Origin of the sequence: Rhizobium jaguaris, assembly GCF_003627755.1 — a bacterium.
Lineage (GTDB): Bacteria > Pseudomonadota > Alphaproteobacteria > Rhizobiales > Rhizobiaceae > Rhizobium > Rhizobium jaguaris.
The window spans coordinates 1,608,179-1,722,917 of the sequence record NZ_CP032695.1 but is presented as its reverse complement, the minus strand read 5'-3'; the positions used below and the strand labels follow the sequence as shown (position 1 = coordinate 1,722,917).

The following is a 114,739-nucleotide window of genomic DNA, read 5'->3' as shown; positions in this document are numbered from 1 at the left end:
TCAGACAATCCTTTCACTGACAGACAAGTGCCGCCTGCTGATCCAGGAGGGCAGGGCGGCCCGTCAGGATTGGCTCGCAAGAACTATCGAGGCCAAGCTATCGGCCGCAGAGCACAAACAGGTCTTATCGGCAATCGCCATTTTGGCGCGATTGATAGCCGACGAATGACGCCGATTTTGAACTCGCCGATATATTAGGAGGCCCAATGGCGCTGACCACGCTCGATCGAAAAACCGCACTGATCGTTGTCGATCTTCAAAAAGGGATCATTGATGCGCCGTTCATAGAGCCGATCGTTCCTGTCATCGATCGCTCTGCGACGCTCCTTCGTGCATTTCGCAAACGCAATCTCCCGGTGATTCTCGTCAATGCGGCCGGCGGCGCGCCCGGCCGTACGGAGCAGCCAAGGCGGCATACAGAACCGCTTCCGGTAGGATTCACGGACTTCATCCCGCAAATCGATCAGCAGCCCACAGATATCGTCGTGACCAAACGCAGCTGGGGAGCATTCGCGACGACCGATCTTGATTATCGGTTGAAGTTTCTGGATGTGACGCAGGTCGTGATCATTGGCGTAGCGACCGGCACCGGCGTCGAGGCGACCGCACGTCAAGCCTACGAGGCAGGTTTCAATGTCGCTTTGGTGGTCGATGCCATGACAGACACGCGCCCTGAGGCGCACGAATACAGCATCCGCAATATATTCCCCCGGCTTGGCGAAACCGCTACAACCGAGGACATTATCAACGAGCTTGGGAAGCGGGACGTATAGAATGTTGAATTGGCTTCATTATTTTCTTTTGTTTGGCGGGGGCGTTTTCCTGATGAATGCGGTTCCTCACCTGGTCAGCGGGGTCCTCGGCAGGCCCTTTCAGTCACCGTTCGCCCAGCCACGCGGGGAAGGGCTATCGTCATCGACCGTGAATGTCCTGTGGGGTTTTGCGAATCTCGTGCTGGCATACCTGCTGCTGGTCCGGTTCGGTGCATTTCATTGGGACGACGGCGTCGATGCCCTTGTCATCGGTCTCGGCGCGTTCGCGATATCGTTGTTCGCTGCCCGTCACTTCGGCAGGTTCCACGGCGGGAATACACTGGAACGGCAATGACGACGACTTGCCAATGTGGCAGCTTTGAATTTCTCACAACGTGCCAACGAAAGCTGCGCCTGCAAGCAGCGCCCCGGTCAGAATATTCGCTAGGAACAGCCGGAAATTGACATCTGGACGAGCAAGGTCAATCCGTCCTGTCTGCCAGGCAAGATGTGCGGCGATCACCAGCATTCCAATCGCGTAGGGGAGCGACATGCCCAACATCCACCCTCCAACGGACCACGCCCCGACCGCCAGCGCGTAGAACAAACCGATGCAGGCCTTTCCGCGCTGGCCAAACAGGATCGCCGTCGATTTCAGGCCGAGGCGGGTGTCATCTTTTGTGTCGACATAGGCATAAACGGTGTCGTAACCAATCTGCCATGCGACAGCTCCGAGCCACAAGAGGACAACGCCGGCCGGGATATGTCCTGTAACCTCGGCCCATGCCATCAGCATTCCCCAGTTGAATGCCGCGCCCAGAACGGCTTGGGGCCAATATGTGAAGCGCTTGCAAAATGGATATAGGAATACGAGCGGCAGAACGCATATCGCGATCAAACGCGCATAGGGCGTCAGGAAAAATAGAAGCGAAGCTGCCAGTGCCAGCTGCATGATCAGAAAGGCAAGGGCTTGCGGCACGCCGATCTGTCCGCTTGCCAAGGGTCGAAAGCGTGTCCGCTCGACGTGACCGTCAAATTTGCGATCCGCAATGTCGTTGACGGTGGAGCCCGCGCTTCTCATCAGCAAGGCGCCAAGAGAGAAGATTGCGAGTTGCCGAAGGTCCGGAAAGCCATGCGACGCTTGGACAAGCGCAGCCCAGCAGGGGAAAAGCGTAAGCCATATCCCCACCGGACGGTCCAGCCGCGCCAGACGCGCGTAGGGCCGCCACGCTGCGGGCAATCGGCTATCCACCCAGTCGCCTCGGTGAATGTCGCTCAGGTCCGGGCGGCTAAAACTGCTCATCGTCATATCCAACCACTGCCTCGCAAATAGCCGATATTTAATTCGGCTTTGCGCCTGATTTTCGCATCACGGCAGCATAGAGGTTCCTGCAATCGTCGCAATGATCGCCGTTGACGCACTCCAGAAATGAGGGCTCTTCCGTCGGCGACGCGCGCCGGTAAGTGACCATCCGTCATAAATCTGTCGTCGTTCGCCTAAGATTGAGGTATCGTAGCCGCCTGTGACCATCAGAAAAATCGAATGGAATTAATCTGCGCCGGTGACAGCCACCGACGTGTCGATAGCGGCTCGCTTGCCGTCAAAACGGAGTTCGAAATGAGCACTGCGTTCGTTAAGGAAGAAAGTGCCGAAACAGCTTCGGAAACTTTGCTGCCCGACCGTGCAATTTCACCTCACCCGAACCTCGTTACGGAGGCGGGACTGGAAGCGCTGGAATTGCAGCTCCAAAAAGCGCGCGAAGCCTACGATGCCGCAAGTGCGATCGAAGACGTGAATGAACGACGGCGACAAGCGGCAATTCCCTTGCGGGACACGCGATATTTTTCGGCAAGAGTTCGCACAGCGCAGGTAATCCCCAGCCCAACGTCATTTGACATCGTTGCTTTTGGAAGCACGGTAACCTTCAGCCGCAGCGACGGACGCGTGCAGACCTATCGCATTGTGGGAGAGGATGAAGCCGATCCGAAGGCCGGATCAATCTCCTTCGTATCCCCAGTGGCGAAGTCTCTATTGGGTAAAGCGATTGGGGATGAAATCAGCATAGGTGATCAAGAACTTGAGATCATCGCGATCTCCTAGCGCGCCTGACGTCAAAGCAAAAATGTGGATTGATGTTGGCCTGATCGCGATGTGGGTGGCGTGGAAGCAGGTTGCATAGAGGCTCCCCGCAGGGGCGAGCCCTTGCTGCGTTCACTTGCGGGTTCACGCCGCAGCGCTATAATATAACCCGATGGGGATGGAGTTCCCCGAAATTGCTCGATGAGCTGATGACTCCTGCCGTATGGAATGACGGCAGGAGCGTCTTTGGACGGGACCCGAACGGGAAACGTCTGTTCCGCCAATTTCCATGCATACGATTAGACCCGTAGCCGGCTTGAGAAGCCGGGGGAGGCGTGTGATGGAGAATGTTTGGCTGATTTCCGCCGTCTGGCTCGGACTGGCGCTTCTTGCTTCGATCATCTCGATCCGTGTGGCGATGTCTGTCGCCCTTGTCGAAATCATCGTCGGCGCGATCGCCGGTAACACGGTCGGATTGCACCTTACCGACTGGGTGAACTTCCTCGCCGGCTTCGGCGCAATCCTGCTCACCTTCCTGGCCGGAACCGAGATCGACAAAAGTGTCATCCGCAAACATTTCTGGTCGAGCATGTCGATCGGCATCATTGGCTTCGCTGCTCCCTATGTCGCGGTTCTCTTCTACGCCCTGTATGGCATCGGTTGGACTTGGCCGCAGTCACAGATCGCCGGTATCTCGCTATCGACGACCTCGGTCGCCGTCGTCTATGCGGTGATGATCGAAACCGGCTTCAACAAGACCGAAATCGGCAAGATCATCCTCGCCGCCTGCTTCATCAACGATCTTGGCACGGTGCTCGCTCTCGGCGTTGTCTTCGCCAATTTCGACTACTCGCTAGCGCTGTTCGGAGCAGTGACGGCCGCCGCCCTTTGGATGCTGCCGCGTTTCGCGCCCTGGTTCTTCGGAAAGGTTGGCCATCGTGTCAGCGAGCCGGAGACCAAATTCGTCTCCCTGGTGTTGCTTGGACTGGGCGGCATGGCGATGGTCGCTGGCAGCGAGGCGGTGCTGCCGGCCTATTTGGTCGGCATGGCGCTCGCACCCGCCTTCCTTACCGATCCGGAACTGCCGCACCGCATGCGTATCATCGCTTTCACCATCCTAACGCCGTTTTATTTCCTGAAGGCCGGGTCGCTGGTCGATTTCCACGCGGTTGCAACCGCTGCCGGGCTGATCGTCGTTTTCCTTGCGGTGAAGATGGCGACCAAGTTCGTCGGTATCCTTCCGCTGACGCGGGCGTTCCGGTTCGAGGCGCGCGAGGGGATGTACACGACCTTGCTGATGTCAACCGGGCTGACCTTCGGAACGATCTCGGCACTCTTCGGATTGACCAATCACATCATCGACCAGCAACAGTATACGATCCTGGTGACTGCGGTGATCGGGAGCGCGGTGGTGCCGACGCTGATCGCGCAGCGCTGGTTCCAGCCCGCCTTCAAACCGATCGATGAAACGACCCATCCGGCGCTGGTTGAAGGGAAGGGGTGACATGTTCGACAAGATCCTGATCGATCGACAGCGGTTCGATCTTCTGATCATCGGTTATATGGGCCACTCCGCCCTCCACAACCACCTGATCGGCAGCATCACTGACAGGCTGGTGGAGCTGGCACCCTGCCAATTCTCGTCGTCAAATGATTGCCATGCCAGACCAGCGTGGCGCTAAAGCGCATCGCGATCTTTCAGATTCGCTCCTTGCGCTTTAGGCTCTTCATTTTGTGCATGTCGTTGTCGCGAAACCGCTGCGCACTTTTGCGCGACATGGTCTAATGCTTCAGCATCAAGGGAAGGGTAGCGTGCGATAGAAGAAACCGAGTGACACGGCCGAGAAGCACTTCCAATAGATATCCGTGCTTGAACGCGCCGATCAGGAGACAGGTTGCGTTTTCGGACGCCGCGAAGTCCAGGATCGTATCTCCAACCGAACGACCATCCGAACTGACGGCGACGACGTCGCCTTCGAGTTCGAGCTGATGCAATAGTTCTCTGGCCGTGAACTGGTAGCTGCCATCCGGTTTGTCGTTGACGCAAAGCACCGTGACGCGGGTGGCGGCTGCCAGCCAGCGTCTCGCGGCGACCACCGCTCGCTGCGCGTTATCGTGTGGTTTCCAGCCGATTACCACGTGCCCCAGAAGGTTCCTGGCGTAGGGACCACGAGGCGGCACCAGCACCAGTTTGTGTTCGTTGAACAGAAGGTCGTGAAACGCGTCGCGGGCGTCCATGTTGCCATGGCACGGGGCGACGACGAGCGCGGTCTCATGGCACTCACTCGGGACGCAGCGATTGAGTTCGCCACTGCAATCGTCAAGGGAGAGGTCGTTGCGATCGGAGCTATCGCTCTTCCACTCCTTGAAGGCCCGCGTCACGCGATTGAGCCGCTCATGCGGCGAGCCTTCGTTCATGTCCCTCAGGATCTGCAGGTCGATTTCCTCGGGCGCGACGATCATGCGTTCCGGATCGGCCCCGACATGGGCGGCGGCCATCGTACCGTGGACGGCGCGCGCGGCATCCTCGGCGACGTCGAGGCAAAGCCGCGCGGTCGCCGGGTCGGGCAGCAAGGCGAGGACGTCGGCATTGATGGTCGCCAGATGCACCTCGTCGGAAAGGATGACGCCCGCCTGTTTCGACGGGTTGTCGTTCGAAGGCGCGTTATTCATCTCGGACCTCCCCAGCGATGCTCCCGCACCACTTCCGGTCCCTCTGCCTGCTCATTCTTGAGGAGCAGGCTCAATGCGCCGCTTCATTGAAAGGGCCGGATTGAATAGTACTCCCGCACCCCATGCCGGGCAACGCCGCAAGCCTGCCAGAACATGCGCTGCCGACACCATCGCCATCCGGCCGTCGATCACCTTCGACAAAACCTCAATCCGCTGCAGATCGCGCCCGCTCATCGCAATCAATCCCATCCGCAAGTCTCCCACGTCATCAAAACGCGGGGAGAGTGACATCCAACCTTGCAGAAACAGGACACTTCATCCTTGAACCCACCCGGCTACAAGCAATGTCAAAGCTGATTAGAGGCGCGACGTTGTCAGCCGGTTAGAAACGCGACATTGGCTCTAGCGATCAGCCCCCGACCGAACCGGCTCATCCGGTTGCAAGGGAAGGGAGGGGGCGGGTGATAACATTCCCCTTCGGCTTTAGCTTTCTCACTGGCAATTGATCTTTTGCCGCTCGATACTCTCCGGCATCTGCATGGCGCAGGGTAGGGATCAAAGTGGCACGATGCTTCCGGAAATCAAACTGCAGGGTGACGTCAATATCACCGCGCTGTCACCACTTCTTCGCGGTATGCTTTTGTCTGTTGCCTATGCTGACGGTGAGGGTGGCATAGGATTGACGGCGACCGGCGCCATGAACCGCAAGTTCGTGCATTGGGCCGCTGTGCACTTCCTCTGGCCAGGGTTCACAGCCGAAGACCTCTACAGCATGAACAAGGTGCTGAACGAAAGCGACATGCCGCCGCTCTGGGTCGTGCGCGATATGACACGTCATCTGAAACTTCTTCGCCGGAAAAAGGATGTGCTGCTGCTAACCAGACGCGGACGGGAGTTTCTGGTGAACCCACAAGCCTTCTTCGATCTGGTCGCCACAGATTATCTCTATTCCTATGTCCATGCCACCGAGCGAGAAGAAGAAGTCCGGGCGCGATTAAGGTGGTGGCGCATGTTCCTCAATCTTCTCAATATCAAGGCCAGAGAAGGTTGCACGCCAATGGACGTTGTAAAGATCCTCTATCCGGACTTCGCGTCTCTGTCGGACACGGAGATAACCCTAGAAGCCTGGCAGTTGAAATCCGAGCTCCAATATGGCGTCTTTCGACGCTTGTGCTGGCTCGGCTTGCTCTATGAGGCCCGAGAGGGGCTCACGGTTCTGCAGGGCGGATCCTTCCACAAGACGCCACTTTGGGCAGCTTGCCTGCAGTTGGAATCGGACACGCAGAGCGACATCGGCGTGCATTGACGATCCCTATTCCGCCGCTGGCTGCCTCGATAGCGCTTTCTCTCGCCGCGCAATCACCGCCGGATCGTTCATGAAATCCGTCCTCCGACCGGGCTTGCGGCCACGTTTCTGATAACCGTTGCTTTGGCTGCCATCCGGTATTCCAAACATATGATCCGTCTGGCCGGCGCGGCTGGGACCACTCTTGCTGCGCTGCTGTTCCCGTCCAGCCTGCATCTCCGCGACGATCGACAGCATGTCGTCCAAACGCTTGTTCTCAACGACTGCCGAGCGATGCACCGATCGCAGCTTGTCGAAGGTTCTGTAGGGCAGGGTATAACTCTCATGCATGATCTCGAGGCGACCGTCCGGATAGTCACAGACGATGACCTTCTTACCCGCCAGCGCCGTTGCGCGCTCTGTCGGGTCGAGAATGAACAGCACCTTGTCGTAGCGCAGCGTCAGGGCCTGCGACAGCGTGCGGACTTCTTTGCGGCACATGGCCCCATCAAGGTTCTCATGATCGGCCAGTGACCGATGCATATCCTTCGGATTGCGTGGCGGCTTGCCGAACCGCTTATTGAAATCTGCCATGAATTCTGGCGCATAGGCGTTGGCTGCCGCGATTGTGTCAATGCCACGAAGCCGCAATTCCTTCACCAACCGGTCCTGCAGCGTCTGATTGGCCCGCTCTACGCGGCCTTTGGCCTGCGGGGTGTTGGCGCAAATAATGTCGATGTTCAGCTCATAAAGTGCCCGGCCAAACTGCGTCAACCCGCTCGTCCGGTCTTTCTCCGACGCCTGGGTTGAACGAAAGACACCGTGCTTGTCGCTGTAGAAAGCGAGCGGTTTGCCCCACTGCTGTAAATACGCCTTCGTCGCATGCAGGTAGTCGAATGTGTTCTCCGACCCGGCGAACCGTAGATGCAACAGCTTGCCGGTGGCGTCGTCGATGTAGACGAGCAGGGCGCATTTGGGGCCGCGATTCTCAAACCACCAGTGATGCGAGCCATCGATCTGCACCAGTTCGCCAAAGCAGTCGCGCCGGCCGCGTGGCTGGAAAACCCGCTTCTTGCGCTCACGACGCGAAACCCAGATGCCGGCCTCGGTCATCCATTGCCGCAGCGTCTCCTTGGCGACCGAGATCTGATGCACCTCGATCAGCTTCTCGCGCGCCAGCGTCGGACCGAAATCCGGATAGCGCTCGCGGATCAGATCCAGCGCCGCGTTGCGAAACTCCTCGCTGTGGCGCCGGTTGCTCGGCTGCAATCGCTTCTTCGAAACGAGGCCGGCTGGCCCATCCCGGTCATAGGCCTGTAGTAGCCGATGGACCTGACTTCGACTGAGGTCGAGCAGTTCGGCAGCCTGCACGACGCTCAGGCGTTCGTCACGGATCTTCTGGATGACTTCGAGGCGATGCAACTCTTTCTGCGACATGGTGATCAAACAGGACATGACGTCTCCAACCGCTCATGGTCTCGACCAGGCTTAGGGTCGTCATCCTTGCTCCCAACGTTGGCTTTAACCAGTGCGTCGAGAGGCGAGACTGTCGCATCTCTAACTGGCCCAACTGTCGCATTACTAAATAGCCGCTACAACCGAAAAGTTCATAACGCATCTTATGGAACTTAAACCCTTCGCGTATCTCAAACCGCTGTGGAAACGTGTAGGACGTCACACAAAATGTCCGAAAGTCAAAAAAATGTCCGAAGCCACGAAAAGTCGCGAATTCTAGGAACAAACCCCTAGCAACATACCGGCCGGTAGTTAATGCCTATAGCAACGCGCTACCCCAAAATTGCAATCGCTTCTGATTTCGTGACGCAAACTATGGGGGGTGAACGACGGAGCCATACACGGATGGTTGTAGTAATCATTCCGGATACGTGACGATACACCGCCCTATCCTCCGTCGACGATTTTCTAGCCTCTTAGCCACCTGGGCGTTTGCTTACTTCGCATTGACAGGCGCAGCAGAGCAGAGCATGCCGCGGAGGTCGTCGTGTTGACATCCGCAGAAGGCTTTCAGTTTTGGTCGTGGACGACCCCAACAATCTCTCCCCGTCGAGAGACGCTCACCAGGAGATCGTCACCGTCTCGATAGGCCTTAATCAGGTATCGCTCCCCAACGTCACGCACGTCCCTCACGCGGTAACCGCGGCGCTCAAGCAAACGAAGGGCATCGTTTGGTCCGAAGTTGGTCCAACCTGAACCCCACTCGTTTCGCATGTCGTGATGCTGGTTCCACCGCTGCAAGAATTCCGTTTCGCCCTGGTCGTCATCATCGTAACCGGGCCTGGGACCTTCGTGAATGACCACCTGCGCTCCTGCTGGCGCAACGGCTGAAACTGTCGTCATCAAGGCTGTGGCCATCATGGTTGCTATTCGTAACTTCATCGCTCGATCCTTTCTATCGCCCAATCAATAGGGGAGCTGTCGGCCGCGCGCCGCAGCCTCGTAACCTTGGCAACTTCTGTTTTGATCTGTGTGTTTTTTGATTGAGAAATGTTGCGCTCGCGGTCGGCGTTTCGGCCATAAGCTGGATCGTCCTCGGCAGCAGGCTGGTCGATTTGACTGTTGGCTGCCCTTGGACGGTGGCGTCCGTCAAAAAACTGTCTGCCAATGCGGCAACTACATCGCAGACGATGAATGCTTGGAGTAGAAATATCGCAAGTATGTTCGAAGGGACGCTCGCGCATTGCTGCGTTCCTCAACCGATTACCTGATCCGCCCCACGTATTTGCTCCCATCAGGCACACTAGGAAGTCGGGAGTGCCGCCACCATCCGAAATCGGTTTCGCGCGTTAAGCAGAATTTGCATTCAGATTCCAACTAAGCGTGTGGCCTTTGTCATCTTGGTGAATTTCACGAGACAACTGAGAGGATCGAGGTCCAGGTAGCTTGTGGCACCGCGGTTGCGCATCCCTCCAAAAGCCAATGAGCTGAGGCAGGGCCGCCTCAGCTCATCATGATCGTTTAGCTTGGAGGTCAGTACGATCTTGGCGGCCCCTCAGAACTTGTAGCTAGCGCCGACAAGTACCTTCTGCTGGGTCGCTCCGAAGTCGCCGATGGCCGACCCGAAGTCCTTCTTTCCGAAATCGGAGTAGCGATATTCCCCGCGAACGATGATATTGTCGGTAAAGGCGTGCTCGATGCCGCCGCCTGCCGTCCAGCCGATCAGGATATCGTCCTTCTTCCCGACGCCAGATGCATCGACCTTGCCGCCAGCGGCTGCCACACCGGCGGTCGCAAAGAACAACGTGCGATCGAGTGCATAACCAACACGGGCGCGACCTGAAGCATCCCAATCGAGGTTCGCCTCGTTCTTGTCCCCGAAGTTGTAATTGAAGTCGTTCTCTATACCGTAGACGATGTTGCCGGTCTGGAAATTATATCCGGCATGTACGCCGCTTATGCCGTTATCTAGCTTGTGATCGCTGCCTAGAACACTCCCCTTGTTCCAGGCGTAGCCACCTTGCGCACCGAGATAGAAGCCGGACCAGTTGTAGGCGGAGTAACTCTGCTCGGCCGCGGGCGTAGTCTGCTCATAGGTGAGATCGGCGGCAAATGCTGGTGCCGCCATTGAGGACGCCAGCGCGAGAACGATGAATGATTTAATCTGCATGGAAAACTGCCTCGTCTTTGTTGCATGAACGAGAGGGCGTTCGCGTGTCGCATCGGCCCGGCTCATGACGCCACTATGCCGGGCGCAATGTTGTGCAGGGTTCTTTGATGTTGAGTTATGTTGCGAGGAGAGGATCGAGCCGCCGAGCGGTATCGTTAAAGATTGCCGGCAGATACGATTGAGGTCGGCTCCTTGCCAAATTCCACAAAGGCTCCATGCAAAAGTGGAGTTTCCCAAAGGAAAGGACGCCCCCAGAAAAGCGTCATTGGCCGTTCTCGTTCTTGCACTAAAGTTATTTCACAAAGCGTGCCATAATATTGAAATGCTCGCTTATGTCGGAAACGCTTCAGTGGCACCTCTTCGAAGTCGGGGACGTCTTCCGCGCCTTCAGCCCGTTACTCGACACGCAGAACCGATAACGTTGTTCAATGCGCCGTGTAAGCGCCGTCTACCAGATGGCAGCTTCCGGTGATGAAGCTTGCTTGTTCGGACAGAAGAAAACACACGAGAGCCGCCACTTCCTCAGGATTTCCGCGTCTGCCCATGGGCTGGAGCGCTTCCATACGTCGGCTGCTGGTTGCTTCCAAATGCTCCGACAAAAGCGGCGTTTGGATCCAACCAGGGCCGACAGCATTGATGCGGATGCCCATTCGCGCATATTCGATTGCGGCAGCCTTCGTCAGTCCGACAACGCCATGTTTTGCCGCCGTGTACGCCGATGCAAGGGGCAATCCAACCGAACCGAGAATGGAAGATATGTTGACGATAGCGCCGCCGCCGCCCGGCAGCATGGCGGCGATCTCGTATTTCATACAATAAAAGGCACCGTCCAGATTGACGCTCATCAACTTACGCCACTGGTCGAGCGGGTAGTCCCCGGTTGCCTTTCGCACACCGTCGAGCCCTGCGTTATTCACCGCCAGATGCAGGCCACCATAGGTTTGAACGGCGAAATCGATCAACCGCTTTACGGCTTCTGCATCGGAAACGTCGACTGTAAAGGCACAAGCCTTGCCTCCCTGCGCGCAGATATCGTCGGCGACGCGACGTGCTCCATCGGCGTCAAGATCGGCAACGACAACCTTAGTCCCCTCGCTGCCGAGTTGAAGGGAAATAGCGGCTCCGATCCCAGAGCCCGCCCCCGTCACAACCGCGACTTTTCCGTCGAGGCCAAGCTTCATAATATCCCCCCTTCTTCAGTTAGTGCTAATCGAGCAGAGGCCGAGGGTTGATGCAAGTGGTTTCATCGGCGATACACAACCACATATTTGCCTCGCCCGGAGCCGTGTCTAACTTCCCCACCTCCCCCGATCCAACTGCACAATAGAGCCCCGCATCGGACCCAAGCTGCTCACTCAGCATCATAACAGATACGGCTCTCGCTTTTCGATGTTTCTCAAACTCAATCAGAATCAGCTAATGTGCGATAGCTTTGGAAGCGCGGCGATGTTAAAGACGAGCGCAGGGCTGATCTATTACTGGGCAGGTGGAAATGGACGAAAGCCGCGTTACGCGCCGGGGGCTGGTGCTCGGTAGTTTGAGTTTGATGATTTCTGGATGCGTGTCGGGGTCGGAGGATGGGCCGCCGCTTGGGTATAACGTCTTTGGAAGGGATCCGGATGAAAATCCCAACCTTCGGCGGCAAGAAGTCGCTTACGAGGGAGGCGAGCCGCCGGGAACGATTGTCGTCAATACGTCGGAGCGCTATCTCTACTTTGTCGAGCAAGATGGCCGGGCAACGCGCTATGGTGTCGCCGTTGGCGAGGAGGGGTTGAGCTTCAAAGGGGAAGCCACCATCGGACGTAAAGCGGAGTGGCCATCGTGGAAGCCCACCGATGACATGATGCAACGTAAGCCTCGTCTACTGCAGTATGCGGACGGTGTGCCGGGCGGACCGCTCAATCCCCTGGGCGCGGCCGCCCTTTACCTCTATCAGGACGGACATGATACCATGTTCCGGTTGCATGGCACCAACGCCCCCTGGTCGATAGGGCATGCGGTGTCGAACGGATGCATCCGTCTGACAAACTCAAATATCGTCGATCTCTATAGCCGTGCCCCGGTTGGGACACGGGTCGTGGTCATCTGATCGGGTGTTCGCTCATCGGATCCGACAGTTTGACCATGGGCAACTTATGCACGTTCGAAAATGCGCAGATAATCCGTCAAAGTGTGTTTTTTCTGCACTAGGCTAATATGTTAGTTGTGACTACTATTTGATTCGTTGCCTGCGATAAGTAATGCAATCCTAAGGAGAGAGGACTTCTTTGATGAGCAAAATTCTAATCGTACTCATCTCTTGCTTGGCAGTTGCCAATCTCAGCGCTTGCGCAGGGGTTGGTAAAGGAAAGGGCAAGGCACCGCCGCCGGCAGCGGCAGTCTACAAGTAAGCTTAGCATTCTATAGAGGGGGGGTCGGATCAGACCCCCCTCTGTAACCCCGCCAAATGATCCTGCCTGCAATCACAATGGCGAAGAGTTGATCGCTTACTTCGAGCCCGGTGCTTGTTCTGGCTGGTTAATGGAGTGCGCCGATGATGCGTGGAATGGGTGGCCTTTCGCTTGCAATCCTGTTGGCGTTGGCGACAGCATCGTGCCAGACTGAAGATAAAAGTCCCCAGCCCCGGTTTACTTCCAACCGCCATGGCCCGGTAACAACCTCCGCTCAAAACAAATCCGGGCACTTTATCGAATTTCGTTCGCGCTATGCGCTGACCTACGGGCATACCTACGTGGTTTTTGGCCGTGCCGACGAGAATGGAAGGATGATCGATCCTGAAGTCGCGGGCCTTGCGCCGGCCTCGCCGGATCCTGGGCCTTACGTCATAGGCCATTTCGTGCCAGTGCCAGCCACGACCGGAGCGACCGACGGTGACCTGGAAGAACAGTACAGGTCGGCCAGTTGGCGCGTCATGCTTAGTGACGCCGAATACGCGGATGTTGTTGCGTTCATACGCAAGCAGCAAGCCAGTTCCCATCTGTGGCAAGCAACGGTCGACAATTGCAATAATTGGGTGGGGAACATTGCGCGACACATGGGATATAAGGTCCCAGGTATCTGGCTGAGGCCGCAACAGTTCATCACGGAACTCCGAGAGATGAATACGGCTTGAAGTGTTGTCGCACGGAGTCTGCGAGCCGCTCTGGTACTATTCTATTCTTCCGCTAAATTGTCGATGGAATTGAGGAGCGGGCGTGGTCATCGCCAACGCGACGATGATCGCGAATCGCAGAAAGGCTTTGGTGAACAACTTGATCGTATCGGCAGCCGGGGCCGGCGAAATCATCTGGGTGCTTGGGGTCGTCGCCTGGTACGTTATTCGATATCCTTTCGCGCGTCGCGCTAAGCGCTTGCGGGTCGTCCAAGATCAACGCTCAAACATCGAGACCATCGGGCTTGCCGCGGCTCTTCTGGGCCTTGCGGTTGTGCCCGGAATTTACGTCGCCACGGGCATTCCGCGGATGGCCGACCATCCTGCCCATGTATGGGCCGTCGGCGTCGGGACGATCTTATACGTCGCGGCGATGTGGGTTTTCCGCAGGACCCATAAGGAACTCGGCAAGAACTGGTCGATAACGCTGGAGATTCGCGAACAGCACCAACTGGTTTGCAGCGGCCCATACGCCCTCATCCGCCACCCAATGTACACCTCTTTCCTGCTCATGGCGCTTGGACAAGCTTTTTTGCTGTCGAACTGGGTGGTGGGGCTGGCTGGTTTGTTGGGCTTTGCCATCCTTTATTTCCTGCGGGTGGACAAAGAAGAGCGTATGATGCTGGAATATTTCGGCCCCGAGTACCGCGCCTATATGGATCGGACGAAGCGAATTATCCCCTATCTCTATTAGAGGTGGCACCATGCGAGGGCGAACAATCAAGTTATCAGCATCGCGACGTCTTGTCGGCGATTTGATGAGATTCTCGATCGGGGTGCCGCGGGTCGCGGTGCAGCGGCAGATGAATCTTGGCCCATTGCTGGAGGCCAGGACGATGCAGACGCAGCCAACGAGGCCGTCCTGGACCGTCCTTTTCCTGAAGGGATACGCGCTTCTCGCACGCGAGATTCCGGAACTGCGGCGCGCTTATGTCAAGTTGCCTAGACCGCAGCTTTACGAATACCCGGAAAGCGTGGCTTCAATTGCCCACGAGCGCGAACATGAGGGCGAACGGGTCGTATTGCTCAGCCTCATAAAGCGCCCGGAGACGAGATCCATCATCGAACTCGAGGCGCTCAGCATAGCCGCTCGGTCACTTCCAGTCCTTGAGATAAAGGGATTCCGGCGAATGCTGAAGTTTGCACGTCTGCCGGCGCCCCTTAGATGGCTGATGATGTGGCTTGGGCTGAACATTGGCAGGCAGCGGCCGCGGTTTTTTGGCACTTTCCAACTGTCGGTCTATTCGGGCCTCGGAGCAGAGTCCCTCAATCCGCTAACGCCCTTGACGACGCTGCTGAACTACGGCCCGATCAGCAAGGACGGGACGGTAACCGTGCGCATCCACTACGATCATAGAGTGATGGACGGGGCCAATGTGGCGCGAGCTCTGGAGCGGTTCGAGAAAATATTGAACGACGACGTTGCCTCTGAAGTGAAAAGCCTTGCTCAAAGCGAAGTCGTGCCCAACGCGGCCGCCTTGGGAACCGCGACATGAGCCTTCAGGAAGAGGCCCGCTTTGCGGTCGTGGTCGTCGGTGCTTCGCGTGGTATCGGGAGGGCAATGGCCAAAGTCGTTGCCCGCGAAAAGGCTGTTGTCGTCCTTGTTGCGCGGTCATCGGATGGTCTGGCGGCTGCCGCGGCTGATGTGCGGAAGGCCGGTGGCGAGGCGTACACACTGGAGTTGGATATTGTTGCATCCGATGCATCGACGCGTCTGCGCGATTTCTTGACCGCAAACGGTTTGGTCTGTGATGTCCTCATCAATAGTGCCGGATATGGTTTGCGCGGCGCGGCGACGATCCTTCCTATCGGGGATCAGCTTGGGATCGTCGACCTCAATATACGCGCCCTCACCGATCTGACCCTTTGCTTTTTGCCGGAAATGGCGGCGCGGCGGCGCGGCGGCGTAATCAATCTCGGCTCCATAGCCGGGTTCCTTCCGGGACCGAATATGGCGTTGTATTATGCCAGCAAAAGCTTCGTGCGTTCCTTTTCGGAAGCGCTTCATCAGGAGCTGCGCGCCACCGGCGTGACGGTTACATGTGTCGCTCCAGGGCCGGTGTCCACGGAATTTCTCGAAAAATCTGGAGCTAGCCGGGCGGCGTTATTCAAGATTCTGCCCAAGCTGGATTCGGCTTATGTGGCCGAACGCGCCTGGCGCGGGTTCAAATCCGGACGCCGTCTGGTCGTGCCGGGTATCTCGGCCAAGCTGGTCGCCTTTACGGCGAGGTTGCTGCCTTCGGCAGTTCTGCTGCCATTGGTCGGCCGATTGCAACGTCGCAGCGGCGATCCATGTCCTTGTGGATCGGGCAAGAAGTTCAATGAATGCTGCGGCGCCCGCCGCCGCCAGAGCGCCGGAAGTCGCTGACGGGCTTTACGCCTGGTCGTTGCGCGAGTTCTGAAGTTAGCCACGAGCCCAACCTTCGGCGCAGTCCACATCCTGCCGTTGCTGCCGGCTTTCCTGCAGAGTCGCCGCTTGATCCGGCCGTACCGGATGCCCTTCCCTATATAGAAAGCAGTGCTCTCGTCCGCGTCCTGCTCTCTTGGCATGCGGATGCTGGTCCGATTTCGCATTATGCCAATCGCACACGTCGGTCTGCCAAGACACGCGCTTTCGTTGAATTCATCAGAGAAAATAGTCGAAAGCCAGGATGGCGGAGCGGTTCGCCGGTAGCCTTAGCCCTATGTCCCGTTAGGGTTTCGTTCCAGCCGCACAGGTCGGCATTTATAAGATTTTTATATCTTTCCCCATCCCGTCGTCTCGAACCTTAATGCTGTTCGGCCGCATATTAATGCAAGAGATATCGGCAAGGTAATCTCCACGTCGGAAAGAAACAAAAGGCGCCTTCTTCGAAGGTGCCTGCAGCCTATTTCGGCATTTAACAAGAACAAATCAAGGATTCACGATCGATGATGGACATTCTTCTTATCGGGATCGGTGCTTTATTTTTCGTCCTGTGCATCGCTTACACCAAAGCCTGCGACAGCCTTTAATCGGAGAGACACCAATGCTCCTGGATTACATTCTCGGTGGCGGCGTGACCCTCTTTCTCACCGCTTACCTGATTTACGCTCTCATTCGCCCTGAGCGCTTTTAGTTCCATAGCGCCGGGTAGGGAAAGTTACCCCCATGACCTTCAATGGATGGCTTCAGATTCTGATTTATATCGGAATCCTCCTTCTGCTCGTCAAACCGCTCGGCGGTTATATGACGCGTGTCTTCACTGGCGAGCGCACAATGCTCTCTTACGTCCTCGGTCCGCTGGAACGGGGCCTTTATCGCATTGCGGGAACGAATGAGCGTGAGGAGCAGCACTGGACGACCTATTCGATCTCCATGCTGCTGTTCAGCCTCGCTGGCTTCATCGTTCTTTACGCGCTGCAGCGCCTGCAGGGCAGCCTGCCGTACAATCCGGCCGGTATGACCGCAGTCGGGCCGGAATTGTCCTTCAACACGGCAACCAGTTTCGTGACCAATACCAATTGGCAGAACTACGGCGGCGAAAGCACGATGTCCTATCTCGTCCAGATGGCCGGGCTGACCGTGCAGAACTTTGTTTCCGCGGCAACCGGCATTGCCATCGGCATAGCGTTGATCCGCGCATTTGCCCGCGCCTCGGGCAAGGCGATCGGCAACTTCTGGGTCGATATGATCCGCGCGACGCTCTATGTCCTGCTGCCGATCTGCATCGTTTTGACGTTGGCCTTCGTCTATCTCGGTGTGCCGCAGACGCTTGGCCCCTATGTTGACGCGACGACACTCGAAGGCGCGCAACAGACGATAGCTGTCGGCCCGGTTGCCTCACAGCTTGCCATCAAGATGCTCGGCACGAACGGCGGCGGCTTCTTCAACGCCAACTCCTCACATCCCTTCGAAAACCCCGATGCAATCTCCAACCTCCTGCAGATGCTGGCGATCTTCGCCATCGGCGCAGCACTGACCAACGTCTTCGGCCGCATGGTCGGCAGCCAGCGTCAAGGTTGGGCAATTCTGGCCGCTATGGGAGTGCTCTTCATCGCCGGCGTGGTCGTCACCTATTGGGCAGAAGCCGCAGGCAATCCGCTGGTCCATGCGCTCGGCATCCAGGGCGGCAACATGGAAGGCAAGGAAGTCCGTCTCGGCATCGCTGCCTCCTCGCTGTTTGCCGTTATCACCACCGCAGCTTCCTGCGGCGCGATCAACGGTGCGCTCGACAGCTTCACGGCGCTCGGCGGCCTGATCCCGCTCATCAACCTGCAACTCGGCGAAGTCATCATCGGCGGCGTCGGCGCCGGTTTCTATGGCATCCTGATGTTCGTCATCATCGCCATCTTCGTCGCCGGTCTGATGGTCGGCCGTACGCCGGAATATCTCGGCAAGAAGATCGAGGCCAAGGAAGTCAAGATGGCGATGCTCGCCGTCCTTTGCCTGCCCTTTGGCATGTTGATCTTTACCGCGATCGCCTCCGTACTGCCCGCGGCCGTTGCGTCCATCGGCAACCCCGGTCCGCACGGCTTCTCGGAAATCCTTTATGCCTACAGCTCGGCGGCGGCGAACAACGGTTCGGCCTTCGGCGGCCTCTCCGGCAACACGCCCTGGTACAACATCACCCTCGGCATCGTCATGCTGATCGGCCGCTTCCTGGTCATCGTTCCGGCACTCGCCATTGCTGGCTCGCTGATCTCCAAGAAGACCGTTCCAGCCTCGGCCGGTACCTTCCCGACGGATGGTGCGCTGTTCGTCGGCCTGCTGGTCGGCACGATCCTGATTGTCGGAGGGCTGACGTTCTTCCCGGCACTCGCTCTCGGTCCGATCGTCGAACATCTGTCGATGATTGCCGGCCAGGCTTTCTAAGGAATGACTGTGATGTCGCAGCCGATATTCATCAGGCTTCGAAAGCTCATTGATCCACGCCCCTTTGACAGGGGGCGTGGCCCGGCCCGGATGGCCTGCGCTTCCAATGTCATCCTGGTTGCGATGGTCACACTGTTCCTCGGCCTAGCCGTCCTCAGATTTTTACTGGGCTGATCGGGCAATCCCGATCCGCCGTTTCCCTCTTCACGCTGGAGTCTCTTATGAGCCAGTCAAAATCCGCGAGTATTTTGGATTCTCGCATCCTCATTCCGGCCGTGGGCGGTGCTTTCACAAAGCTGAACCCGCGGACCCTTGCCAAAAACCCCGTCATGTTCGTGGTGGCCGTCGTCTCGACGCTGACCACCGTCCTCTTCCTGCGCGATCTATTGACTGGCGGCGGTAATCTCGGTTTCTCCCTCCAGATCAACATCTGGCTCTGGTTCACCGTGCTGTTTGCCAATTTCGCCGAAGCCGTCGCCGAGGGCCGCGGCAAGGCGCAGGCCGAATCGCTGCGCAAGAGCCGTACCGAAACCCAGGCGAAACTTCTGACCGGTAACAGCCGGACCGACTACAAGATGGTGCCCGGCACCAGCCTGAAGGTCGGTGATGTCGTGTTGGTCGAAGCCGGCGACATCATCCCCTCCGATGGCGAAGTCATCGAGGGCGTCGCCTCGGTCAACGAAGCGGCCATCACCGGTGAATCCGCCCCGGTCATCCGCGAATCCGGCGGCGACCGCTCCGCCGTCACCGGCGGCACGCAGGTGCTGTCCGACGAGATCCGTGTCCGCATAACTGCCGCCGCCGGCTCGACCTTCATCGACCGCATGATCGCGCTGGTCGAAGGCGCCGAACGGCAGAAGACGCCGAACGAAATCGCGCTCAATATCCTGCTTGCCGGTATGACGCTGATCTTCGTCCTGGCCACGGTGACGATCCCGAGCTTTGCCGCCTATGCCGGCGGTTCAATCTCCACGGTCGTTCTCGTTGCCCTGTTCGTGACCTTGATTCCGACCACGATCGGCGCGCTGCTCTCGGCTATCGGCATTGCGGGCATGGACCGTCTCGTACGCTTCAACGTGCTCGCCATGTCCGGCCGCGCCGTCGAAGCTGCCGGCGACGTCGATACCCTGCTGCTCGACAAGACCGGCACGATTACCCTCGGCAACCGTCAGGCCACCTCTTTCCGCCCTGTCAAAGGCGTAACGGAGCAGGATCTGGCTGATGCGGCACAGCTCGCTTCGCTTGCAGACGAGACGCCTGAAGGACGCTCGATCGTGGTGCTCGCCAAGGAAAAATATGCGATCCGCGGCCGTGACATGACCAGCCTGAAGGCCACATTCGTGCCCTTCACCGCCCAGACCCGCATGAGCGGCGTCGATCTCGAAGGCTCCTCGATCCGCAAGGGTGCGGTGGACGCGGTCCTGGCCTATGTCAACGGAGCGGCTGCAGCAGCCTCTGGCGCCGGTGCCACCGTAATGGCGCGAACCAACAGCGAGACGATCCGCGATCTGCAGGCAATAGCAGACGAAGTCTCCAAAGCCGGCGGCACGCCGCTTGCGGTTGCTCGTGACGGTCGCCTGCTTGGCGTCATTCAGCTCAAGGACATCGTCAAGGGTGGCATCCGCGAGCGCTTTGCCGAACTGCGCCGCATGGGCATCCGCACTGTGATGATCACCGGTGACAACCCGCTCACAGCAGCAGCCATTGCCGCCGAAGCCGGCGTCGACGACTTCCTTGCCCAGGCGACCCCGGAAATGAAGCTGGCGTTGATGCGCGAGGAGCAGTCGAAGGGCAAGCTCGTCGCCATGTGCGGCGACGGCACCAACGACGCGCCGGCACTTGCGCAGGCCGATGTCGGCGTCGCCATGAACACCGGCACCGTTGCCGCTCGCGAAGCTGGCAACATGGTCGACCTCGACAGCGACCCGACGAAGCTCATCGAGATCGTGGAAATCGGCAAGCAATTGCTGATGACCCGCGGCGCGCTGACCACCTTCTCGATCGCCAACGACATCGCCAAGTATTTCGCCATCATTCCCGCGATGTTCATTGCCTTCTATCCGCAACTGAAGATGCTGAACGTCATGGGGTTGGCAACACCGCAAAGCGCCATTCTCTCGGCGATCATCTTCAATGCGCTCATCATCGTCGCACTGATCCCGCTGTCGCTGAAGGGTGTCCGCTATCGCCCGATCGGCGCGGGCGCGCTGCTCAGCCGCAACCTGCTGATCTACGGCCTCGGCGGCATCATCGTTCCCTTCATCGGCATCAAGGCCATCGACCTGGTGATCACCGCCGTCGGCCTCGCCTAAGGAGTTTCTCTCATGTTGAAACAAATCAGACCTGCAATCGTCATGATCGTCGCTACGACCGTTCTGACCGGCCTTGTCTACCCTCTGGCCATGACGGGTGCCGCCCAGGCACTCTTTCCCCGCCAGGCCAACGGCAGCCTGGTGGAGAAGGACGGCAAGGTGATCGGGTCCACCTTGATCGGCCAGAATTTTACGAGCGACAGGTATTTCCACGGCCGCCCGTCGGCAACGACAGGCGCAGACCCGAACGATCCGACCAAATCGGTATCAGTACCTTATAATGCCGCCAACTCCGGCGCATCCAATCTGGGTCCGACCAATTCGAGCCTCATCACCCGCATCAAGGGCGATGCCGCAACCCTGCAGGCGCAGAACCCGAATGTGCCGGTTCCGATCGACATGCTCACTACCTCGGGCAGCGGTCTCGACCCTGACATCACGCCGGACAATGCCTATTTCCAGGTGCCGCGTGTGGCCAAGGCCCGCAACATGGACGAAGCCAAAGTCCGCTCGCTTGTCGATGCAGCCGTTGAGCCGCGCGAACTTGGTGTTCTCGGCGAACCGGTCGTCAACGTGCTGGCATTGAACCAGGCGCTTGATGCTTCTATGACTCAATAAGACCAAAAGGTTGAGGCGGCGGTGGCCGCCTCAATCACGCCCGTCAGGAAAGAGCAATTAATGCCAGACGATAGCCGCGACACGCTGAGCAGGCCTTCCCCCGACGCGCTTCTGGAAAAGGCTCGGCGGGAAACGCGTGGCCGCCTGAAGATTTTTCTGGGCGCTGCGCCGGGCGTCGGCAAGACCTATGAAATGCTGATCTCTGGCAAAGCCAAAATTGCCGACGGCGTCGATGTCGTCGTCGGGGTGGTCGAAACCCATGGCCGTCGGGAGACGCAGGCTTTGCTCGAAGGCTTCGAGATCATTCCCCGCGTCCAGATCGACTATAAGGGTCGCGCGCTGGACGAAATGGACCTCGATGCGATCCTGAAGCGCCGGCCCGGCCTGGTGCTGGTCGATGAGCTCGCCCACACCAATGCGCAGGGCAGCCGTCATCCGAAGCGCTATCTGGATGTCATGGAGCTGCTAGACCGCGGTATCGACGTCTATACGACGCTGAATATCCAGCATGTCGAAAGCTTGAACGATGTCGTCTCGCAAATTACCCGCGTGCGTGTGCGCGAAACGGTACCGGATTCGATCATCGACATGGCCGACGATGTCGAGATCATCGATCTGACCCCCGACGACCTGATCAAGCGCCTGCATGACGGCAAGGTCTATGTGTCAAGGACGGCCGAACGGGCGCTGACCAACTATTTCACCCCCGGCAATCTGACGGCACTGCGCGAGCTGGCGTTGAGGCGCACGGCGCAGCGGGTCGACGACCAGCTTCTGACCCATATGCAGGCGCATGCGATCCCGGGCCCGTGGGCGGCAGGCGAGCGCGTACTGGTCTCCATCGATCATCATCCACGCTCGGCTTTGTTGGTGCGCTACGCCGCTCGCATGGCCTCGCGCCTGCGCGCGCCTTGGGCGGCCGTCTATGTCGAGACCAACCGATCCATCAATCTGACCGAGGCGCAGCGCGACACCATTGCGGCGACTCTGCGACTTGCCGAACAGCTCGGCGGCGAAGCCATTACCATTCCCGGCCGTGAGGTCGCCGAAGAGCTGCTTCGCCATTCGGCCAGCAACAATGTCACTCACATCGTCATTGGCTCGCCGAAGATCGGCACATGGCGGGACTGGTCGAAGCGCTCGGTTTCCTACGAATTGATCCGCAAGGCCGGCGACATCAGCGTACATGTCATTTCCGGCAATGACACGGAGGACACGACGGCGAATCGTGGGGTCAGAGCGGCGCCCTCGCCCGCCCCGTTTCAGTTGCGCGGCTATATCCTGGCGACGCTCTACGTCGCTGTCGCCCTCGGTTTCTGCGTAATCCTTGACCAGGTTCTCGATGTTCGCAACCTGGCGCTGGTGTTCCTTATGGCGGTGCTGGCTTCGGCCGTGACGCAAGGCTTGCGACCGGCCCTCTATTCCTGCCTTCTCAGTGCACTAGCCTTCAACTTCTTCTTCCTGCCGCCCCGCTATACGCTGACGATCAGCGATCCGGAAAGCGTGCTTGCCTTCTTCTTCTTTCTTGGTGTCGCCGTCATTGCCAGCAATCTCACCGCAACGGTGCAACGGCAGGCCGCCGCCGCGCGCCAGCGGGCGCGAACGACGGAGGATCTTTATCTTTTCTCGAAGAAGCTTGCCGGCACCGGCACGCTCGATGACGTACTCTGGGCGACAGCCTTCCAGATTGCTTCGATGTTGAAGGTGCGTGTGGTGCTGCTGCTGCCCGAGAATGGCACTATTGCCGTCAAAGCGGGCTATCCGCCCGATGACACGCTCGACGATGCCGATATCGCAGCCGCGCGCTGGGCTTGGGAGCACAATCATGCTGCCGGCCGTGGGGCCGATACGCTGCCGGGAGCCAAGCGTCTTTATGTGCCGCTGCGCACCGGCCGTACGGCCGTTGGCGTTATCGGCCTCGATAGCGACCGTCGCGAAGGGCCGCTACTGACGCCGGAACAGCAGCGCCTGCTCGATGCTTTGGCCGATCAGGCGGCCCTTGCCATCGAGCGCGTACTATTGGTTGCCGACGTCGACCGAGCGAAGTTGGCCGTCGAAGCCGATCGGCTGCGCTCCGCCTTGCTGACCTCTATCTCGCACGATCTCAAGACACCGCTCGCCGCCATCCTCGGTGCCGCCGGCACTTTGCGGGATTATCTGGAAACCCTGCCGCATGAAGATCGCGTCGATCTACTGTCGACCGTGGTCGATGAATCCGAACGGCTGAATCGCTTTATCGCTAATCTGCTCGACATGACCAAGATCGAGTCTGGCGCGATGGAGCCGAATTACGCCCTGCATTATGGTGGCGATATCGTCGGCAGTGCGCTTCGGCGCGGGGCAAAAATCCTCGCCCGGCATCACGTCGAGGTGCAGATTCCGGTCGATCTGCCGATGGTGCGGGTCGATCCCGTCCTCTTCGAGCAGGTGTTGTTCAATCTGCTCGACAATGCCGCCAAATATGCGCCGGATGACTCTACCATTCGTTTGGAGGCCTGGGCCGATGTCGACAACATCGTTTTCCGCGTCATGGATGAAGGCCCGGGCATTCCGCCCGCCGATCTCGAACGAGTCTTCGATACTTTCTATCGCGTCCGCAAGGGCGATCAGGTGCGGGCCGGCACCGGCCTTGGCCTCTCCATCAGCCGTGGTTTCATCGAGGCCATGGCCGGCACAATCACCGCAGGCAACCGGACCGATCGTCAAGGCGCGGTCTTCACCATCCGCCTGCCGAAACCAACAGATCTACCTAAGCTGGATGAATTGAAATGACCACGACCGCCGTCAAGATACTCGTTGTCGATGACGAGCCGCCGATCCGCAAATTGCTGCGCGTCGGCTTGAGTGCCCAAGGCTACGCCGTCAATGAAGCCCAGAGCGCCGCCGCGGCGCGGATTTCCGTGCAGGAAGATCAGCCCGATCTGATCGTGCTCGATCTCGGCCTACCCGACAAGCCTGGCCATGACCTCCTGCAGGAATGGCGCGAAGACGGGTTGCAGATGCCGGTCGTCATTCTTTCGAGCCGAACCGATGAGGCCGGCATCGTCAAGGCACTGGAAACCGGTGCCGACGATTACGTTACCAAGCCCTTCGGTATGAACGAATTGGCGGCGCGCATTCGCGTGGCGCTTCGCCACCGTCTGCAGCAGCAGGGCGAAAAAGCGATCTTCCAGACCGGCGGCCTTTCGATCGATCTCGTCAAGCGCATAGTCAAGGTCGACGGCAAGGAAGTGAAGCTTTCACCGAAGGAATACGACATCCTGCGGGTGCTGGCGCAGCATGCCGGTAAGGTACTGACGCATCAGTTCCTGTTGAAGCAGGTCTGGGGTCCGGCGGCGGATGTGCAGTATCTGCGCGTCTACGTCCGACAACTCCGGCAGAAGGTCGAACAGATTCCGGATCAACCGCAATACATCACCACGGAGACCGGCGTCGGCTATCGCCTGCGCGAGCCGGACTGAAGCCCCGAACCCATGATTTGCACGATCGCCGTCCTTATCGAGAGGCCGGCGACGCAGAGCCCTGCCAAAACTACCGATGTCCGAGCGTGAGAGTGACCATGGACCTTTCCACCATCATCCTGCCCGAGCACGTCTTCGTCGGCCTCTCTGCGCCGACCAAGTGGCGCGCCTTGCAGCTTTTGTCGTCGAAAGCGGCTCATTGCCTCGGCCTCGACGAAAGCTTGGTTCTGCGGGCGCTGGAAGCGCGGGAGAAGCTTGGGACGACCGGAATCGGCAACGGCATCGCCGTTCCGCACGCGGCGATCATCGGGATGACGAGACCGCGTGGGCTGATGGTTCGCTTCAGCCATCCGGTCGATTTCGAGGCGATCGACGACGTTCCAACCGATCTGGCCTTCGTGCTGCTGTTTGCTGAAAATGGCCGCAGCGAATATCTTAACGTGCTTGCGGCCATCGCCAGACGGCTTAGAATGGAAGGCGTGTTGACCGCCATGCGTCAGGCAAAAAGTGCCGACGAACTCTATTCCGTTTTCATGACCGACTCGATCTGCTGATGCGGTGTCGGCGGACGGTGGCCGAAGCGCGAGAATGAGATTTCACTTTCCTTGATTCTATGGGATGCCGTTCTATGTAATTGCGGCAGTCGGGAACAATCTTCGTTACTTTATACGACCAAGTTGATAGGGTTTAGGGACAACGAAGGAGGTCACCATGCAGACGATAAAGCTTTCGAGGCTTCTCGCCGCCGCAGTTCTGATTGGCAGTTTTTCGCTTACAGCGGTGGCGCCGACATGGGCCGCGAATAAGACGCTTCTCAACGTTTCCTACGATCCGACGCGCGAATTGTACAAGGATTTCAACGAAGCCTTTGCCGCGAAGTGGAAGAAGGATACCGGTGAAAGCATCAACATCAAGGCCTCGCATGGCGGCTCCGGCGCCCAGGCGCGCTCGGTCATCGATGGCCTTGACGCCGATGTTGTGACGCTGGCACTGGAAGGCGACATCGACGCCATTGCCAAGGCGACGAAAAAAATTCCGGCCGACTGGAAGACCAAGTTCCCAAACAATAGCGTTCCCTACACGTCGACCATCGTCTTCCTCGTGCGCAAGGGCAATCCGAAGGGCATCAAGGATTGGTCGGATCTGGTCAAGGGCGACGTTCAGGTAGTCACGCCGAACCCAAAGACGTCAGGCGGCGCTCGCTGGAACATCCTGGCAGCCTGGGCCTGGGCTAAGCAGGCCAATGGCGGCGACGACGCCAAGGCGCAGGAATACGTCACGCAGTTGCTGAAGCATGTGCCGGTGCTCGATACCGGTGCCCGCGGCGCGACCACGACCTTTGTCCAGCGCGGTCTCGGCGACGTTCTGCTCGCCTGGGAGAACGAGGCTTATCTTTCTCTCGAAGAACTCGGCCCCGATAAGTTCGAGATCGTGACGCCTTCTGTTTCGATCCGCGCTGACCCGCCGGTTGCGGTCGTCGAAGCCAATGCCGACGCCAAGGGCACCCGCAAGGTTGCCGAAGCCTATCTGAACTATCTCTATTCCGATGAGGGTCAGAAGATCGCGGCCAAGCACTACTATCGACCGATCAAGCCAGAAGTGGCCGACCCCAAGGATATTGCTCGGTTCCCGAGTTTGAAGCTGGCAACGATTGACGATTTCGGCGGATGGTCCCAAGCTCAGCCGAAGTTCTTCGATGATGGTGGCATCTTCGATCAGATGTACAAGCCGGGACAATAACTCTGTATGCATGCGATAATCCGCAAACGGTGGCGGTTTAGGCAGCCGAGTGTCATTCCGGGCTTCGGATTGGCGCTCGGCGTTACCTTGACTTGGCTCATCCTGATCGTTCTCATCCCGCTCTCGGGATTGCTGTGGAAGAGCAGCTCTCTCGGCTGGTCCAAGTTTTGGGCCATTGCGCTCGATATTCGCACGCTTTACGCACTCCGCATGAGCTTCGGCGGCGCATTCATTGCCGCCATCGTCAATGCGGTGTTCGGGCTGATCCTTGCCTGGGTGCTGGTGCGCTACCGCTTCCCCGGCAAACGCATCATCGACGCCATGGTCGACCTGCCCTTCGCCTTGCCGACCGCCGTCGCCGGCATTGCGCTGACGACGCTCTACGCCCCTAATGGCTGGATCGGTCAGTTTCTTGCGCCGCTCGGCATCACGATCGCTTTCACGCCGGCCGGTATCATCATCGCGTTGATCTTCGTCGGCCTGCCCTTCGTCGTGCGCACGGCGCAGCCGGTCATGGAAGAGATTGACCGCGAAGTGGAAGAAGCAGCTGCGACGCTCGGAGCAAACCGCTTCCAGACGATCACCCGCGTCTTGTTGCCGGGCCTGGCTCCGGCCGCCCTGACCGGCTTCGCTCTGGCTTTCGCGCGTGCGGCTGGCGAATACGGCTCGGTGATCTTCATCGCCGGTAACAAGCCCTATATCTCCGAAATCGCGCCATTGCTCATTGTCATCCGACTTGAGGAATACAACTACGCAGCGGCGACGGCGATTGCGACCATGATGCTGGTCATCTCGTTCGTCATGCTCTTGGTCATCAACCTCACGCAATCCTGGAGCAGAAAGAGGTACGGCTATGGCGCATGAGTCCGTTTCCTCATCCGACACGGTTCATTCCGTGATTACCGAGAGCAAGCTCGCGCGCTGGACCTTCGTCGTCATCTCGCTCGCCTTCTTGGCGTTGATGGTGCTGATGCCGCTTGCCGCCGTCTTTGTCGAAGCGTTCCGCAAGGGTGCCGAGGAGTTCCTCAACGCCTTGGTGGATGACGAGACCTTTGCCGCCATCCGGCTGACGTTGATCGTTGCCGGCATCAGCGTGCCGATGAACCTCGTCTGTGGTATTGCCGCGGCCTGGGCGATCGCCAAATTCGAGTTCAAGGGCAAGGCGTTCCTGACGACTCTGATCGATTTGCCGTTTTCCGTGTCGCCGGTGATATCTGGCCTGGTCTTCGTGCTCCTGTTCAGCTCGAACAGCGTTCTGGGGCCGTGGTTGCAGAGTCATGGCATCCGGATCCTGTTCGCGGTTCCCGGTCTGGTGCTTGCGACGATGTTCGTCACCTTCCCCTTCGTTGCCCGCGAATTGATCCCGCTGATGCAGGAGCAGGGAAATGCGGACGAGGAAGCGGCACTGTCGCTCGGGGCCAATGGCTGGCAGACCTTCTGGCATGTGACCTTGCCGAACATCAAATGGGGCCTGCTTTACGGCGTTCTCCTTTGCAACGCCCGCGCCATGGGCGAGTTCGGCGCAGTGTCCGTCGTCTCCGGCCATATTCGCGGTGAAACCAACACCATGCCGTTGCAGGTCGAGATTCTCTATAATGAATATAATTTTTCGGGAGCTTTCGCGGTTGCCACGCTTCTCGCCCTGCTCGCCCTTGTGACACTCATACTGAAGACGCTGCTGGAAATGCGCTATAGCGAAGAAATCGCAGCCAGCCGGCGTCACTGAAGGAATTGTTAATGGAAGTTCGCGTTCAAAACCTGCGCAAGGAATTCGGCCGCTTTCCGGCGTTGAATGATGTTTCCCTGGATATCCGCTCTAGTGAACTTATCGCGCTCCTCGGCCCTTCCGGCTCAGGTAAGACGACGCTGCTGCGCTTGATCGCCGGGTTAGAAACTCCGACCGAGGGGCAGATTTTCTTCGGTGACGAAGATGCATCGAAGAAGACGGTGCAGCAGCGCAACATCGGCTTCGTGTTTCAGCATTATGCGTTGTTCCGCCATATGACGGTGCTGGATAATATCGCCTTTGGCCTGAAGGTGCGCTCTCCATCGCGCCGCCCTTCCCGCACCGAAATTCATCGTCGCGCCGTTGAACTGCTGGAGTTGGTGCAGCTCAACGGCCTCGAGAAGCGCTATCCGGCGCAGCTGTCCGGCGGCCAGCGGCAGCGTGTGGCGCTTGCGCGCGCCATGGCGGTCGAGCCTAACGTGCTGCTTCTGGACGAACCCTTCGGAGCACTCGACGCACAGGTGCGCAAGGATTTGCGCAAGTGGCTGCGCGAAATTCACGACCGCACCGGCCACACCACCGTTTTTGTCACCCACGATCAGGAAGAGGCACTGGAACTGGCTGACCGTGTCGTCGTGCTCAATAAGGGCGCAATAGAGCAGATCGGGACGCCGGACGAAATCTACGACACACCTAATTCGCCCTTCGTCTACGGTTTCATCGGACAATCCAACCGCGTGAAGGTGCGCATTTCCAGCGGCGAAATCTGGTTCGAGGATCGACCCCTCGGGCTAAGCACACCGCACGAACGCGACGGCGGAGCCTATCTCTATTTTCGCCCGCATGATATCGAGCTTCGCGACGGCGACGGCGGTTGCATCGCCGGACTGTTGACCGCCACCCGCCGCGTTGCAGGCACTCGCCATATCGAAATGAATATCGGCGCCAATCATGAGCAAATCGAAATCGAGCTGCCGCCGGACAAAGCCGGCGCGCTTGACCGCAATCGCATCGCTTTCAGGCCGACGCGCTGGAGATTGTTCCGAAACGGCGACTGAGATATTGCGAGCGGATCGCCGTCCCGGCTTCGTTGCTTACTCCGCTTAACCTCAGTCTTCCGGATGGCCGGCTGCGGCAAAGCCACCGCCTTGATAGATGACGGCTGGGTCATTCGGGTCTTCCGGCAAAGCGTTCGCCAGCACTTGCGCGCGCCAGGGCGAAGAGCTGTCCTGCGGCTTCCAACCAAGGAAGGCGGCGTTGCGGTTGTCCCACCATTGCTCGTCATTGTCCGAGGCGCCGTAGACGATCGTATGTCCGAGCCGAGGGGTCTCGAAGGCGCGGTCGCAAAGCGTCAGCAGATCGCGGGCGCTGAGCCATGTCGCCAGCATGCGCGGATTGCGCGGCTCAGGGAAGCACGAGCCGATGCGCACTGACAATGTCTCCTGACCGAACTTATCGAAATAAAGGCTCGCCAAGGCTTCGCCGTAAACCTTCGAGACCCCGTAGAGCGAATCCGGACGTGTCGGCACGGTGTTGTCGATGCGCTCGTCGCGGCGATAGTAGCCGATCGTGTGGTTGGAGCTGGCAAAGATAATACGCGGCTTGCCGGCGGCACGGGTAGCTTCGTAGAGATTGTATAGGCCGACGATATTGCCCTGCAGGATCAGATCGAAGGGCTTTTCCAGGGAAATCCCGCCAAGATGGATAATGCCGTCGACGCCTTTGACCAGTGCTTCGACGCCGCCGCGGTCAGCGAGATCGCAGGCAACGAAGCGTTCGTTCGGGCGCAGATCGTCGATCGGGGCAATATCCGAGAGTACGACGGTCTCGGCGATCTGCGAAAGAAGTGGCCTCAGTGCCTGGCCAACGCCGCCGGCAGCACCCGTCATCAATAGAGTTTTCAGCATGGTTTTCTCCCATATCGGTATCATCGGGGCAGAACTTATAATATAGGCTTCCACTCGTCATCATATATCTGTAATCTTCATGTTCGAAACATGGGGATGTCGGAATGCGGCGGGCTGCAGCGATCAAGACCAAGGAGCGTGACGGACGGCGGGCGGGCCGGCGCAACCTGGTGGATGTCGTCGGCCAGCAATTGCGACAGGAAATTCTCGGCGGCGCCTTGAAGCTTGGCGAAAAATTGCCGAGCGAAAGCGGCCTCACCGAACGATATAAGGTCAGTCGCACCGTCATTCGCGAAGCGATCGCATCGATGCGCGCCGATGGGTTGGTCGAGGTGCGCCACGGCGTCGGCGTCTTCGTCCGCAATGCGAGGCCCTTTCCTCCTACCGGCTTGCTGGAGACCGATCCCGGGCGGATTTCCTCCATCATCGAGATGCTGGAACTGCGTGCTGCGGTGGAAACCGAGGCTGCCGGCCTCGCCGCCGCCCGCCGCTCCCCTGCGCAAGATGAGGCGATCATCGAGCGTTTCGAGGATGTCGACCGTGCGATGGAGCGTCGCATTGCGACGTCGGAAGCCGATTTCGAGTTTCATCTCGCCATTGCCGACGCGACGAACAATCCGCGCTTCCGCGAGTTTCTGGAATTGACGGGCAGGAAGATAATTCCCCGCTCCTTCCTCCTGGATCAGCCGGACGAAACCGCTTCCGCCGATTATCTGGCGCAGATCCAGGCCGAACACCGACGCATCGCCGAAGCCATATCGGATCGCGATGAACACGGCGCACGTGAGGCGATGCGACTGCATCTGAAGGGCAGTCAGCAGCGGTATCGCAACCTTATCCGAAAAGGATCTTGAATCTAGATATATGATAAGAGATTGACTGTTATCATATGTCCTCTATGTTCCCATCAATTCCTACGGATTTTGGAGGATCCTCGTGTCCATGGACCCGTTAGCTCTCAAGGCCGCGCTTGGCGCCGGGCTCTTGTCTTTTCCTGTGACGCCGTTCGGCAAAGACGGCGGTTTCAATCGCGCTGCCTATAGCGATCATGTCGGCTGGCTTTCGGGCTTCAAGGCAAGCGTGCTTTTCGCCGCCGGCGGCACCGGCGAATTCTTCTCGCTGGCGCCGGATGAAATCCCTGCCATCGTCAGCGCTGCAAAGGCCGCCGCCGGCGATACGCCGATCGTCGCAGGCTGCGGATATGGCACGCGTATCGCCGTCCAGATCGCGCAGTCGGCGGAGAAAGCCGGCGCAGACGGCATCCTGCTTCTGCCGCACTACCTGATCGACGCGCCGCAGGACGGCATGTTCCAGCATATCAAGGCGGTCTGCGACGCCGTTTCGATCGGCGTCATGGTCTACAATCGCGACAACTCCATCCTGACGGCCGAAACGCTTGCTCGGCTCTGCGATGCCTGCCCGAACCTAGTCGGCTTCAAGGATGGTTCCGGCGATATCGGCCTGGTGCGCAAGATCACTGCGACGATGGGCGAGCGGCTGACCTATCTCGGCGGCATGCCGACGGCCGAGTTGTTCGCCGATGCCTATCTCGGCGCGGGGGTTACCACCTATTCCTCGGCCGTCTTCAACTTCGTGCCGGCCCTGGCGCAGAACTTCTACAAAGCACTGCGCGCCGGCGACACGGCGGCGACCAACAAGCTGCTGGTTGATTTCTTCTATCCCTTCATGAACATCCGCAATCGCCAGAAGGGCTATGCGGTGTCGGCCATCAAGGCTGGCGTCCGATTGCTCGGCTTCGATGCCGGTTCGGTTCGCCCGCCACTGACCGACCTGACCGAACAGGAAGTCGCCATGCTCGATGATCTGATCAGGCCGTACCGCCCATGAAAATCTCAGCTGTCCACACCCATCTGCTTGACCATAAGCTGGATCACGCCTTCGAAAGCGCCTCCATGCGCTTCGACCGTCGCCAACATTGCCTTGTCGAAATCGTCTGCGATGACGGCACGATCGGCTGGGGCGAATGCCTTGGCCCGGCCGGTCCGAATGCCGCGGTCGTGAAAGCCTACGCCCCTCGCCTTCTCGGACGCGATCCGCGCGACACGGAAGTCATCTGGCTCGAACTCTACAATCTCCTGCGCGACCAGGGCCAGCGCGGGCTCACTGTAACGGCGCTCAGCGGTATCGATATCGCGCTCTGGGACATCAAGGGTAAACATCACGGCATTTCGGTGTCGCGCCTGCTCGGCGGCCGCTTCCGCGAAGATGTGAAGGCCTACGCCACCGGCTCCTTCCGCAAGGACGGCGTCGACCCGGTCTCCGATATCGCCGCTGAAACCGCCGCCTATGTTGCGCAGGGCTTCCATGCGGTGAAGATCAAGATCGGCTTCGATGTCGATCAGGATATCGCCGTCATCCGCGCCGTGCGCGAGGCGATCGGTCCGAGTATCCGGCTGATGATCGACGCCAATCATGGCTATGACGCGCTGGAAGCCTGTACGGTCGGTGAGGCCGTTGCGGAATACGGCGTCGATTGGTTCGAGGAGCCGGTCATTCCAGAACAGCTCAGCGCCTATCGCGCGGTGCGCGCCGGCCAGCCGATCCCGGTTGCAGGCGGCGAGACCTGGCATGGCCGCTTCGGCATGCGCGAGCCGCTGGAAACCCGTGCCGTCGATATCATCCAGCCCGATATTTGCGGCACGGGCGGGTTTAGCGAAATGCGGCGCATTGCGGATATGGCTGCCATACATGGGGTGCGTCTCGTGCCCCACGTCTGGGGAACGGGCGTAGCGATCGCTGCCAGCCTGCAATTCATCGCGGCTCTTCCCCCGGATCCGCCGCGTCGCAACGGCCGGCCTCCGATCCTGGAATTCGACCGCACCCACAATCCGTTCCGCCAGGCTGTTTTGACAAAGCCATTGGAGCATGTGAACGGTGTCGTCGCCATTCCGGACGGCCCCGGTCTCGGCATCGAAATTAACCGTGACGCATTGGAGCAGTACCGGCTGAAGGATTGATACGGATAGTTTCCGTGAAATTCCCATCGGTACAGGCCTCCCGGATGGCCCGCCGCGGCGGCTGAAGACGCCGCCCGCGCCGTCGATCGCCGCTGCATTTCTATAGGCAAGATAAATCTCCACTTCGGGGAGCGCTTCTCGCTTTGCCGCAAGCGATTCCGTTTCGAGTGTCGTCACTGAAAACGGAATGGCACCTGCGGCGGCCAGCGTGCCGAGAAACCGGCGTGACGCCTCGATGACATAGATAATCGTGAATGTCGCCGGATCGACTATCACGTTGCGGCCGTCATTTGGATTGCCCTCAGCGGCAATAGCGCGTTTCCTTCACGACCAGCCGGCCATAGTGGTGAAACGCGACCCTCCTGGTCATGCAGCGGCCATAACGGTAGTCATCCGAGTCGCGATACATGGTTCGATAGCGATAGCGGTCGCCGTAATAGCGATCTCCGTAGTGGTAGTAGGGATCGTAATGGCGATAATCATAGCCACCGTCGGTGGTGATCGTCACGGATTGAGCGTAAGTCGGCAGTGCTGTTGCCGTCAGTGCGCCCATTGCGATAAGGCATGAGATAAGAAGTCTCTTCATTGTGCTTCTCCATTAGGGACGCAGTTTCGGCGCTCGGCGCCCTTTAGGCGCGGAGATCACTGTGCCCTGGTTGTCGGAAATGATTGGAGAGTGCCGAGCACTCTCCCGGTGCGTCACTCGAGAATCTCGACGACCCTGCGCGAGCGCGGCTCGACGATGACGCGTTCGTGGTTGACCACAGCGTATGCATATCTGCGGTTATGCGGAACAGGTGTTAACACGACCGATGCAGGCAACGGATGGCCGACCACGACCTTTTGCCGAACAACAACACCGAACAACAACCGTATCATCCGGTATCGGCTGCTCCTGCACATAGGTCACGACCCTCTGCGGTGGCGGATCTATAGCCGTGCCGACAATGGCGCCTGCGACGCCGCCGACCGCGGCTCCTACCGGGCCACCTACGATCGCTCCCGTGACGGCCCCGCCTGCGGCGCCGTTAACGGTCGAAGATTGGGCAAAGGCATACCCGCTCGCCAAAGCAAGGGAGATGGCTGCGATACCAAAGACTCTCGTTTTCATCAGAATCTCCTTTGGTTTCCAGATTGTCCGCGGGTAGCGGAACTGTAGATAAACAGCGTGGCTGTTGCGCTTGTTCCTTTTTTGAGGCTTCGGTCGGGAAGCGGCTGGACTTTGGTCTGACCGAAATCAGACGAAAGTCCGGGCGATAGCGGGCATACGCTTGCTCAAGCCAGCACCACCGCGTGCTCGCCATCCAAGCGGAATCTCGCCGCCTGCACCAAAGTTGCGGAAGAACCTCAGATTGTCGCTCGCGTCTCATCCTGATCGTCGAGCTATACCGAAGCCTTTGGTGGAAGGACTGCTATTGCTGCAATGACAAACGAATGGGAGGAATTCTGATGCGGGGGATGCCTAATGACCGAACAGATAATGCTCGCAAGCTTCGAAGCATTTAAAAATTCATTCGGCATCTGTTTTTCAAGCACAGGATGCTCGGCGAAAACGCCTTCTACCAAGCATCAGAAATCAGATGTACGCAATCAGAAGGGACTTCCGGCATTGCTATCCGAACCCGCGGGAGGCGAGACCGAGAGATGTGCGAGGCAATCTGCGAAAGTCGAGTGCATCGGGTAGATCCGAGAGAGGGGGACAAGCCAGCTTCGACTTGATGCCGGAAACCGAAGTTCGACGTCTGCCATGCCCGCCATTGCATGCCGAAGGATGTCTTTGGTCGTCTGCGCATCTTCCGGCGCGCTGGAAAGAAGGACACTTGTCTGATCGAGCGCTCTTGCAGTGACGTGCCATGTGGCTTTGCGACCGACGATCGAGACCTTAACTCCATCCGCTTTCGGCAGCTTCCAGCCAGCATCGGTGACGATCCAGGCGACTTTATCCGGACCGTAATCGAACTCGACCGCACGTCCCGTGCCACTGTCCCAAGAGAACTTGCAATAAGGTACCGGTTCGGCGACCTGCCCGGCAGACCACTCACTTTGCCAGTCCGTGACTTCCGCCGCCTTAACCATATGTGGCACAGAGAGGGTCGCCATCACCAACGCCGCTGCGAACCGTTTCCTGGACCGATGGTGCCAGTCGAATTTATCGGGCATTTTGCAGAAGTCCTTTTGTCTTTCAATACACTCGAAAAGCAGCGTCAGCGGTGCGGGAGCTTCACCAAGCTATTGCGCACTTAAATACTTTGCGCCGGGTCTAGACAATAAATCAGGCGCCATCAGCGCTTGGATCACGATCAGCTGGCGTCAACCTGACGCATAAGCGGCAATGTCGTGTCTAGACGGCGCCTGTAGGCGATATCCTCCGGAATAACGTTCGGCTTTGCCACACGGGGTCCGATGGCGATCGGCGGGCCTACTCGCCGGCGGCCTGCTGCCAGATTTTTACGAGTAGGACTGGTTCCAGCGTACTCAGCGGGCCCCTCCCGATCCGCCAGTCAATACACGCCGATCCCCCTCCGGTCTGTCCGGAAGGGGAATTCCCCTACCGGTAGCTCCGGATAACGACGCCGGATATAGTTCCGATTCTCGCGCTGATGCGCTAGAGACAGCCCCACCGAGTCAACCCGGATGGTCTGCGGGACGGCCCTTCTTGCCGACGTTCGCAGTAATTAACAAATTTCGCGAGTTTATGGAGTTCATGAAAAGTTCAGTCCGCTTCTATCGCTGGATGATCATTTTCCTGGCGCTGTCCGGTATCACGATCTCGTATATGGCGATTATTCCTGCGGTGCATGTTACACGGTTGAGACTAACAACCAATTTTCTGAGTTATTTTACGATCCAGGCCAACATTCTTCTTGTTGTTGTATTGCTGTCGTCGGAATTCACGCCGTCATCCGTGATTGGGCGATGGGCCAGCCGCTCGTCTACAAAAACCGCTTTACTCATCTATGTCGGAATTGCGGGCGGTGTCTATGCCTGGATGCTGAGGGCGGTCTGGCATCCGAGCGGTTGGCAATTGCGAGGAGATCAGATGCTCCACTACTGCATCCCTGCGCTCAGCGCGCTGGATTGGATATTTCTAGTGGAGCGGGGTAAGCTTGTACCGCGCGATGCGCTCTGGTGGCTTTCCTTTCCGGCAATCTACTCCGTATACTCGCTTGTACATGGCTATTTGTCTGGATTTTATCCCTATCCCTTTCTGGATGTGGGCGACATTGGTCTTCAAGCTACCTTGATCAATATGGCTCTATTAGGCGTGGCATTCTTGGTACTTGGCGAAGTCCTCATTTTTATTGATCGGGTCGTCGCGCAGATTGGTGCCCGATAGCCTATTGGGAGGCCAGAACAAGCTTTGCTCCAAAATTCACGCTAAGGACCATAGCTTTAATTATCAAATAGATTGCCACGCACCTTTGCCTGTGTCCGCGTTTCCACGATCGGACAGACTACTGGACGAGGTGGCACAAATTAGATGGCATTTCCGATTTCAAGCGGATTTGGCGCGCGCTTCTGTCTCGGCCCTGAGCGTCTTCAGACTGACGACCGCCTTGATCGGCAGATGATCCGAAGCGACACGCGCCAGTGGCGAGTCATGAACTTCCACCGTCGAGATCAGCCCGCGGCGATTGGCCATGATGCGGTCCAGCGCCAGCAGGGGCAGTGTGGAGGGAAAGCTCGGTACGGCCGGCGGCAAAGGGCCGAAGGCGGCCTGGAAGGTGTTCAGCGACGAGCGGTCGCCGAGCCGCCATTCGTTGAGATCGCCGAGCAAAACAGTCGGCGTCTCGTTGTCGCTGCTCATCAGCTCGGCGATCAGACGTGTTTGCTGGGCACGCGAACGGTGCAGCAGTCCGAGATGGGCGGCGATGATCCTGAGCACTCCGCCGCGGGCGAGTTCGATTTCGGCAAGGAGCGCGCCGCGAGGTTCTAGCCCCGGAAGGTTGATCTGGTGCACATCGCGCACCGTTCCCTGCTTGAACAGCACGACATTGCCATGCCAGCCATGTGCTTTGGTGGCGCCGGCCACCGGCACCGGAATAAGGCCGGTTTCACGCTCGAGCCGGTGCAGGTCGAGCAGGCCGGTGCGCTCACCGAAGCGGGTGTCGGCCTCCTGCAGCCCGATGACGTCTGCGTCGATTTCATGGATAACGCGGCTGATCCGCTCAGGATCGAAGCGGCGGTCGGCGCCGACACATTTGTGGACATTGTAAGAGGCAATCAATGTGCCTTCCGGACGCGTCCGTTCTCCGCCATGCGCCGCCCGGGACTTCTTTCTGTTCTTCAAGGTCTCGAAAATGCTTGAACGGAGACTTTCGTTTTTTTTCCGCATTTGTCCGTCGACCGTTTCAGTTGCCAAAGTCCGCCGAGCTAGGTCTTTAGGAGTATATGGACTGATTGCCGGCCTTGTCATGTGAAAAGGCTTGTTTCTAGAAATATGGGCAGCGCCATTCTGTTTATAAATAGGGCGAACCGAGCCACAGGATCTTTTCGATCAGCCTGACGATGAAGGGGCGTGCGCGCAGCTTGCCAAGTTGGACCGGGGTGGCCGTTTCGAGGATCGCGCCGATATGCGCGTCGATTGCGCCGGCAAAGCCGCGGTCTACTACCTCCAGATCGACCTCGAAGTTCAGCCGCAGTGAACGCGGGTCCAGATTGGAGGAGCCGACATAGGCCCAGGTGCCGTCGATCGCCAGCAGCTTCGAATGATTGAAAGGGCCGTCTGCGCGCCAGATGCGGCAATAATCCTTCAGCATCTGGTCGAATTGTGCGGTCATTGCGCGGTCGACAAGCACAAGATTATTGGCGGCCGGTACGATGACGTCTACTTCGACGCCGCGTCTTGCCGCTGTCACCAAGGCGCTGATCAACTCGCGATCCGGCAGGAAATAGGGTGACATGATGCGGATGGAGGTGTGGGCGACCGAGAATGCGCCGATCAGCATCTTGTGGTTCGTCTCGACGCTGCGGTCAGGGCCGGAGGCAATGACGCGCATAAAGACCGGAGCGCCGGGCTCGTTTGCCGGCGTTGCAATCCGCCAATGATCACCGCTCAGCACCTCGCCGGTGGCAAAACGCCAGTCTTCGGCGGCGGTATTGAAGAGATCGGCGACAGCGGGACCGGTGACGCAGAAATGCGTGTCGCGAGCGCAATGATCCCTGGCGAATTCTCTGGTGAAACCCTGGCGGATATTCATTCCGCCGGTAAAGGCAATGCGACCATCGATGGCAAGGATCTTGCGGTGGGTACGCAGGTTGGCATAGGGCAGTCTCAGCCCCATGATGACATTGCCGTTGAATACGTCCACCTGAACGCCGCCTTCTCTCAGATAACCCATGATGCTCGGCACCGAATAGCGCGCACCGACGGCATCGATCAGCACCCGCACGCTGACGTCGCGCTTGACGGCCGCGATCAACGAGTCGGCAATGCGCAGACCGATTGGATCGCGGTCGAAAATATAGGTTTCCAGCAGGATGCTGCGCTCTGCGCCGTCGATAGCGGCTTTCATCGCAGCGTAAGCTGCATCGCCGCTCTCCAGCATTTCGATGGTGTTGCCGGTGCTCATCGGATAGCGCGCCACGCGGTCGCCAAGCGTTTTCATGGATCCGAAGCGCTCGCCAAAGATTCTGCGCACGATATCGCCCTGGGCGTCGAAGCTCGCGAGCACCCCCTTCGCATCTTTCTGGAACAGGACGTTGCGCTGTGAGCTCAGCGATGCGCGGCGGATGCGGTTGATGCCGGCCACAGCATAGAGCAGCGCCCCGACAATGGGCGAGAGGATTATGACGCCGACCCAGCCGATCGCGGCGCGAACTTCCTCCTTCGTCATCGCCGCATGAATGGCGGCTGCCGCCCCCATGGCGACGGACAGCACAGCGAGGATTTGGCCCCAATGGGCGATCACGAGGTCGAACATGGGGGGAGTATAACTTTGCCCGTGAAAGCTGCAATCGACCGCTGTATCAATTCCCGATCCGTCCGAAGGAAGGCTGTGTGTGGAAAGGCTGTGTATTAGATATTTTTAATTGAACGACGGTCGCGCTGTCGTCATATTGGTGGTTCGGTCGCTTCGCTATCGTTCATCACGCTACCTCGCATTTTTCGTGCGAAGCGCCTGCCGTCACTTGAGCGTTGAGATACGGAGAGTTTTCTCCGTGACCCCTCGGGCCGGCATATCGGCTGCTCAGTGGCGTGAAAGTCCGCGTTTCAAGAACGGACATTTTTCATCAACCATGGTCAATGATGCGAACGGAGAACAGCAATGTTGGAACCTCGGGACGAATGGATCCAAAAGCGCGCCTATGCCATCTGGGAGGAAGAAGGATATCCTTCCGGCCGCGATACGGTTCACTGGGAACAGGCGAGCAAGGAGCGCATTGCGCTTGAGAAAAGCATTGGCAAGGACGAGAAGATCGACGTCAAACCCAAGGCAAAGCGTAAGGCGGCTGATGCCTTGACCTCGGTGGTCAGCGATGCGGCGGTGAAGGCCGTGACGAAGCGGGCGTCGAAAAAAGCTCTCGACGCGAAGATTTGAGGTGAGCTTTGCGGCTGATGCCACAGTCGACCAATGGGCTGGCCCGGTGTTGAGCATCGGGCCATCGTCTTTATGGCGGCCGCGGCGGGAAATTTCGCAAGAATTTCGGTAAATTACGCGTCGCGCCGGAATAGATGTCACACATAGATGGTAGTGGATGAAGTGGGAGCTTCGCCATGAACAATAATCATATGGATCACGTGGAAGTCTTAGTTCTGACTGTTGTTGTGGCAGGCTGCTGCTTCACGGCTGCGTCGACGTGATTTCATGACATCGCTCCTTATTCTCGCGATCCTCTATCTCCTTGCAGCGCTGGCTCTGATCCTTGTCATCGACCGCTCTGTCGGCATCATGTTTCCGGCATCGGCGGATGATGCACACGCAGCGGCGCGTCCGTCGCTTCCGGACGTCTCGAACTGAGCGCCGCCTTCCCGATAAGATCGGAACTTTTTCCATGGCGATGGGTTGGTTTTCTCAAGTGCAATGAGGAGAAAAATCATGCCACGAGGAGACAAATCCGCATATACCGACAAGCAGAAGCGCAAGGCTGAACATATTGAGGAAGGCTGCGAAAGTCGTGGAGTTTCCAACGAAGAAGCCGAACGCCGGGCTTGGGCGACAGTAAACAAGGAAAGCGGCGGCGGCAAGAAATCCGGCTCGAGCAGAGGTCATTCAGAAAGCCACGAGTCCTCGGAAAAAGGCGGACGGATTGGAGGCAAGGCCTCCGCAAGTCGCCCCGCAAGCGAACGTTCGGCATCGGCAAAGAAGGCTGCCGTGACCCGCAAGCGTAGCGAGCAACGTGCTCATCATTAACGACGCGTTTTTGGGAAAAGGAGTCCACTATGGCCCGGCCCCAGAAGAAGAAATGGTCACACGAGGTCACTGAGAACAGCGATGCCTTGGATCTGGAAAATGGCGTCTTCAAATCGCAAGATCCCAAGACCATCGCCGATTCCCTTAAACATTCCGCGGAAGCGAGCGATCGTCGTAAATCCAGCCCCTTCCGTTCCGCCATGTCGATGCTAAATTTCTACATCAATCGCGCCGGTAGCCATCTCAGCAAGCGGCAGAGAGAGACGCTCGAAGCCGCCAAGGACGAGTTGCGCAAGGATTTTGGCCGCGAACCGAAATAGATGCGGCATATGGGACGGAAGGATTTTTGAATGCCCTATGAGCTTTATTACTGGGACGGCATCCAGGGCCGTGGCGAATTTGTACGTCTGGCGCTCGAGGAAGCCGGCGCCGACTATATCGATGTCAGCCGCGGTCCCGCGGGCGAAGACCAGGGCATTCGGGCGATGTTAGCCGTGATGAAGAGTAAATCCGAGCCGCATATACCCTTTGCTCCGCCTTTCCTGAAAGACGGCGATCTCATCATCTCTCATGTCGCCAATATCCTGATGTATCTCGGGCCGAAACTTGGTCTCACACCAGAGGATCACGGTTTGCGCCATGTCGTGAACGGCCTGCAGTTGACGATCACCGATTTTGTTGCCGAAGTGCACGATACGCACCACCCGATCGCTACCTCGAAATATTATGAGGAGCAGAAGGAGGAGGCCAAGGCCCGTGCCGCCGAGTTCATCGATAACCGCATGCCGAAATACCTCGGCCATTTCGAACGCGTCCTGCGGCAAAATCCGCAAGGACCGGCGCACATATTCGGCGACCGGCTAACCTATGTTGATCTGTCGTTGTTCCAGGTGTTCGAGGGATTGCGATACGCCTTCCCGCGGGCGACGTCACTACTGGCCATCCAATATCCGCATCTGGCCGCCCTGCACGATGCAGTCGTTAAACGGCCGAACATCTCCGGTTATCTCAAATCGGACCGCCGTATTCCCTTTAACGAAGATGGTATCTTCCGGCATTATCCCGAACTGGATAAGAATGCGGCATGAGCGAAGCAACATTGCTGACCCTATTCCTGCCGGTCTGCTGGGGCATCTGGGCACTGATCTGGTTTGTCGCATCGTTCCGCGTTAAGAAGACGACGCGGAGCGAGGATCCGTTGTCGCGGCTGTCGAACACCGTACCCATTTGGATCGGCGCCTTTCTGCTGGTGGTGCGGCCATCCTGGCTTGGTCCCCTGTCATTCAGGCTGGTGCCGCAAAATCTGACCTATTACGGCATCGGCGCGGCGCTGACCGTCATCGGTCTCGCCTTCGCAGTCTGGGCGCGTTATCACCTCGGCCGCAATTGGAGCGGCGTGATCACCGTCAAGGAAGATCATGCGCTGATCCGCACCGGCCCCTACGCCATCGTGCGTCATCCCATCTATTCTGGTCTGCTGCTCGCCATCATCGGCTCCGTGCTTGCCCGCGGCCATATCGGCGCGATGCTCGCGATCGGGTTTATGCTCTATGCCATTCTGCGTCGTGTCAGCATTGAGGAGCGCTGGATGAGCGAGACATTCGGCCAAGCCTATGTGGATTACAAAGCCAAAACGCCGGCGTTGGTGCCGTTGGTATATGGTTAACTCGTCAACGGTTCAGCCGCCTCGAAGAAATTCGCCCAAGGGTCGGCGGAGCGCTCTTTGAGTCGTGAAGCGGCATTTTTTACCGTGAACGAAGATGGGCCAATGCGGTCGGTCAATTCGTCCCAGGCAAGCGGCATCGAGATCGCCGCGCCCTGCCTCGCGCGCGTCGAATAAGGCGCGACGGCGGTATTGCCGCGCCCATTGCGTAGATAGTCGATGAAGATGTGGCCGGCCCGTTTCGCTTTCGCTGCGACCGAGAGGTATTTTTCGGGATTGTCAGCGCTCATGCCGTCCGCGATCGCTTCCGCAGCAGCCTTGACGTCCGGCCACGTCGCCTTCGGCTTGAGGGGGGCAACGACATGCAATCCCTTGCCGCCCGAGGTCTTGACGAAGGAGGCAAGGCCCATGCTTGCAAATCGCGCCTTTATCTCCTTGGCCGCTGCTATGACCGCGCTCCAGAGGACATCGTCGCCGGGATCGAGATCCATGATGATCATGTCCGGCTTTTCCCAATGCGCTGTCGTCGTACCCCACGGATGGATTTCGAGGGCGGCGGATTGGACCAGTGCAACAAGGCCGTCGAAATCTTTGATCCGTAATAGTTTTTCGCCGTCGCTATCCTCGGGATCGGCAATCTCTTCAATATGCAGGTTGATGCCCTTCCAGGCATGCTTCTGGAAGAAACGTGGCCCCTTTATGCCATCCGGGCAGCGCAGCAGCGCCAAGGGCCGATCGACGACGAAGGGCGCCATTCGCGGCCAGGCAAGCGCATAGTAATCGACAAGATCCTGTTTGCTGATGCCGTCATCTGGCCAATAGATCCGCTCCGGATGCGTCAGCTGCACGGAGGTCTTAAGGTCCTGAGTGGGCGTTTTTGCCATGCCGCGTACGCTCCATCATCGATGTCACGCTGCCAAAAAACGGCTGCGCCGGGCAGAGGTTACCATTGCCCGGCGCAAAAAGTCGATTGCCGGTCCCGCGTTAGGGCATCAGCTGGCCGCCATTGACCTCGATGATCTGGCCGGTGATGTAGCCGGAAAGGGTCGGTGAAGCGAGAAAGAGATAGGCGCCGACGCAATCTTCCGAGGTGCCAACAAAGCCCATCGGGATGGTCTTGCGCTGCAGCTCCATCTGCTCTTCATTGGTATAGCGCTCATGGAAGGGCGTGGCGATAACCCCCGGCGCCACGGCGTTGACGCGGATCTTGTCGGCGACGAATTCCTTGGCATGGCCATGGGTGATGGTGGAAACGAAGCCCTTGGATGCCGCATAGAGGATCGCGCCATTGCCGCCGCCGTTGCGGGCGGCAATCGAGGTGGTGTTGATGATGAAGCCGCCCTGCTTCTTGAGATAGGGATGCGCAGCGCGCGTAGCTGCGAGAACCGAGCGGGCGTTGAGGTTCATCACGCGCTCATAATGTTCGTCGGTCATCGCCGAGGTCGGCACGCGGCCGAGCATGCCGCCGGCATTGTTCACGAGGCCATCGAGGCCGCCGAACGCTTCCGCCGTCTCATTGACGACGCGCTCGGTCTCGCCATCCTGCGAGACATCGCCCTGGACCAGATGCACCTGGCCGTCAGCGGCGGTGATCTCGGCTGCCAGCTTTTCGGCCGGCTCGCGGCTAGCGTTGAAATGGATCCCAACCTTCATCCCCTGCTGGGCGAAGGCTCGGGCAAGGGCCGCGCCGATACCGGTCGATGCGCCTGTTATCAAAACCCGCTTGCCGGCAAGATCGGGGATGCGGATGGAAGCGAGTAGTTGCGCGAGTTCTGCCATGACAGCTCCTCCTGAATGTCAAAAACCTAAGGGATTAAAGTAATTGGCATTGGTAATATCAGTCGAAGTCGCGATCCGGCAATGCATACGGCGCAAACAAAAGCGGGCGGCAGGGAAAAACCCCGGCCGCCCGCCCTCAAATTCCTGTGATGCCGTCAGACCCGCTCGAGCGCGATCGCGATGCCCTGGCCGACGCCGATGCACATGGTCGAGAGCGAATAGCGCCCGCCGGTTTCCTTCAGTTCCAGTGCCGCCGTGCCGGTGATGCGAGCGCCAGACATGCCGAGCGGATGGCCAAGCGAAATGGCGCCGCCATTACGATTGACGCGGGCATCGTCATCGGCAATGCCAAGTTCGCGCAGCACCGCAAGACCCTGCGAGGCAAAGGCTTCGTTGAGCTCGATGACATCGAACTGATCCTGACGCATGCCGAGGCGGGCCATCAGCTTGCGGGATGCCGGGATCGGGCCGACGCCCATGATTCGCGGCGGCACGCCGGCGGCAGCGCCGCCGAGGATGCGGGCGATCGGTGTCAGGCCGTATTTCTTTGCTGCAGCTTCCGAGGCGATGATCAGCGCTGCGGCGCCGTCATTGACGCCGGAGGCATTGCCGGCGGTCACGGTACCGCCCTCCTTCTTGAAGGGCGTGCCGAGCTTGGCCAGCGCTTCCATCGTCGTTGCGCGCGGATGCTCATCCTTTGCGACGACAATGGGATCGCCCTTGCGCTGAGGAATGGTGACAGCCGTGATCTCCTTGCCGAGGCGGCCATTTTCCTGTGCTGCCGCGGCTTTTGCCTGCGAGCGGACGGCGAAGGCGTCCTGGTCTTCGCGGTTGACCTTGTAGTCCTCGGCAACGTTCTCACCGGTTTCCGGCATGGAATCAACGCCATATTGCTTTTTCATCACGGGATTGATGAAGCGCCAGCCGATGGTGGTGTCGTAGATTTCGGCATTGCGGGAAAAGGCGCTGTCGGCCTTGGGAATGACGAAGGGCGCGCGCGACATGCTCTCGACGCCGCCGGCAATCATCAGTTCGGCCTCGCCCGCGCGAATAGCGCGCGCCGCTGTGATGACGGCATCCATGCCGGAGCCGCACAGGCGATTGATCGTCGTGCCCGAAACCGAAACCGGCAAGCCGGCAAGCAACGCCGCCATACGAGCGACGTTTCTGTTATCCTCGCCCGCCTGGTTGGCGCAGCCGTAAATCACGTCATCGACCGCTTCCCAATCGATGGAGCCATTGCGCGCAATAAGCGCCTTCAGCGGCACCGCACTGAGATCGTCGGCGCGGACGGAGGAAAGTGAACCGCCGAAACGGCCGATCGGCGTACGGATATAGTCACAGATAAAGGCTTCGGTCATCAGGCTGCCTCATGTGCTTTCTTGGTGCGCGCGTTGATGTCGCGCAGAACGGAGAGTTCGGTTTCGGTGGGCGCCGGTGTCTCGATCACCTCGTCGGCAAACTTGATCGCCCAGCCGCAATTCTCCGATACCTGCTCACGGGTGACACCTTTATGGATCGACACGACGGTCAACTCCTTGGTCACCGGATCAGGCTCGAGAATGCAGAGATCGGTGATAACCCGAGTCGGGCCTTTCGTCTTCATGCCAAGCCGCTCGCGATGATTGCCGCCTTCGCCGTGGCCCATCGAGGTGATGAACGGCAGCTTTTCGATGAAACCACGCTTGGAGAGCGCCATAGTGATGAAGATCTGACCGCAATTGCTGGCGATCTCGGGTGCGCCGCCGCCGCCCGGCAGACGGACTTTCGGGTGATCATAGGGGCCGACGACGGTGGTATTCAGATTGGCAAACCGGTCGATCTGCGCGCCGCCGAGAAAGCCCGTCGTGATGCGGCCACCCTGCAGCCAGTAGCGGAACATCTCAGGCACCGAGACGGTGAAGAGCGCGGTATCGCAGAGCTCGCCGTCGCCGATCGACAGAGGCAGCACATCCGGCTTGGTGCCGACAGTGCCGCTTTCGTAAATGAGCGTAATGTCGGGCGCATGTGTCAGCCGTGCGACATTGCAGGCAGCCGACGGCGCGCCGATGCCGACGAAGCAGACGTCGTCATTGGTGAGCGCGCGGGCAGCGGCTATCGTCATCATTTCCGTGGGGGTAAAATCCGTCATGTGCGCCTCCTCACGCGGCATGCTTTTTTGCATATTTGGCGAAGTCTTCCGGCCGAGCCTCCATGACATTCTCCTTGATCCAGGCCTGGAAGCTGCCGCGGTCGCGGGCGATTTCATCCCAGGCGATATAGAACGCGTTCGAGCGGGCGTAGTAGCCCTGCGCATAGGAGGGGAAGGCGCCACCCGGCACAAGCACGACGGAGGTGACTGCCCAGGTCGGCAACACGACCGAATTCGGCGATGGCGGGTTCAGTTCCTCGACGATCTCCTCGACGGTGATGATCGAGCGTCTGGCGGCAAGCACTGCTTCCTTCTGCACGCCGACAATGCCTTCGAGCAATACATTGCCCTTCCGGTCGGCGCGCAGCGCGTGGATGATGGTAACATCCGGGCGGATGGCGGGAACGGCGGCGAGCACCTCGCCGGTGAAGGGGCAGGTCACGTTTTTGATGTTCGGATTGACCTTCGGGAGGTCGGCGCCGATATAGCCGCGCAGCATTGCGAAGGGTAGGTTCGCCGCACCCGCCTCATAGGCGTTGGCCATGGCTGCATGCGAATGTTCCTCGATCTCCAGCGGGCGCGGCCACTGGTTTTCGACGGCGTCGCGGAAGCGATGCAGCGAGCCGACGCCCGGATTGCCGCCCCAAGAGAATTTCATACCGCGGGCGGCCCCGACGCCGATCAGTTGGTCGTAGAGAATGTCCGGCGTCATGCGGATCAGAAAGAGATCCTTTTTACCTTGGCGGATGACTTCGTGCCCGGCGGCATAGGGTATCAGGTGGGTAAATCCCTCCATGGCGACGGTATCGCCATCTCGCACATTTTCCGCCACCGCTTCTGAAAGCGATACGATCTTCGCCATAAGGCCTCCCAAAATATTCATGTCGTCTGGCCGTAAATAAGCGCCTCCGGGCGATCGGCGTCAAATATTTTGTGCGTTATTTGACTTTTGTTCATATATCGCACAATATCTCCAAGTCGGAGGGAAATTATGCGTGAAAGCGATTTCGTAAGTGGCTTTGCCAAGGGATTGAAAACAATCGAAGCCTTCGGTGAAACACACCAGAAGCTGTCGATCGCCGAGGCTTCCAAGTTGACGGGGCTCGACCGCGCCACGGTGCGGCGCTCGCTGCTGACACTCGCCGAACTCGGCTATGCGGACTACGACGGAAAGTTCTTCACACTGACACCGAAAATCCTGCGACTTGGCCATGCCTATCTTTCGGCGACGCCGCTTCCAACGATCATCCAGCCTTATCTCGACCAGCTTTCGGAGCGCGCCGGTCATAACGCTTCGGCTTCGGTGCTGGACGGCACCGAAATCGTCTATATCGCCCGGGCGTCACAGCGCCGGGTGATGTCGATCAATCTCACTCCCGGCAGCCGCCTTCCCGCCTATTGCGCCTCCATGGGTCGAGTCTTGCTGAGTGCCTTGCCGGAAAGCGAGGCGCGCGCTGTGCTTGCCCGCACGGAGCTCAAAGCCAACACGCCGAATACCAAGACGGATCCGGAAGAACTGATGGCTGAATTTCGCCGCGTGCGGGCTCAGGGTTACGCAGTCATCGATCAAGAGCTGGAAATCGGCCTCTGCTCCATCGCGGTTCCGGTGGCGAATGATCGCGGGCAGACGGTAGCAGCCATCAATATCGGCGCGCCGGCGGCCTATGTCGTCGCTGCCGACATGGCGGAGCGTTATCTGCCGCTGTTGCGGGAAACGCAGGCGATGTTGCGGCTGGTTCTGCGCTAGCCTGCACGTCCGTCGGGCCATCCTCGTCCTTCAAGGGTCGCCCTTCGATAAGCTCGAGGCTCCCGCCTCAGGATGAGGATGGAGCAGGCCTCTTTTTCGATATGGCTCACTGCACTTCGGCGGAGTGAGGAGGTAGCTCATGGTGAGGTGGCGCGCAAGCGCCCTCGAACCACGAGGGCGGGTGGTTGGCGCCCATTGGCATAGACCATTGCCTTGCTCACATTCCGAGCCTCTCTCGTTCCTCGATGCGCCATGCGCGGGGTGTCTGGCCGGTTTGCTTCAGGAAGAAGCGAGAGAAATAGGTGGGATCGGTGAACCCCAGGCGAAAGCTGATCTCCTGGACGCTTCCAAATGTGAAGACCAGTTCGCGCTTGGCCTCATCGACCAGCTTGCGGACGATCAGCTCGTGTGCACCATGGCCGGTTTTGTCACGCACGACGCGGTTCAGATGTGTCGGCGAGATGCCGAGCGCTTCGGCATAAAAGGCGGCAGGTTTGTGCGAGCGTAAATGGCGCTGGATGAGGCCATAGAGCGTCTCCATCCGCCGCTCGCTTTCATCGGATGCACCTTGCCCCTCGCCTCCCTGTTGGGAAAGGCGAGCGGTCAGAAGCAGCGCCGAGGTCAGATAGGCTTCGAGCAGATCGTTGCGCCCGCTGTGGCGATTGGCGAATTCCTTGCCGAGGCGCTTCAAGGTTTCGGCGACGTATGCTGCGTCTTGGCTGCTCGTATCCAGTCGCGTCAGATGCGGTGTCGCCAGCCATTGGCCGAGCCGGCTGCGGTCGCCGGGCGCCGCCTTGAGGTGCGAGATCAATACCGTGATGACGAAGCCGTCAATGTCCCTGGAGAAGCGGAAACCATGATTAAGGCGCGGCGGAATGGTGATCACCGCCGGGGGCATGATGGCGTGGCTTTCTCCGTCAAAGACCGCATCGCCGGAGCCGGCATCTATGTACAGGATCTGAAAGAAGCTTTCGTGGCGATGTGGTCGGATTTCCCAATGATGCTGGCTGCTGCGCGACGGAATTGTCTCGCAATGCAGCCAGAAATCTGGCTTTTTGCCTGTATTTTCACCGTAGAGTTCGTAGGTCGGCACTAGTTTCGACAAAGCTACCTCCCGCAGTTATGTTCGATTTGTGCAATTACTTGGGCGAAATGTCCATTGTTGCCGCCCTCTCCGCCGCGCAGAATTAGAAAAAAGACGAAGCGCGGGAGGAGATCATGCGTACTCAAGTCGCCATTATCGGTTCGGGTCCATCCGGCCTGCTTCTGGGCCAATTGCTGACGGAAGCCGGTATCGACAACGTCATTCTCGACCGCGTCGGCAAGGACCATATCCTCGGTCGCGTCCGTGCCGGTGTCCTGGAGGAAGGCACGGTGGGGCTGATGGACAAGGCGAAATCCGGTGCGCGCCTGCATGCCGAGGGCCTGCCGCATGACGGCTTTTCACTTGCCTTCGACGGCCGCGACCATCGCATCGATCTCCATGGCCTCACCGGTGGTAAGCGCGTCACGGTCTACGGCCAAACGGAGCTTACGCGCGATCTGATGACGCATCGCGAACAGAGCGGTGCTCCGACGATTTACGATGCGGCCAATGTTAATCCACATGGTTTCGATGGAATCACGCCTTATGTCACCTATGAGAAAGATGGGATAACACACCATATTGATTGCGATTTTATCGCCGGATGTGATGGCTTTCATGGCGTGAGCCGCAAGTCTGTTCCGGAAAAATCGATCCGCAGCTTCGAGAAAATCTATCCTTTCGGCTGGCTCGGGCTGCTCGCCGACGTTCCGCCGGTCAATCACGAGCTGATCTATGCCAATCATCCGCGTGGTTTTGCGCTATGCTCGATGCGGTCGATGACGCGCAGCCGCTATTACATACAATGTCCGCTGGATGAGAAAATCGAGAACTGGAGCGACGATCGCTTCTGGGACGAGCTGCGCCACCGCCTGCCGGCGCATCATGCCGAGGCTTTGGTCACCGGGCCCTCATTCGAGAAATCGATCGCGCCATTGCGCTCCTTCGTCGCCGAGCCCATGCGCTTCGGCCGCTTGTTCCTCGTCGGCGACGCCGCGCATATCGTGCCGCCGACGGGAGCCAAGGGACTGAACCTTGCGGCAAGCGACGTGCATTATCTCTTTTCAGGTCTTGCCGAACATTACCAGGATCGGTCCAACGCTGGCCTGGACGCTTATTCCACCCATGCGCTCGCTCGCGTCTGGAAGGCCGTACGCTTCTCCTGGTGGATGACGACCATGATGCATCGTTTCCCAGATACCAGCGATTTCGACCAGAAGATTCAGGAGGCGGAGCTGGATTATCTTACCCATTCCCGCGCCGCCTCGACGGCTCTGGCGGAAAACTATGTCGGTCTGCCCTATTAGCCCGGCGTCTACTTCTTCTTCGCCACCTCGTTCGCCGCCTCACGGATCGTCTGCATCAGGATCGAGAGCGGCATGGTGGGAATGGCGTCGGTGCGCATGGTGAGCCCGACGGGACCTTTCGTTTCGCTAGTGTCGATCGGCAGCAGGCTGAGCAAACCGTCCTCGACGTCGCTCGCAACGACGCCGGTTGAGATGATCCAGATGGCGTCGCTCGATCGCACGAAGGCGCGGCCGAAGGAATCCGATACGGTCTCGATTTGATTCGGCAGGCTGGCGACGCCGTTGGCGATCAGGAAGCTCTCGACGAAGGGCCGGATAATCGAGCCCCGCGTCGGCATCAGAACAGGGTATTTGCCGAGATCGGAAAACAGCGATTGTTTGGCCGCAAGCAGCGGATGCCCTGCACGCACCACGAAGACCACCTGCTCGGAATAAAGATGCTCGAAGGAAAAGCCGGCCATCTTGTCGGGACTGGCCAGGCGGCCGACGACGAGATCGAGATCTCCGACGCGGAGTTGTTCCAGCAACACCGCGTTTTCACCGGTGACGATCTTGATGCGGCTCCAGGTCTCCTCCCTTAGGAACAACTCCATCGCCCGCGGCATGATCCGTGTCGAGACGGTTGGCAAAGCGCCGATCCGGATCGGCGGCGCTTCGCCCGAACGCTCCTGCGAAACGGAATCGAAGCCATGCCGGAGCGCCGTCAGCGCCGCTCCGGCATGGCGCAGGAAGACTTCGCCGTAACGGGTGATCTTGATGCCTCGCCCGTCGCGTTCCAAAACATCGACGCCCAGCGCCTCTTCCAGCTCGCGGATGGTCTTCGTCACCGCGGGCTGGCTGACATGCAGGAGTTCGGCCGCCTTGATCACGCTTTTCTGGCGGGCAACCTCGACAAAGGTCTGAAGATGGCGGAATTTGACGCGGGAGTCGATCATGGTTTTTCATAACTCGCTGGTTATTGAAAGGCCGACAAATATCATTTTACCTAACCAGATTAAACCTCCAATCTCGCTGTCGAGGAGATTTCCAGTGCAGTTCGCCCGTATTAACGACGTCACGATTCACTACCAGATCATCGGTGCGGCCGGCGATAAGCCGGTTCTTGTCTTTATCAATTCGCTTGGCACCGATTTCCGGATCTGGCGTGATGTGATCGTGCGGCTCGCGGGAGATTTTGCCATCGTGCTCTATGACAAGCGTGGTCACGGCCTCTCCGATCTCGGTCAGATGCCTTATACGATGGAGGATCACGCCACCGATCTCGCGGGGCTGCTCGATCTGCTCGCGGTCAAGAATGCCTTTATCTGCGGCCTGTCGGTCGGAGGGCTGATTGCGCAGTCGCTCTATCAGCGGCGGCCCGATTTGGTGCGGGCGCTGATCCTTTGCGATACGGCCCACAAGATCGGCACTGTGGAGAGTTGGACCAACCGCATCGCCAAGGTCGAAGCTGAGGGTATCGAGGCAATTGCCGACGGCGTGCTCGAGCTTTGGTTCACACCCGCTTTTCGCCGTCCTGAAAACACTGCTTTCGGCGGCTACCGGAACATGCTGATCCGCCAGCCGGTGGAAGGCTATGTCGCCACTTGCGCTGCCCTTCGCGACGCCGATTTCACCGAGGCGGCGAAGAGGATCGCGGTGCCGACCATCTGCATCGTTGGCGATCAGGATGGCTCGACGCCGCCGGAATTGGTGCTGTCGACCGCCAAGCTGATCCCCAATGCGCGCTATGAAGTTATCAAGGACGCGGGGCACATCCCCTGTGTCGAGCAACCCGAGGCACTGACCGCCATCATCCGCGCGTTCATCGATTTCGCTCTGTATGGAGAAAAAGGCCCATGAATGATCCCCTCGCCCCGTCCGAGCGCTACCTTCAGGGCATGGCGACGCGCCGCGCTGTTCTTGGCGACAGTCATGTCGACCGCACGCAGTCGGGATCGACGGATTTCGACCGGCCGTTCCAGGAACTGATCACGGAAGCGGCCTGGGGTCACGTATGGTCGCGTCCGACGCTCAGCAAGCGCGAGCGCTCGATCGTGACGATCGCGCTTTTGGCAGCGCTGGGTCAGGATGATGAGGTGGCGATGCATGTCCGCGCCACCAGCAATACCGGCGCGACGCGCGACGATGTCTGCGAAGCACTGTTGCACGTGGCCATCTATGCCGGCGTGCCGGCCGCCAATCACGCGATCAAGATCGCCAAACAGGTTTTCGAACAGATGGACGCCGAAGAGACGGCTTGAAGCGAGGCAGATATGTCTGACAAAACCAACAGCAGGCCGGAAACCGGCGCCTTTTTCGCCCGCGATCGTGCCTGGCATGCGCCAGCCTTCACGCCCGGTTACAAGACCTCGGTGCTGCGCTCGCCACAGCGGGCGCTCCTGTCGCTGGACGGAACGATCTCCGAAATCACTGGACCAGTGTTCGGACATTCGATTCTCGGCGAACTCGACAACGACCTGATCCATAACTTCGCCAAGCCTGGAGAAAGCGCGATCGGCGAACGCATTATCGTGCACGGTCGTGTGCTCGATGAACGCGGCAGGCCCGTTCCGGGCGTTCTGGTCGAATTCTGGCAAGCCAATTCCGGCGGGCGTTATCGCCACAAGAAAGAGACCTATCTCGCCGCCATCGATCCGAATTTCGGCGGTTGCGGCCGCGCCATCACCGATGAGGACGGCCATTACGCTTTCCGCACCGTCCGGCCGGGCGCCTATCCCTGGCCGAACGGCGTCAACGACTGGCGGCCGGCGCATATCCATTTCTCGATCTTCGGCCACGGTTTTGCGCAGCGGCTGATCACGCAGATGTATTTCGAGGGCGATCCGATGATCTGGAAATGTCCGATCGTCGGCACGATCCCGGATAAAAGCGCGATCGAACAGCTCATCGCGCCGCTTGACTGGGGCAATACCATCCCAATGGATGCGCGCGCCTATAAATTTGACATCGTGCTGCGCGGCCGTCGCTCGACATTGTTCGAAAACCGGTTGGAGGGCAACTGATGGTGCAGGAACTCCGCTATCTCAAGGAAACGCCGTCGCAGACGGCCGGTCCATACGTCCATATCGGCCTGACGCCGAATTTTTGCGGCATCGGCGGCGTCTATGACGCAGATCTCGGCACATCCATGATCAACGAAAAGACGATTGGGGAGCGCATCACGGTCAGGGGCCGGATTTTCGACGGCGCCGACACGCTGGTGAAGGACGCCGTCGTCGAAATCTGGCAGGCCGATAGCGTCGGGCTTTACAATAGTCCTTCGGAACTGCGCGGAACGGCCGATCCGAATTTCACCGGCTGGGGTCGTTGCCCCACCAGCGCCGAAGACGGCGTCTTCAGCTTCGAGACGGTGAAGCCGGGCCGCGTTCCCTATAAGGACGGCCGCCGGATGGCGCCGCATGTCACGCTCTGGATCGTCGCACGCGGCATCAATATCGGGTTGCACACGCGCATGTATTTTCCGGACGAGGCCGAGGCCAATTCGGGGGACCCGTTGCTTGCCCGTATCGAACATCGCGACCGCGTCGCCACCCTGATCGCCAGCCAGGTAGGATCGGTCTATACGTTCGACGTGCATTTGCAGGGCGACAAGGAAACGGTTTTCCTCGATATATAGGCCATGAGCATCTCTGCCTTCGATCACCCGTTTCTCTCCGGCCTTCTCGGCGACGATGAGGTCTCCGCTTATTTTTCGGTGGAAGCCGATATTCGTGCCATGCTTGCCTTCGAGGCGGCGCTGGCGAAGGCCGAAGCGCGGCATGGTCTCGTTCCGCAGGCGGCGGCGCAGCGAATTGTTGAGGTTTGCACACATTTCCAGCCCGATGTTGCCAGCCTGAAGTCCGCGACGGCGACGGACGGGGTCGTCGTCCCGGATCTCGTGAAGCAATTGCGCAAGGCGGTCGGCGGCGAGGCAGCACAGCATGTGCATTTCGGCGCCACAAGCCAGGATGTCATCGACACCAGCCTGATGATCCGTCTCAAGGCGGTCGCCTTCCTGTTCAGCAACCGCCTTTTCGCCGTTGCGGCGGCGCTTGAAAAGCTCGACAAGCAGTATGGTTCAAATCGCCTTATGGGCTATACCCGCATGCAGGCCGCCCTTCCGATCACGGTGTCCGACCGGCTGCGCACCTGGTGCGATCCGCTGGAGAAATATCGTGACCGGCTGACGCAGGAGACTTTTCCGCTCCAGTTTGGCGGCGCGGTCGGCACTTTGGAAAAATTGGGATTGAAGTCCGTGGCTGTTCGTGCATCGCTGGCGCAGGAACTCGACCTCACCGACGAGCCGCAATGGCAGAACCAGCGGGCCAAAATTGCGGAACTCGCTGGTCTGTTCTCGCTGATCTCCGGCAGCCTCGGCAAGATCGGCCAGGACATAGCGCTTCTCGCGCAGGCCGGTGACGAAATCGAACTCGCCGGCGGGGGCGGCTCTTCGGCCATGCCGCACAAGCAGAACCCGGTTGCCGCCGAGGCACTGGTATCCCTAGCCCGCTTCAATGCCGTTCAGCTTTCCGGCATCCATCAATCCCTGGTGCACGAGCAGGAACGCTCGGGCGCAGCTTGGACGCTAGAATGGTTGTTGTTGCCGCCTATGGTGATAGCGACGGCCGCGTCGCTGCGATCGGCCCATGAACTGATCGGCAATGTAAAACGACTGGGGGTGGCTTCTTGAGCCGAAATCCTAGCGTCAAACATAACCTGAGAATTATGAATACGAGCTTTTATTTCATTTTACATTACCATTTCACATGCCAGATTGGCAGTCACGGAAGTTCATCAACGCAAGCTGGTCCGGGAGCAGGCTGGCTGTGGGAGGAGAAAATATGAGACGGTTCGTTTTGGCCGCAATCGCGGCTATCGCCATGGGTAGCGCGGCCTATGCCGACACGATCAAGGTCGGCGTCATCGGTCCGTTTTCTGGCCCATTCGCGCTGCAGGGCAAGAACTTCAAGGCTGGTATCGATGCCTATATGGCAATGCACGGCAACAAAGTCGGCGACAACGAGATCGAGGTGATCTACCGCGACGTCCCGCAGGCCGACCCGGCGCAATCGAAATCCTCGGCGCAAGAGTTGGTCGTCAAAGAGCATGTACAATATCTCGCCGGCTTCTATTTCACACCGGACGCCATGGCTGTGACGCCGATCCTCAAGCAGGCCAATGTGCCGATGGTGATCATGAACGCCGCCACGTCGGCGATTGTCACCAAGAGCCCACTTGTCGTGCGTACCTCGTTCACGACTTGGCAGACCTCGACGCCGATCGCCAAGGTTGCGCATGATAGCGGGGTCAATAAAATCATTTCCGTCGTCAGCGATTACGGTCCTGGTATCGATGCCGAAAATGCCTTTAAGGCCGGCTTCGAGAAGGCAGGCGGTCAAGTCGTCGAGGCTATCCGTATGCCGCTGTCGACCAATGATTTCAGCCCGATCATGCAGCGCATCAAGGATTCCGGCGCGCAGGGCGTCTTTGCTTTCCTGCCCTCCGGTCCGACCACGCTCGGTTTCGTCAAAGCGTACAATGAAAACGGCCTGAAGAGCGCCGGCATCAAGCTGTTTTCGCCCGGCGACCTAACGCAGGAATCGGACCTGCCCGCGCTCGGCGACGCTGCACTCGGCATGCAGACTACCTTTCACTATGCGGTGTCGCATGACTCCCCGGAAAACAAGGCCTTCGTCGCTGCTGCTGGCAAGGCGATCGGCAATCCGGCCGAACTCACCTTCCCGGCTGTCGGCGCCTTCGACGGCATGCATGTCATCTACAAGATGATCGAGGCGACCGGCGGCAAGCAGGACGCACAGAAGGCAGTCGATGCGGTGAAGGGCCTCTCCTGGGTCAGCCCACGCGGTCCCGTCACCATCGATCCGGACAGCAGGCATATCACGCAGAACATCTATCTGCGCGAGGTCGCCAAGGCTGCTGATGGCACCTACATCAACAAGGAAATCCAGACCTTCGAAAAGCAGGGCGATCCCGGTCTCGCCGCAGCGAAGTAAGGTCGGCCTTCGCCCCATCCTTCCGGCTATTCAGGGAGCGGGCGGCTTGCGTCCGCTCCGGCGGAGAGGGATTAAGGCAGGACCAGAAAAGGTAATCGGACCAGCATCATGCAAACCGTGCTTAGCATAGCAGTGGATGCCCTCGCCTATGGCATGGTGCTGTTCGTGATTTCGATCGGTCTGTCCATCACCATGGGACTGATGCGCGTCGTCAACCTGGCGCATGGCGCCTTCGCGATGATCGGCGGCTACATCGCCTCCTATGCGGCACACGATCTTGGCATGGGTTATGCGGTCGCGGTGCTGCTTGCGGTCGTGGGCACCGTGATCATCTCCATCCCGATCGAACGGTTGCTTTACCGGCGCATCTATGGGGCGCCGGAACTGACGCAGGTGCTGATGACGATCGGCATTACCTTCTGCATCATCGGTATCGCCAACTATGTCTTCGGTCCGACCTTGAAGACGATCCCCTTGCCGAACGAGCTACAGGGCTCCGTCAATCTCGGCTTCCGCACCATCGGCACGCATCGCCTCTTTGCGATCGAATGCGGGCTCATCGTCGCGCTGGCACTGTGGTACACGATCGAGAAGACCTCGTTTGGCGTCAAGCTCCGCGCCTCGGTCGACAACGCCTCGATGGCAGCGGCCCTCGGCGTGCGCACGGAGATCGTTTATGCCGTCAGCTTCGCCGTTGCTGTGGGGCTCGCCGCTTTCGGCGGCGTTGTCGGCGCCGAACTCCTGCCGGTCGAACCCTACTATGCCCTGCGTTATATGGTGACCTTCCTCGTGGTCGTTTCGGTCGGTGGCGCCGGCTCCATTTCTGGGGCGCTGCTTGCCTGTCTCATCCTTGGCTGCATCGATACGACGGGCCGTTATCTGATGCCGGAATATGGCGAATTCTTCTTCTATCTTGCCGTGATCGCGATCGTCTGCATCTTCCCACGCGGCCTTGCCGGAAGGGCGAAATGAAATGGCGTTGATCATGGACAAAGAGACCGCCGCCGCCAGCACGCGTCGCGCCTTTGGGCGCGATGCCATCGCCATAGCGACCATCCTGGTGCTGGCGGCGGTCGGCTATCTGCTGTTTCCCGACAATCTCGCGCTTCTGACACGGTTGATCGCGATCGCCCTGCTGGTTTTGTCGCTCGATCTGGTGACCGGCTATTGCGGTGTGGCGACGCTCGGCCATGCGGCTCTCTTCGGGGCCGGCGCCTATGCCGCCGGTATCGTATCGGCGCATTATGGCATCAACGATCCAATGATCATGACGGTGGCCGGCATCATTGGCGGAGCGATCGCCGGGTTGATCTGCGGCGTCGTCATCCTCCGAGCACAGGGCCTGCCGCAACTCGTGCTGTCGATCGCGCTGATCTACCTCTTTCATGAATTCGCGAACAAGGCATCGAACTGGACCGGCGGCAGCGACGGGCTTTCCGGCATCTCTGCCGATCCGCTGTTCGGCCTGTTCGAGTTCGATCTCTATGGGCATACGGCCTATATCTATGCTGTAGCTCTTCTTCTGATCGTATTGATCCTGCTTCGTTTTCTTGTGCGATCACCCTTCGGCATGCTCTGCCGCGGTATCAAGGAAGATCCTTTGCGCATCCGTGCCATGGGCGCCTCGCCGAAGACAGCGTTGATCAAGATGTATGTCATCTCCGGAGCTGTCGCTGGCGTCGGCGGTGCGCTGAACGCAATCTCCACTCAGGTGGTCGGCCTCGACAGCCTCTCCTTCACACAATCCGCCGAGGCGCTGGTCATGCTCGTGCTCGGGGGCACCGGCTCGTTGTTCGGGGCGCTCGCCGGCACCATGATCTTCATGCTGTTCGAAGACTATGTTTCCGCCGCCAATCCCTTCCATTGGCTGACGGTCGTCGGCCTGCTGCTGATCCTGGTCGTCCTGTTCGCGCCGAAGGGCATCTACGGCACCGCCGCGGCCTATCTCGCGCGCAGCCGGGAGGACCGTTCATGAGCGCGATCTTCGAGGTTGAGCATCTCAAGAAGGCTTTCGGTGGGTTGACCGTGACCAACGACGTGAGCCTGTCGATGGCGCCGGGTGATCGGGTGGCAGTGATCGGGCCGAACGGTGCGGGCAAGACCACTTTCGTCAATCTGGTTACTGGCATTCTGCGGCCGGATTCCGGTGCGGTCCGTCTTGGCGGCGAGACGGTGACCAAGATCGACGCTATCGGTCGTGTCCGGCGTGGGCTGGTGCGCTCGTTCCAGGTGACGCGGCTCTTTCAGGATATGACACCGACCGAGCATGTTGGCCTCGCCATTTTGCAGCGCTCCGGTCGCTCCGGCCGCATGTTCGGTAATTTCCTGGCCATGCGCGATGTCATGGCTGAGGCTCACGATTTGCTCGGTGCATTGGGTCTTGGCGATCTCATGCATCGCAAGGTCAGCGAGATCGCCTATGGCCAGCAGCGGCTTTTGGAGATCGCCGTCGCCGTGGCGTTGAAGCCGAAGGTGCTGCTGCTCGATGAACCCGCCGCCGGCGTCCCGCAGAGCGATACTGGTCGCATCGAGCAGGCGCTCGCCGATCTGCCCGGCGATCTCGCCGTGCTGATGATCGAGCATGACATGGACCTGGTCTTCCGCTTCGCCAAGCGCGTCGTCGTATTGGCCGCCGGCACCGTCATTTTCGACGGCTCGCCCGCCGACGTCACGAAGGATACGCGCGTGCGCGAAGCCTATCTGGGGAGCTACGCCAATGCCAGCCACGCCGCTTGAAGTGGAAAATCTGTGCGCCGGCTATGGGCCGACGCGGGTGCTTGAAGGTGTCTCCTTTTCCGTTCCCGCTGGCGCACGGCTTGCCGTGCTCGGCCGCAACGGCATGGGCAAGACGACGCTTCTTGCAACGCTTGCCGGCCAGACGCGCCGCTATGACGGCCGTATCCGCCTGGGCAACGCCGATGTCACCGGCCTGCCGAGTGCGAAGCGCGCGCATCAGGGTCTCGGCTACGTGCCGCAGACGCGCGATGTATTTCCGACATTGACGGTCGAGGAAAACCTCTCGGTCGGTCTGAAAGGCCGTCCAAAGGCTGCCTTGCAGGAAGCCTACGACATGTTTCCGCGCCTCAAGGAACGCCGCAAAAATCTCGGCAACCAGCTCTCCGGCGGAGAACAGCAGATGCTGTCAACGGCACGGACCATCCTTGGCCGCCCCTCCGTGCTCCTCCTCGACGAACCGCTTGAGGGGCTGGCGCCCGTGATCTGCGAAGAACTCATGGCCGCCTTCGCCAATCTCGCCAAGACCGGCGACATGACCATCCTCTTGGTCGAGCAACGCATTCAAAGCGCACTGGATTTCGCCGATCAGGTGATCATCCTCGAGCGTGGACGGCTTGCCTGGCAAGGGACGCCCGGCGCCCTCTCCCAGGACCATGACGCCGTTGAGCGCCTGCTCGGCGTAGGCGGCCTGCATTAGGCGCTTAGGGCCGACACAAGTCGCTGGTCGCACGGGAGCATCCTCTAGACGACTGAGGGCTCCAGCCAAGTCATCATGCTGCGAAAGAAGCCAGAGTTTCAAACCTGCCGGATGACAGTGCCGATCACATTGACGAGGAGGCGCGCGGCAGTCAGGGCCGACAGGCCGCCGATGTCAGCAGGGGGATAAAGCTCGACAAGGTCGAAACCTGCGATCGTGGCCCGCCTGCCGAGGCCGGCGATCAAGTCGATGACCTGTGTATAGGTAAGGCCGCCTGGCGTACGCGCCGCCACGCCCGGCATGACGCTGGAATCCAAGCCGTCGCAGTCGAGGGTGACGACAACCCGCGCTCCCGCGGGAATATGCCGGAGTGCGGCTTCAACGCCCTGGGCGTGAACCTCGCGGGCGGTTACGAAGCGGCTGCCGTAATGCTGTGCCGCTTCGATTTCGGTGAGGCGTGCGCTGCCGACACCACGGAGGCCAACTTGCACGATGCCGGCGACATGCGGCATTTCGCTGGCTCGGCGCATCGGGCTCGAATAACCATGGCGTTCCCCATGCAAATCATCGCGCCAGTCGATATGGGCATCAATCTGCAAGACCCAGACCGGACCGTGATCCGCAAAGCCAGCGAGGAAGGGAATGACGACGGAATCATCACCACCGAGCAGAACCGGTACCGCCGGCAATGCCAGGACCTCGCGCGTCTTTGCCTCTATCCGGGTCTGGTTGCCGGCATTGTCGTGCATGATGGTCGGAATATCGCCGGCGTCGATGCAGCTAATCGGCTTGCCGTCGAACAGCGGTCCGCCGAGATCGAAATCCCAATGTTCGATGAGCGTGGCATCGTCCTGGCTCGCAGCGCGAATGGCGTCGGCGGCCAAGGCATAGCCGCTGCTGTCCTTGCCAGGATAGGTACTGCCATGACCGGCTCCGAAGATCACCGCACGGGGCATGTGGCCGTCGGCGAGGCGATCTGGAAGGCCGAGAAAAGGGGGCGAGATGGTCATTGACGGTCTAGCTGAAATTTCGACGTTGAGGATACGGGATGGGGTGGTCTGTCGATGCTCGCATGTTTGCAACGCTGTTTCGCACAATACAAATATCATCTCCACTGCGCATGCCGAATCATAAAAACCGGTTCTGCGCTGAGTGTTACATTTCGCCGGTTGCCGCATCGACGACCATCCTGCTCTTGACGATAAAACATCGACGATTTATCGATATTTTCTTAGTGAATATTTGAGCGGTTTTGGTGGAGGCGGTCTTGTCAGGCAGCGCGGCGGGTCATTGGGATTTCTGGATCGATCGCGGTGGCACCTTCACCGACATCGTCGGGCGCGATCCCGCAGGAGAATTGCACGCCCGCAAAGTCCTTTCGGAAAATCCCGACGCTTATCGTGACGCCGCAGTTTACGGTATCCGCCTGCATCTCGGTCTGACGAGTGGCGAGCCAATCCCGGCCGGCTTGATCAGCGAGGTGCGCATGGGCACGACAGTTGCCACGAATGCGCTTCTGGAGCGCAAGGGCGAACGTCTGGCTCTCGTCGCGACCAAGGGATTCCGCGACGCGCTGCGCATCGGCTATCAGGAACGCAAGAAGATCTTTGCGACTGAAATCATCAAGCCAGAAGCGCTTTACGACGACGTGGTGGAGATCGAGGAGCGCGTGCTTGCCGACGGCGCGGTAGAGTTTGCCCTGGACGAGCAGGCAGCGGAAGCGGCACTGCGGGATCTGCGTGCCAAAGGCTATCGCGCCATCGCGATCATCTTCATGCATGCCTACAAATTCCCGGCGCACGAGGCAGCCGTTGCCAAGATCGCAAGGCGCCTCGGTTTCGAGCAGGTCTCGGTCAGCCACGAGGTCTCGCCGTTGATTAAGCTGGTCGGCCGTGGCGACACGACGGTGGTTGACGCCTACCTCTCACCTGTGCTCGGCCGCTACATCAACCAAGTCTCGGAAGAGCTTGATATTGCTCGTACAGGCGTGCGCGTCATGTTCATGATGTCGTCCGGCGGGCTGACCGCTGCCGACATGTTCCAGGGCAAGGACGCCATCCTTTCCGGCCCCGCAGGCGGCGTGGTGGGCCTCGCAAAGACCGGTGAGCAGGCCGGCTTTGCCAATGTCATCGGCTTCGATATGGGTGGCACGTCGACCGACGTGGCGCATTTCGACGGCGAATATGAGCGCGCCTTCGAGACGGAAGTCGCCGGTGTCCGTGTCCGTGCGCCGATGATGCTGATCCATACGGTGGCTGCTGGAGGCGGCTCGATCCTGCATTTCGATGGCGACCGTTTCCGTGTCGGCCCGGATTCCGCCGGCGCTTTTCCCGGCCCCGCCTGTTATCGCAACGGCGGGCCTTTGGCGGTGACCGATGCCAATGTCATGACCGGTAAGCTGCTGCCGGAATTTTTCCCCGCGATCTTCGGGCCGAACCAGGATCAGCCGTTGGATATCGAGACGGTGCGCGGCAGGTTCGCCGAATTGGCAGTCCAGATCGGCGATGGCCGCAGTCCGGAAGAAGTGGCTGACGGTTTCATCCGTATCGCCGTTGCCAATATGGTCGAGGCGATCAAGAAGATTTCGGTGCAGCGCGGCTATGACGTGACGCACTATGCCCTCAATTGCTTCGGCGGCGCCGGTGGACAGCACGCCTGCCTCGTCGCCGACGCGCTCGGCATGAAGAGCATACTGCTGCATCCGATGTCCGGCCTGCTCTCAGCCTATGGCATGGGTCTCGCCGATATCAGGGCTACGCGGCAGAAGGCCCTTGGCGTACGGCTCGACGATGCCGCGCCGGCGGCCATTGCCGCATTGGGCCGAGAATTGCAGGGCGAATGCGTGCCGGAACTGCAAGCGCAAGGCGTGACTGAGGACGATATCCGCACGATCCAGCGCGCTCACATCCGCTATGCGGGCACGGATACGATGCTGGCGGTTGAGGTCACCTTCCCCGGGGTCGACGAGCCCGCGCGGCTGCGCAGCGAATTCGAAGTGCTGCACAAGCGCCGCTTCGGCTTTGTCGCGGAAGATAAGCCGCTGGTGGTCGAGGCAGTCGAAATCGAAACGATCGGAGGTGCGGCGGCCGAGATCGACATCGAGAAAGAACAGTCCGGCAAAGGCGAAGCCGATGCGGCCCGCCGCACATCCTTCCATTCCCAGGGCGAAAGCCACGATGCAGCCGTCGTGCTGCGCGAGGCGATCCTGCCCGGCCAGACAGTGACCGGACCGGCGATCATCATCGAGCCGAACCAGACCATCGTCATCGAGGACGGCTGGCAGGCGGTGTTGACGGCGAAGGATCACATCGTCTTGACCCGCATCAAGGCATTGCCGGAACGCACTGCCATCGGCACCAAGGCCGATCCGGTGATGCTGGAAATCTTCAACAATCTCTTCATGTCCATCGCCGAACAGATGGGCGTGACGCTCCAGAACACCGCCTATTCCGTCAATATCAAGGAGCGGCTGGACTTCTCCTGTGCCGTCTTCGATGCCGAAGGTAATCTCGTTGCCAATGCACCGCACATGCCGGTGCATCTCGGCTCCATGGACGCCTCGGTCGCAACTGCCATCCGGGAAAATCCGATCATCCATCCCGGCGACGTCTTCCTTATCAATGCGCCCTACAATGGCGGCACGCATCTGCCGGACCTCACAGTCTGCACGCCCGTCTTCGACGATGCCGGCAAGGACATTCGTTTCTGGGTCGCCAGCCGCGGCCATCACGCCGATATCGGCGGTATCTCCCCCGGCTCCATGTCGCCGCTTGCCACTCACATCGAGGAGGAAGGAGTCTATATCGACAATTTCAAGCTCCTCGATCGCGGCCGCTTCTGCGAAGACGAGCTGGCGAAGCTCTTGACCGGCGCCCGCTACCCGGTACGCACACTGGCGCAGAACGTCAACGACCTGAAGGCACAGGTCGCCGCCAATGAGAAGGGCGTTGCCGAACTGAAGAAGATGATCGTCCACTTCGGCGAAGACGTGGTCGATGCCTATATGGGTCACGTCCAGGACAATGCGGCCGAAAGCGTGCGCCGCGTTCTCGATCGTCTGCCGGACGGCGAGTTCAGCTATGAAATGGATCAGGGTTGCAAGATCGTCGTCAAGATTTCGATCGACAGGGACAAGCGCGAGGCGACGGTGGACTTCACCGGGACTTCGGAGCAGCGCGCGGACAATTTCAATGCGCCGCAGCCGGTAACGCGCGCTGCCGTGCTTTATGTCTTCCGCGTGCTGGTCGAAGCCGACATTCCGATGAATGCCGGTTGTCTGCGGCCGGTTCGGATCATCATCCCCGACGGGACGATGCTGACGCCGAAATATCCGGCCGCCGTCGTCGCAGGCAATGTCGAGGTCAGCCAGGCCGTGACCAACTGCCTGTTCGGCGCGGTCGGCACGCTCGCCGCTGCCCAGGGGACGATGAACAACCTCACCTTTGGCAATGATACCTATCAATATTACGAGACGATCTGTTCCGGCGCGCCCGCCGGCCCTGGTTTCAACGGCGCCGATGCCGTGCACACGCACATGACCAATTCGCGCCTGACCGATCCGGAAATTCTCGAGACCCGGTTCCCCGTGGTGCTGGAGGATTTCCATATCCGCCCGAATTCCGGCGGACGCGGCAGATGGAGCTCCGGCAACGGTACCCAGCGTACCATTCGGACCCGCGAGAAGCTGGAATTTGCCGTGCTCTCCGGCCATCGCCGCATCGCTCCGTTCGGCGCCAAGGGCGGTGAACCGGGTCAGACCGGCCGCAATTATGTCCGGCGCAACGACGGCACCATCGACGAGCTGATCGGCGCCGCCCATACGGTATTGGACGCTGGCGAAGCCTTCACCGTCGTCACCCCGACTGGCGGCGGATACGGCAAACCTGAGGCTTAGAGATTACCTCCTTGGCCGCCTTGAGTGTGGTCAGGTGCACTGCCAAAAAGCCTGGCCGAGGATACTTGAATCTTAGCGATAATTTGTTGACAAATTGTCTTTGTCGGATAGTCTGCCTGACGTACTTCAATCCGGTTATGTGAGAGCATTTTGGATAAGCCGAAGGAACGGAAATCTCCCCGCGAATTGATCGTGTCGTCCGCCCATCTGGCGGGAGGCAGTTCTCCGGCCCTCTCCGAACTTGAGTATGGATTGATCCTTTTTTCGCATGCGTTTAACCGCTGGATGGTTCGCTGCATGGCGGCTGCCGGCGTGCCCAGCCTCTCGCCGGTCGAGATCCTGATCATCCATTCGGTGCGGCACCGTGGGCGGCCGAAGACGTTGTCAGATCTCTGCCTCGTGCTCGACATCGAAGACACCCATGTCGCCAACTACGCCGTGAAGAAGCTGGAGGCTGCCGGTCTCGTCAAGACCGGCAAGACCGGCAAGGAAAAGATGATTCAGGTGACCGACAAGGGCCTGGAGGCGCTGACGCGCTATTCCGAAATCCGCGAACGGCTGCTGGTCGAAGCCACCAAGGTTTCAGGCCTCTCTCAGGACGATCTTTCCGACATAGCATCGCATTTGCGGGCGCTGTCGGGCTATTACGAGCAGGCAGCGAGGTCAGCGGCAACCCTATGAGCCTACCGATCGATATCCGAGTTGACCCTTCTGCTCCCCTTCTTTCGGTTCGCTCGCTATCGGTAGACTTCCCCCAAAGGTTCGATGCCTTTCAGGCGGTAAAGTCGCTCAGTTTCGATGTTCATGCCGGCAAGACGCTCGCCATCGTCGGCGAGTCCGGCTCCGGCAAATCGGTGACGTCAAGGGCGATCATGCGCCTCACCGATTATTCCGGCGGCCACATCAGCGGCGGCGAGGCGATTTTCCGAAGCCGCACCGGCCCGCTCGATCTTCTCAAGGCAAACCCCGAACGCATCCGGCAAATCCGCGGCGGCGAGATCGCCATGATCTTCCAGGAGCCGATGACCTCGCTCGATCCGGTCTTTTCGATCGGTGACCAGATCACAGAGGCGGTGCTGCTGCATCAAAGGACATCCCGGGCCGAGGCCAATCGCATCGCCCGCGATATGCTGGAAAAAGTCCGCATTCCCGACGCCGATGCGATGATGAAGCGTTATCCGCATCAACTGTCCGGTGGCATGCGCCAGCGCGTCATGATCGCCATGGCACTCTCCTGCCGGCCGCAGCTTCTGATTGCCGATGAGCCGACGACAGCGCTGGACGTTACCATCCAGGCACAGATCCTCAACACCATCAGGGAATTGCAGCGCGAGCTCGGTATGGCGGTGATCTTCATCACCCACGACATGGGTGTGGTTGCCGAGATGGCGGACGACGTCATCGTGATGCGCCATGGCGAAAAGCTTGAGGATGCGCCGGTGCGAGCCCTGTTTTCCAATCCTCAGCACGCCTATACGCAGGCCTTGCTTGCCGCCGTGCCGCGGCTCGGCAGCATGTCCGGAAAGCCCGCTCCCAATAGCGAGACGCTCGAGGCGGAACGCTCGGGCGCCAAACCGCCGCTCCTTCAAGTCGACGGACTAACCGCCAGGTTCCAGGCGAAGAAGAACATATTCGGACGGACGACGCATCGAGTGCACGCCGTCGAAGGTATCTCCTTTGAGATGTCAGCCGGCGAGACGCTGGCACTCGTCGGCGAATCCGGCAGCGGCAAATCGACGACCGGCCGCATGCTGCAGCAGATCATGCAGCCGTCCGGCGGCAAGATACGTTTCCGCGGACGTGACATCGCCGAAATGAACGAGCGCGAGAAACATTCGCTGCTGCAGAAGATCCAATACATATTTCAGGATCCCTTTGCCGCGCTCGATCCGCGTCAGCGGGTCGGTGCCAGCATTGCCGAGCCGATGGTCGTTCATCAGCTGTTACCGACCAGGGCGGCGATCGAGGCGCGCACCAATGATCTGCTCGACCGCGTCGGCCTGCCGCGCGATTATCGGACACGGTTTCCGCATGAGCTTTCAGGTGGCCAGCGCCAGCGTGTCTGCATTGCGCGCGCGCTTGCCAGCGATCCCGAGCTGATCATCGCCGATGAGTCCGTCTCGGCGCTCGATGTCTCGATACAGGCGCAGATCCTCGACCTACTGCTGGAATTGCAGAAGGAGCGCGGTCTTTCCTATCTGTTCATCACCCATGACATGGCTGTGGTCGAAAAGATCAGCCATCGCGTCGCGGTCATGTATCTCGGCCAGATCGTCGAGATCGGCACGCGACAGGAAATCTTCGAAAATCCGCAACATCCCTATACGCGCAAATTGCTCTCGGCGATACCGATCCCCGATCCGGATCGCAGCATCGACACCTCGCTTCTGACCGGCGCCATTCCTAGCCCGGTCAGGAAAATCGGCGACGAGCCGGCGCTTGTCGAATACCGCCGCTTCTCGCCCTCCCACTTCGTTGCGGCCGAGCCGCAGAAGCTGTCCGCAGCCCTCCCATAAGGACAGACCGCCTACTCGAATTTCATGCCCACAAAAATATCAAGGGGAATAAGACAATGAAACTGACAGGATATCGCAATCTTCTTTTTGCCGCCGCCCTATCGCTTCTGCCGATCGCGACTACAGCCGCACATGCCGCCGGCACCTTGACCGTCGCTCTCGAAACAGACGACGGCAGCTGGGACCCGATCGACACGTTCACCCTCACCTGGGGCCGCATCGGCAGCAACCTCTATGACGGCCTTGTTCTGCGCGGCCCGGATCTGAAACTCTATCCGGGCCTTGCCACCAGCTGGCAATTCCTGGACGATAACAAGCGCATCCGCTTCACGCTGCGTCAGGGCGTGAAATTCCATGATGGCGAAGATTTCAACGCTGCAGCGGTCAAGTTCACGTTCGACCGGCTCCTTGGTCCTGAAGGCGCCAAAGGACCGCAACAGGCGAACTACACCTCGATCGGCTCGGTCAATGTCATTGACGACTACACCGTCGATTTCATCCTGAAGACGCCGGACCCGGTGCTGATCACCAAGCTCGCCGGCTACGGTGCGATGATCGTGCCGCCGAAATATATCCAGGAAAAAGGTGACACCTATTTCAACCTTCATCCGGTCGGCACGGGGGCGTTCAAGTTCGTCGACTATAAGCCGAAGGTCAGTCTGACGCTTGAGGCCAACCCCGATTATTGGGGCGGCGCACCGAAGCTTAGCGGCCTCGTCTATCGCTTCATTCCGGAAGCGGCGACCCAGGTGTCCGAGCTGCAATCAGGCGGCATCGACATTGCGACGCTGGTGCCGATCAGCCTGATCGATACGATCAAAGGCGATCCGAAACTGGAAGTGGAAAGCATCACCGGTCCCGATGTGGTCATGCTGCGCTTCAACAGCGCCGACGGCCTCACCAAGGACCCGGCCGTTCGCAAGGCTATGATCGAGGCGATCGACCGAGATGCAATCATTGAACAGATCATGCAGGGCAATGCCAAGCCGATCGCCAGTCTCCAGAGCTCGCTGTCCTTCGGCTACGATCCGAACTTGAAGCCCCTGCCTTTCGACCCGGCGGCCGCCAAGGCGGCGCTCGCCAAGGCCGGCGTCAAGCCCGGCACTAATGTCGAATTGTCCTTCATCGGCACAAATGCGACCTTCCGCGAAGTGGCCCAGACGGTTGCCGCCTATCTGCAAGCAGTCGGCATCAATGTCGCGCTGAAGTCCTACGAATCCAACGTCTACTACACCGATCTGGTACCGCACGGTAAAACCGGCCCGCTCTATCAGTATCAGTGGGGCGGCTGGACCTTCGACTTCGACAACACGGCCTATCTGCTTTATCACAGCGGCCAATTCTGGAATCCCTACATCAAGGATGCCAAGCTCGATCAGATGCTGGAGGCGCAACGCGCCACCTACAATGTCGATGAGCGTAAGAAGATTCTGAACCAGATCGCCGACTATGCTGCCGATCAGGCTTATGAGATTCCGCTCTATAACAGCAACACGCTCTATGCCGTCAACAAGCGTGTTCACAATCTGCCGCCGACCCCGGATATCCGCTTCCGCTTCGTCGATACCACTGTTGAATAAGTCGAACCCGACATGACTGCCCGCCAATTGGTGGGCAGTCATCGTTTCAGCAGAGGCCAATCATGCCAATCTATATCTTGAAACGTCTGTTTCAGGCGCTGTTCGTCGTGATCGTCGTCACGCTGCTCGTCTCCTATGCGATCCGCCTCTCTGGCGACCCTACGGCCATGCTTGTGAGCGGCGGCGGCGCCATCAGCGAAGCGGATCTGCAGCGCATCCGCGCTGGTCTGGGTCTCGATCAGCCTTTCCATATGCAATATCTGAATTTCATCGGCGGCGTCATCAGGGGTGATTTCGGCAAGAGTTTCTTCGGCGGTACGCCGGTCTGGACGATGATTGCGCAAGCCTTGCCCGCCACCCTGCTGCTCTCTTTCCTTTCGCTGATCATTTCCTTTCTGATTTCGATCCCGCTCGGCATCCATGCTGCCGTCAAGGCGGGCTCCTGGTCGGATCAGATCATCCGCATCTTCTCGCTGATCGGCCTCTCCTTCCCGAATTTCTGGCTGGCGATCATGCTGGTGCTGATCTTCTCGATCAAGTTCGAGTGGCTGCCGTCGAGCGGCTTCCTCGTCTATCAGGGTCTCGTCCTGCCCTGCCTGACGCTGGCGCTCATCCTTTCCGCCGTGAATCTTCGCATCGTGCGCACGGCGATGCTGGATACGCTCTCGACCCAATATATCCTCGTCTCGCGCGCCAAGGGGCTGAAGGATCGCGTCGTGCTCTATAAGCATGCGCTTCGCAACTGCCTTATCCCGCTGCTGACCTTCGTTGGCCTGCAGTTCGGCGACCTGCTCGGCGGCGTCGTCATTGTCGAACGTGTGTTCAACTGGCCGGGCATGGGCAGCCTCGCCTTCGACGCGATTTCGGCGCGAGATTATCCGGTGCTACAGGGGACGATCACCGTGCTGGCGCTGATGATCGTGCTCACCAACCTTGCGATCGATCTCGCCTACGGCATCATCGATCCCCGCATCGGAAGGAAGTGATGCCTATGGCCGTCTCTTCCGCAAAACGCATCACCTTCTTTCGCCATACGCCGCTGGAACTGATCCTCGGTGTCATCTTCACCGCCGGCATGGTCCTGCTCGTCGTCTTCTCCGACGCGATCTTCCGTGGCAGCGCCGATATGATGGATCTGCGCGCTCGCCTGCTGCCGCCCTTCGTCAGCTTAAAGCATATTCTTGGCACCGATCCGCTTGGCCGCGATGTGCTCGCCCGCATAGCCGCCGGCGGCAAGATATCGCTGATCGTCGGTCTATTGTCGGTCGGCGGCGCCACGATCGTCGGGACGACAGCGGGGTTGATCGCAGGTTATTTCCGCGGTGTCGCCGACATGATCCTCATGCGTATCGCCGACGTTCAGCTTGCCATGCCGTTCATGCTGATGGCGCTGACCTTCATCGCCATCGTCGGCCCCGGTCTTTCCGTTCTGATATCGCTGATGATCATCGCCCAATGGGTGCAATATGCTCGTCTGGTGCGCGGTCAGGTCCTGTCGCTGCGCGATCGGGAATTCATCCAGTCGGCACGGGCCATCGGCGCCGGCAAGGGCCGGATCATCTTCAAGCATATTCTGCCGAATATTATCGGCCCGGTGATCGTGCTTATGACGCTCAACGTCGCCAACAACATCCTGCTCGAAAGTAGCCTGACTTTCGTCGGCCTTGGCGTCGATGCGACGATTCCGAGCTGGGGCGGTATGCTGGCCGATGGCCGCACCTATGTGCAGTCGGCCTGGTGGGTCAGTGTCTTTCCGGGCTTCGCCATCATGTTCACCGTCCTCGGGCTCAATCTGCTCGGCGACTGGCTTCGCGACTATCTCGATCCCACGAGGGAAAAATGACTACCATTCTCAATCTCGATGTTCCGCGCACGCTCGACGCCCTGGTCTCCCTGCTGCTTTCCAGTCCACCGAGCCAGGCGGTCGAGGCCTGGCTGTTCGACGACGGCCCCTCACGCAAGGCAGCGGAAGCAAAGCTTGCCACGGCCGGCATCAAGGCGCGTATCCGCAGTGCCTACAAGCCATTGGTCTATTTCTTCCTGGAAGAGGTCGATATTTCTTCCCTTGCCCGGATCGAGGTCGGCTACCCTGTTCATGCCGCCGCCGATCCCCATCGTTTCCTGATCGAGGCCTATCCGCTGGCCGCACTCGTTGGTAACGCCGAGATATCCTTCCACGCCAATGATCTCGATCTCGTCTATGATGTTACGCTCGTAACGAAAGCAGGTGAAACGAGCACGCATGCCGTCTTCGCGCCGAATATCGTCGAGGACGATCATGTGGGCACGCCGGTGCTGCGTTGCTGCGGCTGGCGGCGGGCTGTCGGTGTTGCCGATGCCGGGCAGCGCCTGAAGACGGATTTTGAGATCCTGTTCCTCGCCGCCGTCGATGCGGTCAAGCATCATCATTGGGAGCGGCAGCAGCCATATTTCGACCGGCTGCGCATCACGGTCGACCTGCCGGCCAACGATCTCGATCTGGATTTTTGCAGCGAAAGCATCAGCCTGCGCGAAGCCATGCATGAGGACCTGTTTTTCACCGTGCGGGAATGCCTGAATGCTGAAATGGGCGCCATGGCCGGCCGTGGCGGAGCAAGACCTGGCCAGGTTGTCCCGGATATCCGCGCTGCAAAGGCCAATCCGCGGATCGTCATGACCATCGAGGATTTCGGCGAGCACGAAGAGACGACAGGTCCCGACATCGCCATGGAAACCGCCGGCCGGCCGCTTAAGATCGGCCAGATTCGAAGGGAGCTGTCCAAGATCGAGGGCGAGCCAATCAAAGCCGTTTCGCGCGAGGGTCGCGATGTGCTCGGGGGTTATCATAAAGGCCCCGGCCCTGCCGTCCTCATCTCTTCCGGCCAACACGCCAATGAGACCAGCGGTCCGGTCGGCGCGCTGAGAGCTGCGCAGGTGCTTGCCGGCGATCCCAATGCACATTTCGCCATCGTCCCCGTCGAGAATGTCGACGGCTATGAGCTGCATCAGAGGCTGATCGTCGAAAACCCGTTCCACATGCATCACGCCGCCCGCTATACGGCCTTTGGCGACGATCTTTCTTTCACCGTCCCCGCCCCCGCCTATGAGCGTGACGCTCGGACAGCGGCCCTGACACTGTCTTCCGCCAAGCTTCATCTTAACCTGCATGGCTATCCTTCGCATGAATGGACACGGCCGATGTCCGGTTACCTGCCGCGTGGTTTCGAGCTCTGGACCATCCCGAAGGGCTTTTTCCTGATCATCTGCACGCATCCCGGCTGGGAAGCGATCGGTGAAACGTTGCTCGACGAGGTGGCACGACGGCTTGCAGAGGACAAGGCCCTTGTCGACTTCAACGCCAAGCAGATCGATTGTGTCCGGCAACATATGCCGAACGCGCCGTTCGAGGTGCGCTACGGCATCCCCGTATTGAAGCAGGTCGGCTCACTCTATCAGGCGCCGCTGACGATCATTACCGAGGCGACGGACGAGACGGTCTATGACCAGACCTTCATCGATTGCCACGAGGCGCAGATGCGGACCGTGCTCTACGCAGTCGAAGCCTACAGGCGGCTGGCCGAGAGCACCGATTTTCCGGCGGCATGAGGTTCGGTCTTGTCGTCACTGCAAGAGGGTGCTTATCCTGACGCAATCTCTCGCACGTTTTCCGTGCGGTCTTTGCCACGTCAGATATAAATCCCACAGACATTTTGAGAGGATGTAGCGCCATGGATAATTTGCCCGCTCTTCATACGAGAAAAGCCCGCGTCGAGTTCGGCCATGTCACTCCGATCGACGAAACCGCGATCCCTTTCGCGATCATCGAGAGCGCGGAACCTGGCCCAACGCTTTTGATCACGGCCGGCGTGCATGGGTCGGAATTCTGCTCGGTCGAGGCGGCGGTGCGGATAATGCAGATCAAGCCGGAGGAGATCAAGGGAACATTGGTGATCTTGCCGATCCTCAACGTCCAGGGATTCCACAAGCGCAACATCTACATCATGCCGCAGGACGGTAAGAACCTGAACCGCATGTTCCCCGGCAATCCGGAGGGTTCGACCAGCGAGCGGTTGGCGAGCTGGCTGGTGACGAGGGTCTATCCGCAAGTCGACGCCTATCTCGACATGCATGGCGGCGATCTGGACGAGGGTCTGGAACCGTTCACGATCTTCCCGGCCGGATCGGAAAAATCCCAGGCAATGGCAGCCGCCTTTGGCATACCCGTGCTGGTCGCAGCCGGCGGCGCTGGTTACACGGTCGATGCTTCTGGCAAGCTCGGCATCCCGAGCATCCTGCCGGAAGTCAGCGGCAACGGCCTTTGGGGTGAAGCGACCGTGACGCAGCTCACGGACGGTGTCCGCCGGGTGATGCAGCATCTCGGCATGGTGGCGGATGCGCCGAAGAAAACCGCTGAGGCAACCAAGGTGGTGACCATGTGGGTGCCGACCGCGCCGGTCACCGGCCTCTGGTATCCTCGCAAGGATCTCACCGAGACCGTTGGTGTTGGCGAATTGCTGGGCGAAATCAAGAATGTATTCGGAGAAGTTCTCGCAAGAATTCAATCGGAAAAGGTGGGTTTCGTCCTTTACCGGCTGACGAGCCTGGCGGTGAACCAGGGCGAGGCTCTTATCGGTGTTGGCACACCGGTTTCGGCTTGATACAGCGGTCGGATTTGATGTGTGAAGCCATGGACAATGCACACCTGCCGCTTGATCGCGACGCCGCATTTGGGGAGCTCACCCCGACCGGAAAACTCAGGGTCGGGATCATCTCCGCCCCTGCCCCGTCTGTGCTTTTTGCTATGCGCGACGGTGAGGAGGTCAGGGGGGTGACCGTCGATTTGGCGGAGACGTTGGCGTCTCAGCTTGGCGCATCCTTGGACATCATCGTCTTCATGAACTCCGGCGCTTGCACCGAAGCGCTGGAGAAAGGCGCGATCGATGTCACCTTCATGCCGGTCGATGAGGAACGCCGCAAAAGAGTGGCCTTCGGTCCGGCCTATTACGTGCTCGAAAGCACCTATCTCGTCACGGGCGTGTCCGGTATCAGGACGCTCACCGACGTCGATCGCGAGGGTATCCGCGTCGTCGGCATTGCCAATACGACGACGATCCGCGCTTCCACGCGCAGCCTTACGAAAACCGTGCCGACAGCGCAGGAATCGATCGCCGTTGCGGTCGATCTGCTATTGACGGGACAAGCGGAGGCTCTCGCCCTGTCGCGCGATGCTTTCCATACCCTCCTGCCCAGCTTTCCGGACGCCCGCGTTCTCGACGGCGGCTTTCAGCAGACGGGGATCGCGATCGCTGTCGCAAAGGCCAAACCCGCTGCCCTGGCGTTCGTGACCGGCTTCATGAACGAAGCCAAGGCGTCCGGCCTTGTCCGCAGGGCACTGGATTCGGCGGGCTTTGCGCATGAGCCGGTTGCGCCGCTTTCGTCGTGACCCACCGCTGCTGTGATCAGTCCTGAATGACGCTGACGCGCCGCATCAGGCCGATGACACAGAGCGGCAGCAACGTGGTGATGACGATGGTAATGAAGGCCATCGCCATGCCGAGGCCGATCGATCCCTGCTCGAACTGCCGCCAGATGAAGGTTGCGATCGTCTGCATGCCGACGGGCGCGACAACGACGGAGGCGACGAGTTCGCGCGAGGCCACAGCAAAGACGAGCAACATAGATGCGGCCAGACTGGGGAAAACCAAAGGCAGCATGATGCGGCGGAAAGCGGTGAAGCTGCTGGCGCCGCAAACGCGTGCCGCCGCCTCGAGATTGTCGCCGATCTGCTGGAAAGCGGCCGTCGTGTAGCGCACCGGCTGCGGCAGCAGCAGACAGCAATAGGCAAGCAGCAGGATGAGTCCGGTATTGTACGGCGTGAACGGCAAGCCCGGCATATTCCAGGCCAGGATCAGGCCAACGGCGACAACGATGCCCGGCAGCGCATTTGGCAGGATCGTCATGATGTCGAGCAGCATGCGGCCACGATAGCGCGTCTTGACGGTGGTATAGGCGGCCAGCACACCGATCAGGCCGGTCAGAAGAGCGGTTCCGACGCCGAGCGCTATGCTGTTTCCAAGCGCCTGCAGTGCGCCGGCGCTGTCCTTGAAGACAGCGAGGAAATTGTTGAAGCCGAGATTGCCGAGCGTTAGCCCGCCGGAAATCGTCTTGGACGAAGCGGTGGCGAGAATCGCGAGCAGCGGAACGCCGGTCGCGAGAAAGGCGACGACGGCGAAGGCGATAAGAACGGGAATGTTAAGCGCCCCGAGTGGCCGCTTGTCCTTGTTTTGCGGCTTGCCGCCCGTGGTCTCATAGGAGCGCCGAGCCAGAATCCAGCGCTGCAGCAGGAAGGTTATGAGCGACATGGCAACCAGCACGATCGACAGGATTGCCGCGCCCGGCAGGTCGATCGGCCAATCGGAGACGCGCAGGTCGATGCCGGTGACCAGCACCTGAAATTTCGTGCGCCCGCCAAGGGCGGCCGGCGTACCGTATTCCTCGATCGCGGCTGCGAAGACGAGCATCAGGCTGCCCGCAAGGCCAGGAGCCGAGAGCGGCAGGGTGATGCGCCAAAACGCGCGCGCCGGCGAAGCGCCGAAGACGCGACCAATATCGGCATAACGCGAGCCGACCGCTTCGACCGTGCGCGACACGGCAAAATAGACGACCGGAAAAGTGTTCATCGCCATGACGAACGTCATGCCGAAGAGTGAAAACAACACCGGCGCCATGTTGAAGCCGGCCAACTGCTGCAGATAGCCGCGCGGTTGCAGGGTCATGATCCAGCCGAGCGTGGCAATGTAGGGCGGGATCATGAAGGGGACGAGCAGGACCACGTCCCAAAAGGCGGCAAAGGGTACTTTATAAAGCGCCCGGCACACGCCAAGTGGCACAGCCAGCAGTGCGGACAAAAGAACGACGCTGAAACCGAGGATCAGCGTGTTGCGGCTCATCGCCAGCAATGCGCTGTCGCCGAGCGCCGTGTAGAATTGCGAGAAGGGCGCCGCAAAGGAGCCCTGCCCGATCTGAGGGAAAATCGCCTGCAGGACGATGGCTGCGAACGGCACCGCCACCACCAGCACGAGGCCCAATGTCGCGAGCCACGCTGCCGGTGCCGCACCGCTGATGCCGTTCGCCTTCATCCTGCTCAGACCTTATTTCGCGAACTTGTCCGCGAATTCCTTCAACGTGTCCTTGCGCTTGCCGTAGATCGCCTTGGCGTCGTATTTCAGCACTTTGAGATCGCTGATCAGCGGGCGATTGGCCGGAATGTCCGTGCGCGAGGGCATCAGATAGTCGTCTGCGACAGCCTTCTGGCCTTCGTCTGACAGCATGTAGTCGATGAACTTTTTGGCTTCATCCTGATGCTTCGACCAGTTGAGGATCATGGCTGGGCGCGGCGCGATGACCGTACCGGAGGCTGGGAAGATCACATCGATGTTCTCACCGTTTGCCTTGCTGCCCATGGCGATATAATCGACGGCGCCGAAAACAGCAGCCTTGGCGCCCTGCAGAACTGGGTTCAGCGCATCGGCATTGGCACCGGCGACGATCGCGCCGTTGGCCTTGAGGTCATCAAACAGCTTCCAGCCGTCCGTGCCCTGCAAGGCGGCCGTGAGTTCGAAGGACGAGCCGGACTGGGCAGGGTCCGGAATGTTGACCAGATCCTTGTATTCCGGCTTCGTCAGATCGGCCCATTCGGTCGGCTTCGGGGTGTTGCTCTTCGGGTTCCAGGCAATACCGAGGGCTGAGACGCCCTGAGCGACGGCGGTTTCGGTTTTCAGGAAGTCCGGCACCTTGGCGGCGTTCGGGCTGGTATAGGGAACGAGCCAGCCGCGCTTGGCGAAGTCGGTCGCCGTATCCAAGGAAGCCGAAATCAGGACGTCGACGACCGGATTGGACGCTTCCGATTCGACGCGGGCCATGACCTTGCCGGTCGTCGCCTGGAAGACCTTGACCTTGATCCCGGTCTGCGTCGTGAAGCCGGAAGCGAGCTTGTCGATGAGGTCCTGGGGACCGGCGGTATAAACGGTAATGTCGGCATGGGCGACGCCTGCCATCATCATGGCCGTCACGGCGGCAAGCGCCATGCTCTTGATCGATTTAAACATCCTCAAAAACTCCCTTTATTTATAGGCATTGCTTGAAAACCAGCGGATATGCTGGGGATCGATCCGCAGGCCGACGGGCTCGCCCGCACGAAGTTTGGTCCTGCTGATCAACTGGAGTTCGCCGCGGTCCTCGCCCGATCCGATTTGTACGGTGGCGAGATGGCCATCACCGCGAAATTGTGAGCGGAGCACGATGCCGCTGAGCACTGCCTCAGAAGTCTCCACGAGTTCGATGGCGGCTATGGGCAGTAGCGCATGCGTGGTATCCGGAGCCGCCGCATCGGCAGCCGCAATCGCAGCACCGCCTCGAACCAGCCGCCAGGTCTCGCCGTGGCGTTCCACGGCGGCAACGCAACCTAGCCGCAGGAAATCCGCGACCTCGGGCGTTGCCGGCCGGTCAATGAGGACATCCGGCGGCGCCAGTTGCTCAATCAGTCCACCGCGCATGATCGCCACCTGGTCGGCAAGGCTCAGCGCTTCGCTATGATCGTGTGTGACGTAGATTGCCGTCAGCCCGAGAGAGGAAATCAGATTGCCGATCTCGCCGACCATGGTTTCTCGCAATTCACGGTCGAGATTGGAGAGGGGCTCGTCGAAGAGGATCAGCGCCGGTTCGGCGACGATGGCGCGGGCGATGGCGACCCGTTGCTGCTGGCCGCCGGAAAGCTCGCTCGGCCTGCGCTGTCCATAGCCGCCGAGCCCGACGCGCTCCAACGCCCTCAGCGTGCGGCCCTCGCGATCCGCCTTGTTGACGCCGCGCATTTCCAACGGAAAGGAGACATTGCCGCCGACCGTCAGATGCGGCCACAACGCATAGTCCTGAAACACCATGCCGAGCCCACGCCGCTCCGGCGGCAGGAAAGCGGCTTTCGCGGCATCCGCGACGATCTGCTCGCCGATCGAGATACGCCCTTTGCTCGGGGCCAGAAGGCCGGCGACCAGCCGCAATAGCGTGGTCTTGCCGCAGCCGGAGGGGCCGAGCAGCGCCAGCGTCTGGCCTTTGGGAAGGGAAAAGTCGATGCCGCGAAGTATCGTGGTCGCGCCATAGCTCAGTTCAAGTTCCGCCGCGGAAACGGCAGCGCGCAACGGGCGTGTAGGGGCGTTCATTGGCGACCAAAATGTCGTGCGAATTAAATTAAGGCGACATTTAGACAGGCTGGATGACAGTTTTGCGACAATTTGGTTGCAATCTGGTAACATCCAATGCGCGTTAAGGGTGAAGGTGGTCTCGCCACCTCCACCAACGCATGTTCCGAAAACCGTGACGCGTTATTCGGAGATCGTGCCAGCAGATTATCAGACCGCCATCGCCGCCTTGATCCGCTCACGCGTCAGCGGCAGGTTGTAGAGCCGCTTGCCGATGGCGTCGCGGATAGCGTTGGCGACTGCCGCCGACGTCGGTCCCTGAGCCGCCTCCCCGGTACCGAGGAAGGGTTGGTCCGGCCGGTCGATGATATGGACGTCGACCGTCTCCGGCACACTGGCGAAGCGCAGGATCGGATAGCGCGACCAATCGGTGCTGGTGATGCGCGTATCGTCGAAGGTCACGGCTTCGTAAAGCGTCCAGCTCATCGACTGCAGGATGCCGCCCTCCGTCTGGTTGCGGATGCCGTCGGGGTTGATGACCTGGCCGCTGTCAATCGCCGCGACTGCGCGAAGAACCTGCGCCCTGCCCGTCTCGCGCTCGACCTTGGCTTCCACGGCAATGGCCAGATAGGCGGCATGATTCTTGTAGCGGGCAAAGGCGAAACCGCGGCCGTGTCCGTCAGGAAGCTTGCTGTCGCTCCAGCCAAACTTGTCCGCCGCCATTTGCACCACGTCGCGGGCACGCGGATCCGCCAGATGACGGAGCCGAAACTCGACCGGGTCTGCCTTGGCGATGCGCGACAGTTCGTCCATTGTGCTCTCTATGGAAAAGACGTTGGCATAGGCGCCCAATCCCCTGAGTGCCGAGACGCGCACCGGCATCTCCGCTACGAAATGCCAGAGGATGCGCCGGTTCGGGATGACATAGAGCGGATCGGCATTGCGGTCGCCATTGCCCGCGGGCGTGATCTCCATTTTCACGGGAAGCGGCGCGACCGGATTTTCCTTCAGCCGGCCGGCAAGCAGTTCGCCCGCTTTGCCGGGACGGGTGGAATGCGTATTGCTCCAGAGATCATAGGTCCAGTTGTCGATCTTGCCGCTAGCGTCAAGCGAGGCCTTAACCTTCGTCACCATCGCGGGGCCAAAAGGCTCCCAGCAATGTTCCTGCTCGCGCATCCATTGCACGCGGATCGGCCGGCCGGGCAGCTTTGAGGCGATGTACGCTGCGTCGCCTGCGGCATCGTCGGCGCCGTTATGGCCGTAGCAACCGGAGCCCTGCATGTGAATGGCGCGAACCTTGTCCTTTGGCAGGCCGAGCAGATCGGCGATCGCGCCGCGATCGGGATAGACGCCCTGAGTGTGCGTCCACACCTTGACGTTGCCATCCTTATCCATGACGGCAACGGAGCAGGACGGGCCGATCGAGCCATGGCTCGTATAGGGCCGCGTATAGGTCGCCTCGAAGATGGTTGGACCGTTGAAGGTCGGAGCGCCGGATTGCGCGACAGTTCCGACTTCGCGCTCCAAGCTTTCGAGGGCCGCAGCCAGGTTTGCCTGCTCGGGCAGCGACGGTTTCTCCTCCCATTTGGCGCTGGCGGTCAGTGCCTGCATCGCCTTGATGGCCTGGAACTCCTGTTCTGCGACAACCGCAAGGTAGTTGCCGTCGCGGATGATGGAGACAATGCCGGGCATGGAAGCGATGCTTGCCTGGTCGAAATCGAGGAGCTTCGCCCCATAGCTCGGCGGCCGAACGACGCGGGCGTGCAACATGCCGTCGAGCTTCAGGTCCTGCACATAGGAGACGCCGCCGGTAACCTTGCCAGGGATGTCGACGCGCTGCATCGGCTTGCCGATATATCGTAGCGCCGATGGTGGCGTCAGCTGCGATTGCGGCTGCGCCTTCAGATGCAGCGCCTGCCCGGAGACCAGTTCGCCATAGGCGACAGAACGGCCGTCGGAGGCAAGAATGCGCTTGCCCTTTGCCTGCAGCGTGCTGGCTTCGACACCGAAGCGACCGGCTGCTTGGGAGATCAGCAGGTCACGCACTTGCGCCGCGGCATTGCGGATCGCGGTGCCACTATTCATCATCGACTGGCTGCCGGCCGTATAGCCCTCGTTGGGCGTCAGGTTGGTATCGGCGGTGATGAGTTCGATATCGCCGGGCTCGACTTCCAGTTCGTCGGCCGCAAGCTGCAGCAGTGCGGTCTCGACGCCTTGTCCGAGCTCGGCCTTGCCGGTGAAGACGGTGATGTGATTGCCGGCATCGATCTTGATCCAGGAATCGAGGTAGGGATCATCGGCCAAGCTGCCTGGCAGAGGCGGCGTGGCAGTAGTTTGGGTCACCGGAGCCGCCTCCTGGCCGAGCGCGCGGCTGACGGAAAAGCTGACCACGAGGAAGCCGGTTCCGGTCAGAAGGCCGCGGCGGGTGATTTCCGCTTTGTCGAGGGTATCCATCAGCCCGTCCTCTTCATCGGCTGCGACTGCGGCCGTGCTGCGCGACGGATTGCCGCCATGATGCGCATATGCGTGCCGCAGCGACAGAGATTGGTGCGTAGCGCCGCGCGGATATCGTCGTCGCTCGGATCGGGATTTCGTCTGAGCAACGCTTCACCAGCCATCATCATGCCGGCGATGCAATAACCGCACTGCGCCGCCTGCTCCTCGATAAAGGCTGCCTGCATCCGTCCGGGATTGTCGATTGTGCCGAGCCCTTCGACGGTCATGATCGCCTTACCCTGCAGAAGCGTGATCGGCGTTACGCAAGAGAGCACGGGCTGCTCATCGACTATTACGGTGCAGGCGCCGCATTGGCCGAGGCCGCAGCCGAATTTCGCGGCGTTGAGCGCCAGATCGTTTCTGAGCACGTAAAGAAGCGGCGTGTCGGGATCTGCCTCAACATCATGGTCCTTGCCATTGATTGTGAGCGTGATTGTCATGGTTGCTCCTTCGCACCTACATTCAGGGGTGCCCGTTCGATGCCGTCTGAAGGGACGACCGTTACCTTGATTTCGCCTGATCGCGTCCTAGCGACGAGATTTGCCACGTCCTGCCAAGGCCCTTGGTCGGTAAAACGCGCACGGAGATAGGCGAGAAGGTCGGCCACCTGCACGTCGTTGAGCGAACCGCCGAAGGCCGGCATAACGGCGCTCGGCTGGCCGTCGGCCGGCGGCAGGCCATAAAGCGCGATATTGATGGCGTTCTGTGGGTTCGGTGCATGGATTGCGGTACTTAGGCGGAAATTCATGCCGCCGAAGGGCGGCGGCCGGCCACCCTCGTGGCAGGTGGAACAGGTGGCCGTGTAGATGGCAGCGCCTGGCATATGTGCGGTCTTGGCCGCCGAGGGGTCCTGTTCCGTCGAAACGAGTGCGACCTTGCCTTGATCGCCGGAAAAAGCCTTGCGCAGCTCGTCCGCCTTGGCCGCTTTGTCCGCCGATGGCTGACCCATGTTGGCGGCAACATAGGTAGCGATGGCGTCGATGTCGCTGTCAGGGAGCGAACCCAGATTGCCGGTGACTTCCGCCATCGGACCGCCGGCGACGCCATGGAATTGGTCCCAGCCATGACGCAGGTAAAAGGCTATGCTGTCCTTGTCCCATGGAATGGGTGCTGCGGAAGCGGTGTTGATCGCAAACGCGTGCCAACCTTCCTCTTCACCGCCCGCGAAAGGTCGGCTCGCGTCTTCGGCGCCAAGGCTGTTGCGCGGCGTATGGCAGGCGCCGCAATGGCCCAGGCCTTCGGCAAGATAGGCGCCGCGGTTCCAGGCGTCGCTCTGAGCCGGATCCTGGGTGAATGCACCTTCACGGAAGAACAACAGCTTCCAACCAGCCAGCAGCGGCCGCAGCGTCAGCGGGAATGGCAGCTGGTTTGCCGGCGCGACGGCGTGCACGGGCGTGCGCGTCATCAGGTAGGCATAGAGCGCGCGATTGTCGTCATCTGTCACGTGGGTGAAATGGTCGAAGGGAAAGGCCGGGTAGAGGTTGTTGCCCTGGCGGTCGACGCCTTTTCGCATGGCGCGATTGAAGGCCGCCTCGCTCCAGCGACCGATGCCGGTCTCCGGATCAGGCGTTATATTGGTGGAATAAAGCGTTCCGAACGGGGTTGGTATCGCCAGGCCACCGGCAAAAGCCTGTTTTCCGGGGACGGTATGACAGGCAATGCAATTGCCGACCGAGGCCAAAGCTTCGCCATGCGCAATGAGCCGCGCGTCGAATTGAGAATGGGCCGATGCTTCCTCCGCGGGGATTTCCGCGTGTGAGGTGAGCGCGAAAAACCCAACGGCGGCGATGATCGCAAGGATCACCAGGACTGATAGCAATCGAATGATACGCATTACAGGTGTGAACTTTCGCATGCCCCCCGGACACCGAACACGCCTTAACGTCGAGGTCTATCACGTGTTGCGCGACGCTTCATCTTTTTTGTCATCGCATACCTATATTAGTTGTGTGCAACTCGTTGCTGAACATTAACCAAGGATCTGCGTTGATGAAACGGCGGGATTTAGTTTTCACGGGAGTACGACTTTTGCGAAAATTGCTGGCTTCGCACGATAGAAAAAGTGTGCTTACGTTGACGGAAAGGGGAATGGTGTCAAAACTTCTATGAAAAACGATAGTTTCGAGCTTAAATTCTGGGGTGTGCGAGGAAGTATCCCCGTATCGGGACCGGAATTCGAGCGCTACGGCGGGAATACATCCTGCATCGAATTGCGGCATGACGGCAGGCACATTATTTTCGACGCCGGGACCGGAGCGCGGGAGGCAGCATTGTCGCTTGCACAGGAAGGCGTTCGCGATGTCGATGTCTTCTTCACCCACTCGCACTACGACCACATCATCGGCCTGCCTTTTTTCAACCCGATCTATGATCCCAAGGTCAGCGTCGATATCTGGTCGGGTCATCTCGCCGGCAAGACGACGACCCGACAATTGATCGGCCAATTCATGCGGCCGCCCTGGTTTCCGGTTGAACCCGATATCTGCCGCGCGACGATGAAATTTCGTGATTTCGTGGCCGGTGATACGCTGAAGCCGCATCCGGGTATCGTCATCCACACCGCCAAAATGAACCATCCGGGCGGCTGCATCGGCTACCGCATCGAATGGGCTGGCCGTGTCATTGCGCTGGTCTACGACACCGAGCACATGGCTGGTCGGCTGGACGAAGCTGCCCTTTCGCTGATGATGGATGCAGATCTCGCCGTCTACGACACCACCTACATCGAGCCGGAGATGCCGAAACATCTGGGTTTCGGGCATTCCACCTGGCAGGAAGGCGTCAAACTGGCGAAAAAAGCGGGCGCTAAGCGTCTCGCCCTCTTCCACCATGCGCCGGCACGCACTGACAAGGAGCTGGACGACATGCAGCGGGATGCACGCGCGAGCTTCGACGGTGCTTTTGCCGCGTTTGACGGTCAGTTGCTTGAGCTTTGAAGCGCCCATCCCAAACGTGCAAAAAGGCGTCTTGGGATAAGATCGCGCTTGCTGCTATCAACCAATGAAGTCGCCGACCTGGCGCCAGGCGACGGCCGGGTGGACAGTTGTCTCCTCGAACAGCGTTGCGATAAAATCCCAGGCCGCGGCGTCGTGGACCAGATGGTGGGTTAGGATGCCGATCGGCTCATCATTGCCATCGAAGCGGTTTTGCAGTTCCCGCACGAGATAGCCGACAAGCTCGCCATGCGGTCGCCCGCCATGCGTGCCATGCCAATCCATGATATCGATATGGGTGTTGATCGGGGTGATCGGCTGGCCCGGTTTTGCCAATCCATAGGTGGAAATGGCGCGATATCCGAAAGGCGCAAGCTCGGGCAGCAGCGCCTTATCGATCCGGTTCCACGGCGGCACCAGCATCGGCGCGAATTGCTCGGGATAAAGCGCTTTCAGCTTGTCAAAGCCTTTGTGAAGTTCATCCAGCACGATCGCTTTTGGGCGATGCGCGCCGAGTTCCTGTTTCTTCGTTTCGTCCGGCGCATAGTTGCGATGCGTCCAGCCATGCACGGTTATCGTCAGATCTTTCTGGCGCGCCAACCGCGTCGCCAGCGGCTCGCCGGTATGGGCGGGGATCACCGCCAACGTCATGGGTATCGAATAATGATCCGAGAGCGCCAGCAGTTGGTTGAGCGCGGCGGTCGGCTCGATAGCGTCATCGTCGCGAAACCACAGTTTCGCCTTTCGCCCGGCATCGGCCCAGCGCTGTAAGTCATCGCGCAGAGGCTGCCATTCGGCTCTATCGTTCATAATAGGAATCTCCCAAATGCTTTCGCAGGATGGTTTCAAGTCGCTTCGAAGCCGCAGTTAACGACCGGTCTTCATGAACCAAGCGGTGGGCCGCTTTGCGCATCGCCCGACGCTTCAGATCATCGTCCAGCAAACGTGAAATCGCACCGGCATAGGCTTTCAAATCTCCCTCGGGTGTCAAAAGACCTGTGACATCATCGATCACGACTTCCGGCACGCCCGCGGTTGCTTGCGCCACGATGGGCAGACCGGCTGCCTGCGCCTCGAGATAGGCAAGGCCATAGGCCTCGCCGCAGCCGGGCCAGACATAGATGCCCCCTGCCCGCAGTTCAGCCGCAATCTCTGGCGGCGAGCGTTCTTCGAGCCAGGTGATGCGATGACTATCGAAGGCGGAGAACAGCATCCGCACCTCCTCTCGCATCGGCCCGTCGCCGATGACCGTCAGCGTCCAGTCACCATCGCGGATCAGCCTGAGCGCCTCAGCGAGCATCGCATAGCTATCGAACTTGTCGCCGCGCCGCATCATCGCAACGGCGATCAACCGATGCGGGTCGATCTCCTCGATCGGGGGTCCGAAAAGCGACGTATCGATGAAAGGCAGGAAGCGTTCGTAGCGCCCTTCGGGGACGGCATCAACGAGACCGATTCGGTCGCGCTCGGTAAAACAGAGATTGACGGCGGCCTGCCACACGGCGTCGGCAACCAGACGCTGATTTTCGCCCCAGCCGTTGTCATCGTGCCGCCTGCTATAAGACGCCTCGGCCGTGACGTAGGGAATGCCGAGTGTCGCCGTGATCGGCGGGCCGATCAGGTCCGGCGTCTTGTAGTAGGGATGATACGTGAACCAGAGATCCGGCAGCGGCTCTTTTCGCCACTTTTCGAGCAATCTCTCGGTCTCGTGTCCCGCCTTCCGAGCGATTTCGGCGCGCGGCCCAACCTCTGGCGTCGGCGTGAAGCTGCGCAATTCCGACGCGATCTCGACTCTGTGTCCCGCCATTTCCAGCGCCGCGATGATGAGGCGCGCCATCAACCGGTCGCCGGACGGCACCGGATTGCTGGGCGATTTAAGTGGGGCGTAGAAGGCGATCTTCATGGCGTGAGCGAATAGTTGACGATAAAGTGATAGTTTGGCTCGGAAATGTGCGGGAAATGCCCGAATTCCGACAGGTTGCTTGACAATAAGGCTCCCGCTTCAAAGGCCGCATCCTCGACAGCACGCGGCATTGCAGCTAGATCACTAGGCGATAACTGCTTTCTGTTCTTTTGTGAACGGGCAATATAAGCGGGATTGGATGACCACAGAGGCGAGAAAACCCTTCATCTCCGATCGTCTCGTGCGAAAGTTCCGCCTCGGCTCCGGTTTGGTCATCTTCGTCTTCGTGATCATGCATCTGGCCAATCATTCCCTCGGATTGATCTCGTTGAGTGCTGCCGATCATGCGCAACGCTGGTTCATGGCCGTCTGGCGCAATCCGGTCGGCACGGTGCTTCTCTACGGCGCGCTGATCGTCCATATCCTCCTTGTCTTGCGCATGCTTTACAAGCGCCGCACTCTGGTGATGCCGGCAGGCGAGGCCTTCCAGATCGTCACCGGTTTGCTGGTTCCGGTTCTCCTGATCGACCACATCATCGGGACGCGCATCCTGCATGATGTCTACGGCTACCACGACAACTATCGTGCCATCGTCCGCAGTCTCTGGATCACGTCGCCGGCAAACGGCGTGCGCCAGATGATCGTGCTGATGGTCGTCTGGATCCATGGCTGCATCGGTGTTCATTTCTGGCTGCGCTATCGCTCCTGGTACGCGGCGGTTGCGCCCCTCATGCTGTCTTTCGCCATCGTTTTGCCAGTGCTGGCCCTGCTCGGTTTCGCCGCCATGGGCAGAACGGTGTCGCATGAGGTGGCGCACGATGACGAGCGCGGTTATCGGGGCGGCTATTACAGCGACATGCGCAGCTATGGCGAAACCGGATCCATACCCGGCAGCCGGATGGTCAGCGACTTATGGCCCTATCGCGCCGGCTTCTACGGTGCTTTCAGCGCATCCATCATCGGCCTTTTCGCCTTCCGCACCCATCGCAGGCTGCGTGAACGTCAGCACCAAGTCGCGATCCGTTATGCCAGCGGCGAGGTCGTGCGCGTGCCCCGCGGGTTCACCGTGCTCGAAGCAAGCCGCCTCGGCGGCATCCCGCATTATTCCGTCTGCGGCGGCAAGGGCCAATGCTCCACCTGCCGCGTCCAGATCATCGATGGCGGAGATAAACTGCCGCCGCCCGAGGCGTTGGAGCAAAAGACGCTGAACCGAATCGGCGCCACACCGGACGTCCGCCTCGCCTGCCAGCTGCGTCCGACAAGTGAGATCAGTGTCGTGCCGCTTTTGACGCCGATGTCGGAATCGACCATTCCAGTCTACAGCCAGACGGCGAGCCCAGGTCGCGAACGTGAGATCGTCGTGTTTTTCTGCGATCTCCGCCATTTTACGACGCTGACCGAGTCGCGCCTGCCCTTCGATATCGTCTTCTTGCTCAACCGTTATTTTGCGATCGTCGGCCGGATCGTCGAGGACAATGGCGGCCGGATGGACAAGTTCATCGGCGACGGCGCCATGGCTCTGTTCGGCCTGAGCACCACGCCCCAGGAAGCCAACCGTCAGGCGCTGAAGGCGGCGGCCGAGATTATCCGGGAGATCGACAAACTCGGCAAAGAGCTGGCAGACGAGCTATCGGTCCCCCTCGAGATCGTCGTTGGCCTTCACACCGGTTCGGCAGTAGTCGGCTCGATGGGCTATGGCAATGTCAAAAACGTGACGGCGATCGGCGATACCGTCAATGTGGCGAGCCGCCTCGAAAGCGTCGCCAAAGAATTCAACCGCGCGCTGGTCTTCTCCGAGCCGGTGGCGAGCCTTTCCGGCGTTGATATCGCCGGTATCGAAAGCCGCGAGATAGCTGTGCGCGGCCGCGGCGAGCCTTTGCGCGTCTATATCGTCCCGAAGGAGGAAAGCGGTCGCTTTGCATAGGCCGTTCAGGCGTGTAGGGATGGCGCAATGTCCGACCGCAAGATTTTGACCGTCAAATTCTGGAATCGCACCCTCCGCAAGATCAGGGATCGCATTGTCACGCGTCTATTCGATAGCCGTCTTGGCCGCGACATCCTGATCAGCGCCATCGGCCCGCGTGTGAAGACCATGACGCTGGATTGCGGCGATCACGTCTTGAGCTTCTCGCCGGCCGACTACATCGGCCGCAAAGTGTTTCGCAAAGGCCATTTCGAGCGCGATCATGTCGACCGGCTGCTGACGGTTCTGCGCGAGCACGGCCTGCTGCGAAAGGGCACGGTGCTGCTGGAACTCGGCGGCAATATCGGCACGCAGACCACCTATTTCGCCTTGAGCGGCGTCTACCGCCAAATCGTTGCCGTCGAGCCCGATCCCCGTAACTTTCGGCTCCTGTCGATGAATATCGCCGATAACGGAATGCAGGATCGGGTAACTGCAATAAACTGCGCCGCCGGCGACCGTGAAGGGCAGCTCGACTTCTATCTGAACCACAAGAATCACGGCAAAAGCAGTGCGCTGCGCCAAAGTGCGGGAGATGAAAAGATTTCCGTGCCGGTCCGGCCCGTTGGCCGCATTCTAGACGACATCGGCGTCGAGGCTGCAGATATCGGGCTGATCTGGATGGATATCGAGGGCTATGAGCCTGTTGCCATCCGGTCGATGCAGGCGCTGATGGCCCGCAAGGTGCCGCTCCATATGGAATTCACACCGGCCTTCTACGGCAGGGAACAGACGTCAGCCTTCATCGGCAATCTCGCCGGCTACTATACGGAATGCCTCGCCTTTTTCGAAGACCGCACTGTGCCGATGAAAGTGGTTGACTTGCCGGTTGAGGGCGAGCAGTTCGATGTCCTGTTCCTGCGTTGACGGCTATCTGCGCCGATAGATGAAGTAGCGGCCCTCCTTCACGTCTGACGGCAAGGGCAATGCATCGAGATCGGGATGATCGAGGGGCAGGCCGCTAACGGCCAGGCCGCTTGAGGCCAGAACGCCGGCCATGATCTCGGGAAGCCAGGTCAGCGTTATGGCATCCTTGTCCTCATAACCCGTGCCGATATCGGCATGGGCAAGCGACGCGCCGATACCGATGAAATCCCTTGCAGTGTCCTTGATCTCGCCGAGCACGAGATTGCCGGCCTCCGGCATCGATGGGCCGTAGGCATTGGCAGCCCGATCGAAGGCGACGACACGGCGGTCTGGGAAAAGCTCGCGCAGGTGATCGAACGTGCGGCCATTGCCGAGCCCAAGCTCGAGCACTGGGCCGTCTAGCGTTTTGACCTCGTCGGCAACAGCATTGAGAATATCGCGCTGCGCGGTCAGGCGGCGGATGAAACTATCCAGGCGGCTCATCGTATATATCTTGTCCTCGGCGTCGCGGTGTCTCTCCCGAGGTTGGAGTAGCATGGCGGATGACATCGCGTCGACCGCTGGTATTTCAACGCCGTTGCTGTAGGGATAGGATTTTGCGGCGCCCGCCCATAAGGGGCCAACACATAGGGAGGATGTCATGGCCGATCTATCGAACGACGATTTCTTCCGTAATTTGCCGGTTTTCACCCGTTTCGAAGGCGTCACCGACGGCAACAATTATCAGCCGCTTCCCCATGACTGGTTTCTGGCGGTCGCCGATATCGTCAGCTCGACGAAGGCGATCGCTTCCGGTCACTACAAATCCGTCAATATGGCTGGGGCCGGCGTAATTTCCGCCGTGCTTAACGCGCTGGACAATGGCGACTTTCCCTTCGTCTTCGGCGGCGATGGTGCTCTGGTGGCCGTTCCTCCCTCCGGTGAGGGTCGCGTGCGAGACGCGCTGGCGGCGGTGCGGACATGGGTGATGGAGGAGTTGCAACTCAGCCTGCGCACCGCTCTGGTGCCGATGGCGGATGTTCGTGCCGAGGGGCTGGATGTGCGGGTCGCCCGTTTCAGCCCCAGCGACTTCGTTTCCTACGCCATGTTTTCCGGCGGCGGTGCGAGCTGGGCCGAAAGGCAGATGAAGGCAGGACGCTTTGCCGTCGAGGCGGCACCGCAGGAGGCGCGGCCGGATCTGACCGGTCTTTCCTGCCGATGGAACCCGATCGACGCGCATAATGGCGAGATCGTCTCGATCATCGCGGTTCCCGATGCGGCCGGAAATGGCCCGGAATTCCAGCGCCTCGTCACCGATATCATCGCCATTTCCATGGAGCAGAACCGCGGCGGCCATCCGGTGCCGGTCGAGGGTCCGACGCCGGCGCTTGCCTTCGACGGAGCCGAAATCGAGGCGCGAGCCACGGCGTCGGCGTCCAATCGTTGGCTGCGCAAGCTTTCGATTGCCGCCCAGATCGTTGTCATCTACATCCTCGACAGATTCGGCATCCGCGCGGCAACCTTCGATGCCAAGATCTACAGGCGTGACCTTGCCGCAAACTCAGATTTTCGCAAATTCGACGATGGCTTGAAGATGACCATCGATGTGGACGCCGCGCATCTTTCCCGCATCGAAGCGCGGCTGCGCGAAGCCGAAGCTGCAGGCATCTGCCGTTACGGGCTGCATCGGCAGCAAAGCGCGCTGATGACCTGCTTCGTGCCGACGCCACTGATGCGCGACCACATGCATTTCATTGACGGCGCTAGCGGCGGTTATGCGATGGCGGCGATGGCGTTGCGGGATAAGCTGCGCGCCGCCGTTTCTCCGGCGGTGGATACGCCCCTGCCGTCGCCCAGTATACCGTAGAGTTTTTCTCTCCGGCAAAATTTTCTTCAGCTCCGTCGTTTTCAGCCATTGTTTCAGCGGCATGGCTGACTTATTTGAAGGAGAACAAAACGAGAGCCGGCAATTCTGGCGACTCTTTTCTGTTGCGCCATATGTCCGCCAGGACGCGTAGAAGGCGCAGCAAAATCTTTCACGGCGCCGGCGCGATTCAACACTTTTGGGAGAAATGCGCTGTCGCCATTGCATGGCTCGTTCATCCGACCCGTGCCAAATTGCTTGGACACGACCTTATCGCCGCGCCCATATTATTTGGTATTTGGCGTGTCGCCGGGGAACGGCATTTTGGATCACAGGAATAGGCCACGGGGATGATGACCGTTCACTCGAGTGTTTCCGATATTTTTCTCGACAAGGTCGCCGAATGGCTGACGCAGTCGGCACTGACAGGCGAAAATCTGGAGAGCATCGTCCGCGGTTTCTGCGAACGCATCGCCGCGTCCGGCCTGCCGATCGCCCGCGTGCATCTGACCTTCTCGATGCTGCATCCGCTCTATGACGCGCTCGGCTTCACCTGGCGGCGCGCCGGCGGGCTGACGATCGAAGGCTATCGGCATAGAAACGACAAGCCGGAACGCTTCGTGCAGAGCCCCTATTATTATCTGCTCTCCAACAATCTGCTGCACCTGCGCCGCCGCGTCGACATTGACGGGCCGCTTGAATTTCCGGTCTTCGAGGACTTGCGCAAGGAGAAGATCACCGACTATATCGCCTTCGTACAGACTTTCGGCGCTGGTTCCGCCCAGGGAATGATGGGCTCCTGGTCGACCGACAGTATCAGCGGTTTCAGCGAGGAAATGATCGGCGCGCTGATGCGCATGCAGAATCATCTCGCCATGGCCGCCAAGATGGCGGTACTCGGTAAGCTCGCCAACAATATGCTCACCACCTATCTCGGAGGCGACGCTGGTAAACGCGTGCTGAACGGGCAGATCCGCCGCGGCGACGGTGAAACGATCCGCGCCGCCCTGGTCATGGGCGACATGCGTCAGTCGACCCTCTACGCCGAGAAGGAAGGACGCCAGGCCTATATCGATACGCTGAACGAATTTTTCGACGCCATCGCTGCGCCGTTCAACCGCAACGGCGGCGAAATCTTGAGTTTCCTCGGTGACGGCTTCCTCGCCGTCTATCCCTGCGGCCGACATAAGGACCCCTCCAAGGTCGCTTGCGAAGCGGCGCTATCCGCCGTTTTCCACGCGCGGAACCGGGTTGCCGCTCTCAACAAGGATCGCCAGACACGCGGCCTGAACGAAGTTCGTTATGGCATCGGCCTTCATGTCGGCAACGTCATGTTCGGCAATGTCGGGCTGAAGGATCGCTTGACCTTCTCCGCTTTCGGCGCCGCCGTTAACGAGGTGGAGCGGCTGCAATCGCTGACCAAGAAATATCAGACGGAGGTGGTCGCGAGCCAAACGTTTGCCGGCTATACCGGCGGCGAGTGGGTAACGCTCGGCGAGGAGAGGCTACGCGGCGTGCGCCAGCGCTTTACGGTCGTGCATCCAAAGGCGATCACCACAGCCAATGGAACCACGGAAGTCTTTCTCGATGCGGCCGCCGACGTTCTTTCGGAAGCAGAGCAGGTCATCTTGCTGCATCGGGATGCCAAGAAGTTCGAGAGCCGCCCGCAAGTCGAGAAGTTCATCCAGTGATATTCAGGATGACCAAGTTGAGCGTCTTTCGGTAGATCACTGGAAAAACGACAGTTTTTTTACAGTTACCGTCCCCCTTTGACCAACTGGACACCCGTTATGGCCTACGTTAGTGTGCCGTATGGGGCCAAAATGGTCGTGCAAGCGGGAACTACTTCGGCATGGCGTCAGGGACTGATTTGTTGCGTATTGAGAACCTCGACGTTTCGTTCTCCATCTACGGGGACAAGTTGCGCGTGGTTAAGAGCGCCAACCTCCGGGTGCTGCCCGGCAAGGTAACGGCACTTGTTGGCGAATCCGGTTCCGGTAAGTCGATCATCAGCCAGTCGATCATGGGCATTCTGCCAACGCCGGCACAGGCGACCGGCCGTATTCTCTTTACCGATCCGCTCGATGGTCAGACTACGGACATTCTCGAGCTGCCGCGCGACAGTGCTGCGATGCGCCAGCTTCGCGGCGCCCGCATGGCCAACATTTTCCAGGAGCCAATGACCTCGCTCTCGCCGCTGCACACAGTCGGCAACCAGATCAGCGAGGCGCTTCGCATCCACAATCCTGCCATCAGCAGGGCCGAGCAGCGCGAGAAGACCGAGGAAATGCTGGGCCTCGTCGGCTTTCAGAATCCGCATCGCACCTTCGATATGTATCCTTTCGAATTGTCGGGCGGCATGCGTCAGCGCGCGATGATCGCCATGGCGCTGATCTGCAATCCTGCGCTTCTGATCGCCGATGAGCCGACGACGGCATTGGACGTGACGATCCAGGCGCAGATCCTTGGCCTGCTGCGCAGCCTGCAGCAGAAGTTCAATATGGCCATGCTGCTGATCACGCATGATCTCGGCGTAGTCGCCAATATGGCAGATGAGGTCGTGGTCATCTATCACGGCGAGATCATGGAGGCGGGACCGGTCGAGACGATTTTCCGGCAGCCGCAGCATCGGTATCTCAGGGCGTTGATGTCGGCGGTGCCGCATTTCGATATGAAACCCGGCGAGCGGCTGAAATCGTTGCGCGATGTGCCGGTCAATCTCAGCACGTTCTCCGGCAAGAAGAAATACGCCAAAACCAATGGCGCAAATGGTGCGCCAGAAGTTCTGCTGTCCGTACGCAATCTCTCCAAGACCTACATGTCCAAGGGAACCGGCATGTTCGGGCGAAAGGCAGGCCTGCAGATTAGCGCCGTAGACAATGTCAGCTTCGATATACGCCGTGGCGAATGCCTCGGTCTTGTCGGCGAGAGCGGCTGCGGTAAGACGACGGTCAGCAAGATCCTGATGCGGGCCGTCCGACCCAACAGTGGTTCGGTGACATTCGATGACGGCGGGGGCAAGATCGATGTGCTGGCCGTCAAGGGCGACGAGCTCATGGATCTCAGGACCAAGATCCAGATGGTGTTCCAGGATCCGGTTTCATCCTTGTCGCCGCGCATGACGATCCGCAATATCCTGAGCGAACCCCTCGAGATCCATGGACATGGCGACAGCGGCGAGCGCAAGGAGAAGGTGAAAGGCCTGATGCAGGCAATCGGGCTCGACCAGCATTATCTGAGCCGCTATCCGCACAGCTTTTCCGGTGGGCAGCGCCAGCGCATCGGTATCGCCCGTGCCCTGGCGCTTGGGCCGAAACTGCTGATCCTCGATGAACCGGTCTCAGCGCTCGACGTCTCCGTCCAGGCGCAGATCCTCAATCTTCTCAAGGATTTGCAGAGAGAACTTGGTCTTACTTATCTCTTCATCTCGCACAATCTCGCAGTCGTCGACTACATGGCAGACCGCATTGCCGTCATGGCCCGTGGCCGCATCGTCGAAATCGCGCCGCGCGAGATCATCTTGCGCGATCCCGTCCATCCCTATACCCGCTCGCTGCTTGCCGCGGTCCCCTTCCCCGATCTCGACCGGCCGCTTGATTTCTCTGCGTTGAATGCCGACGGTCCGGCAGCCAAACAGAGCTGGGGGCCGCACTTTGCGGAGGATGAAGGTGTGGATCTCGCCTACGCCGATCTTGGTGGTGGTCATTTCGTGCGCGCTCGCCGCGACGCCGATGTTCAGGAACTGCGCACGTGGTAAGTCGTCGAACCTTTCTTGGCCTATTGGCCTCCAGCATGCTGCCGCTGCCGGCCATGGCGGCTGATGCAGACAACGAGCCGGACTACCTGCACGACTGGCTCAGGTCCGGCCAGATGCCGCGGCTCGCCGAGCGCCTGCCGAAGATGCCGCGCATCGTCAATATGGCAGCCTTGGGCCGCGAGCCTGGCCGTTACGGCGGCTCGGTGCGCACGATCATCGGCAGCCAGAATGATATCCGCTACATGACGATCTACGGTTATGCCCGCCTCGTTGGCTACGACCCGACGCTGACGCTGCAGCCGGATATCCTCGAATCTTTCACGACGGAGAATGACACCGTTTTCACCTTCAAGCTGCGTGAGGGGCACAAATGGTCGGACGGCCAGCCGTTCACATCGGATGATTTTCGCTATTGGTGGGAAGACGTCATTCTCAGCAAAGCGCTGACGCCGGGCGGCGGTGCGTTGGAGCTGCGCCCTCACGGTAACCTGCCGCGTTTCGAAGTGCTCGATTCGCTGACGGTGCGTTATTCCTGGGATCAACCCAATCCGAATTTCCTGCCGAGCCTGGCGGCACCGCAGCCGCTGGTCATTGCCGGCCCTGCTCATTACCTCAAGCAATTCCACAAGAAATACCAGGACGAAATCCGCCTCTCCGCCCTGATGCAGGAGAACCGCGCTCGCAAATGGACGGAACTGCACACCAAGATGGCGCGCAGCTACCGGCCGGAAAACCCCAACCTGCCAGTGCTCGATCCCTGGCGCAACACGACCGCGCCACCGGCCGAACAATTCGTGTTCGAGCGCAATCCCTATTTCCATCGCGTCGATGAAAACGGTCGGCAACTACCCTACATCGACCGCTTTATCCTCAGCATCAGCTCCTCGGCGATCATCGCAGCCAAGGCCGGCGCCGGTGAAAGCGATCTTCAGGCGACCGGCATCGATTTCAACGACTACACCTTCCTGAAGGATTCGGAGAAGCGCTATCCGGTCAAGGTCCATCTCTGGAAGGTGGCGCGCGGTTCGCGTGTCGCGCTGCTGCCTAACTTGAATAGTGCCGATCCCGTTTGGCGTGATGTCCTGCGCGACGTGCGGGTACGACGGGCACTCTCGATGGCGATCGATCGCCACGAGATCAACATGGCCGTCTTCTACGGCCTCGGCACCGAAAGTGCCGATACCGTTCTGCCGGAGAGCCCGCTCTATAGGCCGGAATATTCTTCCGCCTGGATTGCCCATGATACGGCTCAGGCCAATGATCTGCTCGATGCGGCCGGCCTCGACAAACGCGACAGGGATGGCATTCGCCTGTTGCCGGACGGGCGGCGGGCGGAGATCACGGTCGAGACTGCCGGCGAAAGCACACTCGATACTGATGTGTTGGAGCTGGTCACCGATCATTGGCGCAGGGTCGGCATTGCGCTCTTCACCCGCGTGTCGCAACGCGACGTCTTTCGCAGCCGCGCCATGGGCGGGCGCATCCTGATGTCGATCTGGTATGGTCTCGACAACGGGGTGCCAACAGCCGACATGAATCCCGGCCAGCTCGCGCCGACGATGGACGACCAGATGCAATGGCCGCTCTGGGGCATGCATTATCTTTCACGCGGCACCCAAGGCGTTCCGCCCGACCTGCCGGATGCGGTAGAACTGGTCGAACTTCTCGGCAAATGGGGCGTCGCGGCGTCCTCTTTCGAACGCGCCGAGATCTGGCATCGGATGCTGTCGATCTATACCCAGCAGGTCTTCTCTATTGGCCTGATCAACGGCACCCTGCAGCCGATCCTACGCGCGTCGCATCTGCAAAATATGCCGGAAAAGGCGCTCTACGGTTTCGATCCGACCTGCTATCTCGGGGTCTATATGCCCGACACCTTCTGGCTGAAGGAGGATCAACCGCGTGTTTAGATATATTCTTTGGCGCATTGCGGTCATGGTTCCGACGCTGCTCGTCATCTCGATGCTGGTCTTCACCATCATCCAGTTGCCACCGGGCGATTTCTTCGAAAGCCAGATCGCGGAGCTTCAAGCCCAGGGCGAAACCGCCAACCTGCAGGAAATCGAGGATCTTCGCCACGAATACGGGCTCGATAAGCCCATGGCCCTACAATATGTCCGTTGGGTCGCCGGCATGCTGCACGGTGATTTCGGCTATTCCTTCGAATATCAGCTGCCGGTTTCGGAGGTCGTCGGCGACAGGCTGTGGCTGACGATCCTGGTATCCATGACGACGATCCTGTTGACATGGTTGGTTGCGTTCCCCATCGGCATCTATTCCGCCACCCATCAATATAGCTGGGGTGATTACGGCCTGACTTTCCTGGGTCTGCTCGGTATCGCCATTCCGAACTTCATGCTGGCGCTGATCCTGATGTATTTCGCGAATGTCTGGTTCGGTGTCTCCATCGGTCACCTGATGGATCAGAGATACTTGTCTCAGCCGATGAGTTGGGAAAAGGCGCGCTCGATCCTCTCGCATCTGTGGATTCCCGTCATCATTGTCGGCACCGCCGGCACCGCCGGCATGATCCGCCGCCTGCGTGCCAACCTGCTCGACGAGATGCAGAAGCAATATGTCATCACGGCTCGGGCCAAGGGACTGCACCCGCTCAGAGCACTGGTGAAATATCCGCTGCGCATGGCGCTCAATTTCTTCGTCGCCGATATCGGCTCGATTCTACCGTCGATCATCTCCGGTGCCGAGATCACCGCCATCGTGCTCTCCCTGGAAACGACTGGGCCGATGCTGATCAAGGCGCTGCAGAGCCAGGATATGTATCTCGCTGGCTCGTTCCTGATGTTTCTCGCTTTCCTGAACGTTATCGGCGTATTGATCTCCGACATCGCCCTCGGCTTCCTTGATCCGCGTATCCGCTTGCAAGGCAGGAGCACGAAATGAACGCACCCCTGCCGCGTCCAGGCGCCCCACTAGAACACTACGTTTCCACTGCCGCCTTCGATCCGGAGCAGTTCGAGGCCATGTCGGCCGGTCAGGCACGCTACTACAAGGCCTCTCAGAAGCAGTTGATGTGGTGGAAGTTCAAGCGGCATAAGCTTGCTCTTGCTTCCGGCATCTTCCTGCTGCTGCTGTACTGCACGATCTTGATTTCGGAATTCCTGGCGCCCTATGGCCTGCACACCCGCAATGTCGATTTTATCCATTCGCCGCCACAGAGGGTCCGCTTCTTTAACAACGGCGAATTCGTCGGCCCCTTCGTCTATGGCCGCAAAATGACCCTTGATCTCGCCACGTTGCGGCGGGTCTATACGAACAACGCGCAAGACATACAGCCGATCCGCTTCTTCTGTCGTGGCGATGCCTATCGCTTCTGGGGATTGGTGGATTCGGATCTCCATTTGATCTGTCCCGCGGTCGGTGGCCAGATGTTCCTGCTTGGCACCGACCGGCTCGGGCGCGACGTATTGTCCCGCATCATTTACGGAGCGCGCATTTCCCTGACAATCGGGTTGATCGGCATAGCCATCAGCTTCGTGCTGGGGATAGTCATCGGTGGGCTGGCGGGGTATCATGGCGGTCTCTTCGACCTTCTCGTCCAGCGGGTCATCGAAGTGCTGCAATCTCTGCCGAGCCTGCCGCTATGGATGGCTCTCGCAGCGATCATGCCGGTGACCTGGAGCCCCATCATCATCTATTTCGGCATCACCATCATACTCGGCATTCTCGATTGGACCGGATTGGCACGCGCCGTTCGCTCGAAGCTCTTGTCTTTACGCGAAGAAGACTATGTACTTGCAGCACAATTGATGGGTGCAAGTTCGCCGCGTATCATCGGACGTCATCTTGTACCAGGATTCATGTCGCATCTGATCGCGACGGCGACGATTTCGATCCCCAGCATGATCCTCGGCGAAACCGCGCTGAGCTTCCTAGGGCTCGGTCTTCGCCCACCGATCACCAGCTGGGGCATCCTGCTCACCGAGGCAAGAAGCGTCAGTGTCATTGCATTTTACCCGTGGCTCCTCTTCCCGATGGTCCCGGTGATTTTGGTCATTCTGGCGTTCAACTTTTTAGGAGACGGCTTGCGCGACGCGGCCGATCCCTACAAATAGCGGAAAGCGTGGCCAAGAAATGGATTGCAATTCGAAGAGCGGCCGCGGACGTCGTTTGCTGACAACCCGCGAAAATGACTTTCATTCCTGAGGTTTTGCCCATGAAGCGGCGCTTAGAAGATGCTCGAATCCTCATGTATAGTCACGACACGTTCGGTCTCGGCCACCTCCGGCGGTGCCGAACCATCGCGCACGCGCTCGTTGAAGACTATCGTGGGCTGAACGTCCTGATCATTTCCGGTGCGACGATTGCCGGTGCTTTCGATTATCGAGCACGAGTCGATTTTGTGAAAGTGCCGAGCGTCATCAAGCTGCGTGACGGCGAATATACGTCGATGGCGAGCCATATCGATCTTCAGGAAACGATGAAGATGCGCCAGTCGATCATCCGCCACACGGCGGAGACCTTCCAGCCTGACATCTTCATCGTCGATAAGGAGCCGATGGGCCTGAAGGGCGAGGTCGAGGAGACGTTGCAATATCTGAAGGCGCGCGGCACCACGCTCGTGCTCGGCATGCGCGATGTCATGGACGCCCCTTATCTGCTTGATGCCGAGTGGAAGAGGAACAACGCCTTCCAGAAGATCGACCAGTTCTACGATCGCGTCTGGGTTTACGGCCCGCCGGATTTCTACGATCCGCTGGTCGGTCTTGACGTGCCGTCGGGCGTGCGCCGGAAGATGGAGTTCGTCGGTTTCCTGCAGCGCAGTGTATCCACATTGGGCACGAAGTCGGAACATGTGCCTGACGAGGATTACATTCTGGTCACGACCGGTGGCGGCGGCGACGGTGCCGATCTCGTCAGCGATGTTCTCGGCGCTTTCGAGCAAGACGATACGCTTCAACACAAGACGTTGATCGTGCTCGGCCCGTATATGCCGGCCAAGGAGCGCAACCACTTGATCGAGCGGGCAAACAAGATTGCCTGTCTGCAGGTAATCGAGTTCGACAACAAGATGGAAGAGCTGATTGCCGGCGCCAAGGGCGTGGTCGCCATGGGTGGCTACAACACCTATTGCGAAATCCTGTCCTTCGATAAGCCCGCGCTGATCATCCCGCGCACGCGGCCACGCGAAGAACAACTGATCCGCGCCCAGCGGGCAAGCGAGCTGGGCCTCGTCGACATGCTGCTGCCGGAGGAGTCTGCCGATCCGAGACAGCTCGCGGCCGCGCTGAAGCGTCTGCCGACCCGCGCGCCGCCGTCGGCGAGCGGCGAGAACATGCGGCTGGAAGGGCTGGTGCATATTTCCCGCATCATCGGCGATTGGTTTGACGACCGCGACCATTATCCGCCGCTATCGGTCGTCGCCGAATAGAGCATCGGAACCGATCGATGCAAAAGAAAATCCTGGTGGTTCTCAAGGGCTATCCTCGCCTGTCCGAGACATTCATCGCGCAGGAACTGCTCGGGCTGGAGAGGGCCGGCTTCGACCTGACGCTGATCTCGATGCGCAAGCCGACGGACAAGAAGCGCCATCCTATCCATGACGAGATCAAGGCGCGGGTCGTCTACCTGCCGGAGTATCTGCACAACGAGCCGTTGCGCGTGTTGCGAGCCTTCTTGGCCGGGATCAAGAAGCCCGGCTTCAAGCCGCTGCTGAGGCAATTCTGGGCCGATCTCAAGCGTGACATCACGCCAAACCGCGTACGCCGCCTCGGCCAGGCGCTGGTGCTGGCGCATGAGTGGCCCGACAATGGTGCGTGGTTGCACGCGCATTTCATCCATACGCCGGCCTCGGTGACGGCCTATGCCAGCATCATGACAGGCGTCCCCTGGACCTGCTCTGCGCATGCCAAGGATATCTGGACCTCACCAGACTGGGAGCTGTCGGAAAAGCTTGAACGCGCCCGCTGGACGGTGACTTGCACCCGCAGCGGCTTTGAGCACATGCGTGATCTGACGCCGGTGCCGGAAAGCGTGCATCTGAGCTATCACGGCCTGGATCTCGCCCGCTTCGACGCTTTTGCTGGGCACCATTCCCACCGTGACGGCTCGCAGGCATCCGAGCCCGTTTTCCTGCTCAGTGTTGGTCGGGCCGTGGAGAAGAAGGGTTATGATATCCTGTTGCGGGCGTTGGCGCTGCTGCCCGCCGATCTTCATTGGCGCTTCATCCATATTGGCGGCGGCGATGGATTGACGAAGTTGAAGGCACTTGCCGAAACGCTCGGCATTGGTGACCGCATCACCTGGAAAGGCGCGATGGCGCAGGAGGATGTGCTGGCGCATTACCGCCAAGCGGATCTTTTTGCGCTTGCCTGCCGCGTAGCGGCGGATGGCGACCGCGACGGTCTGCCGAATGTTCTGGTCGAGGCCTCCAGCCAACGCCTTGTCTGCCTTTCCACCAATATTTCCGGCGTGCCGGAGCTGCTTACGGATGGCGAGAATGGTTTCGTCGTGCCGCCGGAAGACCCGAAGGCGCTGGCGGCGGCAATGGGACGGGCGATCCGCGACCCGGCGCTGCGCCATCGGCTTGGCAACGCCGCCGAGAAGCGGGTGCGCGAACATTTCGACCATCATTCCAGTATTCGGCAATTGACGCGGCTGTTCGAGGAGCAGTGGCAAAAAGAAGAGCAATGGCGGAAATCCGCATGAGGTCCCCCGTACTTCGTCCCCGCGTGTCTTTTTCTATGTTCAACACCTGCTCGGCATTGGCCATCTCGCGCGCGCCAGCCGCATCGCCAGTGCTATGGCCAAGGACGGCTGTCAGGTGACGGTCGTCACCGGTGGCGTGCCAGTGAACGGATTTCCAGGCCCGGATGTCACCTCGGTCACCCTGCCGCCAGTCGTGGCCAGCAGTGCCGGCTTTTCGGGACTCGCCGATCAAACGGGAAATGCCGCCGGCGAGGAGTTCCTGTCGGCGCGCCGCGACCTGCTGCTGGAGGCATTTCGGACGGCTGAGCCCGATGTCGTCATCATCGAGGCTTTTCCGTTCGGCCGCCGACAAATGCGCTTCGAGTTGCTGCCGCTGCTCGACGCCATCGCCGGAGCCAATCCCAAGCCGAAGCTCTACACCTCGGTGCGCGATATCTTGCAGCAACAGAAGAAGCCAGGGCGTGATGGGGAGACGGTGGCTTTGTTGCGGGATCACTTCGACGGTGTTCTCGTCCATGGCGATCCCGGCTTCGTTCGGCTGGAGGAGACGTTTCCGCTGACATCAGCCATATCCGACAAGATAACCTATACCGGCCTTGTCGCCCCGCCCCTGCCGCCGGAAACGATGGAGACTTTCGACATCATCGTTTCCGCCGGCGGCGGTGCGGTTGGGCGTGACCTCATCCGTGCCTCACTGGAGGCGGCAAGCCGAGTGGCGATCGATCGTCGCTGGTTGCTGATCACCGGACCGAACCTGCCGGAGCAGGATTTTGCCGCATTGGCAAAGGACGCACCCGGCAATGTCGACTTGGTCCGTTTCCGCAAGGATTTCCCGTCGCTGCTGGGGCGCGCGGAACTGTCGATCTCGCAGGCGGGCTATAATACGGTCGGTGATCTCCTCGTCACTGGCTGCCGGTCTATCCTGGTTCCGTTCACGGCCGGCGGCGAAACGGAGCAGTCGGTGCGTGCCGAGCGACTGGAGAAACTCGGGCTGGCGCTGACCTTGCCGGAAGCGGGCCTGACGACCGATCAGCTTGTGGACGCGGTGGAAATTGCATTGTCGCGGCCGAAGCCGTCGAACCCCGACATCGACCTTACCGGTGCCGAGCGAACCTCGGCGATCATTCGTGACGCGTCGTGACGGTTGCAGCAAAATATCGATTACAATGCCTTATCGTTTTGCTCTCCTCGTCTTTTGCAATCTTGTGATATAAATCGAGAAAACAATGAATCGGGAGGTACCTGGACGAAAGACCGGGCGGCGTTCCGTTTTTCACAATGGGGCCGCGCATTCACGATGAACTTCTCCCGCACCTCTGCAACATCGGCGCCGACGGCGAAGACTGTTGAATTTGGAAGCATGCAATAAGCGATGGAAAAGAGCCTAGCGCGTTACATCTGGTCGAATACCCGGCTGGAGCAAATTTGGATCCTGACGATCGTCGCGGCTTCGATGATCCCGTACTTTCTGTCCTTCGACTTGCCGAAGCAGATCGTCAACGGACCAATCCAGGGCAAGGGTTTCGAACATCCAGGTCAAACCCAGACCTTCATGCATATCGCTTTCGACGTGCCAGTGCTTGGGCACTTCGAAGTATATCAAGGCATGCAGCTCACCCGCTTCTGGATGTTGATGGCGCTCAGCCTGGTGTTTCTGGCACTTGTCGTCCTCAACGGCCTCTTCAAACTTTACATCAACACCTACAAGGGCCGACTGGGCGAGCGCATGCTGCGCCGTATCCGTTTCGAGCTCATCGACCGCGTACTGCGTTTCCCGCCGGCGCATTTCAAGCGGGTCAAGCCGGCTGAAATCGCCACGATGATCAAGGACGAGGTAGAGCCCATGGGCGGCTTTACCGGCGACGCCTATGTGACGCCGGCGCTGCTCGGCGGCCAGGCGATCACGGCGCTCGTCTTCATCATCATGCAGAATTTCTGGCTTGGCATGATTGCCGCCGGCATCGTCGCGGTGCAAGCCGTTGTCATCCCCCGCATGCGCAAGCGACTCTTGGAGCTCGGCCGCCAGCGGCAGCTGACTGCGCGCGAGCTTTCCGGGCGTGTCGGGGAAATCGTCGAAGGCATCGGCACGATCCATGCCAACGACACCACCAATCTGGAGCGCGCCGACATCGCTGCCCGTCTCGGATTGATCTTTTCGATCCGCTACGATCTCTATCAGTGGAAGTTCCTGGTGAAGTTCATCAACAACTTCCTCGCCCAGGTCACGCCCTTCCTGTTCTATTCGATCGGCGGTGTCTTTGCACTGCAAGGGCGCCTGGACATCGGTCAGCTTGTGGCCGTCATCAACGCATACAAGGACCTGCCGGGGCCGCTGAAGGAACTCATCGACTGGGATCAGTCGCGTCAGGACGTGCAGGTCAAATATAATCAGGTGGTCGAGCAGTTCAGTGTCGACGATCTGATCGATTCGAAGATCCAGGTTGTCTCGCCGGCGCCCGCCGGCCGAATCACCCATTCGCTGGTTGCGACTAATTTGACTGTGGTCGACGACAGCGGTGCTCGCGTGCTGGATCACGTCTCGGTCGAAATCCACCCTGGCGAGAAAGTGGCAATTGTCGGCGACAGCGGCGCTGGTGGCGAATACCTCGCCGAGGCGTTTGGCCGGCTTGTCTGGCCGGATAGCGGCCGCATCGCGATCGATGGCCGCGACCTGCTGGAACTGCCGGAATCGCTGACGGGACGACGCATCGCCTATGCCTCGTCGGAAACATTCTTCTTTCATGGCACGTTGCGCAGCAATCTTCTCTACGGCCTGAAGCACGCGCCATTGAAGGGCGCCGACTATGATGATGTCGCGGCCAACGAGATCAAATGGCAGATGGCCGAGGCGCGTCGCGCCGGCAACCCTGAACTCGATCTCAACAGCGACTGGGTCGATTACGCCGCCGCCGGTGCCACCGGCCCGCATGATATCTATGCGGCTATCCGTCCTGTCCTCGATGCCGTGGCCATGTCGCAAGATATTCTCGACATGGCACTGCGCTCAAATGTCGACACGGCGACGCATGACGATCTCACCTCACGCATCGTCGAGTTGCGCCAGACACTGCGCCTCAGGCTGCAGGAGGAGAATCTCGACGGACTTGTCGTGCCTTTCCAATTCGACGCTTACAATCCGCAGGCGACTGTCGGCGAAAACCTGTTGTTCGGCACGCTGAAGCGGCCATTGATGACCAACCGCAAGCTCGCCGCCCATCCCTATTTCCAACGGCTATTCACCGAGACCGGGCTCGATACCGATCTCTACGACATGGGTCTGGAAATTGCAGAGAATGCCGTCGAACTCTTCACCGACCTGCCGCCGGATCATCCCTTCTTCCAGCAGCTCACCTTCATGACGGCCGAGGATATTCCAACCTACGAAGCGTTGCTGCAGAAGCTGAACGGAAAGGGCTTCGACGCTGCGACACCGGACGAGCGGGTGTCCATCATACGCCTAAGCTTCTCCTATATCGAACCCCGTCACCGCTTCGGTCTTTTGACGCAGATGCTGATGGAGAAGATCGTCAAGGCGCGCGCGAAGTTCCACGAACATATCCCGGCCGACCTGGCCCGTGTGGTCGAGCGCTACGATCCCGAACGCTTCACCGCTTCGGCGACATTGATGGATAATGTGCTGTTCGGCCGGATTGCGCACCAGCAGGCCGATGCGCCTGAGCGCATCCACAGCATCATGTACGACGTTTTCGAGCGGCTTGGCATGCAGGACAGCGTGCTGTCGATCGGCCTCGATTTTGATGTCGGTTCCGGCGGCAAGCGACTGACCAACGTGCAGCGGCAGAAACTCAGTCTCGGCCGCGCTTTGCTGAAGCGGGCGGATTACATTATCTGCAATCGCCCGCTGCCGGCGCTCGACCACCGCGTCCAGGACCAGATCGCCCGCGCGATCCTGACCGGGGTCGGCAACAGCGAGTACGCACCAGCGGTTGTTTGGGTTCTGTCCAATCCGGGCTTTGCGGAATTGTTTGATCGTGTTTTGGTGTTCGACCGCGGCAGCTTGGTTGAAAGCGGCACATCCACCGATCTTTTAGAGAAAAACGGTATGTTCAAGGAACTGTTATCGTAATATCCTATTGCTTCGGTGGTATTTGGGGCCCGACACTGGGGGTTTGAAGCTCATGCTTCTGAAAGATGAAGTTGAAATGCTAAAGCGGGTGCCGATTTTTTCGCGCATCGCACCCGCCAAGTTGAAACTTTTGGCATTTACCTCGGATCGCGTCAGCTACAATGCCGGTCAGGCACTGTTTCATCAGGGCGATCAAGGTGATGCCGCTTACGTTGTTCTTTCCGGAACCGCTGATATTCTTGTCGACAGCCCGACCGGAGAGATCAAAGTCGCCGAGGTGGATATCAACTCCATCGTCGGCGAAATCGCGATCCTCTGCGACGTCTCCCGCACCGCCACCGTTAAGGCGACGTCACGGCTTGAGGCGCTGAAGATCAGCAAGGAGCATTTCCTGAAGCTGCTCAGCGATTTTCCCGAAATGGCCGTCGAGATCATGCGCGTCCTCGCCGACCGCCTCAATCACACCACCTCCGAACTCACCGCAGCCCGCAGCCGTCAGAACCAGCCACAACCAATGTCGACCCATTGAAGTTGAGCCGCTGTGCCCGCTTGGCCTTTTGAGATCTCGCGCGAGTGCGGACTTCATGCGCATGCCCTTCGCTAATGGGCGCCTTTTCCTTTGCCTCATAGGCATGGGCCAGGATGATACGCACCTACCTCCATCGCATGACGACCTCAGGAAGGCTTTCCTCCGGTACACATCCCGCAGGGTGAGGTTTCGGATCTTCGATCACATATTTCCTACGACCTTTATACGGACAATGGACGACCCATTGCCTCTATTGCCAAGTTGTCCTTCGTGTTCAATGCGCTCAAATTTTTCGATGCGGTAAGGACAGGCCATGATGTTCATGGCGTTCATCCTTTGCGACTTGGACTATAGAGCGATGACCGAGCATGAGAAGCAGATTGAATTGGATCGCCTCATAAACATCCTCCGGGACGACGGTATGCCATATCCCAGAACGAATGGTGTGCCTCTGTCCCGTGTCATGCTCGATAAGACGGTTTCGGAGTGTCGGCGGCTTGTGTCGATATCGCGGCGGTCCGGGGCGCTCGTCGCGTCTCCGGAGCAAGGCGCTGCTCAATCATACAACCTTTGAACGTGTTGTCGGTGGAAATCGCCCTTGCTTCCACGTGATCATTAGCGTTTGCTCGACGATGAATAGCCGGGCGAAAACTCGCCCAGCGGATAAAATGTTCTGCTCCTGTCGCCGCGGCCTTTAGGCAGTCGAGCCTTCCCTGGACGTCTCCCTCAAATCAGCCCTCGCCCAGCCAGATTGCGCATCAGGTGCGATGTCGCGAAGGTCCACGGCGCGCACTCCGTTGACAGCAATACGCGGTTCTTCAACGCCCCGAGCTTGTCGTTGGAGATGGTGACGATGTCGCCGATCTTGTGGGTAAAGCCCTGGCCGGGCGTATCACGGTCCTCGACAGGAGCAAAGAGAGTGCCCATGAAGAGCACGAAGCCGTCCGGATACTGGTGATGGCGGCCGATGGTCTGGGAGACGAGATCGAGAGGATCGCGGCTGATTTCCTTCATTGACGAGCGGCCGTGCAGGACATAGCCGTCCTCGCCTTCGACCTTGAGGTCGAGATCGGCGTTGCGCACATCGTCGAGCGTGTAGGTTTCGTCAAACAGGCGAATGAAGGGGCCGATTGAGCAGGAGGCGTTGTTGTCCTTTGCCTTGCCGAGCAACAGCGCCGAGCGTCCCTCGACATCGCGCAGATTGACGTCATTGCCGAGCGTCGCGCCCTTGACACGACCCTGGCTGTCAACGGCAAGCACGATTTCCGGCTCGGGATTGTTCCACTTCGAGATCGGATGCAGGCCCACATCGGCGCCCACGCCCACCGAGGACATGACCTGTGACTTGGAGAAGACCTCGGCGTCGGGGCCGATGCCAACTTCGAGATATTGCGACCAGACGCCCTCTTCGATCAGTGCCGCCTTCACTTTGGCAGCTTCAGGCGAACCAGCCTTCAGGTTACGCAGGCTGTCGCCGATAAGGGCCATGACCTTACCTCGGATCGCTTCCGCAAGATCCGGATTGCCGGCCGCGCGCTCCTCGATAACGCGCTCTACCATTGAGCGGGCAAAGGTGACGCCGCAGGCTTTGATCGCCTGCAGGTCGATGGGAGCAAGGAGATGGATGGCCGAGGTGTCGGCCTTGCCGTCAAGCAGGTCTTCGAGTTTGGCGACGGCTTCACCTTTCTGCGCGCGGACAAAACCAACCGGATCATCCTTCTCCAGAAGGTCGCGCATAGTCGGCGCTTCTTTCGAGGTGATGTCGCAAAGTGCGCCGTTGCGAACGACGACAAGGGCCGGCCCCTTCACATCAGGACGCCAGATGCGGCCGACAAAAGTTCCGGTTTTGAAGATGTCTGAACTCGCCATGTGTTTGATCTCTCCCAAGGTTCGCCTCGTTTTTAGCGCAGGCGGCGAGGCTTTGCCACATCAGATCAGCCGGAAGAACAGCGGGTTTTGGATTTTCACCTTCTCCGTAACGGCGAAGAGGCAGGGCCCCGCAGCAACGCTGCGAGGCCCCTTCGGCCGCAAAACCGGGAGAGAATAGTTTTAAGCGGCCTGAACCTTGCGGTCGCTGCGTGCCCATTCCGGCAACCAGGTTCCATGGGTAGCCAACAGCTCGTCGACCAGCGACCAGATCTGGTCGAGATCGAGCTCGGCAGCAGTATGCGGGTCCATCATCGCCGCGTGGTAGATGTGCTCGCGGTTTTCGGTCATCAGGGCCTGCACCGTCAGTTCCTGCACGTTGATATTGGTGCGGATCAGCGCTGTCAGTTGCGGCGGCAGGTCGCCGATGAAGGTCGGCTGGATGCCGGAGGCGTCGACCAGGCAGGGAACCTCGGCGGCGCAATTGTACGGCAGCGAGGTGATGCAGCCGTTGTTGCGGACATTGCCGTAAATGACCGAGGGTTCGCCAGTCCAGACCGAATTGATGATCGAGGAGGCATATTCCTTCGATTGAGCCACTTCGATCTTGTCGGCGCTGCGATATTGCTCGGCCTGGTTCTTCCAGCGCGCGATCTGCTCGATGCAACGCTTCGGATATTCGTCGAGCGGAATGCCGAATTTCTCGATGAGGTCCTCACGGCCTTCCTTGATGAAATAAGGCGTGTACTCGGCGAAATGCTCGGAGCTTTCGGTGACGAAATAACCGAGACGCGTCAGCATTTCGTAGCGCACCTTGTTCGGGCAGCGCGGGTTCCAGCCGGGCTTCGGTGCCTGCCCCTCACGATAGGCGCGGACGAGATCGGGATAGAGATCGCGATAGGAACCGTCCGCCTGGCGATGCTCGAATTTCAGATAGAAGGCCATATGGTTGATACCAGCCGAACGGTAGCGGATTTCGTCATAGGGAATGTCGAGATCCTTGGCCAGTTCCATCGCCGTGCCCTGCACGGAATGGCATAGACCGACCTGCTTGATCGTCGGGTACTTCTCCGCGATCGCCCAGGTGTTGATCGCCATCGGATTGACGTATTGCAGCATGATGGCCTCCGGGCAGACGGCCAGCATGTCCTCGCAGATTTTCCAGAGATGCGGCACGGTGCGCAGACCGCGCATGATGCCGCCGACGCCCAGTGTATCGGCAATCGTCTGGCGCAGGCCGTATTTCTTCGGCACTTCGAAGTCGGTCACCGTGCAGGGCTCGTAACCGCCGATCTGGAAGGCGACGACGACGAAGTCGGCGCCGTCAAGTGCCTGGCGCTGATCGGTAAAGGTCTCGACCGCAGCCGATGCACCAAGTGTCGAGGCCAGTTTGCGGGCGACGATGGCGCTTTCTTCCAGTCGCTGGGAGTTGATATCCATCAGCGCAATTTTTGCGCCCGCAAGTGCCGGGCGCTGCAAAATGTCACCGATAATGTTCTTCATGAAAACGGTCGAACCGGCGCCGATAAAGGTGATCTTGGGATTGCCTGCCATGTAAAATCTCCTGAATGCTTATGAGGCTACCTCGAACGCCGCTCTGACGAGGCGCTCGGTGTAAGCGGTCTTGGGATGGGAAAGAACGTCGTCGACAGGCCCCTCTTCCATGATCTTGCCGTGCTGCATGACGATGACGCGATGGCAAAGGGCGCGGACGACCTTAAGGTCGTGGGAGATGAAAAGATAACTCAGGCCTCGTTCGTCCTGCAGCTTGCGCAGGAGATCGATGATTTGCGCCTGGACAGAAAGGTCGAGCGCCGAGGTCGGCTCATCGAGCAGGATGAATTCCGGTTCGAGCGCGATAGCCCGGGCAATGGCGATGCGCTGGCGCTGGCCGCCCGAGAATTCATGGGGGAAGCGCGACAGGATGTTCGAGGGCATGCCGGCGCTGACCAGCGCTTCCTTCACCCGCTCCAGCCGCTCCGCCTTGTTGGCGCCGATATTATTGACCACCAGCCCCTCGGCGATGATCTGGCCGATCGGCATGCGCGGGTTGAGCGAGGAGAAAGGATCCTGGAATACGATCTGCATGCGCGAGCGCAGCGGTCGCATCTCGGTCCGCGAGCGGCCGTGGATCGCTTGCCGGTCGAAATAGATTCCGCCGCTATCAGCATCGATCAGCCGCAGGAGCGCCTGGCCGAAAGTGGTCTTGCCGGAGCCGGATTCGCCGACAAGCCCCAGCGTCTCGTGCCGGCGAAGCTCCAGGCTGAGGCCGTCGACTGCGACCAGCTCACGAAGATCAGGTTTGAGGAAGGTGCCGTGGCGCAGCATGAAAGCGACCTTGACGGACTTGCCCTCGAGAATGGTGTCGCAGTCCGGCGGCAGCGGCTTCGCCTGCCCCCGCGGCTCGGAGGCGAGCAGATGCTGAGTATAGGGATGTTGCGGATGGGCGAAGAGCTCTTCCGTCGTATTGTGCTCGCGCATCTCGCCATGCTGCATGACGTAGACATAGTCGGAAAACTGCCTGACCACGGTCAGATCGTGGGTGATCAGGATCACCGCCATGCCGAGCTGTTTTTGCAGGTTGCGGATCAGGTTCAGGATCTGTGCCTGCACGGTGACGTCAAGCGCAGTGGTCGGCTCGTCGGCGATCAGCACGTCCGGGTCGTTGGCGAGTGCCATGGCGATCATCACGCGCTGACGCTGGCCACCGGAAAGCTGATGCGGATATTGCTTGAGCCGCGCTTCCGGATCGGGAATCTGCACTTGCTGCAGCAGCGCCAGCGCCCGCCTCTCTGCCTCACGGCGGCCGATCTTGCGGTGAACGCGGATCGCCTCGACGATCTGGCTGCCGATCGTATAGATCGGGTTCAGCGAACTCATCGGCTCCTGAAAAATCATCGAGATGCGATCGCCACGTAGCTGCCGACGGGCGCGTTCGGAAAATTTCAGCACATTCTTGCCGTCGTAGCTGACGGTGGATGTCTTCGAGACGACGGCACGTTTCGTGAGCAGACCCATCACCGTACGGGCGGTCACCGATTTTCCCGAGCCGGATTCGCCGACGATGGCGATGGTTTCGCCGCGATAGAGCTGGAAGGAGATATCCTTGACGGCATCGATGATGCCGTCCTCGACCTTGAATTTGACGGCGACGTTGCGGGCGTCGATGACGGGCGGCACGGTTTTGCTGGCAGCATCCAGCCTGGCATCGGGGGCGAAGGGATTGACGAGTGCGAGAGCCATGGTCTGTGTCCTATCAATAGGGATCGATCGCATCGCGCAGGCCATCGCCGAGCGCATTGAACGCAAAGACGGTGACGAGCACGAAGGCGACGGGTGAGAGGATCCAGGGATAGGAGCCGATGACAGAATAGGTAGACGTGTCCTGCAGCATCAGCCCCCAGGAGATCAGCGGCGGCTTGACCGCGAACCCCAGGAAACCGAGGAAGGATTCGAGCAGCACGACGCTCGGGATTGCCAGCGTCACGGTGACGATGACGTGGCTCATGACGTTCGGAAAAATATGCTGGAGGATGATGCGTCGGTCGGTCGCCCCGACCGCCATCGCAGCGCGAACATAGTCGATCCGCGCCAGGGCCAAAGTCTTGCCGCGCACCTCGCGTGACATCTGCGCCCAGCCGAGCGCCGACATGACGATGATGACGAAGGCGAGGAAGACGTTGGTCGGCGCCGTGACCGGGATCAACGAGGTCAGCGCCAGATAGAGCGGTAATTGCGGAAAGGCCAGCACCAGTTCGACGAAACGCTGGATCCAGGCGTCGAGCGTGCCCCCGAAATAGCCGGAGACCATGCCGACGGTCGTGCCGACGACGGTGACGATGGAGACGACAGTCAGTGCGATCATCAACGAGATGCGCGAACCATAAATGGCACGGGAGAGCACATCGCGGCCGAACTTGTCGGTACCGAGGAAATGCACCGGCTGGCTGTCGGTCGAGCCGAAGAGATGGCGGTTTCCGGGGATCAGGCCAAACAGCTTATAGGGAGCGCCCTTGACGAAGAAGCCAAGCAAACGCGGATTGTTGTAGTCCGGCCCGACGATCGGCTGGAAGGTGACCGGATCGAGCTCCTCGGTTTCGGCGAGCGCATAAACCCGCGGCTGGAAGACGAAATTGCCGTCCTTGTCGTGGAAGCTGATCACCTGCGGCGGCGCAAAACCGGTATCGGTCGCCTTTGGGTCGACGGGTGCGACAAATTCGGCCAAGAGCGACATCAGCAGCAAGAGGACGACAAGGATCAGGCCACCCATGCCTGTCCAGGAGCGCTTCAGGCGGCGCCAAACGAGCGCGATATAGCTTTCATTGCCGCTTTTCGGTTTAATCTTATCGTCGTCGAGCGGAGGTGCGGGGGTGCTGAAGGCGAGCATCAGTGGATCCCTCCCTGTTGGCGGACACGGGGATCGAGCAGGGCGAGCAGCATGTCGGCGATGATATTGCCGACGATCAGCGTCGCTGACAGCACCATCATGAAAGTGGCGGTGACATAAACGTCGCCGACTGCCATCGAGCCGACGATCGCAGGCCCCACGGTCGGCAATGCAAAGATGATGGCGGTTTCGATCTCGCCAGTCAGCATATAGGGCAGTACGACACCCTGATACATGACGAGTGGATGCAGGGCATTGGGCACGGCATGGCGCATGACGACAGCACCGCCGGACAGGCCCTTGGCGCGGGCAGTCTCGACATATTGCGCATTCAACGTGTCGAGCAGATTGCCGCGCATGACGCGCATGTTATAGGCAAGCCCGCCGAAAGTGGCGATCGCGACGACCGGCCAGACATGCTTGACCAGATCGACGAACTTGTCCCATGACCACGGCGCACCGCCAAATTGCGGCGAATAGAAGCTGCCGATTTCCGAGACGTTGAGCTGGAAGACGAGAATATAGACGATGATCAGCGCCATCAGGAAGCGCGGCACCGTCATGCCGAGGAATGAGATGCCGGAAAGCAGGCTATCGATCCAGCTATATTGTCTGGTGGCAGCCCATATGCCGAAGCCGATACCGAGAACGGAGGCAAAGAGATGGCATACGAGAGCGAGCGCCAGGGTCCGCGGCAGGCGCTCGCCGACAACATCGGCGACGGGCTTGTTGTAGAACATGCTGTAGCCGAAATCGCCTCGGGTCACGATCCCGCCGATCCAGTTGAAATACTGCACGACGATCGGCTTATCGAGCCCATGTTCATGACGGTAGATCTGCGCCTGAGCATCGGCCTGGGCAAAGGACGCGCCACCCTGGTTCATCAATTGCGAGCGGATGAAGTCGGCATAATCACCGGGCGGTGCCTGGATAATGGCAAAAGTCACCACGCTCAGGATGATGAGCACGGGTACGGCAGAGGCTATGCGCATGAGCAGGAATCGCAACATGGGACGGTTCGCTTCTCTTCTTACCGCCGGTGGTCTGCATCCCTAAGGATAGCACGGACCGGCTGGGTTCACCTTTGCCCGACTGCATCGCGATGCAGTCGGAATACTTGGCTTGTGGTGGGCAGTCGGCCCGGTGGCCGGCTGCCGCGCTCCATTAGTTGATCGGACCGGCGCTGCCCGGAGCGCCCGGAAGCTGCTCGGGGAACAGCTCGTATTTGCCCTGCTTATCGGCCGCGACCCACAGGCGCTCGCGGATGATGGAGTCCTCGGCCCAGTTGAACATGAAGATTGGCGTACCCGGAGGAACATTCGAGAAGCGCTTGTTGATGATGAGCGCGCCCGGATATTCGGTCAGACCGATGTTGTAGAGGTGTTCGGTCGAGAGCTTCTGATATTGCTTCATCAGAGCCACGCGCTCGTCGCTATTCTGTGTAGTCGTGAACTTGTTGACGATATCGACCATCTCCTTTTCAAAGGGCATCAGGTCCACCTGACCACTTTCGGGCGCGCGGTGGTTCCAGCTCGTGCGCGGGCCAACCGGAGCAAGCTGTTCGGTGTTCTGAACCACCGAGGCCAATTCCGTGCTGTTGCGTCGGACCATCCAGTCGAAGCGGCCGCTATAGTTGGCGTCGTCGCGCTTCGGTCCGTCGAGTGCGTTGATGATGACTCGAAGCCCGAGTTTTTCCATCTGGGCCACGACGCCCTCGGCAAGGCTCTTGTCCGTGGTGTAGTCGTTACTGACCAGCAGCGTGATTTCGACATTCTTGCCGCCGGCGACACCGGCCGGGAAATTGACGATGCCGTCGCCGTCGGTGTCTTTGAGGCCGGCCTTCGCCAGCTCCGCCTTCGCGGCGGCAAGGTCAAAGGGATAATAGACGGTCGAGTTGCGGTCGTAGAAGCTGGTGCCCGAGGACAGGCCGCCCGGATAGATCGCCGTGAACGGCCCCTTGACCAGGGAGTCACCGATCGCCTTGCGATCGAGCGCCATGGTCACGGCCTTGCGGAAATCCTCGTTGCGATTGAGCTCGCGGATTGCCTGGCCTCGTGCGTCCGGGTTACCCCAGCCGTTGGCGGAGAAGTTCATCTGCAAGTTATAGCCAATGAGCCGCGGACCGAAGGCAAGACGCGCGGGAGCGTCAGGCTGGGCGGCGCGCTTCAGCGAAGCGACGAAGTTTTCCGGCTGCTCCAGATTGGAAAGATCGCCGGAGCCGGCAACTGCCTGCACGTCGCGGTCCGCCCAGGTCGAGAGCTTGTAGTGCAGCTCGTTGAGGTAAGGCAGTTGATTACCCTTCTCGTCGACCTTCCAGTAATAGGGATTGCGGCGCAGGACGATGATGTCGTCGGAACGGTATTCGACCGGCACCCAGGCACCCATGACCGGTATGTTCATATATTCCGGCGGGAAGGCGTTCTTGAACTGATCGTAGGTGTTCTTCGAATATTTCGGGTGCTGCGGCTTCAGGATATGCGATGGACCCGGGCAGAAATTGGGATAGGCCATCGTGTAGAGATATTGCTTCGGGAAAGCGTCCTTGAAGGTCCATTCGACCGTATAATCGTCGATCCTCTTGAGTGTCGTGCCGTCGCCGAAGGCTTCCGGCGATGCGCCACCGCCGAGCGGCGAGACATTCGGATCGATAACTTCATCTTCCCAGTAAAACATGATGTCGTCGGCGTTAAAGGGTACGCCGTCGGACCATTTCGCCCCTTCGATCAGGTGCATGGTGAGCTTGTGGCCGTCCGGCGACCATTCCCAGCTCTTGGCTAGATTAGGCAGTGGTTCGGTATCCTTCGCCTCGACCTGGAACAGCGGCGCGGTGCGCGTTAGGCACTCCGAAAGACCGATATCGATGCCGCCCCACCCTTGCGTCTGGCCGGCGCCGTAGTTCCATCCTTCCGGCCGGCCGCCGATGACATGGCGCAGCGTGTCGCCGTAAACACCGACACCGTCGGGCATGTTGCCGGTCTTATAGACGAGCGGCTCCTTCGGCAGGCGATCCTTGACCGGTGGCAGCTTGCCGGTCTTGACGAATTTGTCGGTGACCCAACCCGGCTCGTGATATTCCGGCAGCGCCTTGAACTCCAGGATGGAGTCGCGCGGCACGTATTTGATCTTGCCCTCGGCCGGGAAAACCGGCGGCACGGGTGGCACCGTCGGTTCGGATGCGTAGGCGCTCATGGCGATTGCGGATGTGGCAATCGTCAGCGCCGCAAGAATGCTGATCGGTCGAACATGTTTCATCGTTTTCTCTCTCCCATTATCGCGAGCGTCCCCGTGGGTGCGCCGCACTCCTCTATCGAACGGGAACCGGCTGGCGTCGTGCGACAGGTCTCCTCCTGAAAGCCCCGCCGCAGCCAACCTGTCCCGAATGCCCATTCCTTAACCAGCCTGCTTCATGGCTGCTTTTTCGGCTCTCAGCTCCTCGATCGAGCGCACGTTGCGGCTGGCCGCACCCTTCCAATCGCGGGTTTTCACCTTGCCGCGCGACAGACGGTCCTTCGCACCTTCGACGGCATCCGCATATTGGGGCAGCCAGCGGGCTTCGGCGACGATCATTTCATCGACCATCTGCCAGACTTCCTCCGGCGTCGATACGGCACCGACCAGCGGATCATGCAGAACCGCAAGCTTCAG

The 114,739-nt window shown here is 59.6% G+C and carries 105 protein-coding genes, 1 pseudogene and 1 riboswitch (2 of these 107 cut by a window edge); of the genes and pseudogenes, 69 read left to right on the top strand and 37 right to left on the bottom strand.

Going from position 1 to position 114,739, the window contains the following annotated elements; genetic code table 11:
- The 3 genes in view from CCGE525_RS30225 to CCGE525_RS30215 are tightly spaced (at most 37 nt apart) and all read left to right on the top strand, a layout consistent with a single transcriptional unit that may run on beyond the window.
- Positions 1 to 169, top strand: the 3' end of a protein-coding gene (locus tag CCGE525_RS30225; RefSeq protein ID WP_120707897.1) for a MarR family winged helix-turn-helix transcriptional regulator. Its footprint begins 287 nt before the window's first position; 169 of the gene's 456 nt are visible here — the last part of the coding sequence; its start codon lies off the left edge, out of view; it ends in the stop codon at positions 167 to 169.
- Between the two features lie 37 nt (positions 170 to 206).
- Entirely contained in the window at positions 207 to 773 is a 567-nt protein-coding gene (locus tag CCGE525_RS30220) for an isochorismatase family protein (RefSeq protein ID WP_120707896.1), read from the top strand.
- Between the two features lie 4 nt (positions 774 to 777).
- Complete coding sequence (locus CCGE525_RS30215; protein WP_425375924.1) at positions 778 to 1,107, top strand: hypothetical protein; 330 nt, start codon at positions 778 to 780, stop codon at positions 1,105 to 1,107.
- Positions 1,108 to 1,140: 33 nt separating this feature from the next.
- Here CCGE525_RS30215 and ubiA read toward each other — a convergent pair whose 3' ends face one another.
- Positions 1,141 to 2,055, bottom strand: a complete 915-nt coding sequence (gene ubiA, locus CCGE525_RS30210; RefSeq protein ID WP_120707894.1) for a 4-hydroxybenzoate octaprenyltransferase — start codon at positions 2,053 to 2,055, stop codon at positions 1,141 to 1,143.
- 315 nt (positions 2,056 to 2,370) lie between these two features.
- On the opposite strand from ubiA, the gene greA reads away from it, so the two are divergent.
- The 3 genes from greA (at position 2,371) to CCGE525_RS30195 (ending at position 4,514) form a co-directional block, all read left to right on the top strand.
- Positions 2,371 to 2,853, top strand: a complete 483-nt coding sequence (gene greA, locus CCGE525_RS30205; protein WP_120708705.1) for a transcription elongation factor GreA — start codon at positions 2,371 to 2,373, stop codon at positions 2,851 to 2,853.
- Between the two features lie 144 nt (positions 2,854 to 2,997).
- Positions 2,998 to 3,058: riboswitch (Fluoride riboswitch) on the top strand.
- A gap of 114 nt (positions 3,059 to 3,172) precedes the next feature.
- Positions 3,173 to 4,336 (top strand): cation:proton antiporter, encoded by a 1,164-nt coding sequence (locus CCGE525_RS30200; protein WP_120707893.1) that lies wholly within the window; start codon positions 3,173 to 3,175, stop codon positions 4,334 to 4,336.
- A 1-nt stretch (position 4,337) separates the two neighbouring features.
- A complete protein-coding gene (locus tag CCGE525_RS30195; protein ID WP_120707892.1) occupies positions 4,338 to 4,514 on the top strand; it encodes a universal stress protein in 177 nt (58 codons plus the stop codon).
- A gap of 100 nt (positions 4,515 to 4,614) precedes the next feature.
- Here CCGE525_RS30195 and CCGE525_RS30190 read toward each other — a convergent pair whose 3' ends face one another.
- Entirely contained in the window at positions 4,615 to 5,505 is an 891-nt protein-coding gene (locus CCGE525_RS30190) for a universal stress protein (RefSeq protein ID WP_120707891.1), read from the bottom strand.
- A 51-nt stretch (positions 5,506 to 5,556) separates the two neighbouring features.
- Positions 5,557 to 5,754: a hypothetical protein gene (locus CCGE525_RS30185; RefSeq protein ID WP_120707890.1), complete on the bottom strand. Its 198-nt coding sequence runs from the start codon at positions 5,752 to 5,754 to the stop codon at positions 5,557 to 5,559.
- A 319-nt stretch (positions 5,755 to 6,073) separates the two neighbouring features.
- Between CCGE525_RS30185 and CCGE525_RS30180 the strand changes: the two genes are divergently transcribed.
- Positions 6,074 to 6,811, top strand: a complete 738-nt coding sequence (locus CCGE525_RS30180; protein WP_120704177.1) for a hypothetical protein — start codon at positions 6,074 to 6,076, stop codon at positions 6,809 to 6,811.
- Between the two features lie 6 nt (positions 6,812 to 6,817).
- Here the strand turns inward: CCGE525_RS30180 and CCGE525_RS30175 are convergent, their stop codons facing one another.
- The 4 genes from CCGE525_RS30175 to CCGE525_RS30150 form a co-directional block, all read right to left on the bottom strand.
- On the bottom strand, positions 6,818 to 8,245 hold the full coding sequence (locus CCGE525_RS30175; RefSeq protein WP_120704178.1) for an ISNCY family transposase: 1,428 nt from the start codon (positions 8,243 to 8,245) through the stop codon (positions 6,818 to 6,820).
- Positions 8,246 to 9,183: 938 nt separating this feature from the next.
- A complete protein-coding gene (locus tag CCGE525_RS38540) occupies positions 9,184 to 9,489 on the bottom strand; it encodes a hypothetical protein (protein WP_162950349.1) in 306 nt (101 codons plus the stop codon).
- A gap of 311 nt (positions 9,490 to 9,800) precedes the next feature.
- Positions 9,801 to 10,415: an outer membrane protein gene (locus tag CCGE525_RS30160; protein ID WP_120708704.1), complete on the bottom strand. Its 615-nt coding sequence runs from the start codon at positions 10,413 to 10,415 to the stop codon at positions 9,801 to 9,803.
- Positions 10,416 to 10,840: 425 nt separating this feature from the next.
- Positions 10,841 to 11,596: an SDR family NAD(P)-dependent oxidoreductase gene (locus CCGE525_RS30150; protein ID WP_120707887.1), complete on the bottom strand. Its 756-nt coding sequence runs from the start codon at positions 11,594 to 11,596 to the stop codon at positions 10,841 to 10,843.
- Between the two features lie 311 nt (positions 11,597 to 11,907).
- Here CCGE525_RS30150 and CCGE525_RS30145 point away from each other — a divergent pair, with 311 nt between their 5' ends.
- The 17 genes from CCGE525_RS30145 to CCGE525_RS30065 all read left to right on the top strand — a co-directional run bounded on the left by CCGE525_RS30145 (position 11,908) and on the right by CCGE525_RS30065 (position 29,315).
- Complete coding sequence (locus CCGE525_RS30145; RefSeq protein ID WP_120707886.1) at positions 11,908 to 12,504, top strand: L,D-transpeptidase; 597 nt, start codon at positions 11,908 to 11,910, stop codon at positions 12,502 to 12,504.
- A 181-nt stretch (positions 12,505 to 12,685) separates the two neighbouring features.
- A complete protein-coding gene (locus CCGE525_RS39215; protein ID WP_120707885.1) occupies positions 12,686 to 12,805 on the top strand; it encodes an ABC transporter in 120 nt (39 codons plus the stop codon).
- 143 nt (positions 12,806 to 12,948) lie between these two features.
- Positions 12,949 to 13,527 (top strand): hypothetical protein, encoded by a 579-nt coding sequence (locus CCGE525_RS30135; RefSeq protein ID WP_120707884.1) that lies wholly within the window; start codon positions 12,949 to 12,951, stop codon positions 13,525 to 13,527.
- 139 nt (positions 13,528 to 13,666) lie between these two features.
- Positions 13,667 to 14,260: a protein-S-isoprenylcysteine O-methyltransferase gene (locus CCGE525_RS30130; protein ID WP_245472337.1), complete on the top strand. Its 594-nt coding sequence runs from the start codon at positions 13,667 to 13,669 to the stop codon at positions 14,258 to 14,260.
- A gap of 10 nt (positions 14,261 to 14,270) precedes the next feature.
- Entirely contained in the window at positions 14,271 to 15,062 is a 792-nt protein-coding gene (locus tag CCGE525_RS30125; RefSeq protein ID WP_120707883.1) for a hypothetical protein, read from the top strand.
- Positions 15,059 to 15,934: an SDR family NAD(P)-dependent oxidoreductase gene (locus CCGE525_RS30120; protein WP_120707882.1), complete on the top strand. Its 876-nt coding sequence runs from the start codon at positions 15,059 to 15,061 to the stop codon at positions 15,932 to 15,934. Before CCGE525_RS30125 ends, CCGE525_RS30120 begins: the two co-directional genes overlap by 4 nt.
- Positions 15,935 to 16,574: 640 nt before the next feature.
- On the top strand, positions 16,575 to 16,664 hold the full coding sequence (gene kdpF / locus CCGE525_RS30115; RefSeq protein WP_034509905.1) for a K(+)-transporting ATPase subunit F: 90 nt from the start codon (positions 16,575 to 16,577) through the stop codon (positions 16,662 to 16,664).
- 32 nt (positions 16,665 to 16,696) lie between these two features.
- Positions 16,697 to 18,400 (top strand): potassium-transporting ATPase subunit KdpA, encoded by a 1,704-nt coding sequence (gene kdpA, locus CCGE525_RS30110; protein WP_120707881.1) that lies wholly within the window; start codon positions 16,697 to 16,699, stop codon positions 18,398 to 18,400.
- Between the two features lie 221 nt (positions 18,401 to 18,621).
- Positions 18,622 to 20,712 (top strand): potassium-transporting ATPase subunit KdpB, encoded by a 2,091-nt coding sequence (gene kdpB, locus CCGE525_RS30105; protein ID WP_120707880.1) that lies wholly within the window; start codon positions 18,622 to 18,624, stop codon positions 20,710 to 20,712.
- A 12-nt stretch (positions 20,713 to 20,724) separates the two neighbouring features.
- Positions 20,725 to 21,330, top strand: a complete 606-nt coding sequence (locus CCGE525_RS30100) for a K(+)-transporting ATPase subunit C (RefSeq protein ID WP_120707879.1) — start codon at positions 20,725 to 20,727, stop codon at positions 21,328 to 21,330.
- Positions 21,331 to 21,390: 60 nt separating this feature from the next.
- Positions 21,391 to 24,102: a sensor histidine kinase gene (locus tag CCGE525_RS30095; protein ID WP_120707878.1), complete on the top strand. Its 2,712-nt coding sequence runs from the start codon at positions 21,391 to 21,393 to the stop codon at positions 24,100 to 24,102.
- Positions 24,099 to 24,791 (top strand): response regulator transcription factor, encoded by a 693-nt coding sequence (locus CCGE525_RS30090; protein WP_120707877.1) that lies wholly within the window; start codon positions 24,099 to 24,101, stop codon positions 24,789 to 24,791. The genes CCGE525_RS30095 and CCGE525_RS30090 overlap by 4 nt, the downstream gene beginning before the upstream one ends.
- Before the next feature lie 98 nt (positions 24,792 to 24,889).
- Positions 24,890 to 25,345 (top strand): PTS sugar transporter subunit IIA, encoded by a 456-nt coding sequence (locus tag CCGE525_RS30085; RefSeq protein WP_120707876.1) that lies wholly within the window; start codon positions 24,890 to 24,892, stop codon positions 25,343 to 25,345.
- 157 nt (positions 25,346 to 25,502) lie between these two features.
- Positions 25,503 to 26,531 carry a sulfate ABC transporter substrate-binding protein gene (locus CCGE525_RS30080; protein ID WP_120707875.1) on the top strand — a complete coding sequence of 343 codons (1,029 nt, stop codon included), beginning with the start codon at positions 25,503 to 25,505 and terminating at the stop codon, positions 26,529 to 26,531.
- A gap of 6 nt (positions 26,532 to 26,537) precedes the next feature.
- A complete protein-coding gene (cysT, locus tag CCGE525_RS30075) occupies positions 26,538 to 27,395 on the top strand; it encodes a sulfate ABC transporter permease subunit CysT (RefSeq protein ID WP_120707874.1) in 858 nt (285 codons plus the stop codon).
- Positions 27,385 to 28,257: a sulfate ABC transporter permease subunit CysW gene (gene cysW, locus CCGE525_RS30070; protein ID WP_120707873.1), complete on the top strand. Its 873-nt coding sequence runs from the start codon at positions 27,385 to 27,387 to the stop codon at positions 28,255 to 28,257. Before cysT ends, cysW begins: the two co-directional genes overlap by 11 nt.
- An 11-nt stretch (positions 28,258 to 28,268) precedes the next feature.
- Positions 28,269 to 29,315 (top strand): sulfate/molybdate ABC transporter ATP-binding protein, encoded by a 1,047-nt coding sequence (locus tag CCGE525_RS30065; protein ID WP_120707872.1) that lies wholly within the window; start codon positions 28,269 to 28,271, stop codon positions 29,313 to 29,315.
- Between the two features lie 51 nt (positions 29,316 to 29,366).
- Here CCGE525_RS30065 and CCGE525_RS30060 read toward each other — a convergent pair whose 3' ends face one another.
- The gene (locus CCGE525_RS30060) at positions 29,367 to 30,164 is read right to left on the bottom strand and encodes an NAD-dependent epimerase/dehydratase family protein (RefSeq protein WP_120707871.1); all 798 of its coding nucleotides are present in this window, start codon (positions 30,162 to 30,164) and stop codon (positions 29,367 to 29,369) included.
- Positions 30,165 to 30,268: 104 nt separating this feature from the next.
- Between CCGE525_RS30060 and CCGE525_RS30055 the strand changes: the two genes are divergently transcribed.
- The 3 genes from CCGE525_RS30055 to CCGE525_RS30045 all read left to right on the top strand — a co-directional run bounded on the left by CCGE525_RS30055 (position 30,269) and on the right by CCGE525_RS30045 (position 33,142).
- Positions 30,269 to 31,018 (top strand): FadR/GntR family transcriptional regulator, encoded by a 750-nt coding sequence (locus CCGE525_RS30055; protein ID WP_120707870.1) that lies wholly within the window; start codon positions 30,269 to 30,271, stop codon positions 31,016 to 31,018.
- Positions 31,019 to 31,106: 88 nt separating this feature from the next.
- A complete protein-coding gene (gene kdgD / locus CCGE525_RS30050) occupies positions 31,107 to 32,012 on the top strand; it encodes a 5-dehydro-4-deoxyglucarate dehydratase (RefSeq protein ID WP_120707869.1) in 906 nt (301 codons plus the stop codon).
- Positions 32,009 to 33,142, top strand: a complete 1,134-nt coding sequence (locus CCGE525_RS30045; protein ID WP_120707868.1) for a mandelate racemase/muconate lactonizing enzyme family protein — start codon at positions 32,009 to 32,011, stop codon at positions 33,140 to 33,142. The genes kdgD and CCGE525_RS30045 overlap by 4 nt, the downstream gene beginning before the upstream one ends.
- Positions 33,143 to 33,443: 301 nt before the next feature.
- On the opposite strand, the gene CCGE525_RS30040 is transcribed toward CCGE525_RS30045, so the two are convergent.
- The 3 genes and pseudogenes from CCGE525_RS30040 to CCGE525_RS30030 form a co-directional block, all read right to left on the bottom strand.
- Positions 33,444 to 33,728, bottom strand: a complete 285-nt coding sequence (locus CCGE525_RS30040; protein WP_120707867.1) for a hypothetical protein — start codon at positions 33,726 to 33,728, stop codon at positions 33,444 to 33,446.
- A 113-nt stretch (positions 33,729 to 33,841) separates the two neighbouring features.
- A pseudogene (locus tag CCGE525_RS30035) lies at positions 33,842 to 34,253 on the bottom strand (DUF1236 domain-containing protein).
- Between the two features lie 479 nt (positions 34,254 to 34,732).
- Positions 34,733 to 35,302 (bottom strand): hypothetical protein, encoded by a 570-nt coding sequence (locus tag CCGE525_RS30030; protein WP_162950348.1) that lies wholly within the window; start codon positions 35,300 to 35,302, stop codon positions 34,733 to 34,735.
- A gap of 496 nt (positions 35,303 to 35,798) precedes the next feature.
- Between CCGE525_RS30030 and CCGE525_RS30025 the strand changes: the two genes are divergently transcribed.
- Positions 35,799 to 36,479, top strand: coding sequence for a Pr6Pr family membrane protein (locus CCGE525_RS30025; RefSeq protein WP_245472209.1), 681 nt, complete (start codon positions 35,799 to 35,801; stop codon positions 36,477 to 36,479).
- A gap of 159 nt (positions 36,480 to 36,638) precedes the next feature.
- Here the strand turns inward: CCGE525_RS30025 and CCGE525_RS30020 are convergent, their stop codons facing one another.
- A complete protein-coding gene (locus CCGE525_RS30020; protein ID WP_120707865.1) occupies positions 36,639 to 37,478 on the bottom strand; it encodes an endonuclease/exonuclease/phosphatase family protein in 840 nt (279 codons plus the stop codon).
- A gap of 124 nt (positions 37,479 to 37,602) precedes the next feature.
- Positions 37,603 to 39,066, bottom strand: a complete 1,464-nt coding sequence (locus CCGE525_RS30015) for a phospholipase D-like domain-containing protein (protein ID WP_120707864.1) — start codon at positions 39,064 to 39,066, stop codon at positions 37,603 to 37,605.
- Positions 39,067 to 39,411: 345 nt separating this feature from the next.
- Between CCGE525_RS30015 and CCGE525_RS30010 the strand changes: the two genes are divergently transcribed.
- From CCGE525_RS30010 to CCGE525_RS29985, 6 genes are all read left to right on the top strand, one after another.
- Positions 39,412 to 39,684, top strand: a complete 273-nt coding sequence (locus CCGE525_RS30010) for a DUF2934 domain-containing protein (RefSeq protein WP_120707863.1) — start codon at positions 39,412 to 39,414, stop codon at positions 39,682 to 39,684.
- A gap of 267 nt (positions 39,685 to 39,951) precedes the next feature.
- On the top strand, positions 39,952 to 40,104 hold the full coding sequence (locus CCGE525_RS30005) for a hypothetical protein (protein WP_162950347.1): 153 nt from the start codon (positions 39,952 to 39,954) through the stop codon (positions 40,102 to 40,104).
- 78 nt (positions 40,105 to 40,182) lie between these two features.
- Positions 40,183 to 40,497 (top strand): plasmid stabilization protein, encoded by a 315-nt coding sequence (locus CCGE525_RS30000; RefSeq protein ID WP_120707861.1) that lies wholly within the window; start codon positions 40,183 to 40,185, stop codon positions 40,495 to 40,497.
- Positions 40,498 to 40,526: 29 nt separating this feature from the next.
- Positions 40,527 to 40,817 (top strand): DUF3175 domain-containing protein, encoded by a 291-nt coding sequence (locus tag CCGE525_RS29995; RefSeq protein WP_120707860.1) that lies wholly within the window; start codon positions 40,527 to 40,529, stop codon positions 40,815 to 40,817.
- 30 nt (positions 40,818 to 40,847) lie between these two features.
- Positions 40,848 to 41,585: a glutathione S-transferase gene (locus tag CCGE525_RS29990; RefSeq protein ID WP_120707859.1), complete on the top strand. Its 738-nt coding sequence runs from the start codon at positions 40,848 to 40,850 to the stop codon at positions 41,583 to 41,585.
- Complete coding sequence (locus CCGE525_RS29985) at positions 41,582 to 42,163, top strand: methyltransferase family protein (protein ID WP_120707858.1); 582 nt, start codon at positions 41,582 to 41,584, stop codon at positions 42,161 to 42,163. The genes CCGE525_RS29990 and CCGE525_RS29985 overlap by 4 nt, the downstream gene beginning before the upstream one ends.
- On the opposite strand, the gene ligD is transcribed toward CCGE525_RS29985, so the two are convergent.
- The 5 genes from ligD to CCGE525_RS29960 all read right to left on the bottom strand — a co-directional run bounded on the left by ligD (position 42,160) and on the right by CCGE525_RS29960 (position 46,932).
- Entirely contained in the window at positions 42,160 to 43,044 is an 885-nt protein-coding gene (gene ligD, locus CCGE525_RS29980) for a non-homologous end-joining DNA ligase (RefSeq protein ID WP_120707857.1), read from the bottom strand. The two genes, CCGE525_RS29985 and ligD, sit on opposite strands and share 4 nt — an antisense overlap.
- 100 nt (positions 43,045 to 43,144) lie before the next feature.
- On the bottom strand, positions 43,145 to 43,939 hold the full coding sequence (locus CCGE525_RS29975; protein WP_120707856.1) for an SDR family NAD(P)-dependent oxidoreductase: 795 nt from the start codon (positions 43,937 to 43,939) through the stop codon (positions 43,145 to 43,147).
- A 155-nt stretch (positions 43,940 to 44,094) separates the two neighbouring features.
- Positions 44,095 to 45,300, bottom strand: a complete 1,206-nt coding sequence (pcaF, locus tag CCGE525_RS29970; protein ID WP_120707855.1) for a 3-oxoadipyl-CoA thiolase — start codon at positions 45,298 to 45,300, stop codon at positions 44,095 to 44,097.
- Positions 45,300 to 46,070, bottom strand: coding sequence for a CoA-transferase subunit beta (locus tag CCGE525_RS29965; protein ID WP_120708701.1), 771 nt, complete (start codon positions 46,068 to 46,070; stop codon positions 45,300 to 45,302). Before CCGE525_RS29965 ends, pcaF begins: the two co-directional genes overlap by 1 nt.
- A gap of 10 nt (positions 46,071 to 46,080) precedes the next feature.
- The gene (locus CCGE525_RS29960) at positions 46,081 to 46,932 is read right to left on the bottom strand and encodes a CoA transferase subunit A (RefSeq protein ID WP_120707854.1); all 852 of its coding nucleotides are present in this window, start codon (positions 46,930 to 46,932) and stop codon (positions 46,081 to 46,083) included.
- Between the two features lie 129 nt (positions 46,933 to 47,061).
- Here CCGE525_RS29960 and CCGE525_RS29955 point away from each other — a divergent pair, with 129 nt between their 5' ends.
- Complete coding sequence (locus CCGE525_RS29955) at positions 47,062 to 47,817, top strand: IclR family transcriptional regulator (RefSeq protein WP_120707853.1); 756 nt, start codon at positions 47,062 to 47,064, stop codon at positions 47,815 to 47,817.
- A gap of 217 nt (positions 47,818 to 48,034) precedes the next feature.
- Here CCGE525_RS29955 and CCGE525_RS29950 read toward each other — a convergent pair whose 3' ends face one another.
- Entirely contained in the window at positions 48,035 to 48,922 is an 888-nt protein-coding gene (locus CCGE525_RS29950) for a helix-turn-helix domain-containing protein (protein WP_120707852.1), read from the bottom strand.
- A gap of 113 nt (positions 48,923 to 49,035) precedes the next feature.
- On the opposite strand from CCGE525_RS29950, the gene pobA reads away from it, so the two are divergent.
- On the top strand, positions 49,036 to 50,208 hold the full coding sequence (pobA, locus tag CCGE525_RS29945; RefSeq protein WP_120707851.1) for a 4-hydroxybenzoate 3-monooxygenase: 1,173 nt from the start codon (positions 49,036 to 49,038) through the stop codon (positions 50,206 to 50,208).
- A gap of 8 nt (positions 50,209 to 50,216) precedes the next feature.
- Here pobA and pcaQ read toward each other — a convergent pair whose 3' ends face one another.
- Positions 50,217 to 51,143, bottom strand: coding sequence for a pca operon transcription factor PcaQ (pcaQ, locus tag CCGE525_RS29940; protein WP_120707850.1), 927 nt, complete (start codon positions 51,141 to 51,143; stop codon positions 50,217 to 50,219).
- A gap of 94 nt (positions 51,144 to 51,237) precedes the next feature.
- Here pcaQ and pcaD point away from each other — a divergent pair, with 94 nt between their 5' ends.
- The 10 genes from pcaD (at position 51,238) to CCGE525_RS29890 (ending at position 59,634) form a co-directional block, all read left to right on the top strand.
- Positions 51,238 to 52,047: a 3-oxoadipate enol-lactonase gene (gene pcaD / locus CCGE525_RS29935; RefSeq protein WP_120707849.1), complete on the top strand. Its 810-nt coding sequence runs from the start codon at positions 51,238 to 51,240 to the stop codon at positions 52,045 to 52,047.
- Positions 52,044 to 52,448 carry a 4-carboxymuconolactone decarboxylase gene (pcaC, locus tag CCGE525_RS29930; protein ID WP_120707848.1) on the top strand — a complete coding sequence of 135 codons (405 nt, stop codon included), beginning with the start codon at positions 52,044 to 52,046 and terminating at the stop codon, positions 52,446 to 52,448. Before pcaD ends, pcaC begins: the two co-directional genes overlap by 4 nt.
- A gap of 12 nt (positions 52,449 to 52,460) precedes the next feature.
- On the top strand, positions 52,461 to 53,210 hold the full coding sequence (gene pcaH / locus CCGE525_RS29925) for a protocatechuate 3,4-dioxygenase subunit beta (RefSeq protein WP_120707847.1): 750 nt from the start codon (positions 52,461 to 52,463) through the stop codon (positions 53,208 to 53,210).
- Between the two features lie 2 nt (positions 53,211 to 53,212).
- Positions 53,213 to 53,824, top strand: coding sequence for a protocatechuate 3,4-dioxygenase subunit alpha (gene pcaG / locus CCGE525_RS29920; RefSeq protein ID WP_205587524.1), 612 nt, complete (start codon positions 53,213 to 53,215; stop codon positions 53,822 to 53,824).
- 3 nt (positions 53,825 to 53,827) lie between these two features.
- A complete protein-coding gene (locus CCGE525_RS29915; protein ID WP_120707845.1) occupies positions 53,828 to 54,877 on the top strand; it encodes a 3-carboxy-cis,cis-muconate cycloisomerase in 1,050 nt (349 codons plus the stop codon).
- A 151-nt stretch (positions 54,878 to 55,028) separates the two neighbouring features.
- Positions 55,029 to 56,201 carry an ABC transporter substrate-binding protein gene (locus CCGE525_RS29910; RefSeq protein WP_120707844.1) on the top strand — a complete coding sequence of 391 codons (1,173 nt, stop codon included), beginning with the start codon at positions 55,029 to 55,031 and terminating at the stop codon, positions 56,199 to 56,201.
- A 108-nt stretch (positions 56,202 to 56,309) separates the two neighbouring features.
- The gene (locus tag CCGE525_RS29905; protein ID WP_120707843.1) at positions 56,310 to 57,173 is read left to right on the top strand and encodes a branched-chain amino acid ABC transporter permease; all 864 of its coding nucleotides are present in this window, start codon (positions 56,310 to 56,312) and stop codon (positions 57,171 to 57,173) included.
- Between the two features lies 1 nt (position 57,174).
- Positions 57,175 to 58,176, top strand: coding sequence for a branched-chain amino acid ABC transporter permease (locus CCGE525_RS29900; protein WP_120707842.1), 1,002 nt, complete (start codon positions 57,175 to 57,177; stop codon positions 58,174 to 58,176).
- Positions 58,173 to 58,937 (top strand): ABC transporter ATP-binding protein, encoded by a 765-nt coding sequence (locus tag CCGE525_RS29895; RefSeq protein ID WP_120707841.1) that lies wholly within the window; start codon positions 58,173 to 58,175, stop codon positions 58,935 to 58,937. The genes CCGE525_RS29900 and CCGE525_RS29895 overlap by 4 nt, the downstream gene beginning before the upstream one ends.
- Entirely contained in the window at positions 58,918 to 59,634 is a 717-nt protein-coding gene (locus tag CCGE525_RS29890; protein ID WP_120707840.1) for an ABC transporter ATP-binding protein, read from the top strand. Before CCGE525_RS29895 ends, CCGE525_RS29890 begins: the two co-directional genes overlap by 20 nt.
- Positions 59,635 to 59,732: 98 nt before the next feature.
- Here the strand turns inward: CCGE525_RS29890 and CCGE525_RS29885 are convergent, their stop codons facing one another.
- Entirely contained in the window at positions 59,733 to 60,644 is a 912-nt protein-coding gene (locus CCGE525_RS29885) for an agmatinase (protein WP_120707839.1), read from the bottom strand.
- A 257-nt stretch (positions 60,645 to 60,901) separates the two neighbouring features.
- Between CCGE525_RS29885 and CCGE525_RS29880 the strand changes: the two genes are divergently transcribed.
- From CCGE525_RS29880 to CCGE525_RS29840, 9 genes are all read left to right on the top strand, one after another.
- The gene (locus CCGE525_RS29880; RefSeq protein WP_120707838.1) at positions 60,902 to 64,528 is read left to right on the top strand and encodes a hydantoinase B/oxoprolinase family protein; all 3,627 of its coding nucleotides are present in this window, start codon (positions 60,902 to 60,904) and stop codon (positions 64,526 to 64,528) included.
- Between the two features lie 150 nt (positions 64,529 to 64,678).
- On the top strand, positions 64,679 to 65,209 hold the full coding sequence (locus CCGE525_RS29875; protein WP_120707837.1) for a winged helix DNA-binding protein: 531 nt from the start codon (positions 64,679 to 64,681) through the stop codon (positions 65,207 to 65,209).
- Positions 65,206 to 67,044, top strand: a complete 1,839-nt coding sequence (locus CCGE525_RS29870) for an ABC transporter ATP-binding protein (RefSeq protein ID WP_120707836.1) — start codon at positions 65,206 to 65,208, stop codon at positions 67,042 to 67,044. Before CCGE525_RS29875 ends, CCGE525_RS29870 begins: the two co-directional genes overlap by 4 nt.
- 56 nt (positions 67,045 to 67,100) lie before the next feature.
- Positions 67,101 to 68,624, top strand: a complete 1,524-nt coding sequence (locus tag CCGE525_RS29865) for an ABC transporter substrate-binding protein (protein WP_120707835.1) — start codon at positions 67,101 to 67,103, stop codon at positions 68,622 to 68,624.
- Between the two features lie 62 nt (positions 68,625 to 68,686).
- On the top strand, positions 68,687 to 69,610 hold the full coding sequence (locus CCGE525_RS29860) for an ABC transporter permease (RefSeq protein WP_120707834.1): 924 nt from the start codon (positions 68,687 to 68,689) through the stop codon (positions 69,608 to 69,610).
- Positions 69,611 to 69,615: 5 nt separating this feature from the next.
- Positions 69,616 to 70,467 (top strand): ABC transporter permease, encoded by an 852-nt coding sequence (locus CCGE525_RS29855; RefSeq protein WP_425375907.1) that lies wholly within the window; start codon positions 69,616 to 69,618, stop codon positions 70,465 to 70,467.
- Positions 70,464 to 72,209 carry a M14 family zinc carboxypeptidase gene (locus tag CCGE525_RS29850; protein WP_120707832.1) on the top strand — a complete coding sequence of 582 codons (1,746 nt, stop codon included), beginning with the start codon at positions 70,464 to 70,466 and terminating at the stop codon, positions 72,207 to 72,209. The genes CCGE525_RS29855 and CCGE525_RS29850 overlap by 4 nt, the downstream gene beginning before the upstream one ends.
- 122 nt (positions 72,210 to 72,331) lie before the next feature.
- Positions 72,332 to 73,261, top strand: a complete 930-nt coding sequence (locus tag CCGE525_RS29845; protein ID WP_120707831.1) for a succinylglutamate desuccinylase/aspartoacylase family protein — start codon at positions 72,332 to 72,334, stop codon at positions 73,259 to 73,261.
- A gap of 29 nt (positions 73,262 to 73,290) precedes the next feature.
- Positions 73,291 to 74,046, top strand: coding sequence for a transporter substrate-binding domain-containing protein (locus CCGE525_RS29840; protein WP_120707830.1), 756 nt, complete (start codon positions 73,291 to 73,293; stop codon positions 74,044 to 74,046).
- Between the two features lie 16 nt (positions 74,047 to 74,062).
- Here CCGE525_RS29840 and CCGE525_RS29835 read toward each other — a convergent pair whose 3' ends face one another.
- The 6 genes from CCGE525_RS29835 to CCGE525_RS29810 form a co-directional block, all read right to left on the bottom strand.
- Positions 74,063 to 75,742, bottom strand: a complete 1,680-nt coding sequence (locus CCGE525_RS29835; protein WP_120707829.1) for an ABC transporter permease — start codon at positions 75,740 to 75,742, stop codon at positions 74,063 to 74,065.
- A gap of 12 nt (positions 75,743 to 75,754) precedes the next feature.
- Positions 75,755 to 76,711, bottom strand: a complete 957-nt coding sequence (locus CCGE525_RS29830) for an ABC transporter substrate-binding protein (RefSeq protein ID WP_120707828.1) — start codon at positions 76,709 to 76,711, stop codon at positions 75,755 to 75,757.
- Positions 76,712 to 76,726: 15 nt separating this feature from the next.
- Entirely contained in the window at positions 76,727 to 77,818 is a 1,092-nt protein-coding gene (locus CCGE525_RS29825) for an ABC transporter ATP-binding protein (protein WP_120707827.1), read from the bottom strand.
- Between the two features lie 189 nt (positions 77,819 to 78,007).
- A complete protein-coding gene (locus CCGE525_RS29820) occupies positions 78,008 to 80,251 on the bottom strand; it encodes a xanthine dehydrogenase family protein molybdopterin-binding subunit (RefSeq protein ID WP_120707826.1) in 2,244 nt (747 codons plus the stop codon).
- Positions 80,251 to 80,733, bottom strand: coding sequence for a (2Fe-2S)-binding protein (locus CCGE525_RS29815; RefSeq protein ID WP_120707825.1), 483 nt, complete (start codon positions 80,731 to 80,733; stop codon positions 80,251 to 80,253). The genes CCGE525_RS29820 and CCGE525_RS29815 overlap by 1 nt, the downstream gene beginning before the upstream one ends.
- The gene (locus tag CCGE525_RS29810) at positions 80,730 to 82,127 is read right to left on the bottom strand and encodes a cytochrome c (protein ID WP_120707824.1); all 1,398 of its coding nucleotides are present in this window, start codon (positions 82,125 to 82,127) and stop codon (positions 80,730 to 80,732) included. Before CCGE525_RS29810 ends, CCGE525_RS29815 begins: the two co-directional genes overlap by 4 nt.
- 271 nt (positions 82,128 to 82,398) lie before the next feature.
- On the opposite strand from CCGE525_RS29810, the gene CCGE525_RS29805 reads away from it, so the two are divergent.
- Complete coding sequence (locus tag CCGE525_RS29805; protein ID WP_120707823.1) at positions 82,399 to 83,229, top strand: MBL fold metallo-hydrolase; 831 nt, start codon at positions 82,399 to 82,401, stop codon at positions 83,227 to 83,229.
- A 57-nt stretch (positions 83,230 to 83,286) separates the two neighbouring features.
- Here CCGE525_RS29805 and CCGE525_RS29800 read toward each other — a convergent pair whose 3' ends face one another.
- Positions 83,287 to 84,036 carry a polysaccharide deacetylase family protein gene (locus tag CCGE525_RS29800; RefSeq protein WP_120707822.1) on the bottom strand — a complete coding sequence of 250 codons (750 nt, stop codon included), beginning with the start codon at positions 84,034 to 84,036 and terminating at the stop codon, positions 83,287 to 83,289.
- Positions 84,026 to 85,129, bottom strand: a complete 1,104-nt coding sequence (locus CCGE525_RS29795) for a glycosyltransferase family 4 protein (RefSeq protein ID WP_120707821.1) — start codon at positions 85,127 to 85,129, stop codon at positions 84,026 to 84,028. Before CCGE525_RS29795 ends, CCGE525_RS29800 begins: the two co-directional genes overlap by 11 nt.
- Before the next feature lie 199 nt (positions 85,130 to 85,328).
- Here CCGE525_RS29795 and CCGE525_RS29790 point away from each other — a divergent pair, with 199 nt between their 5' ends.
- Entirely contained in the window at positions 85,329 to 87,053 is a 1,725-nt protein-coding gene (locus CCGE525_RS29790) for an adenylate/guanylate cyclase domain-containing protein (protein ID WP_120707820.1), read from the top strand.
- 27 nt (positions 87,054 to 87,080) lie between these two features.
- The gene (locus tag CCGE525_RS29785) at positions 87,081 to 87,959 is read left to right on the top strand and encodes an FkbM family methyltransferase (RefSeq protein WP_120707819.1); all 879 of its coding nucleotides are present in this window, start codon (positions 87,081 to 87,083) and stop codon (positions 87,957 to 87,959) included.
- 3 nt (positions 87,960 to 87,962) lie between these two features.
- On the opposite strand, the gene CCGE525_RS29780 is transcribed toward CCGE525_RS29785, so the two are convergent.
- Entirely contained in the window at positions 87,963 to 88,442 is a 480-nt protein-coding gene (locus CCGE525_RS29780; protein ID WP_120707818.1) for a class I SAM-dependent methyltransferase, read from the bottom strand.
- A 157-nt stretch (positions 88,443 to 88,599) separates the two neighbouring features.
- On the opposite strand from CCGE525_RS29780, the gene CCGE525_RS29775 reads away from it, so the two are divergent.
- From CCGE525_RS29775 to CCGE525_RS29725, 11 genes are all read left to right on the top strand, one after another.
- On the top strand, positions 88,600 to 89,805 hold the full coding sequence (locus CCGE525_RS29775; RefSeq protein ID WP_120707817.1) for a DUF3095 domain-containing protein: 1,206 nt from the start codon (positions 88,600 to 88,602) through the stop codon (positions 89,803 to 89,805).
- Between the two features lie 347 nt (positions 89,806 to 90,152).
- Positions 90,153 to 91,493, top strand: coding sequence for an adenylate/guanylate cyclase domain-containing protein (locus CCGE525_RS29770; RefSeq protein ID WP_162950346.1), 1,341 nt, complete (start codon positions 90,153 to 90,155; stop codon positions 91,491 to 91,493).
- Positions 91,494 to 91,654: 161 nt separating this feature from the next.
- Positions 91,655 to 93,559: an ABC transporter ATP-binding protein gene (locus tag CCGE525_RS29765; RefSeq protein WP_120707816.1), complete on the top strand. Its 1,905-nt coding sequence runs from the start codon at positions 91,655 to 91,657 to the stop codon at positions 93,557 to 93,559.
- A gap of 35 nt (positions 93,560 to 93,594) precedes the next feature.
- On the top strand, positions 93,595 to 95,469 hold the full coding sequence (locus tag CCGE525_RS29760) for an ABC transporter substrate-binding protein (RefSeq protein WP_425375923.1): 1,875 nt from the start codon (positions 93,595 to 93,597) through the stop codon (positions 95,467 to 95,469).
- A complete protein-coding gene (locus CCGE525_RS29755; protein WP_120707814.1) occupies positions 95,462 to 96,460 on the top strand; it encodes an ABC transporter permease in 999 nt (332 codons plus the stop codon). The genes CCGE525_RS29760 and CCGE525_RS29755 overlap by 8 nt, the downstream gene beginning before the upstream one ends.
- Entirely contained in the window at positions 96,457 to 97,632 is a 1,176-nt protein-coding gene (locus CCGE525_RS29750; RefSeq protein WP_120707813.1) for an ABC transporter permease, read from the top strand. Before CCGE525_RS29755 ends, CCGE525_RS29750 begins: the two co-directional genes overlap by 4 nt.
- A 101-nt stretch (positions 97,633 to 97,733) precedes the next feature.
- Positions 97,734 to 98,948, top strand: a complete 1,215-nt coding sequence (locus CCGE525_RS29745; protein WP_120707812.1) for a glycosyltransferase family protein — start codon at positions 97,734 to 97,736, stop codon at positions 98,946 to 98,948.
- A gap of 17 nt (positions 98,949 to 98,965) precedes the next feature.
- Complete coding sequence (locus CCGE525_RS29740) at positions 98,966 to 100,225, top strand: glycosyltransferase family 4 protein (protein ID WP_120707811.1); 1,260 nt, start codon at positions 98,966 to 98,968, stop codon at positions 100,223 to 100,225.
- Between the two features lie 115 nt (positions 100,226 to 100,340).
- Positions 100,341 to 101,366 (top strand): glycosyltransferase family protein, encoded by a 1,026-nt coding sequence (locus CCGE525_RS29735; RefSeq protein WP_245472208.1) that lies wholly within the window; start codon positions 100,341 to 100,343, stop codon positions 101,364 to 101,366.
- A 231-nt stretch (positions 101,367 to 101,597) separates the two neighbouring features.
- Entirely contained in the window at positions 101,598 to 104,312 is a 2,715-nt protein-coding gene (locus tag CCGE525_RS29730; protein WP_120707809.1) for an ABC transporter ATP-binding protein, read from the top strand.
- A gap of 52 nt (positions 104,313 to 104,364) precedes the next feature.
- Positions 104,365 to 104,841, top strand: coding sequence for a cyclic nucleotide-binding domain-containing protein (locus tag CCGE525_RS29725; RefSeq protein WP_120707808.1), 477 nt, complete (start codon positions 104,365 to 104,367; stop codon positions 104,839 to 104,841).
- A 726-nt stretch (positions 104,842 to 105,567) separates the two neighbouring features.
- Here the strand turns inward: CCGE525_RS29725 and CCGE525_RS29715 are convergent.
- The 7 genes from CCGE525_RS29715 to melA (CCGE525_RS29680) all read right to left on the bottom strand — a co-directional run.
- Entirely contained in the window at positions 105,568 to 106,710 is a 1,143-nt protein-coding gene (locus CCGE525_RS29715; RefSeq protein ID WP_120707806.1) for a fumarylacetoacetate hydrolase family protein, read from the bottom strand.
- A gap of 180 nt (positions 106,711 to 106,890) precedes the next feature.
- Positions 106,891 to 108,261 carry an alpha-glucosidase/alpha-galactosidase gene (gene melA / locus CCGE525_RS29705; protein WP_120707804.1) on the bottom strand — a complete coding sequence of 457 codons (1,371 nt, stop codon included), beginning with the start codon at positions 108,259 to 108,261 and terminating at the stop codon, positions 106,891 to 106,893.
- Positions 108,262 to 108,279: 18 nt separating this feature from the next.
- Positions 108,280 to 109,950, bottom strand: coding sequence for an ABC transporter ATP-binding protein (locus CCGE525_RS29700; RefSeq protein ID WP_120707803.1), 1,671 nt, complete (start codon positions 109,948 to 109,950; stop codon positions 108,280 to 108,282).
- Positions 109,951 to 109,963: 13 nt separating this feature from the next.
- Positions 109,964 to 111,094: an ABC transporter permease gene (locus tag CCGE525_RS29695; protein WP_120707802.1), complete on the bottom strand. Its 1,131-nt coding sequence runs from the start codon at positions 111,092 to 111,094 to the stop codon at positions 109,964 to 109,966.
- Complete coding sequence (locus CCGE525_RS29690; protein WP_120707801.1) at positions 111,094 to 112,104, bottom strand: ABC transporter permease; 1,011 nt, start codon at positions 112,102 to 112,104, stop codon at positions 111,094 to 111,096. Before CCGE525_RS29690 ends, CCGE525_RS29695 begins: the two co-directional genes overlap by 1 nt.
- Before the next feature lie 154 nt (positions 112,105 to 112,258).
- Entirely contained in the window at positions 112,259 to 114,346 is a 2,088-nt protein-coding gene (locus tag CCGE525_RS29685) for an ABC transporter substrate-binding protein (protein ID WP_120707800.1), read from the bottom strand.
- A gap of 138 nt (positions 114,347 to 114,484) precedes the next feature.
- Positions 114,485 to 114,739: the 3' portion of an alpha-glucosidase/alpha-galactosidase gene (melA, locus tag CCGE525_RS29680; protein WP_120708699.1), read on the bottom strand. The gene runs 1,212 nt beyond the window's last position; only the last 255 of its 1,467 coding nucleotides appear in the window; its start codon lies off the right edge, out of view; its stop codon occupies positions 114,485 to 114,487.

Excerpts from the sequence above, each read along its gene's own strand:
- CCGE525_RS30220 (WP_120707896.1), top strand. The coding sequence starts at position 207 with ATGGCGCTGACCACGCTCGATCGAAAAACCGCACTGATCGTTGTCGAT.
- ubiA (WP_120707894.1), bottom strand. The coding sequence starts at position 2,055 with ATGAGCAGTTTTAGCCGCCCGGACCTGAGCGACATTCACCGAGGCGAC.
- greA (WP_120708705.1), top strand. The coding sequence starts at position 2,371 with ATGAGCACTGCGTTCGTTAAGGAAGAAAGTGCCGAAACAGCTTCGGAA.
- CCGE525_RS30200 (WP_120707893.1), top strand. The coding sequence starts at position 3,173 with ATGGAGAATGTTTGGCTGATTTCCGCCGTCTGGCTCGGACTGGCGCTT.
- CCGE525_RS30195 (WP_120707892.1), top strand. The coding sequence starts at position 4,338 with ATGTTCGACAAGATCCTGATCGATCGACAGCGGTTCGATCTTCTGATC.
- CCGE525_RS30190 (WP_120707891.1), bottom strand. The coding sequence starts at position 5,505 with ATGAATAACGCGCCTTCGAACGACAACCCGTCGAAACAGGCGGGCGTC.
- CCGE525_RS30185 (WP_120707890.1), bottom strand. The coding sequence starts at position 5,754 with ATGGGATTGATTGCGATGAGCGGGCGCGATCTGCAGCGGATTGAGGTT.
- CCGE525_RS30180 (WP_120704177.1), top strand. The coding sequence starts at position 6,074 with ATGCTTCCGGAAATCAAACTGCAGGGTGACGTCAATATCACCGCGCTG.
- CCGE525_RS30175 (WP_120704178.1), bottom strand. The coding sequence starts at position 8,245 with ATGTCCTGTTTGATCACCATGTCGCAGAAAGAGTTGCATCGCCTCGAA.
- CCGE525_RS38540 (WP_162950349.1), bottom strand. The coding sequence starts at position 9,489 with ATGCGCGAGCGTCCCTTCGAACATACTTGCGATATTTCTACTCCAAGC.
- CCGE525_RS30160 (WP_120708704.1), bottom strand. The coding sequence starts at position 10,415 with ATGCAGATTAAATCATTCATCGTTCTCGCGCTGGCGTCCTCAATGGCG.
- CCGE525_RS30150 (WP_120707887.1), bottom strand. The coding sequence starts at position 11,596 with ATGAAGCTTGGCCTCGACGGAAAAGTCGCGGTTGTGACGGGGGCGGGC.
- CCGE525_RS30145 (WP_120707886.1), top strand. The coding sequence starts at position 11,908 with ATGGACGAAAGCCGCGTTACGCGCCGGGGGCTGGTGCTCGGTAGTTTG.
- CCGE525_RS39215 (WP_120707885.1), top strand. The coding sequence starts at position 12,686 with ATGAGCAAAATTCTAATCGTACTCATCTCTTGCTTGGCAGTTGCCAAT.
- CCGE525_RS30135 (WP_120707884.1), top strand. The coding sequence starts at position 12,949 with ATGATGCGTGGAATGGGTGGCCTTTCGCTTGCAATCCTGTTGGCGTTG.
- CCGE525_RS30125 (WP_120707883.1), top strand. The coding sequence starts at position 14,271 with ATGCGAGGGCGAACAATCAAGTTATCAGCATCGCGACGTCTTGTCGGC.
- CCGE525_RS30120 (WP_120707882.1), top strand. The coding sequence starts at position 15,059 with ATGAGCCTTCAGGAAGAGGCCCGCTTTGCGGTCGTGGTCGTCGGTGCT.
- kdpF (WP_034509905.1), top strand. The coding sequence starts at position 16,575 with ATGCTCCTGGATTACATTCTCGGTGGCGGCGTGACCCTCTTTCTCACC.
- kdpA (WP_120707881.1), top strand. The coding sequence starts at position 16,697 with ATGACCTTCAATGGATGGCTTCAGATTCTGATTTATATCGGAATCCTC.
- kdpB (WP_120707880.1), top strand. The coding sequence starts at position 18,622 with ATGAGCCAGTCAAAATCCGCGAGTATTTTGGATTCTCGCATCCTCATT.
- CCGE525_RS30100 (WP_120707879.1), top strand. The coding sequence starts at position 20,725 with ATGTTGAAACAAATCAGACCTGCAATCGTCATGATCGTCGCTACGACC.
- CCGE525_RS30095 (WP_120707878.1), top strand. The coding sequence starts at position 21,391 with ATGCCAGACGATAGCCGCGACACGCTGAGCAGGCCTTCCCCCGACGCG.
- CCGE525_RS30090 (WP_120707877.1), top strand. The coding sequence starts at position 24,099 with ATGACCACGACCGCCGTCAAGATACTCGTTGTCGATGACGAGCCGCCG.
- CCGE525_RS30085 (WP_120707876.1), top strand. The coding sequence starts at position 24,890 with ATGGACCTTTCCACCATCATCCTGCCCGAGCACGTCTTCGTCGGCCTC.
- CCGE525_RS30080 (WP_120707875.1), top strand. The coding sequence starts at position 25,503 with ATGCAGACGATAAAGCTTTCGAGGCTTCTCGCCGCCGCAGTTCTGATT.
- cysT (WP_120707874.1), top strand. The coding sequence starts at position 26,538 with ATGCATGCGATAATCCGCAAACGGTGGCGGTTTAGGCAGCCGAGTGTC.
- cysW (WP_120707873.1), top strand. The coding sequence starts at position 27,385 with ATGGCGCATGAGTCCGTTTCCTCATCCGACACGGTTCATTCCGTGATT.
- CCGE525_RS30065 (WP_120707872.1), top strand. The coding sequence starts at position 28,269 with ATGGAAGTTCGCGTTCAAAACCTGCGCAAGGAATTCGGCCGCTTTCCG.
- CCGE525_RS30060 (WP_120707871.1), bottom strand. The coding sequence starts at position 30,164 with ATGCTGAAAACTCTATTGATGACGGGTGCTGCCGGCGGCGTTGGCCAG.
- CCGE525_RS30055 (WP_120707870.1), top strand. The coding sequence starts at position 30,269 with ATGCGGCGGGCTGCAGCGATCAAGACCAAGGAGCGTGACGGACGGCGG.
- kdgD (WP_120707869.1), top strand. The coding sequence starts at position 31,107 with ATGGACCCGTTAGCTCTCAAGGCCGCGCTTGGCGCCGGGCTCTTGTCT.
- CCGE525_RS30045 (WP_120707868.1), top strand. The coding sequence starts at position 32,009 with ATGAAAATCTCAGCTGTCCACACCCATCTGCTTGACCATAAGCTGGAT.
- CCGE525_RS30040 (WP_120707867.1), bottom strand. The coding sequence starts at position 33,728 with ATGAAGAGACTTCTTATCTCATGCCTTATCGCAATGGGCGCACTGACG.
- CCGE525_RS30030 (WP_162950348.1), bottom strand. The coding sequence starts at position 35,302 with ATGCCCGATAAATTCGACTGGCACCATCGGTCCAGGAAACGGTTCGCA.
- CCGE525_RS30020 (WP_120707865.1), bottom strand. The coding sequence starts at position 37,478 with ATGCGGAAAAAAAACGAAAGTCTCCGTTCAAGCATTTTCGAGACCTTG.
- CCGE525_RS30015 (WP_120707864.1), bottom strand. The coding sequence starts at position 39,066 with ATGTTCGACCTCGTGATCGCCCATTGGGGCCAAATCCTCGCTGTGCTG.
- CCGE525_RS30010 (WP_120707863.1), top strand. The coding sequence starts at position 39,412 with ATGTTGGAACCTCGGGACGAATGGATCCAAAAGCGCGCCTATGCCATC.
- CCGE525_RS30005 (WP_162950347.1), top strand. The coding sequence starts at position 39,952 with ATGACATCGCTCCTTATTCTCGCGATCCTCTATCTCCTTGCAGCGCTG.
- CCGE525_RS30000 (WP_120707861.1), top strand. The coding sequence starts at position 40,183 with ATGCCACGAGGAGACAAATCCGCATATACCGACAAGCAGAAGCGCAAG.
- CCGE525_RS29995 (WP_120707860.1), top strand. The coding sequence starts at position 40,527 with ATGGCCCGGCCCCAGAAGAAGAAATGGTCACACGAGGTCACTGAGAAC.
- CCGE525_RS29990 (WP_120707859.1), top strand. The coding sequence starts at position 40,848 with ATGCCCTATGAGCTTTATTACTGGGACGGCATCCAGGGCCGTGGCGAA.
- CCGE525_RS29985 (WP_120707858.1), top strand. The coding sequence starts at position 41,582 with ATGAGCGAAGCAACATTGCTGACCCTATTCCTGCCGGTCTGCTGGGGC.
- ligD (WP_120707857.1), bottom strand. The coding sequence starts at position 43,044 with ATGGCAAAAACGCCCACTCAGGACCTTAAGACCTCCGTGCAGCTGACG.
- CCGE525_RS29975 (WP_120707856.1), bottom strand. The coding sequence starts at position 43,939 with ATGGCAGAACTCGCGCAACTACTCGCTTCCATCCGCATCCCCGATCTT.
- pcaF (WP_120707855.1), bottom strand. The coding sequence starts at position 45,300 with ATGACCGAAGCCTTTATCTGTGACTATATCCGTACGCCGATCGGCCGT.
- CCGE525_RS29965 (WP_120708701.1), bottom strand. The coding sequence starts at position 46,070 with ATGACGGATTTTACCCCCACGGAAATGATGACGATAGCCGCTGCCCGC.
- CCGE525_RS29960 (WP_120707854.1), bottom strand. The coding sequence starts at position 46,932 with ATGGCGAAGATCGTATCGCTTTCAGAAGCGGTGGCGGAAAATGTGCGA.
- CCGE525_RS29955 (WP_120707853.1), top strand. The coding sequence starts at position 47,062 with ATGCGTGAAAGCGATTTCGTAAGTGGCTTTGCCAAGGGATTGAAAACA.
- pobA (WP_120707851.1), top strand. The coding sequence starts at position 49,036 with ATGCGTACTCAAGTCGCCATTATCGGTTCGGGTCCATCCGGCCTGCTT.
- pcaQ (WP_120707850.1), bottom strand. The coding sequence starts at position 51,143 with ATGATCGACTCCCGCGTCAAATTCCGCCATCTTCAGACCTTTGTCGAG.
- pcaC (WP_120707848.1), top strand. The coding sequence starts at position 52,044 with ATGAATGATCCCCTCGCCCCGTCCGAGCGCTACCTTCAGGGCATGGCG.
- pcaH (WP_120707847.1), top strand. The coding sequence starts at position 52,461 with ATGTCTGACAAAACCAACAGCAGGCCGGAAACCGGCGCCTTTTTCGCC.
- CCGE525_RS29915 (WP_120707845.1), top strand. The coding sequence starts at position 53,828 with ATGAGCATCTCTGCCTTCGATCACCCGTTTCTCTCCGGCCTTCTCGGC.
- CCGE525_RS29910 (WP_120707844.1), top strand. The coding sequence starts at position 55,029 with ATGAGACGGTTCGTTTTGGCCGCAATCGCGGCTATCGCCATGGGTAGC.
- CCGE525_RS29905 (WP_120707843.1), top strand. The coding sequence starts at position 56,310 with ATGCAAACCGTGCTTAGCATAGCAGTGGATGCCCTCGCCTATGGCATG.
- CCGE525_RS29900 (WP_120707842.1), top strand. The coding sequence starts at position 57,175 with ATGGCGTTGATCATGGACAAAGAGACCGCCGCCGCCAGCACGCGTCGC.
- CCGE525_RS29895 (WP_120707841.1), top strand. The coding sequence starts at position 58,173 with ATGAGCGCGATCTTCGAGGTTGAGCATCTCAAGAAGGCTTTCGGTGGG.
- CCGE525_RS29890 (WP_120707840.1), top strand. The coding sequence starts at position 58,918 with ATGCCAGCCACGCCGCTTGAAGTGGAAAATCTGTGCGCCGGCTATGGG.
- CCGE525_RS29885 (WP_120707839.1), bottom strand. The coding sequence starts at position 60,644 with ATGACCATCTCGCCCCCTTTTCTCGGCCTTCCAGATCGCCTCGCCGAC.
- CCGE525_RS29870 (WP_120707836.1), top strand. The coding sequence starts at position 65,206 with ATGAGCCTACCGATCGATATCCGAGTTGACCCTTCTGCTCCCCTTCTT.
- CCGE525_RS29865 (WP_120707835.1), top strand. The coding sequence starts at position 67,101 with ATGAAACTGACAGGATATCGCAATCTTCTTTTTGCCGCCGCCCTATCG.
- CCGE525_RS29860 (WP_120707834.1), top strand. The coding sequence starts at position 68,687 with ATGCCAATCTATATCTTGAAACGTCTGTTTCAGGCGCTGTTCGTCGTG.
- CCGE525_RS29855 (WP_425375907.1), top strand. The coding sequence starts at position 69,616 with ATGGCCGTCTCTTCCGCAAAACGCATCACCTTCTTTCGCCATACGCCG.
- CCGE525_RS29850 (WP_120707832.1), top strand. The coding sequence starts at position 70,464 with ATGACTACCATTCTCAATCTCGATGTTCCGCGCACGCTCGACGCCCTG.
- CCGE525_RS29845 (WP_120707831.1), top strand. The coding sequence starts at position 72,332 with ATGGATAATTTGCCCGCTCTTCATACGAGAAAAGCCCGCGTCGAGTTC.
- CCGE525_RS29840 (WP_120707830.1), top strand. The coding sequence starts at position 73,291 with ATGGACAATGCACACCTGCCGCTTGATCGCGACGCCGCATTTGGGGAG.
- CCGE525_RS29835 (WP_120707829.1), bottom strand. The coding sequence starts at position 75,742 with ATGAAGGCGAACGGCATCAGCGGTGCGGCACCGGCAGCGTGGCTCGCG.
- CCGE525_RS29830 (WP_120707828.1), bottom strand. The coding sequence starts at position 76,711 with ATGTTTAAATCGATCAAGAGCATGGCGCTTGCCGCCGTGACGGCCATG.
- CCGE525_RS29825 (WP_120707827.1), bottom strand. The coding sequence starts at position 77,818 with ATGAACGCCCCTACACGCCCGTTGCGCGCTGCCGTTTCCGCGGCGGAA.
- CCGE525_RS29820 (WP_120707826.1), bottom strand. The coding sequence starts at position 80,251 with ATGGATACCCTCGACAAAGCGGAAATCACCCGCCGCGGCCTTCTGACC.
- CCGE525_RS29815 (WP_120707825.1), bottom strand. The coding sequence starts at position 80,733 with ATGACAATCACGCTCACAATCAATGGCAAGGACCATGATGTTGAGGCA.
- CCGE525_RS29810 (WP_120707824.1), bottom strand. The coding sequence starts at position 82,127 with ATGCGTATCATTCGATTGCTATCAGTCCTGGTGATCCTTGCGATCATC.
- CCGE525_RS29805 (WP_120707823.1), top strand. The coding sequence starts at position 82,399 with ATGAAAAACGATAGTTTCGAGCTTAAATTCTGGGGTGTGCGAGGAAGT.
- CCGE525_RS29800 (WP_120707822.1), bottom strand. The coding sequence starts at position 84,036 with ATGAACGATAGAGCCGAATGGCAGCCTCTGCGCGATGACTTACAGCGC.
- CCGE525_RS29795 (WP_120707821.1), bottom strand. The coding sequence starts at position 85,129 with ATGAAGATCGCCTTCTACGCCCCACTTAAATCGCCCAGCAATCCGGTG.
- CCGE525_RS29790 (WP_120707820.1), top strand. The coding sequence starts at position 85,329 with ATGACCACAGAGGCGAGAAAACCCTTCATCTCCGATCGTCTCGTGCGA.
- CCGE525_RS29785 (WP_120707819.1), top strand. The coding sequence starts at position 87,081 with ATGTCCGACCGCAAGATTTTGACCGTCAAATTCTGGAATCGCACCCTC.
- CCGE525_RS29780 (WP_120707818.1), bottom strand. The coding sequence starts at position 88,442 with ATGAGCCGCCTGGATAGTTTCATCCGCCGCCTGACCGCGCAGCGCGAT.
- CCGE525_RS29775 (WP_120707817.1), top strand. The coding sequence starts at position 88,600 with ATGGCCGATCTATCGAACGACGATTTCTTCCGTAATTTGCCGGTTTTC.
- CCGE525_RS29770 (WP_162950346.1), top strand. The coding sequence starts at position 90,153 with ATGATGACCGTTCACTCGAGTGTTTCCGATATTTTTCTCGACAAGGTC.
- CCGE525_RS29765 (WP_120707816.1), top strand. The coding sequence starts at position 91,655 with ATGGCGTCAGGGACTGATTTGTTGCGTATTGAGAACCTCGACGTTTCG.
- CCGE525_RS29760 (WP_425375923.1), top strand. The coding sequence starts at position 93,595 with ATGCTGCCGCTGCCGGCCATGGCGGCTGATGCAGACAACGAGCCGGAC.
- CCGE525_RS29750 (WP_120707813.1), top strand. The coding sequence starts at position 96,457 with ATGAACGCACCCCTGCCGCGTCCAGGCGCCCCACTAGAACACTACGTT.
- CCGE525_RS29745 (WP_120707812.1), top strand. The coding sequence starts at position 97,734 with ATGAAGCGGCGCTTAGAAGATGCTCGAATCCTCATGTATAGTCACGAC.
- CCGE525_RS29740 (WP_120707811.1), top strand. The coding sequence starts at position 98,966 with ATGCAAAAGAAAATCCTGGTGGTTCTCAAGGGCTATCCTCGCCTGTCC.
- CCGE525_RS29730 (WP_120707809.1), top strand. The coding sequence starts at position 101,598 with ATGGAAAAGAGCCTAGCGCGTTACATCTGGTCGAATACCCGGCTGGAG.
- CCGE525_RS29725 (WP_120707808.1), top strand. The coding sequence starts at position 104,365 with ATGCTTCTGAAAGATGAAGTTGAAATGCTAAAGCGGGTGCCGATTTTT.
- CCGE525_RS29715 (WP_120707806.1), bottom strand. The coding sequence starts at position 106,710 with ATGGCGAGTTCAGACATCTTCAAAACCGGAACTTTTGTCGGCCGCATC.
- melA (WP_120707804.1), bottom strand. The coding sequence starts at position 108,261 with ATGGCAGGCAATCCCAAGATCACCTTTATCGGCGCCGGTTCGACCGTT.
- CCGE525_RS29700 (WP_120707803.1), bottom strand. The coding sequence starts at position 109,950 with ATGGCTCTCGCACTCGTCAATCCCTTCGCCCCCGATGCCAGGCTGGAT.
- CCGE525_RS29695 (WP_120707802.1), bottom strand. The coding sequence starts at position 111,094 with ATGCTCGCCTTCAGCACCCCCGCACCTCCGCTCGACGACGATAAGATT.
- CCGE525_RS29690 (WP_120707801.1), bottom strand. The coding sequence starts at position 112,104 with ATGTTGCGATTCCTGCTCATGCGCATAGCCTCTGCCGTACCCGTGCTC.
- CCGE525_RS29685 (WP_120707800.1), bottom strand. The coding sequence starts at position 114,346 with ATGAAACATGTTCGACCGATCAGCATTCTTGCGGCGCTGACGATTGCC.